Source organism: Glycomyces arizonensis DSM 44726, assembly GCF_000482705.1.
GTDB lineage: Bacteria > Actinomycetota > Actinomycetes > Mycobacteriales > Micromonosporaceae > Glycomyces > Glycomyces arizonensis.
The window spans coordinates 56,102-171,444 of sequence record NZ_AXWO01000013.1 but is presented as its reverse complement, the minus strand read 5'-3'; the positions used below and the strand labels follow the sequence as shown (position 1 = coordinate 171,444).

The 115,343-nt window shown below is 70.7% G+C and carries 93 protein-coding genes, 1 tRNA gene and 1 riboswitch (2 of these 95 running past the window's edge); of the genes, 30 read left to right on the top strand and 64 right to left on the bottom strand.

What is annotated here, in order from left to right; all coding sequences use genetic code 11:
* The 12 genes from pyrG to H613_RS0110975 form a co-directional block, all read right to left on the bottom strand.
* A protein-coding gene (gene pyrG, locus H613_RS25965; RefSeq protein ID WP_035737583.1) for a CTP synthase crosses the window boundary here: on the bottom strand, positions 1-116 show its start. 1,585 nt of this gene lie to the left of the window's left edge; the window shows 116 of its 1,701 coding nt (coding positions 1-116); it begins with the start codon at positions 114-116; its stop codon lies off the left edge, out of view.
* 70 nt (positions 117-186) lie between these two features.
* A complete protein-coding gene (locus H613_RS0111025) occupies positions 187-2,364 on the bottom strand; it encodes an alkaline phosphatase family protein (protein ID WP_026923836.1) in 2,178 nt (725 codons plus the stop codon).
* Positions 2,365-2,421: 57 nt separating this feature from the next.
* Entirely contained in the window at positions 2,422-3,519 is a 1,098-nt protein-coding gene (locus H613_RS0111020) for a glycosyltransferase family 4 protein (protein ID WP_026923835.1), read from the bottom strand.
* Positions 3,516-5,144, bottom strand: a complete 1,629-nt coding sequence (gene murJ, locus H613_RS25960) for a murein biosynthesis integral membrane protein MurJ (RefSeq protein ID WP_051393238.1) — start codon at positions 5,142-5,144, stop codon at positions 3,516-3,518. Before murJ ends, H613_RS0111020 begins: the two co-directional genes overlap by 4 nt.
* The gene (locus H613_RS0111010) at positions 5,141-6,025 is read right to left on the bottom strand and encodes a hypothetical protein (protein WP_026923834.1); all 885 of its coding nucleotides are present in this window, start codon (positions 6,023-6,025) and stop codon (positions 5,141-5,143) included. The genes murJ and H613_RS0111010 overlap by 4 nt, the downstream gene beginning before the upstream one ends.
* 10 nt (positions 6,026-6,035) lie before the next feature.
* A complete protein-coding gene (locus tag H613_RS25955) occupies positions 6,036-6,974 on the bottom strand; it encodes a copper transporter (RefSeq protein ID WP_035737579.1) in 939 nt (312 codons plus the stop codon).
* The gene (steA, locus tag H613_RS0111000) at positions 6,971-8,152 is read right to left on the bottom strand and encodes a putative cytokinetic ring protein SteA (RefSeq protein WP_439330245.1); all 1,182 of its coding nucleotides are present in this window, start codon (positions 8,150-8,152) and stop codon (positions 6,971-6,973) included. The genes H613_RS25955 and steA overlap by 4 nt, the downstream gene beginning before the upstream one ends.
* Before the next feature lie 145 nt (positions 8,153-8,297).
* Positions 8,298-10,034, bottom strand: a complete 1,737-nt coding sequence (gene recN / locus H613_RS0110995; RefSeq protein WP_026923832.1) for a DNA repair protein RecN — start codon at positions 10,032-10,034, stop codon at positions 8,298-8,300.
* 117 nt (positions 10,035-10,151) lie between these two features.
* On the bottom strand, positions 10,152-11,045 hold the full coding sequence (locus H613_RS0110990; protein WP_156925966.1) for an NAD kinase: 894 nt from the start codon (positions 11,043-11,045) through the stop codon (positions 10,152-10,154).
* A gap of 5 nt (positions 11,046-11,050) precedes the next feature.
* Positions 11,051-11,848 (bottom strand): TlyA family RNA methyltransferase, encoded by a 798-nt coding sequence (locus H613_RS0110985; RefSeq protein WP_026923830.1) that lies wholly within the window; start codon positions 11,846-11,848, stop codon positions 11,051-11,053.
* Between the two features lie 50 nt (positions 11,849-11,898).
* Positions 11,899-12,252 (bottom strand): hypothetical protein, encoded by a 354-nt coding sequence (locus H613_RS0110980; RefSeq protein ID WP_026923829.1) that lies wholly within the window; start codon positions 12,250-12,252, stop codon positions 11,899-11,901.
* Complete coding sequence (locus H613_RS0110975; protein ID WP_026923828.1) at positions 12,249-12,689, bottom strand: phasin family protein; 441 nt, start codon at positions 12,687-12,689, stop codon at positions 12,249-12,251. The genes H613_RS0110980 and H613_RS0110975 overlap by 4 nt, the downstream gene beginning before the upstream one ends.
* Before the next feature lie 358 nt (positions 12,690-13,047).
* Here H613_RS0110975 and H613_RS32590 point away from each other — a divergent pair, with 358 nt between their 5' ends.
* Complete coding sequence (locus H613_RS32590; protein ID WP_026923827.1) at positions 13,048-13,386, top strand: SCP2 sterol-binding domain-containing protein; 339 nt, start codon at positions 13,048-13,050, stop codon at positions 13,384-13,386.
* A 198-nt stretch (positions 13,387-13,584) separates the two neighbouring features.
* A complete protein-coding gene (locus tag H613_RS0110965) occupies positions 13,585-13,932 on the top strand; it encodes an SCP2 sterol-binding domain-containing protein (protein WP_026923826.1) in 348 nt (115 codons plus the stop codon).
* A 75-nt stretch (positions 13,933-14,007) separates the two neighbouring features.
* On the opposite strand, the gene H613_RS0110960 is transcribed toward H613_RS0110965, so the two are convergent.
* Genes H613_RS0110960 through H613_RS25935 form a run of 8 tightly spaced genes read right to left on the bottom strand, consistent with a single transcriptional unit; the run spans position 14,008 to position 25,338 of the window.
* Positions 14,008-15,039 carry an HAD-IIA family hydrolase gene (locus H613_RS0110960; RefSeq protein ID WP_026923825.1) on the bottom strand — a complete coding sequence of 344 codons (1,032 nt, stop codon included), beginning with the start codon at positions 15,037-15,039 and terminating at the stop codon, positions 14,008-14,010.
* Positions 15,014-16,954 (bottom strand): tetratricopeptide repeat protein, encoded by a 1,941-nt coding sequence (locus tag H613_RS31400; protein WP_051393237.1) that lies wholly within the window; start codon positions 16,952-16,954, stop codon positions 15,014-15,016. Before H613_RS31400 ends, H613_RS0110960 begins: the two co-directional genes overlap by 26 nt.
* Before the next feature lie 49 nt (positions 16,955-17,003).
* Positions 17,004-18,260: a tyrosine--tRNA ligase gene (gene tyrS, locus H613_RS0110950; RefSeq protein ID WP_026923824.1), complete on the bottom strand. Its 1,257-nt coding sequence runs from the start codon at positions 18,258-18,260 to the stop codon at positions 17,004-17,006.
* 42 nt (positions 18,261-18,302) lie between these two features.
* A complete protein-coding gene (locus tag H613_RS29210) occupies positions 18,303-20,156 on the bottom strand; it encodes an RNB domain-containing ribonuclease (protein ID WP_051393236.1) in 1,854 nt (617 codons plus the stop codon).
* 56 nt (positions 20,157-20,212) lie between these two features.
* The gene (locus tag H613_RS0110940; protein WP_026923823.1) at positions 20,213-20,932 is read right to left on the bottom strand and encodes a cupin domain-containing protein; all 720 of its coding nucleotides are present in this window, start codon (positions 20,930-20,932) and stop codon (positions 20,213-20,215) included.
* A gap of 2 nt (positions 20,933-20,934) precedes the next feature.
* Entirely contained in the window at positions 20,935-21,846 is a 912-nt protein-coding gene (locus H613_RS25940) for a DUF6807 domain-containing protein (protein ID WP_035737576.1), read from the bottom strand.
* A gap of 39 nt (positions 21,847-21,885) precedes the next feature.
* Positions 21,886-22,983, bottom strand: coding sequence for a Gfo/Idh/MocA family protein (locus H613_RS0110930; RefSeq protein ID WP_211234776.1), 1,098 nt, complete (start codon positions 22,981-22,983; stop codon positions 21,886-21,888).
* 51 nt (positions 22,984-23,034) lie between these two features.
* Positions 23,035-25,338, bottom strand: coding sequence for a beta-glucosidase family protein (locus tag H613_RS25935; protein ID WP_051393235.1), 2,304 nt, complete (start codon positions 25,336-25,338; stop codon positions 23,035-23,037).
* A 271-nt stretch (positions 25,339-25,609) separates the two neighbouring features.
* On the opposite strand from H613_RS25935, the gene H613_RS0110920 reads away from it, so the two are divergent.
* Positions 25,610-26,635 (top strand): LacI family DNA-binding transcriptional regulator, encoded by a 1,026-nt coding sequence (locus tag H613_RS0110920; RefSeq protein ID WP_026923821.1) that lies wholly within the window; start codon positions 25,610-25,612, stop codon positions 26,633-26,635.
* Between the two features lie 7 nt (positions 26,636-26,642).
* Here the strand turns inward: H613_RS0110920 and bioB are convergent, their stop codons facing one another.
* Entirely contained in the window at positions 26,643-27,710 is a 1,068-nt protein-coding gene (gene bioB, locus H613_RS0110915; RefSeq protein ID WP_026923820.1) for a biotin synthase BioB, read from the bottom strand.
* A gap of 452 nt (positions 27,711-28,162) precedes the next feature.
* Here bioB and H613_RS0110910 point away from each other — a divergent pair, with 452 nt between their 5' ends.
* Entirely contained in the window at positions 28,163-29,080 is a 918-nt protein-coding gene (locus H613_RS0110910; protein WP_026923819.1) for a C40 family peptidase, read from the top strand.
* Here H613_RS0110910 and H613_RS25930 read toward each other — a convergent pair.
* Positions 29,037-30,113, bottom strand: a complete 1,077-nt coding sequence (locus H613_RS25930) for a TerC family protein (protein WP_084546530.1) — start codon at positions 30,111-30,113, stop codon at positions 29,037-29,039. The genes H613_RS0110910 and H613_RS25930 overlap by 44 nt on opposite strands.
* Before the next feature lie 271 nt (positions 30,114-30,384).
* On the opposite strand from H613_RS25930, the gene H613_RS0110900 reads away from it, so the two are divergent.
* Positions 30,385-30,675, top strand: a complete 291-nt coding sequence (locus H613_RS0110900; protein WP_026923818.1) for an antibiotic biosynthesis monooxygenase family protein — start codon at positions 30,385-30,387, stop codon at positions 30,673-30,675.
* 331 nt (positions 30,676-31,006) lie between these two features.
* On the opposite strand, the gene uvrB is transcribed toward H613_RS0110900, so the two are convergent.
* On the bottom strand, positions 31,007-33,064 hold the full coding sequence (gene uvrB, locus H613_RS0110895) for an excinuclease ABC subunit UvrB (protein WP_026923817.1): 2,058 nt from the start codon (positions 33,062-33,064) through the stop codon (positions 31,007-31,009).
* Between the two features lie 78 nt (positions 33,065-33,142).
* Here uvrB and H613_RS32055 point away from each other — a divergent pair, with 78 nt between their 5' ends.
* Positions 33,143-34,576, top strand: coding sequence for a hypothetical protein (locus H613_RS32055; RefSeq protein WP_156925960.1), 1,434 nt, complete (start codon positions 33,143-33,145; stop codon positions 34,574-34,576).
* Between the two features lie 103 nt (positions 34,577-34,679).
* On the opposite strand, the gene coaE is transcribed toward H613_RS32055, so the two are convergent.
* The 4 genes from coaE to H613_RS0110870 form a co-directional block, all read right to left on the bottom strand.
* Positions 34,680-35,870: a dephospho-CoA kinase gene (gene coaE / locus H613_RS0110885; RefSeq protein WP_026923815.1), complete on the bottom strand. Its 1,191-nt coding sequence runs from the start codon at positions 35,868-35,870 to the stop codon at positions 34,680-34,682.
* Between the two features lie 65 nt (positions 35,871-35,935).
* Positions 35,936-37,438 carry a 30S ribosomal protein S1 gene (rpsA, locus tag H613_RS0110880; RefSeq protein ID WP_026923814.1) on the bottom strand — a complete coding sequence of 501 codons (1,503 nt, stop codon included), beginning with the start codon at positions 37,436-37,438 and terminating at the stop codon, positions 35,936-35,938.
* 271 nt (positions 37,439-37,709) lie between these two features.
* Positions 37,710-40,409, bottom strand: a complete 2,700-nt coding sequence (gene polA / locus H613_RS0110875; protein ID WP_026923813.1) for a DNA polymerase I — start codon at positions 40,407-40,409, stop codon at positions 37,710-37,712.
* A 60-nt stretch (positions 40,410-40,469) separates the two neighbouring features.
* Positions 40,470-41,087, bottom strand: coding sequence for an ANTAR domain-containing response regulator (locus H613_RS0110870; protein ID WP_026923812.1), 618 nt, complete (start codon positions 41,085-41,087; stop codon positions 40,470-40,472).
* Positions 41,088-41,283: 196 nt separating this feature from the next.
* Between H613_RS0110870 and H613_RS0110865 the strand changes: the two genes are divergently transcribed.
* Positions 41,284-41,360 (top strand) — tRNA-Leu (locus H613_RS0110865).
* A gap of 154 nt (positions 41,361-41,514) precedes the next feature.
* Here H613_RS0110865 and manD read toward each other — a convergent pair.
* On the bottom strand, positions 41,515-42,753 hold the full coding sequence (manD, locus tag H613_RS0110860) for a D-mannonate dehydratase ManD (RefSeq protein WP_026923811.1): 1,239 nt from the start codon (positions 42,751-42,753) through the stop codon (positions 41,515-41,517).
* A gap of 66 nt (positions 42,754-42,819) precedes the next feature.
* Entirely contained in the window at positions 42,820-43,329 is a 510-nt protein-coding gene (locus tag H613_RS25925; protein WP_035737572.1) for a MarR family winged helix-turn-helix transcriptional regulator, read from the bottom strand.
* Between the two features lie 118 nt (positions 43,330-43,447).
* On the opposite strand from H613_RS25925, the gene H613_RS0110850 reads away from it, so the two are divergent.
* The gene (locus H613_RS0110850; protein ID WP_026923810.1) at positions 43,448-44,077 is read left to right on the top strand and encodes an FMN-dependent NADH-azoreductase; all 630 of its coding nucleotides are present in this window, start codon (positions 43,448-43,450) and stop codon (positions 44,075-44,077) included.
* 39 nt (positions 44,078-44,116) lie between these two features.
* Here H613_RS0110850 and H613_RS0110845 read toward each other — a convergent pair whose 3' ends face one another.
* Complete coding sequence (locus tag H613_RS0110845) at positions 44,117-45,328, bottom strand: zinc-dependent alcohol dehydrogenase (protein ID WP_026923809.1); 1,212 nt, start codon at positions 45,326-45,328, stop codon at positions 44,117-44,119.
* 146 nt (positions 45,329-45,474) lie between these two features.
* Positions 45,475-45,888, bottom strand: coding sequence for a hypothetical protein (locus H613_RS30830; protein ID WP_156925959.1), 414 nt, complete (start codon positions 45,886-45,888; stop codon positions 45,475-45,477).
* Between the two features lie 120 nt (positions 45,889-46,008).
* Between H613_RS30830 and H613_RS0110835 the strand changes: the two genes are divergently transcribed.
* Positions 46,009-46,839, top strand: a complete 831-nt coding sequence (locus tag H613_RS0110835; RefSeq protein ID WP_026923808.1) for an alpha/beta fold hydrolase — start codon at positions 46,009-46,011, stop codon at positions 46,837-46,839.
* A 45-nt stretch (positions 46,840-46,884) separates the two neighbouring features.
* On the opposite strand, the gene H613_RS25920 is transcribed toward H613_RS0110835, so the two are convergent.
* Positions 46,885-48,333, bottom strand: a complete 1,449-nt coding sequence (locus tag H613_RS25920) for an MFS transporter (protein ID WP_035737570.1) — start codon at positions 48,331-48,333, stop codon at positions 46,885-46,887.
* A gap of 200 nt (positions 48,334-48,533) precedes the next feature.
* On the opposite strand from H613_RS25920, the gene H613_RS0110825 reads away from it, so the two are divergent.
* The gene (locus tag H613_RS0110825; RefSeq protein ID WP_035737566.1) at positions 48,534-48,920 is read left to right on the top strand and encodes a winged helix-turn-helix transcriptional regulator; all 387 of its coding nucleotides are present in this window, start codon (positions 48,534-48,536) and stop codon (positions 48,918-48,920) included.
* Between the two features lie 62 nt (positions 48,921-48,982).
* On the opposite strand, the gene H613_RS0110820 is transcribed toward H613_RS0110825, so the two are convergent.
* From H613_RS0110820 to H613_RS25895, 7 genes are read right to left on the bottom strand one after another with little or no spacing between them, the layout of a single operon-like run.
* A complete protein-coding gene (locus H613_RS0110820) occupies positions 48,983-50,866 on the bottom strand; it encodes a glycoside hydrolase family 127 protein (RefSeq protein ID WP_026923806.1) in 1,884 nt (627 codons plus the stop codon).
* Positions 50,863-51,687, bottom strand: a complete 825-nt coding sequence (locus H613_RS0110815; RefSeq protein ID WP_026923805.1) for a carbohydrate ABC transporter permease — start codon at positions 51,685-51,687, stop codon at positions 50,863-50,865. The genes H613_RS0110820 and H613_RS0110815 overlap by 4 nt, the downstream gene beginning before the upstream one ends.
* The gene (locus tag H613_RS25915) at positions 51,684-52,553 is read right to left on the bottom strand and encodes a carbohydrate ABC transporter permease (protein ID WP_051393233.1); all 870 of its coding nucleotides are present in this window, start codon (positions 52,551-52,553) and stop codon (positions 51,684-51,686) included. Before H613_RS25915 ends, H613_RS0110815 begins: the two co-directional genes overlap by 4 nt.
* 11 nt (positions 52,554-52,564) lie before the next feature.
* A complete protein-coding gene (locus H613_RS25910) occupies positions 52,565-53,869 on the bottom strand; it encodes an ABC transporter substrate-binding protein (protein WP_051393232.1) in 1,305 nt (434 codons plus the stop codon).
* Positions 53,870-53,916: 47 nt separating this feature from the next.
* Positions 53,917-56,568 (bottom strand): beta-L-arabinofuranosidase domain-containing protein, encoded by a 2,652-nt coding sequence (locus H613_RS25905; RefSeq protein ID WP_051393231.1) that lies wholly within the window; start codon positions 56,566-56,568, stop codon positions 53,917-53,919.
* Positions 56,565-58,031 carry a family 43 glycosylhydrolase gene (locus H613_RS29205; protein WP_051393230.1) on the bottom strand — a complete coding sequence of 489 codons (1,467 nt, stop codon included), beginning with the start codon at positions 58,029-58,031 and terminating at the stop codon, positions 56,565-56,567. The genes H613_RS25905 and H613_RS29205 overlap by 4 nt, the downstream gene beginning before the upstream one ends.
* A 26-nt stretch (positions 58,032-58,057) precedes the next feature.
* Entirely contained in the window at positions 58,058-62,146 is a 4,089-nt protein-coding gene (locus tag H613_RS25895) for an Ig-like domain-containing protein (RefSeq protein WP_084546529.1), read from the bottom strand.
* A 252-nt stretch (positions 62,147-62,398) separates the two neighbouring features.
* Here H613_RS25895 and H613_RS0110790 point away from each other — a divergent pair, with 252 nt between their 5' ends.
* Both H613_RS0110790 and H613_RS0110785 read left to right on the top strand, forming a co-directional pair.
* Positions 62,399-63,427, top strand: a complete 1,029-nt coding sequence (locus tag H613_RS0110790; protein ID WP_026923804.1) for a LacI family DNA-binding transcriptional regulator — start codon at positions 62,399-62,401, stop codon at positions 63,425-63,427.
* A 63-nt stretch (positions 63,428-63,490) separates the two neighbouring features.
* Positions 63,491-64,324, top strand: a complete 834-nt coding sequence (locus tag H613_RS0110785) for an aldo/keto reductase (RefSeq protein ID WP_026923803.1) — start codon at positions 63,491-63,493, stop codon at positions 64,322-64,324.
* Here the strand turns inward: H613_RS0110785 and H613_RS0110780 are convergent.
* Positions 64,321-64,911 (bottom strand): DNA-3-methyladenine glycosylase I, encoded by a 591-nt coding sequence (locus H613_RS0110780; RefSeq protein ID WP_026923802.1) that lies wholly within the window; start codon positions 64,909-64,911, stop codon positions 64,321-64,323. The two genes, H613_RS0110785 and H613_RS0110780, sit on opposite strands and share 4 nt — an antisense overlap.
* Before the next feature lie 237 nt (positions 64,912-65,148).
* Between H613_RS0110780 and H613_RS0110775 the strand changes: the two genes are divergently transcribed.
* The 3 genes from H613_RS0110775 to H613_RS0110765 all read left to right on the top strand — a co-directional run bounded on the left by H613_RS0110775 (position 65,149) and on the right by H613_RS0110765 (position 68,184).
* Positions 65,149-66,441: a cytochrome P450 gene (locus H613_RS0110775; protein WP_051393229.1), complete on the top strand. Its 1,293-nt coding sequence runs from the start codon at positions 65,149-65,151 to the stop codon at positions 66,439-66,441.
* A 79-nt stretch (positions 66,442-66,520) separates the two neighbouring features.
* Positions 66,521-67,186 carry a GNAT family N-acetyltransferase gene (locus H613_RS0110770; protein ID WP_026923800.1) on the top strand — a complete coding sequence of 222 codons (666 nt, stop codon included), beginning with the start codon at positions 66,521-66,523 and terminating at the stop codon, positions 67,184-67,186.
* Positions 67,187-67,347: 161 nt separating this feature from the next.
* Positions 67,348-68,184: a class I SAM-dependent methyltransferase gene (locus H613_RS0110765; protein ID WP_026923799.1), complete on the top strand. Its 837-nt coding sequence runs from the start codon at positions 67,348-67,350 to the stop codon at positions 68,182-68,184.
* Between the two features lie 9 nt (positions 68,185-68,193).
* Here the strand turns inward: H613_RS0110765 and H613_RS0110760 are convergent, their stop codons facing one another.
* From H613_RS0110760 to H613_RS25890, 3 genes are all read right to left on the bottom strand, one after another.
* Positions 68,194-68,814, bottom strand: a complete 621-nt coding sequence (locus H613_RS0110760) for a VOC family protein (protein ID WP_245598527.1) — start codon at positions 68,812-68,814, stop codon at positions 68,194-68,196.
* Positions 68,815-68,863: 49 nt separating this feature from the next.
* A complete protein-coding gene (locus tag H613_RS0110755) occupies positions 68,864-69,325 on the bottom strand; it encodes a PPC domain-containing DNA-binding protein (protein WP_026923797.1) in 462 nt (153 codons plus the stop codon).
* A gap of 432 nt (positions 69,326-69,757) precedes the next feature.
* Entirely contained in the window at positions 69,758-70,540 is a 783-nt protein-coding gene (locus H613_RS25890; protein WP_084546528.1) for a TetR/AcrR family transcriptional regulator, read from the bottom strand.
* A gap of 77 nt (positions 70,541-70,617) precedes the next feature.
* On the opposite strand from H613_RS25890, the gene H613_RS0110745 reads away from it, so the two are divergent.
* Both H613_RS0110745 and H613_RS25885 read left to right on the top strand, forming a co-directional pair.
* Positions 70,618-72,411 carry an ABC transporter ATP-binding protein gene (locus H613_RS0110745; RefSeq protein WP_084546540.1) on the top strand — a complete coding sequence of 598 codons (1,794 nt, stop codon included), beginning with the start codon at positions 70,618-70,620 and terminating at the stop codon, positions 72,409-72,411.
* Between the two features lie 5 nt (positions 72,412-72,416).
* A complete protein-coding gene (locus H613_RS25885) occupies positions 72,417-74,246 on the top strand; it encodes an ABC transporter ATP-binding protein (RefSeq protein WP_035737636.1) in 1,830 nt (609 codons plus the stop codon).
* 74 nt (positions 74,247-74,320) lie between these two features.
* Here H613_RS25885 and H613_RS0110735 read toward each other — a convergent pair whose 3' ends face one another.
* From H613_RS0110735 to H613_RS0110715, 5 genes are all read right to left on the bottom strand, one after another.
* The gene (locus tag H613_RS0110735; protein ID WP_051393228.1) at positions 74,321-74,602 is read right to left on the bottom strand and encodes a hypothetical protein; all 282 of its coding nucleotides are present in this window, start codon (positions 74,600-74,602) and stop codon (positions 74,321-74,323) included.
* 285 nt (positions 74,603-74,887) lie between these two features.
* On the bottom strand, positions 74,888-75,316 hold the full coding sequence (locus H613_RS25880; RefSeq protein WP_035737557.1) for a hypothetical protein: 429 nt from the start codon (positions 75,314-75,316) through the stop codon (positions 74,888-74,890).
* Positions 75,317-75,366: 50 nt separating this feature from the next.
* The gene (locus H613_RS0110725; protein WP_026923794.1) at positions 75,367-76,164 is read right to left on the bottom strand and encodes an energy-coupling factor transporter transmembrane component T family protein; all 798 of its coding nucleotides are present in this window, start codon (positions 76,162-76,164) and stop codon (positions 75,367-75,369) included.
* A complete protein-coding gene (locus tag H613_RS0110720; RefSeq protein ID WP_026923793.1) occupies positions 76,158-77,588 on the bottom strand; it encodes an ABC transporter ATP-binding protein in 1,431 nt (476 codons plus the stop codon). The genes H613_RS0110725 and H613_RS0110720 overlap by 7 nt, the downstream gene beginning before the upstream one ends.
* A gap of 7 nt (positions 77,589-77,595) precedes the next feature.
* Complete coding sequence (locus H613_RS0110715; protein ID WP_035737553.1) at positions 77,596-78,204, bottom strand: ECF transporter S component; 609 nt, start codon at positions 78,202-78,204, stop codon at positions 77,596-77,598.
* A 32-nt stretch (positions 78,205-78,236) separates the two neighbouring features.
* Positions 78,237-78,339, bottom strand: a riboswitch (TPP riboswitch).
* A 101-nt stretch (positions 78,340-78,440) separates the two neighbouring features.
* On the opposite strand from H613_RS0110715, the gene H613_RS0110710 reads away from it, so the two are divergent.
* On the top strand, positions 78,441-78,785 hold the full coding sequence (locus tag H613_RS0110710) for an MGMT family protein (RefSeq protein ID WP_169731982.1): 345 nt from the start codon (positions 78,441-78,443) through the stop codon (positions 78,783-78,785).
* Here the strand turns inward: H613_RS0110710 and H613_RS0110705 are convergent.
* The gene (locus H613_RS0110705) at positions 78,782-79,375 is read right to left on the bottom strand and encodes a DUF1349 domain-containing protein (RefSeq protein WP_026923790.1); all 594 of its coding nucleotides are present in this window, start codon (positions 79,373-79,375) and stop codon (positions 78,782-78,784) included. The two genes, H613_RS0110710 and H613_RS0110705, sit on opposite strands and share 4 nt — an antisense overlap.
* 57 nt (positions 79,376-79,432) lie before the next feature.
* Here H613_RS0110705 and H613_RS0110700 point away from each other — a divergent pair, with 57 nt between their 5' ends.
* On the top strand, positions 79,433-81,571 hold the full coding sequence (locus tag H613_RS0110700) for a RecQ family ATP-dependent DNA helicase (protein ID WP_051393227.1): 2,139 nt from the start codon (positions 79,433-79,435) through the stop codon (positions 81,569-81,571).
* Positions 81,572-81,613: 42 nt separating this feature from the next.
* Here the strand turns inward: H613_RS0110700 and H613_RS0110695 are convergent, their stop codons facing one another.
* The 3 genes from H613_RS0110695 to H613_RS25875 all read right to left on the bottom strand — a co-directional run bounded on the left by H613_RS0110695 (position 81,614) and on the right by H613_RS25875 (position 84,344).
* The gene (locus tag H613_RS0110695; RefSeq protein ID WP_026923788.1) at positions 81,614-82,405 is read right to left on the bottom strand and encodes an SGNH/GDSL hydrolase family protein; all 792 of its coding nucleotides are present in this window, start codon (positions 82,403-82,405) and stop codon (positions 81,614-81,616) included.
* A 97-nt stretch (positions 82,406-82,502) separates the two neighbouring features.
* Positions 82,503-83,288, bottom strand: a complete 786-nt coding sequence (locus H613_RS0110690; protein ID WP_026923787.1) for an SGNH/GDSL hydrolase family protein — start codon at positions 83,286-83,288, stop codon at positions 82,503-82,505.
* A gap of 105 nt (positions 83,289-83,393) precedes the next feature.
* Positions 83,394-84,344, bottom strand: coding sequence for a DMT family transporter (locus H613_RS25875; RefSeq protein ID WP_051393225.1), 951 nt, complete (start codon positions 84,342-84,344; stop codon positions 83,394-83,396).
* 122 nt (positions 84,345-84,466) lie between these two features.
* Here H613_RS25875 and H613_RS29200 point away from each other — a divergent pair, with 122 nt between their 5' ends.
* Together H613_RS29200 and H613_RS0110675 are read left to right on the top strand one after the other, a co-directional pair.
* Positions 84,467-85,090 (top strand): hypothetical protein, encoded by a 624-nt coding sequence (locus H613_RS29200; protein ID WP_156925957.1) that lies wholly within the window; start codon positions 84,467-84,469, stop codon positions 85,088-85,090.
* Positions 85,091-85,397: 307 nt separating this feature from the next.
* Positions 85,398-86,600: a sulfotransferase family protein gene (locus H613_RS0110675; RefSeq protein ID WP_026923785.1), complete on the top strand. Its 1,203-nt coding sequence runs from the start codon at positions 85,398-85,400 to the stop codon at positions 86,598-86,600.
* A gap of 69 nt (positions 86,601-86,669) precedes the next feature.
* Here H613_RS0110675 and H613_RS0110670 read toward each other — a convergent pair whose 3' ends face one another.
* Both H613_RS0110670 and H613_RS25865 read right to left on the bottom strand, forming a co-directional pair.
* Positions 86,670-87,614: a carbohydrate ABC transporter permease gene (locus H613_RS0110670; protein WP_026923784.1), complete on the bottom strand. Its 945-nt coding sequence runs from the start codon at positions 87,612-87,614 to the stop codon at positions 86,670-86,672.
* A complete protein-coding gene (locus H613_RS25865; protein ID WP_211234773.1) occupies positions 87,611-88,630 on the bottom strand; it encodes a carbohydrate ABC transporter permease in 1,020 nt (339 codons plus the stop codon). Before H613_RS25865 ends, H613_RS0110670 begins: the two co-directional genes overlap by 4 nt.
* Positions 88,631-88,931: 301 nt before the next feature.
* Here H613_RS25865 and H613_RS0110660 point away from each other — a divergent pair, with 301 nt between their 5' ends.
* From H613_RS0110660 to H613_RS0110650, 3 genes are all read left to right on the top strand, one after another.
* Positions 88,932-89,939 (top strand): hydroxyacid dehydrogenase, encoded by a 1,008-nt coding sequence (locus tag H613_RS0110660; RefSeq protein ID WP_026923783.1) that lies wholly within the window; start codon positions 88,932-88,934, stop codon positions 89,937-89,939.
* 130 nt (positions 89,940-90,069) lie between these two features.
* Entirely contained in the window at positions 90,070-93,012 is a 2,943-nt protein-coding gene (locus tag H613_RS0110655; RefSeq protein ID WP_026923782.1) for a glycoside hydrolase family 2 TIM barrel-domain containing protein, read from the top strand.
* A gap of 95 nt (positions 93,013-93,107) precedes the next feature.
* Entirely contained in the window at positions 93,108-94,175 is a 1,068-nt protein-coding gene (locus tag H613_RS0110650; RefSeq protein WP_026923781.1) for a LacI family DNA-binding transcriptional regulator, read from the top strand.
* Positions 94,176-94,295: 120 nt separating this feature from the next.
* Here the strand turns inward: H613_RS0110650 and H613_RS0110645 are convergent, their stop codons facing one another.
* The gene (locus H613_RS0110645; protein WP_026923780.1) at positions 94,296-95,417 is read right to left on the bottom strand and encodes an FAD-dependent monooxygenase; all 1,122 of its coding nucleotides are present in this window, start codon (positions 95,415-95,417) and stop codon (positions 94,296-94,298) included.
* A gap of 161 nt (positions 95,418-95,578) precedes the next feature.
* Here H613_RS0110645 and H613_RS25860 point away from each other — a divergent pair, with 161 nt between their 5' ends.
* Positions 95,579-96,547, top strand: coding sequence for a TetR/AcrR family transcriptional regulator C-terminal domain-containing protein (locus H613_RS25860; protein ID WP_051393224.1), 969 nt, complete (start codon positions 95,579-95,581; stop codon positions 96,545-96,547).
* Positions 96,548-96,574: 27 nt separating this feature from the next.
* On the opposite strand, the gene H613_RS0110635 is transcribed toward H613_RS25860, so the two are convergent.
* On the bottom strand, positions 96,575-98,176 hold the full coding sequence (locus H613_RS0110635; RefSeq protein WP_026923779.1) for a glycoside hydrolase family 43 protein: 1,602 nt from the start codon (positions 98,174-98,176) through the stop codon (positions 96,575-96,577).
* Positions 98,177-98,328: 152 nt separating this feature from the next.
* On the opposite strand from H613_RS0110635, the gene H613_RS0110630 reads away from it, so the two are divergent.
* Complete coding sequence (locus tag H613_RS0110630; RefSeq protein WP_211234772.1) at positions 98,329-98,802, top strand: GNAT family N-acetyltransferase; 474 nt, start codon at positions 98,329-98,331, stop codon at positions 98,800-98,802.
* On the opposite strand, the gene H613_RS0110625 is transcribed toward H613_RS0110630, so the two are convergent.
* The 8 genes from H613_RS0110625 to gltB form a co-directional block, all read right to left on the bottom strand.
* Positions 98,799-99,998 carry a sulfotransferase family protein gene (locus tag H613_RS0110625; RefSeq protein ID WP_026923777.1) on the bottom strand — a complete coding sequence of 400 codons (1,200 nt, stop codon included), beginning with the start codon at positions 99,996-99,998 and terminating at the stop codon, positions 98,799-98,801. The two genes, H613_RS0110630 and H613_RS0110625, sit on opposite strands and share 4 nt — an antisense overlap.
* Before the next feature lie 87 nt (positions 99,999-100,085).
* Complete coding sequence (locus H613_RS25855) at positions 100,086-102,260, bottom strand: acyltransferase family protein (RefSeq protein ID WP_084546525.1); 2,175 nt, start codon at positions 102,258-102,260, stop codon at positions 100,086-100,088.
* A 216-nt stretch (positions 102,261-102,476) separates the two neighbouring features.
* Positions 102,477-102,914: a PIN domain-containing protein gene (locus H613_RS0110615; protein WP_026923776.1), complete on the bottom strand. Its 438-nt coding sequence runs from the start codon at positions 102,912-102,914 to the stop codon at positions 102,477-102,479.
* A complete protein-coding gene (locus H613_RS0110610) occupies positions 102,911-103,153 on the bottom strand; it encodes a ribbon-helix-helix domain-containing protein (RefSeq protein ID WP_051393241.1) in 243 nt (80 codons plus the stop codon). Before H613_RS0110610 ends, H613_RS0110615 begins: the two co-directional genes overlap by 4 nt.
* Before the next feature lie 139 nt (positions 103,154-103,292).
* Positions 103,293-104,189 (bottom strand): acyl-CoA thioesterase, encoded by an 897-nt coding sequence (locus H613_RS0110605; RefSeq protein WP_026923774.1) that lies wholly within the window; start codon positions 104,187-104,189, stop codon positions 103,293-103,295.
* Complete coding sequence (gene pyk, locus H613_RS0110600; RefSeq protein WP_084546524.1) at positions 104,189-105,598, bottom strand: pyruvate kinase; 1,410 nt, start codon at positions 105,596-105,598, stop codon at positions 104,189-104,191. The genes H613_RS0110605 and pyk overlap by 1 nt, the downstream gene beginning before the upstream one ends.
* Positions 105,599-105,795: 197 nt before the next feature.
* On the bottom strand, positions 105,796-107,265 hold the full coding sequence (locus tag H613_RS0110595; RefSeq protein WP_026923772.1) for a glutamate synthase subunit beta: 1,470 nt from the start codon (positions 107,263-107,265) through the stop codon (positions 105,796-105,798).
* Positions 107,258-111,730 (bottom strand): glutamate synthase large subunit, encoded by a 4,473-nt coding sequence (gene gltB, locus H613_RS25850; protein WP_051393222.1) that lies wholly within the window; start codon positions 111,728-111,730, stop codon positions 107,258-107,260. Before gltB ends, H613_RS0110595 begins: the two co-directional genes overlap by 8 nt.
* A gap of 500 nt (positions 111,731-112,230) precedes the next feature.
* Between gltB and H613_RS31680 the strand changes: the two genes are divergently transcribed.
* The 4 genes from H613_RS31680 to H613_RS0110570 form a co-directional block, all read left to right on the top strand.
* Complete coding sequence (locus tag H613_RS31680) at positions 112,231-113,178, top strand: hypothetical protein (protein WP_211234771.1); 948 nt, start codon at positions 112,231-112,233, stop codon at positions 113,176-113,178.
* Positions 113,179-113,309: 131 nt separating this feature from the next.
* Positions 113,310-114,083, top strand: a complete 774-nt coding sequence (locus H613_RS29190) for a hypothetical protein (protein ID WP_026923771.1) — start codon at positions 113,310-113,312, stop codon at positions 114,081-114,083.
* Positions 114,084-114,148: 65 nt separating this feature from the next.
* Positions 114,149-115,093, top strand: a complete 945-nt coding sequence (locus H613_RS0110575) for an RNA polymerase sigma-70 factor (protein ID WP_026923770.1) — start codon at positions 114,149-114,151, stop codon at positions 115,091-115,093.
* Between the two features lie 91 nt (positions 115,094-115,184).
* Positions 115,185-115,343, top strand: the beginning of a protein-coding gene (locus H613_RS0110570) for an NAD(P)/FAD-dependent oxidoreductase (RefSeq protein WP_026923769.1). It continues 1,029 nt past the right edge of the window; only the first 159 of its 1,188 coding nucleotides appear in the window; its start codon is at positions 115,185-115,187; its stop codon lies beyond the right edge, outside the window.

Here is a 115,343-nt window from a genome sequence, read left to right as displayed (position 1 = left end):
GTCAGCAGGTTTCCGAGACTGGCGGCGGTCATGCCCTTGCCTAGGGCGGAAGTGACCCCGCCGGTGACGAAGAGGTGCTTCGTGGAACGGACCTGACCGTTGGCGGCGCTGGCCAAAGCGAACTCCCGTGGTTATTCGTGTCGATCGAGCGGCTCGCCGATGGAGGAAAGACGCCGGTGGATCGCATCATCCACGGGACTCCACACTAACACTTTCACCGCTGTTCTCCTCGTCGACCCACGAGGGTGCGTCGACGATCATGTCCGAATACTGGCCGTCCTTGACGTGGGCGCGCGCCAGCACGCGGTGGCTCATGATGACCGCGAGCGGCACCATGACCGCCAGCGCCGAGCCGAGGCTCATCAGGCCCCTGCCGAGCAGGAGCCCGGCGATCGCGGAGCCGACGACGGCCGCGGAGAACGCGGCCCGCAGCGGCGGGTTGAGCCCGAAGGCGCGCCGCAGGCCCCCGCCGGGGCGCAGCAGCACCATCCAGCAGTACAGGCCCGCCATGACGGTCAGGACGCTCAGCGGCGAGGTGAAGACGGCGACGACGTTCGAGCCGACCCCGGCGCCGATGACGCCGCTCGTCTCGCCCATGATGTCGGCCAGGAACGCGCCGAGGGCGCCCCGTTCGGTGAGCGGCCGCTGGTAGTCGATCCACGACAGGCCGAGCAGGACCACCGCCCCGGCCAGGCCGGACCAGAGCAGGCGCACGAAGGTGAACCAGCCGCCGGTGGCGAGGGCGGCGGCCAGGCAGGTGCCGACGGTGATGGCGACGGCGGCGGGGACGGAGTCGCCGAGGAAGCCCACCGAGACGACCAGGACGCCGAGGCAGCCGATCCCGGCCATGACCGGGGACTGGAAGCGGCGCGGCACCTGCCGGGCCGCGGCGGCGGCGAGCAGCCACAGCGAGGCGATGAACATGCCGGTGGCGACCGGCCCGAGCTCGCCCGAGGCCGAGTCGGCGACGGTGTAGTCCCCCAGCAGCGTCCCGAGGGGCGCGGAGGTGTGGATGAGCATGGCCAGGACGGTGACGAGCAGGCCGAACACCGAGACGGCGACCATGAGCCCGGAGGGGCTGTGGCGCCTGGGCAGGATGATCGCGGCGACGGCGCACACGGCGCTGATGGCCAGTGCGGCGGCCGGGCCGACGAGGCCGGGCCTGGCGGTGTTCCACCAGGCGAAGAAGTCCGCGAGGATCGCGGCGGCGACGAACAGGGCGCACACGAGGGCGACGACGATGTTGGCGCGCATGAGCCACAGCGGCGGCGGTTTGACGCCGGGCTGCCCGGCCCGGCGCAGCAGGTGCAGCAGCGGCCAGGCGACGAACGTCAGCGCCAGGAACAGCAGCACTTGCAGCCACTGGGTGGCGGGCGCGGCGTCGGCGGCGGCGATGAGCCTGGTGTCGGTGTCGTCGAAGACCGCCTGGCGCTCCTCGTAGGGCAGCGTGTCCGCCACGGCGCCGGCCGCGATGCCGGTGACGTTCTCGGGCAGGGGCGCGTCGAGCAGCGTCAGGATCGTCGCGGTCAGGTCGGTGAGCCTGAGGTATCCGGGGCGCTCGGCGGGCAGGTCGAGGAGGCTGTGGCCGTCGTCGGCGCCGAAGTTCGCGATCGTGGCGAGGAGCCGCTTGGGCTCGGAGGTCTGACTCAGGCCGGTGACGATGAAGGCGGAGTCGCCGCCGCGGGCCTCCATGAGGTCGCCGACGGTCGAGTCGAGGGCGGCCAGCGCGGTGGCGCGCTGGGCCTCGCGGTCGGGCAGGACGCCGCCGTCGACGGCGGCGAGCGGGCATTCGGCGAGCAGGGCGGCCAGTTCCTCGCCTTCGGGCAGCGCGGGCTCGTAGTCCGAGACGCGGCCGACGGAGTTGGCGGTGGCGTAGGCCGCGCCTGGGCCGACCGCGGTGGCGCACGTGGTGCCCGCGGCGAGCATGCCGAGTTCGGTGCCCTGATCGAGCTCGCGGTTGAGCTCGACGAGTTCGGTGAGGCCGTCGACGGTGCCGCCCGCGCCCTCGGTGGTGATCGGCCCGGCGTCGACGGCGCCGCAGTCGGGGGTGTCGCCGAAGGCGGTGCTGACGGCGGGCGATCCCGCCGAGAGGGTGAGCCAGCCGTCGAGCGTGCAGGTGAAGTTGCGGGCCGAGTTGGTGTTGAGCTCGGCCAGCGAGCCGTTCCGGGCCAGGGCGTTCAGGTTCGGGGTGGTCGCTTCGTCGATGTCGGTCCAGGTGAGGCCGCCGACGCCGAGGACGATCACGGATTCCACGGTGTCGGGGACGCGCTTCTCGGGCGGTTCGGGCAGGACCTGGAAGGCCGCGGCGGCGGCCAGGAGGGCGACAGCGGTCCAGGCGACGATGACGGCGCGATGCCGAGCCAAGGACCTGCGGAAGCGCCGTATCACCCTGCCTGTGTGGAGGTGTTCACGGGTCACGGACTATCTTCCCGTCAGTTCCGAGTAGAGGGCGTCGATGGCGTCGATCACCTGTGCCTCGTCGGGCCAGGTGGCCGCCTGCGCGCGTCCGGCCTCGCCGAGAGCGGCGAGGCGCTCGGGGTGGTCGAGCAGCCCGGTGACGGCTTCGTCGAGAGCGTCGACGTCGCCGGCGTCGAACAGGATCGCGGCGTCGCCGACCAGGTCGGGGATGCCGCCGGTCCTGGTCGCCACGAGCGGGAGTCCGGCCTGCATCGCCTCCTGGAGGGACAGCGGGTAGCCCTCCCAGCGGCTGGTGTTGACGAACAGGTCGGCGGCGGCCAGGAGGTCGGCGACGTCGCTGCGGTGCCCGAGCAGGCGCACCTCGGCCCCGGTGCCTTCGATGAGGGCTTGGAGGCGGTCGTGTTCGGGACCGTCGCCGGCGATGGCGACGACCGGGGCCGGGCCGCGCTCGCGCCAGCGCTGGGCGGCGTCGATGAGGGTGTCGAAGTCCTTCTGGGCGTGGAGGCGTCCGACGGAGAGGATCAGGTGCCGGTCCCCGATGCCGAGCTGCGCCCTGACGGCCTCGCGGTCGCCGGCCGCGCGCAGCGGCGGGGCGGGCGCCTGCGCGGTGCGCGCATCGGCCGCGCCGAGGTCGATAAGGTGCTCGTGCAGGTCGGAGGAGATGGCGAGGGCGACGTCGACACCGCGGGCGAGGCGCTTCTCGGCCTGGTCGTAGAGCCTGCGTTTGATCCCCGAGGTGAGCTGCGTGTTGTGCCAGGTCGTGACCAGCGCGGCTCCGGCGGGCCGGGCGGCGAGGGCGGTGAGGCCGGCGGTCATGCCGTGGGCGTGGACGAGGTCGACGCCGCGTCCGGTGACCCCGCGCAGTGCGTTGAAGGTGGCCCACCAGGCGGTCGGGAGCTGCGGGGAGGGTTTGGCGGTGATCGGGGCGGGCGCGAAGCGGGCGCCCCTGGAGCGGAAGCCGAAGCGCTCCTCGGTCTCGGGCGGGCCGACGACGAGGACGGCGTCACCGCGGTCGACCAGGCCGGACGCCACTGAGGCGACGTGGGTGCCGATGCCGCCGGTCGAGGGGCCCAGCACCAGTGCGATGCGTCGGTGGCTCACTGGTCTTCTCCGCTCTGCTCTGCTTCTTCGCTCGGTCGTATTGTGCCAGCCCGGCGCCTGACGGCTCGGAGTACGGCACGGTGGTCGACGAGGGCCGCCACTCCAACGTAGACGAGTGCGGCGACCGCTCCGGCCGCGACGCCCTCACTCACCGCGGAGGCGATCGAGCCCGCGTGGCCCCACCAGCCGATGAGCACCCGCGCGGCGGCGATGGCGACGACCGTCGCCGAGAGCGCGGCGGCGAGCGAGCGGCCGAGGCCCTTGAGGCTGGCGGCGCCGGTGTTCCTGGCGACGGCGGCGGTGAGGGCGATGCCGGTGACGGTCATGCCGATCGACCAGCTGATCGCGAGCGCCGTGGTGCGGTGGTCGATCGGTATGACCGCGGACAGGATGACGGCGCTGAGCACGGTGGTGCCCCACCCCGCGGCGGTGGCCGCGGCGGCGGCGTAGGCGCGGTCGACCGCGTAGAGGCCGCGGGAGTAGACGGCGAACATCGAGTACCCGAACAGGCCGAAGGCGAGACCGGCCAGCGTCGCGCTGATCTCGGCCTCTGGGGCGTGCTGCTGGACTTGGCCCAGGACGTTCGCGATCGGTTCGGCCACGCCCGCGAGCGCGGTGACGCCGAGCCCGGAGAGCACCAGCACGACCCGCCCGGCGGCCGCGATGGTGCGCTGGTAGGCGGGAGTGTCGCCGAGGGCGTGGGCCTCGGACAGGTTCGGATAGGCGGCCGTGGCGAACGGGACGGCGAGAATCGCCCACGGCAGCAGGAAGAACGTCTGGGAGACGGTGAAGACGACCACGGGGCCATCACCGGCGCCGTTGGCCAGGCGCAGCAGTACGAACTGGCACAGCTGCTGGGCGCCGAGGGTGATGACGCCCGCGATCGCGAGCGCCTTGACGCTGGCGGTGAGGTGGGCGTCGAACTTCCACGTCGGCCGCAGGCGCAGACCGAGGCGCCGCAGCGGGATGAACAGGCATCCGGCCAGGACGGCGACGCCGAGGGTGGTGCCGAGCGCGAGGAGCAGCAGGTCGCTCTGGGAGACCCGCGCCGCATCGCTCTGGCTGTCGGTGAGGAAGCCGTAGGCGACGTACACGGCGATCATGGTGATGCTCGACAGCAGCGGCGCCAGGGCGGGCCAGGCGAACTTGCGGTGGGACTGGAGGACGCCGGTGAGGACGACCGCGATGCCGTACAGCGGCAGCTGCGGTGCGAACAGCACGAGCATCTCGGTGCCGGTGTCGATCGTGGCCGCGGTGACGTGCGGACCGGAGACGAGTTCGACCAGGGGGCGGGCGAGGAGTGCGACCGCCGCGGCTATCGGGATGAGCACGGCGAGCGACCAGGTCAGGAGCGCCGAGGCGATCCGGTTGACCTGGTCGGCATCGTGGCGGGCGAGGGGAGCCGACAGCAGCGGCACCGCCAGCGCCGCGAGCGCCCCGCCGGCCACGAGTTCGAAGATGAGATTCGGGACGGTGTTGGCGTTCTGGTAGGCGGTACCCAGCGAGGAGTACCCGACGGCCCCGGTGAACACCAGCACTCGGCCGAATCCGGCCAGGCGGGAGCCTATGGTGATCGCACCGATGAGGGTGGCGGCACGACCGACTTCGCGTCGGGTGTCGGTCACGCCTTGTTCCGGCCCATTTCGTCGAGTTCGCGGAGCACCGGGGTGTCGGCGATGACCTGGGTGAAGCTGACGCGCTCGCTCGCGGCGATGAGCGCGGCGATGCCGACGAGGGCGACATGGCGCCCCACCGTCCCGGTGCGGGCGATGTAGGACAGGCCGAGCAGGGCGCCGAGGGCGTTGGCGCCGCAGTCGCCGAGCATGGTCTTGCCTTCCAGGTCGTCGCCCATCGCGGCGGCCGCGGCGGCCGACACCGCCAGGGCGGTGTTCGCGCCGCCCGCGGCCGTGCTGCGGGATTTGGGGCCCGCGGGGCGCGAGAGGGGGGCGGCGACCACGGAGGCCACCTTGAGCGCCCGTCCGGGCCGCAGGTCGAACAGGTTGAGGAGGTTCGCGGCTCCGGCGATGACGCCGCCGCCGACGCCGATGTTCCACAGCCGGGCCCAGCGGCCCTCGGGGCGGCGGTCGGAGACGGCGTCGACGAGCGCGGAGGAGGCCAGCCCGGTCGCGGAGATGCCGACGATCTTCACCAGCCCGGCCGAGACGCGCCCTTTGAGCAGGGCCGTCAGGTGTCCTTTGAAGCCCTTGGCCTTCTCGCCTTTGGTGTCCGCCATGTCGTCGTAGAGCCCGAGCGCGCCGGTGGCGAGGCCGGTGGCGGCCGCCGCGGCCGCGTAGGCCGGGGAGGTGGCCCCGGCGACGGCCGCGGCCGTCGCGCCGATGGTGACGCCGGGTCCTTCGGCCAGGCTGACCGTGTCGCCTCGGTGGTTGACGCGGTCGAGGTCCTTCGACCACTTGGAACGGCGGACGGCGCTGATCGCGGCGATGGTGCCGCCGGCGGCGAGGCCGCCGAGGAACGCCCGCCCAGCTGCGCGGGTTAGCTGGCTCATGGACGGAATCCTAGGCGGCGTCGGGGAGCCAGCCTTCAACGCCCTCCTCCCCTTCGGGGCCGAGGTGGTGCACGCTGCTGTCGGCGATGAGGTCGACCAGGGCCATGACGGCCCCGATCTGCCCCTGGGGGGCGGTGACGCTGTTGACCGTCGAGACGGGGGCCTCGATGTCGTCGCCGCGCAGCGCCACGACCGGGTTGCCCTCGCCCGCGGAGGTCGAGGCGGCATAGACGGTCGGGTCGTCGACGGCGAACGCGGTGGCGATGGTGACGACCGCGGTGTTGCGCTCGTCGGCGTCGGAGTCGGCGGCGGCCGCGCCGCCGACGAGCATGACGCCGGTGGCGCCGCCGGTGGGCTCGGTCTCGACGGTGAGCATGCCGAGTTCGGTGAGGCCGGTGGTGACGGTGGTGATGTCGCCCGCGGCGATCTCGACGGGCGCGCCTTCGAAGCTGCCGGTGGTGACGGCGGCGAGGATGGCGCTCATGGCGGCGACGCCGTCGTAGGTCACCGGCGCCTCGATGGTGTCGGGGGTGACGCCGTCGACGAGGTCGGCGAGCTGATCGTTGTTGGCCGGGTCGAGGAAGTCGTCGAGCAGGGAGATGCGCCCGGCGCTGGTGGCGCCCGCGTAGTCGAGCTTCTCCTCGACGGCGTCGACGACCTCGGTCTCGGCGCCGGGCAGGGCGACGAGGAGGATCTTCTGGCCGGTGAGCCTCCCGTCGAGGTAGGAGGGGGCGATCTCGGAGGCGAAGGACTGGTCGTCCTGAAGCTCCTCCTGCAGTGCCTCGATCTCGTCGCGCATGGCGTTGTTGCGGTCGCGCAGGCTCTGGCTGGTGGCCTCGATCGCCTCCATGGCCGGGCCGTTGAGGGCGGCGGTGCCGAGGATGAGGCCGATGGTGAGCGCCAGGAAGACGGCGGTCAGCGAGATGAGGTGATAGCGGAAGTTGATCACGAGAAGAGCCTTTGGATCTGGAAGAGCAGGCCGTCCCACCAGTCGGCGATGACGTCGACGAAGGAGCGCCCGACGGTGGAGATGGCGACGGCGGTCGCCATGGCGGCGAGGGCGGAGACGATGAGCAGCAGCAGCGCGGAGATCGACATCTCCTGGCGGTAGAGCCGTGAGACGCCTTTGGCGTCGACGAGTTTGCCGCCGACGCGCAGCCGCGTGAGGAAGGTGGAGGCCATGCCGCCTCTGCCCTTGTCGAGGAACTCGACCATGGTGACGTGGGTGCCGACGGCGCAGATGAGCGAGGCGCCCTTCTCGTCGGCCAGGAGCATGGCGATGTCCTCGGAGGTGGCGGCGGCCGGGAAGGGGATGGCCGGGACGCCGAGCTTGTCCATGCGCTCCATGCCGGGCGCGCGCCCGTCGGCGTAGGCGTGGACGACGATCTCGGCGCCGCAGCGCAGGGCGTCGTCGGAGACCGAGTCCATGTCGCCGACGATCATGTCGGGCGTGTAGCCGGCCTCCAGGAGCGCGTCGGCGCCGCCGTCGACGCCGACCAGGACGGGCTTGAACTCGCGGATGTAGGGCCGGAGGACGTCGATGTCCTCCTTGTAGTTGTAGCCGCGGATGACGATGAGCGCGTGGCGGCCGTTGAAGTCGGTGGCGACGTCGGGCACGCCGACGCCGTCGAGCAGGAGGTCGCGCTCGCGCTTGAGGTACTCCATGGTGTTGGCGGCGAAGGCCTCCAACTGGACCGACAGGCCCTCCTTGGCGGCCTCCATGTCGTCGGCGACGCTCTGCTCGCTCTGGAGCGTGCCCGCGCCGATCTCCTCGCCGCCGAGGAGGATCCGCTCGCCTTCGACGGTGACGGTCTTGCCCTCGCGGACGTTGTCGAAGATCTCGTCGCCGACACCGTCGATGAGGACGACCCCGCCCTTGACGAGGACCTCCGGGCCGAGGTTCGGGTAGCGGCCGGAAATGGACTTGGCGGCGTTGACGACGGCGGCCACGCCGGTGGCGACGAGGGCGTCGGCGGCGACCCGGTCGAGGTCGACGTGGTCGATTATCGCGACGTCGCCGGGTTCGAGGCGGCCGCACAGGCGCTTCGTCCGGCGGTCGAGTCGGGCGGTGCCGACCAGTCGGCCCTCCCCGGAGTTCGACTCCGGATTCCGTCCGGGCAAACGCAAACTAGGTACACGCATCGTGGATCATCATGCCATTCGTAGTCCACAGCGGGACGGCGGCGCGCCCGCTGGACGGCCCCCGAGCCGCGAATTCATCCTCTCGGCACACCTGCGGGCAGTGGCGTCGCCCCGCTGGTGAACCGGGAGGTCAGGCCTTCATTTTGGCAGCCTCTGCCAGCAGTTCCTCCGCGTGGGCCACCCCGAGGTGGGAATCGGGCATGCCGGCGAGCATGCGAGCAAGCTCACGGGCCCGCTCGGCGTCGTCGACGAGGCGGACGCCGGAGACGGTGACCGCTCCCGAGGTGTCCTTGCTGACGACGAGGTGGCGGTCGGCGAACGCGGCGACCTGCGGCAGGTGGGTGACGACCAGGACCTGGTAGCGGCGGGCGAGCTTGGCCAGGCAGCGGCCGATCGCGATGGCCGCGCCGCCGCCGACCCCGGCGTCGACCTCGTCGAAGACCAGCACCGGCGGGCCGCCGATCTCGGCGAAGACCACTTCGATGGCGAGCATGACGCGGGACAGCTCGCCGCCCGAGGCACCCTTGTGCAGCGCCGCCGGGACGGCTCCGGGGTGCGGCCTGAGCAGCAGCTCGACGTCGTCGGCGCCGTCCTCGGTGGCGCCGGATACGGCGGTGTCGACGACGAGGTCGACGCCGCCGCGCCCGGCCGGGCGCGGCTCGACGGCGGCGGTGACGGCGGCGTGCGGCATGGCCAGGCCCGCCAGCTCGGCCGAGACGGCCGCGGAGAAGCGCTCGGCGGCGGACAGGCGGGAGGCGCGCAGCTGAGAGGCCGTCTCGCCCGCGCGGGCCGCGAGCTCGCCGCGGCGGGTCTCGAGTTCGGCGATGCGGTCGTCGGAGACGTCGAGCTCACCGAGCCGCTTGGTGGCGTTCTCGGCCCAGGCCAGCACGCCGGGCAGGTCCTCGGCGTATTTGCGGTAGAGGGACTTCAGGGCCGCCTGGCGCTGGTAGATCTCCTCCAGGCGGGCCGGGTCGGCGTCGAGCTCGTCCAGGTAGCCGGACAGGTCGACGGCGGCCTCGGACAGGAGCGCGCCGGCCTCGGCGAGGCGCTCGGCGAACTCGGCGAGCTTCGGGTCGTCGGCGGCGTCGTGCTCGAGGGCGCGGGCGGCGCCGCCGACGGCGTCGGCCGCTCCCCCGTCGCCGGTGGTCGGGTCGCCGGTCAGCGCGCCGTGGGCGGTGGCGGCGGCCAGGCGCAGCGTCTCGGCGTTCTGGAGGCGGCGGGCCTCCTCGGCGAGCTCGGCGTCCTCGCCCTCCTGCGGGTCGACGGCGGTGATCTCCTGGAGGCCCAGGCGCAGCATGTCGGCCTCGCGGGCCATGTCCCGGGCGCTGGTGCGCACGCGGGAGAGCTCGGCGGTGCACTCGTTCAGTTCGATGTAGACCGCGCGGTAGGCGTCGAGGAGCTTGCCGTGGTCGGCGCCCGCGAAGCGGTCGAGGGCGGCGCGCTGCTCGGCGGGCTGGAGCAGCCGCATCTGGTCGGACTGGCCGTGGACCGAGATGGCCAGCTCGCCCAGTTCGGACAGGACGCCGACGGGGGCGGCGCGGCCGCCCACCCAGGCGCGCGAGCGCCCTTCGGCCGAGACCGAGCGCGACAGCAGCAGTTCGCCGTCTTCGAGCTCGGCACCGGCCTCGATGGCGCGTTCGCGCAGTTCGTGGGCGCCTTCGCCGACCATGAAGCGGCCCTCCACAACGGCCTTCTCGGCGCCGATGGGGGCACGGGAGGCGCGGCCGCCGAAGAGGAGGCCCAGACCGGCGACGACCATGGTCTTCCCAGCGCCGGTCTCGCCGGTGATACAGGTGAGGCCCGGGGCAAGCGGAAGGGTGGCGTCAGCGATCACGCCCAAGTTCTGGATGCGAAGCTCGTCCAACACATCCCCGAGCCTATCCGGTCGCTCCGACAGGCGTCGGCCTCCATGCGGTCTCGATGTCCGATGCGTCGCATCGGCGCACTCGCCGAATTTGATACACCCGTTCTAAATACGGTGAGGTCACATGCGACCGTGGCGCCAACCGTCCACAGGCAGCGAGAGCTTCGAGACCAAACGGGACGCGAACGACCGCTCGGACATGCGCACCAGCTTCACCGGGCGCTGCGACCGGCGGATCACCACGGTCGAGCCCGCCGTCAGCTCGGCGATCCGCTTGCCGTCGGCGATGAGCGCCCCCGCCGTCCCCACCGACTCGACGCCGATGCGGATCTCCGAGGAGGAGTGGACCACCATCGGCTTGGCGAACAGGGCGTGCGCGTTCATCGGCACCACCAGCAGCGCGTCCACATCGGGCCACACGACCGGGCCGCCCGCCGACATGGCGTGCGCGGTGGAGCCGGTCGGGGTGGCGCACAGGACGCCGTCGCAGCCGTAGCGGGAGATCCGCGTGCCGTCGACCTCGATGAACACCTCGAGCATCCGGGCGGGCTCGGCCTTCTCCACGGCGATGTCGTTGAACGCCCACGAGGACGTCCGCTCGCCGTCGGCGCCGACCGCGGCCACCGCGAGCGTCGTGCGCTCCTCGACGGTGTAGTCGCCCTCCAGCAGGCGCGAGACGACCGTCTCCAGCTCGCCGGTCTCGGCCTCGGCCAGGAAGCCGACCTTGCCGAAGTTCACGCCCAGCAGCGGGACGTCGGACTCGGCGGCCATCTTCGCCGAGCGCAGGACCGTGCCGTCGCCGCCGAGGGCGAGCACGATGTCGGCGGACGCGCTGGAGTCCTCGTCGGCGACCATGAGCGCGTCGGGGCGGCACAGCGAGTCCACTTCGCCGGAGAGGATGCGCGCCGCCACGCCCGCCTCGCGGAGGGCGGCGGCGATCTTCTCGGCCAGTTCGGCCACGTCCTGGCGGAGTGGGTGGGTCACGACCAGGACTCGGCTCGGTTTCTGCTGCACAGCGCTCAACCGCCTCCCTCTTCCCGTGTCACCGCCTCGAACACCGCCTCGGGGGCCAAGGTATCCGCGTCGCGGCGCATGCGGCAGAAGAACTCTACATTCCCCTTGGGGCCGGGCAGCGGACTCGGCACCACGGCTGTGGTCCCCCACCCAAGTCGCCGGGCCGCCTCGACGACCTTCAGGATGGCGTCGGAGCGCCTCGCCGGGTCGGCGACCACCCCGCCCGGGCCCACCTGACCCTTGCCGACCTCGAACTGCGGCTTGACCATCGGCAGCATCGTGCCGTCCGGTTTCGTGCAGGAGGACAGCGCGGGCAGCACCAGTTCCAGGGAGATGAACGACAGGTCGCCGACGGTCAGGTCGACCGGCCCGCCGAGCTGCTCGGGCGTCAGGTGCCGGACGTTGGTGCGGTCGTGGACGATGACGCGCTCGTCGGTCTGGAGCTTCCAGGCCAGCTGCCCGTAACCGACGTCGGCGGCGAGGACCTCGGCCGCGCCGCGGCGCAGCAGGACGTCGGTGAAGCCGCCGGTGGAGGCGCCCGCGTCGAGGCACCGCATACCGGCCGGGTCGATGCCGAAGGCGTCGAGGGCGCCGATGAGCTTGTGGGCGCCTCGGGAGACGTAGTCGTCGACCTCGCCGACGAGGCGGATCGAGTCGTCACCGGTGACGCCGGTGGCGGCCTTGGTGGCCGGGATGCCGCGCAGATGGATGCGCCCGGCCGCGATCAGCTCGCGGGCGTGCTCGCGGGAGCGGGCGATCTTGCGGCGGACGAGTTCGGCGTCGAGTCGGTGGCGCGCGGGCATGGAGCGGTCGCAGTCTTTCCAGGTTCGGGTGTCAGGAGCTTGTCCGGTCGTCAGTCGGCGCTCACGGCGATGCTTGCGAGCCGTGAATTGGCGCTCACGGCGATGCTTGCGAGCCGTGAATTGGCGCTCACCGCGACGCTTGCGAGCCGTAAATTGGCGCTCACGGCGACGCTTGCGAGCCGTAAATTGGCATCGTCGACGTTGCTGAGGATCTCCGAGAGGCGCTGCTGGACGCCTTCGAAGACGGCGACGTGGTCGGTCACGGCGAGGTCGGGCAGCGCTTCGAGCTGCCCGAGGGCGGCCTCGACATCGGCTTCGATGTCGGCGTCGACGTCGTCCATGTCGACTTGTGCGTCGGCGCCCAGGCGGCCGGCCAGGTTCGCGGGCGTGGGTGCGTCGCTCATGCCCGCTCGTCGCCGCCCGGCTCGTCCGAGTCCCGGCCGCGTTCGGCCGCGGCGGGCGCCTCATCGGCGGTGCCCGACGGCTCCGCGGGCGTCGCGGCGGCTCCCTCGGCTTCGGCCAGGCGCATGCGGAGCTCCCGCAGCTCCTCCTCGTAGTGCTCGAGGCGCAGGTTGATGTCGTCGAGATCGTTCTGGGTGGCGACGCCGAGCCGGGTGAGTCCGGCGTCGACCTCGGCGCGGACGAGGCGTCCGATGTCGGTGACGGTGCGCGAGCCGTGGCTGCGGAACTGCTCGGCGCCCGAGCGGAATTCGGAGCGGACGCGCTCGGCCCCGCTCCTGAGGTCCTCGCGGAACTTCCCGGCCATGTCGCGGGCGCGCTGCCCGGATTCCCCGGCCATGCTGAAGACGGTGTCGAAGTAGGCGCGGGCGGTGTCTGCCATGGCGCGCTCCTTCCTGCTCGACTGGATACTCGGCTCGCAGTTGTCGCCGCCGGGCGGGCCCGGCTACGTCAACGGTACTGCCACGGCGTTCGGGACGGTTCGCCGCCGACACGCGGGACGTCCGCGGGTCACGGCGGCGGTGGGTCGTGAACGGCGACTCCGGCCGCCCTCCGTGGCCACCGGCATCATAATGATGCGAATTTCAGCCTACACGATGTCATCGCGATGTCAAATACGATCCACCGGCATCATCGCCCTGCCCTTTACGGCTCGCGAGCTTCGTCGTGGTGTACCGACCGGTAACCTTCTGGTGGGGCGCATCGCCGCGTCCCCGCTCGAATCGAACAGGAGGACACCAATGGCCACCGTCGACGAATGCCGGACCGCCTTGAAGCAGTTCGCCGCCAATCTCGCCGAGAACCCGAAGTCCGTCCGCAAGCTCACCGGGTTCCAGCGGACCCTGGCCTGCGACATCACCGACTTGAACGCGTCGTTCCACGGGAGATTCGACGGCGGCAAGCTCGTCGACATCACCGACGGGGACGAACCGGACGCGCAGATCCGCATGATCGTGTCCTCTGACGACCTGCTGAAGCTCGTGGCGGGCGAGCTGGACTTCATGAAGGCCTTCAACGCACAACAAGTGAAGCTCAAGGCGAACCCGATGGATCTGCTGAAGCTCCGCGGGGTCCTGTAGGCCGCGGCGCCCACCGAAGCCGGCGGCCGAACGGCGCGCCGGCGCGGTCCGCCGCGCCCGCGCACGCCCACCAGCGGTCGTCACCGTCTGTCGTCGACATGTTGACTCCCGGTCGGCCGCAAAGGCTTCCAAGGCACGCTGTAATCTTCTGGCCAGCCGAGCCTTCGCGCTGAAACTGAATCCAATCGGGAGGACCCTATGGCCACTGTAGACGAATGCCGCAACGTACTGGAGAAGCTGGCGGGCAAGGTCGCCAAGAAGTCTGGCGACTTCGACGGACTTGACGGGTTCGACCGCACGGTGGCCTTCGACATCACCGACCTGGACACGTCCTTCAACGCCAAGGTCGCCGAGGGCAAGCTGACGAACCTCCTGGACGGCGACAACGCCGACGCCGAAGTGCGCGTCTCCATCGCCTCCGACGACCTGATCGCGCTCTCGAAGAAGGAACTCAAGCCCGCCAAGGCGTTCCTGACCGGCAAGATCAAGGTCAAGGCCGGCGTCAAGGACCTCGCCAAGCTCCGCAAGGCCCTGAAGGTCGACTAGCGGACCGCCCGCCCGGCTCGCGGGCGTCCCGCGATTGCGATGAGCCCGGACCGCGACGGCGGCCCGGGCTTTTCGCTACCCCAGCAGCTGCTTGGCGGCCGCGCTCGCCGGTCGCGGCGGCTTGGCCGGGTCGCACTGCCGCATGTCGGTCGCAGCCCAGGTCAGTTCGCACAGTGCGCGCCAACCGTCCAATTCGTCGCCTTCGCCGTCGAGCCGCACGCCGCCGTCTTCAAGGGAGGCGGTCCAGCCGCCGCATTCGACGGCGTCGACCTTCTCGTTCCACTGCGGCTCGGGGTGGGTCTCGGTCAGTGCGGCGAGGCTCCATCCGAGATAGGTGGGCCGCCGCTCGGGCGGCAGCGCCAGCGCGTCATTGGGCGCCACGACGCCGGTGAACACCAGCAGGGAGTCGATCCCTGCTTTGTTGGCGCCCTCGATGTCGGAGTCGGGGCGGTCGCCGACCATGATCGCGCGGCCTCCGGGCTTGCGCGCCAGCGCGGCCTGGAAGATCGGCGGCTGCGGCTTGCCCGCGACGAGGTCCGGGCCGCGGCCCAGTCCGGTCGCGACGGCCTGCGCCATGGCGCCCATGCCCGGCAGCGGACCGTCGGGGGTCGGCAGGGTGGCGTCCATGTTGGCCACCGCCCAGAACGCGCCTTCGCGGGCCGCGATCGTCACGGCCGCGAGGTCACGCCAGGTGGTGTCGGGGGTGTACCCGAAGGCCACGGCCCGGGCCTCTCGCGGCTCGTCGGTGAGGGCGAGACCGGCGGCCTCGACCGCGTCGTGCAGTGCCTGCGCGCCGGTCGACAGGACCTTGGTACCGGCGCCGAAGCGCTCGGCGATGCCCGCGGCGACCACCTGCGCCGAGGTGAGGACCTCGTCGGCCTTGGCCGGAATGTCCATGCCGCGCAGGACTTCGGCGACGGTCTCAGGGCTGCGGGAGGCGTTGTTGGTGACGAACACCGGCTCGCAGTCCAGGCCCGACAGCGCCGCGACGGTGGCGGCGGCCTCCGGGATCGGCTGGTGGAGCAGGTAGACGACGCCGTCGAGGTCGAGCAGCGCCAGGTCGTATGCGGCGGCGAGCGCCTCAGTCGCGGCGTTCAGTCGCGTCATCGGATTCCTTCGGGGTGGGGGTCTCGTCGGCGGCCTCGGGTTCGTCCCCGACTTCCTCGTCGTCTTCCTCGGGGTCTTCGTCGTCCTCGTCCTCGGAGTCCTCGTCGTCGGGGCCTTCGTCGTCGAACTCGTCGTCCAGTTCGTCCTCGAACTCGTCGAAGTCGACGCCTTCGAGTTCGAGCAGCCGCTCGGCCGCTCCGGTCTCCCCCTCGACATCGGCGGCGACGGCCTTGGAGAGCCACTCGCGCGCCTCGTCCTCGCGTCCGTCGGCGAGCAGGCCCTCGGCGTAGGCGTAGCGCAGGCGCGCCACCCACGGTTCGGTCTTCGGGGAGTTCAGGGCGGCCACCTTGAGCATCGCGGTCGCGGCCTCGCCCATCCCCATGTCGCGGCGGGCGCCCGAGGCGACGATGAGCAGCTCGACGCGGGACTCGGGGTCGATGCTCGCGTCCTCGCCGTGCTCGCGGTAGAGGTCGATGGCGCGTTCGGGGTGGCCGGAGGCGCGCTCGCAGTCGGCGATCATCGCGATGTGGTCGCGGTTGCCGCCGAGCCGCTGGGCGGCGCGGAGCTCGTTCATGGCCAGCTGCCATTCGCCCGCGCCGTAGGCGGCCACGCCGGTGACCTCGCGGACGATCGCGACGCGGGAGGCCTTGCGGCGGGCGTAGCGGGCCTGTTCGAGGGCGCCTTCGATGTCGTCCTCGGCCAGGAGCGCGGCGGTGGCGATGAGCCGGTTGCCGACGGCCTCGGCGAGCTGCTTGTTCAGACTGCGCAGCCCGGCCTTGGTCTCCTTGTCGAGCTGGTCGAAGCCGTACTCGAGGCCTTCGGGGAGGTCGGGGGCCTGGTCGGACTCGCCTCGGCGGATCGGGCCCTCGTGGCCGGCCTCGCGCTCATCGAGCGGGCGCAGGGCGTCGCGGCCGCGGCGCGGCTTGCCGTCGCGGCCGAGTTGGTCCTCATCGTCGAAGCGGTGGCGGTCGTCCCGGCGCGGACGGTCGTCGCGGCGGTCGAACTGGCGGCGTCCACCGCGGTCGTCGTTGTACCGCTTCGGGCGGTCGTCGCGGTCGCGGCGCGGCCGGTCATCGCGGCCCTCATAGCGCCTCGGGCGATCATCACGATCGCTGCGGGGCCGGTCATCGCGGCCCTCATACCGACGGGGCCGGTCGTCACGGTCGCGGCGCGGCCGGTCGTCACGGCCCTCATACCGACGGGGCCGGTCATCGCGGTCGCGACGGGGCCGGTCGTCGTTGCGGTAACCGCCCCGGCCACCGCGGTCGTCCCGGTCGCGGGGCGGACGGTCGTCGTTGAAGCGCCTCGGGCGGTCGTCACGGCGGTCGAACTGGCGGCGCTCACCACGGTCGTCGTTGTATCGCTTCGGGCGGTCGTCACGGTCGCGGCGCGGCCGGTCATCGCGGCCCTCATAGCGCCTCGGCCGGTCATCACGATCACTGCGGGGCCGGTCATCGCGGTCGCGACGGGGTCGGTCGTCGTTGCGGTAACCGCCCCGGCCACCGCGGTTGTCGCTGAAACGGCGCTCTCCACGGTCGTCGTTGTACCGGCGGGGCCGATCGTCACGGTCACGGTCGCCGTACCGGCGCGGACGGTCGTCCGAGTCCCGCCTGGGACGGTCGTCGCGGCTCTCATAGCGCCTCGGGCGGTCGTCACGGTCACGGCGCGGACGGTCGTCGTTGAAGCGCCTCGGGCGGTCGTCACGGTCGCCGTAGCGGCCGCGGCCCTCGCCGCCCCGGGGGCGATCGTCGCGGTTGTAGCCACCGCGTCCAGATCGGCCGTCGCGGTCACCGTAGCGGCGCTCGCCGCCGCGGTCCTGCCGGTCACGGTCGCCTCCGCCTTCCCGGCGCCCGTAGCCGCCCCGACCACCTCGTCGGTCGTCTCCGCCCCTGCGGTCACGGCCATCGTCAGCCACGTGGCTCTCCCCCTATTTTTCCCTAAGCAAAACCAATCAAGTGTATGCCTCAGGTCAGCACGTCTATTCCGGCGACGGTCTTTTTTCCGCGCCGGATCACTGCGTAGCGGCCGTACAGCAGGTCAGCGGGGTCGAGCGCGGCTCCGGGGTCGGTCACTCTGACGTTGTTGACGTACGCGCCGCCCTCCTTGGCGGCCCGGCGGGCCTCGCCGAGGCTGGCGACCACGCCGGACTCCTTCATCGCCTCGGCGACGGTCACCTCGGGCTTGTGGATCTCGACCATACCGGCCTCCACCAGAGCCGCGCGCAGCGTCGGCTCGGGCAGCTCCGCCAGCTCGCCGCGCCCGAACAGCGCCTGCGAGGCGGCGATGACGTGCTCAGTCTCCTCGGCGCCGTGGAGGAGCGTCGTCAACTCCTCGGCCAGCGCCTTCTGAGCCAGCCTCGCGGCGGGCTTCTCCTCGGTCGCCTTCGCCAGCTCCTCGATCTCCTCGTGGCTCCTGGACGAGAAGAACTTGAGGTAGCGCACCACGTCGGCGTCCGGAGAGTTGAACCAGAACTGGTAGAAGGCGTACGGGCTGGTCAGTTCGGCGTCGAGCCACACCGCGCCGCCCTCGGTCTTGCCGAACTTGGTGCCGTCGGCCTTGGTCACCAGCGGCGTGGCGAGGGCGTGGACGCTCTCACCGGCGCGGCGGCGGATGTAGTCGACCCCGGCGGTGATGTTGCCCCACTGGTCGGAGCCGCCGAACTGGAGGGTGCAGCCGTGGCGGCGGTACAACTCGTAGAAGTCGTTGGACTGGAGCAGCTGGTAGGCGAACTCGGTGAAGGAGATCCCCGACTCCAGCCGGGCCTTGACGACCTCCCGGGCGAGCATCCTGGAGACCGGGAAGTGCTTGCCCACGTCGCGCAGGAAGTCGACGACGCTCAGCTCGCTGGTCCAGTCGAGGTTGTTGACCGCGACGGCGGCGTTGTCGCCGTCGTAGGTGACGAACGGGGCCAGTTGCGCGCGGATCTTCTCCACCCACCCGGCGACGACCTCCGGCGGGTTCATGACCCGCTCGCCGGTCTCCTTGGGGTCGCCGATCTGCCCGGTGGCGCCACCGACGAGCAGCAGCGGGCGCAGCCCCGCCCGCTGGAGCCTCCGGGCGGTCAGCACCTGCATCAGGTGGCCGACGTGCAGACTCACCGCGGTGGGGTCGAAGCCGACGTAGAACGTCACCTGCCCCGCGTCGATGTGCTCGCGCAGAGCGTCGAGGTCGGTCGATTCCTGGATGAGGCCGCGCCAGGCGAAGTCGTCGAGAATATGCACGGCCCCATTGTGCCTTAGCGGACGAAACGCTTTTTCAGATGCTCAGGAGGCCTCGTCGGCGTCCGCGGCCTCCCTCAGGCGCACGGCGGCCTCGATGTGGACGCGCATGACCTCGGCGGCGGCGTTCTTGGACGCCTGCTTGGTCGCTCCGCTGCCCTTGGCGTCGACGCGGACGCCGCTGTCCGCGAGCGAGGCGGTCGCACTGCACGTGAAGACCCGTTCGTGTGAGGGGCCTTCGGCGAGGAACTCCCATTTGAGGCGTCGGATGACGCCGCGGGCCGCGTAGATCTGGACGGCCTCGACCGGGTTGAGGTCGACGTCGACCAGGGCCGATTTCGGCGGCTCGACCACGGCCTGCTCGGGCCTGTCGTCGAGGGACAGGTCGGGCAGGTCGGCGAGGGCGGCGGCCAGCGCCAGGGCGGCGTGGTTGCGGGCGTCCTTCTTGGTGCGCTGGATGCGGATCGGCGAGCGGCGCCGCTCTCCGTCGTAGCGGATCTCGAGCGTGGCGGCGAACGCCGGTGCGCCGCCCGCACCGGCCGATTCGAGTTCCCAGACCATGTCGTCGGGCCCGATGGGCCCGCCGAGGCGGTCCTGGAGGAACTTGTTGACCAGCGAGATCGCCTGGTGCGGCTCCTTGGCCAGCCGCTGGTTGAGCTTGCCGCGCAGTGCGGTGAACGCCGGGTCCCCGCCGTAGAAGTAGATCTCGCCGAACTCGCGCAGTTGGAGCTCGCCGGAGTCCAGGCGCCGCTCGGCGTCGTCGGCGAGTCCCGCGGGGGCGTCGCCGCGTTCGACGGCGACGCGAATGACCTTCGCGAACTCCGCATAGGTGAGCCCGGCGAAGTCGGCCTGTTCGAGGCGCCGTTCGGTCTCCTCCTGGGCGCGCTTGCGGAAGTGCTCGGCGGCGCGCTCGCGCTCGGCGGCGATGCGCGCGTTCAGCTCCGCGGCGAGGTCGGTGAGCTCCTCGGCGGTGTAGGGGCTGGGCTCCCCCGCGACGGCGGCCAGGAGGATCCGCTGCGTGACCAGGTCCGGGTAGCGGCGGATCGGGCTGGTGGCGTGCGTGTAGACGGGCAGCTGGAGGCCGTGGTGGCCGTGGACGGTGGGCCCGTACGTGGCCGAGCGGGCGACCATGCGCATCCGGCTGCGCAGCATCTCGAACGCGGCGGTGTCGCCGGTGGCGGCGACGGTGTCGAGCTCGGCGCGCAGTTCGGACGAGTCGCCGGCGACGGCGGCGAGCCGGTGGTTGCGGAACAGGATCGGCAGGTCCCTCCCGGCGGCCCAGGCGGCGATCTGCGCGTTGGCGGCGACCATGAACTCCTGGACGATGATGTACCCGGAGTTGCGTTCGGCGGTCTGGAGCCGGACGAGGTGGCCTTCCTCGTCGGTGGCGAAGCCGCTGAGGAGGTCGTAGAAAGCGAGCGCGCCGGTGGCGCGGCGGGCGGCGAGCATCGCTTGGGCGAAGCGCAGCGCGAGCGCGAGGGTCGCGTGCAGCGGGTGGGCCGGGTCGGCGGCGGCGTCGGCGGCCTCGCGGTGGGTCATGGCCCACGAGCGGGTCAGGCGCCCCGGCCCGAGGTCGACCTCGCGGACGCGGCCTTCGACGTCGACGCGGAGGTGGACCGCGAAGGTCTCGTTGACGCGGCCCGCTTCGAGGGAGGCGAGGTCCTCGACGGGTTGCGGGAGCATCCGCTTGGTGTACTCGGCCCGGTAGCGGGTGTGGACGCGGCTGCGGGCCTCGAGGTCGGCCGCCTGGCCGGCGGGGACGTGGTCGGCGACGCGGGCGATGTGGACCCACACGTCGTATCCGTCGCCCCGCGGTTCGATCCATATGGCGTCGTCGCGGTCGACGGTGGTCTCGGCGTCGATCATGATGCCGGTCTCGGCGGGATTGTAATCGCCCAACTGCGCTCCTTCGGTGTCCAGCGATGATGGTAGTCGCCGCCGGACACCGAAGGTGATTACGGGCGCAGATCCCACGCTTCCAGGCGTCCGCACATGCCCCAGCGGCGGGCCGAAGCGCCCGCGTCGGACACGTGCGCGTCGCACAGGTGCGCCCCGTCGCCGCGGGTGAGCGCGTCGAGGTGGCGACCGGTGGTGTCGGCCTGTGCCTTGGGGCCGTGCTCCCAGAGCGGGCGCCAGGCGTCGACGCGGCCGGAGGCGAGCGCGGCGGCGGCCGTCCACAGCGGCTCCATCGCCCCCGCGCCTTCGGCCTTGACGCGGTCGCGCAGCTCCAGGTAGCCCTCGACGGCGAGGTCGCGGCGGCGGCGGGCGGCGGCCCCGCGCTCCTCATCGCTCAGGCCCTCGGCGCCGGGCGCGCCGGTGACGGCGGCGTAGGCCTCGGGATCGGCGAGCACCTCGGCGGGATAGGTGAGGACGGCGTCCCCGGCCTCGGGGATGCCGGCGTTCTGCATGACGACGGTGACCTCGAGGTCGCCCGAGACGTTGACGAGCCGGTGGACGGTCCCGGGCGTGAACCACAGGACGGTGCCGCGGGCCAGCTCGCGCCGCTCGTAGCCGTCGCCCGAGAGCGTCTCGACCGCGCCGGTGCCCCGCGTGACCACGTAGCCCTCGGTGGAGGCGGTGTGGAGGTGCGGGGAGCCGCCGGCCTGGCCGTCGACGGTGGGCCAGTCGTAGACGGTGACGATGGAGACGGCGGTGCCGCCGGGGAATCCGCTCACGGCTAGCCCAGCCCGGCCAGTTCGGCGCTGGCGGCCTCGGCGGCCTTGGCGGCGGCCTCGACGCCGATGTCGCCGTTGCAGACGGCGACGGCGTGGCGGAGGGTGACGGTCTGGCCCGGTTCCATCGGCAGCTCGGTGTCGAAGAACGCGGCCGGGCAGACCGCGGCGAACGGGGTGGTGCGGACGAACCACTTGACGGGGGCGCCGGGGTTCTCCGGGTGGTCGGTGAAGACGAGGGTGGAGGTCGCGTCGATCTCGTCGTGCTTGCCGCAGAAGGCCATCCAGTCGCCGCGCGTGCCCATGAGCTCGTCGCCGCCGGTGGCGTCGGCGGTGTAGACGCGGCCGCCGGTGAAGGACCGCGGTCCGCGCCAGAAGAAGCCGCCGTAGCCGGCGTTCTCACGGCCCTCGGTGGTGGGGCTGCCCATGACGACGACCTGGTCGGTGTCGTTGGTGAACGCGGTGGAGAACGAGAGGATCCAGGCGTCGTCGGAGGCGACGGTGACCGAGAAGGCGCGCTTCTCGGTGAAGAAGTGGCGCCCGTCCTGGGTGATCCACTCCAGGTCCTCGGCGGCGCGGACGGTGTCGCCGTCGGCTTCGAGCTCGGTGAAGTCGCGGTGGACCATCGAGCCGTCGTTCTTCTCGTCGACGTAGCCCTTGCCGCGCCTGAACGTCGCCCCGCCCCAGAAGTTCTCGGGCCCGCAGTTGGGCAGCGAGAGCGCGATGCCCTTGTGCCACACGTGGTCGTGGGGCCGGTAGAGGCTCACCTGGTGGCCGGCGAGGTCGCGGATCGGCTCGAAGTACGGCCGGGGGGACTCGAACTGCTCGTTGTCGGGGCGGTAGACGTAGCGCAGGAGCTCCAGATCGCCCGCGGCGATCGAGAGCGCGGTCTCATTGTCGTTGAGCTTCAACGTCATAGGTGTTCACTCCGATGTCTCGGTGGCGGGTCTGGGCGGTCACTTGCGGTCGGGCCAGGGGGTGCCGGACCCGTCCATGCGCTGGTAGAACGGCGAGGTGGGGTCGATGTCGCCGGCCCGGACGGGCCTGCCGGTGAAGGCGGAGGCGTAGATCGCGGTGATCAGTTCGAGGGTGCGGCGGGCGTCGTCGATGGTGACCGGCGGGGCGCCCTTGCCGTCGAGCGCGTCGGCGATGACGGCGAACTGCGCGCCGTGGCCCGAGGCGCGGCCCCGCGGCTCGCCGGCCCAGGCCTGGTTCACCTCGTCGGCGCAGTCGGGAAGCGGGGTGATCGTCCAGTTGTCGTCGCCGTAGCCGTAGAGGTGGTCGAGTTCGATGGTGGCGCAGTCGAAGTCGAGGCGGATCTGCGAGGTCTCGCGGGGGCTGAGGAGCGAGTTGGTGATGGAGACGCTCGCGCCGTTCTCGAGGGTGACGATGGCGTGGGAGACGTCCTCGGTGTTGGTGGCGCGGCGGTGCCGGTGGGCGGTGGCGACGACCTCGGACCAGGGGCCGACGATCGAGAGCAGGGTGTCGATCTGGTGGATGCCGTGGCCCATGGTGGGCCCGCCGCCCTCGGTCTCCCAGCGGCCGCGCCAGTCGACGGCGAAGTACGCCTCGGGGCGGTACCAGAGGGTGTCGCACTTGGCCACGGCCAGGGAGCCGAGCACGCCCGAGGAGAGCATGTTCCGCACGCGCTGGGCGGCGGAGCCGAAGCGGTGCTGGGAGATGACGGCGAAGTCGCCGGCGGAGGCGGCCGCGGCGGCGGCGATCCGGTCGAATTCGGCCAGGCTCAGCGCCGGGGGCTTCTCGCAGATGGCGCCCACGTCCGCCTTGAGGGCGGCGATGGCGCCGTCGGCGTGGAGTCCGGGGGGCGTGCACAGGTCGACGAGGTCGAGTTCCTCGGCGGCCAGGAGCTCCTCGATCGAGGCGTAGCCGCGCTCGACGCCGAAGGCGGTCTTGAACGCTTCGAGGCGCTCGGCGTCGGGGTCGACGGCGGCCACCAGCTCGATACGCCCGGCGAGATGGTCCCTGATGCTCTCGGCGTGCAGATGGGCGATGCCACCGGTGCCGACGACGGCAAGGCGGTAGGTGGAGGACACGAGGGCTCCTAATGTGATCTCTGTAAGCGTTTTCTTGGCGTTTACTGCATACTAACCGACTGTGGCTTCGGTCTCCAGACGGCGGGTGCCGAATTCGATGCGCCGCGGCTCGGTGACCTCGACTTCGAGGCTCCCGACGATGTCGTCGGCCGAGCGGGCCAGGCGCAGTTCGAGCGCGCCGGCCTCGACGATCCACTCGCCGTCGACGCCGATGAGCGCGGCCAGGTCGACGGGCATCGCGAAGTGCGCCTCGGCGGTCTCGCCGGCCCCGAGCCGGAGCTTGGCGAAGCCCACCAGGCGCTGGACGGGCCTGACGGTGGAGGCCACCGGGTCGTGCAGGTACAGCTGGACGACCTCGACGCCCGCCCTGGAGCCGGTGTTGCGCACCCGCACGGCGACCTTGACGACCCCGTCGGGGGCGACCTCGGCGCCCGAGCGCAGCTGGGGCTCGCCCCACTCGAAGCTGGTGTAGGACAGGCCGTGGCCGAAGTGGAACAGCGGTGTGGGGTCCACCGTGGAGACCTCGCTGCGGCGGGTCAGCTGGGGGCCGAGGTAGGTGGCGGGCGGCGAGTCGGCCCGCGCGGGGACGCCCACGGGCAGCCGGCCCTCGGGCTCGGCCGCGCCGGTGAGCACCTCGCTGATGGCGACGGCGCCCTCCTCGCCAGGCAGGAACGCCTGCACGATCGCGGCGGCTCCCGCGGCGGCATCGCCCAGCGCATACGGGCGCCCGGAGATCACGACGACGACGGTGGGCGTGCCGGTGGCGATGACCGCTGCGAGCAGTTCGGCCTGGCGGCCCGGCAGGGCGTGGCTGGGGGCGTCGCAGCCCTCGCCCGTGGTGCCGCGCCCGAACATGCCGGGGCGGTCGCCGACGGCGACGACCGCCAGCTCGGCACGGGCGGCGGCGTGCACCGCGGCCTCGATGTCGACGTCTTCGGCGTCCAGGACGGTGCCGCCCGCGACGTGCTCGATCTCGGCGCCGGGCAGGTCGGCGGCGAGCCGCTCGACGAGGGTGGGGACCTCGACGCCCAGGTCCACGTGCGGGTACCGGCTGTCGGGGCCGGGGGCCTCGGCGTCGGTGCGGCCGTGGTGGTTCGGGAAGGCGTAGCAGCCGAGCATGACCGCCTGGTCGCCGGCGACCGGGCCCACGACGGCGAGCCGCTTCGGCGACTGGAGCGGCAGGGTGCCGTCGTTGGCCAGCAGCACGATCGAGCGCCTGGCGCACTCGGCGGCCAGGGCGCGGGCCTCGGGCGGGTCGAAGTCGACCTCCGTGGGCGGCTCGGGCAGCTCGTCGAGCAGGCCCAGCTCGATCTTCTGGGTCAGGACGCGCTCGGCGGCGCGGTCGACGACGTCCTCCTCGACCGCGCCGGAGCGCACGGCTTCCAGCAGCGGCGATCCATAGCAGTCGACGTTGGGCAGCTCCACGTCGACGCCCGCGGACAGCGACAGGCTCGCCGCCGTAGAGCGGTCGGCGGCGACGCCGTGGAGCGAGTTGAGGAAGTTGACGCCGAAGTAGTCGGCGACGACGGTGCCCTCGAAGCCCCACTCCTCGCGGAGGATGCCGGTGAGCTGGCGGTGGTTGGCGTGGGAGGGGACGCCGTCGTTGGCGGCGTAGGAGGGCATGACCGAGCGGGCGCGGCCGATGCGCACGGCCATCTCGAACGGCGTCAGGTAGGTCTCGGCGATCTGGCGGGGGCCCATGTAGACCGGACCGAAGTTGCGGGCCGCGTGCGAGGCCGAGTACCCGGCGAAGTGCTTGAGGGTGGCCAGGACGCCGCCCTCCTGGAGCCCGGCGGCGTACGCGCCGCCGACGGTGCCGATGAGGTAGGGGTCCTCGCCGATGGTCTCCTCGGTGCGGCCCCAGCGGGAGTCGGCCACGACGTCGAGGACGGGCGCGAGTCCCTGATGGACGCCGACGCCGCGCATGGTCTCGCCGATCCGGCGGGCCACGGCGCGGATGAGGTCGGGGTCGAAGGTCGCGCCCCAGGCGAGCGCGGTGGGGAAGATGGTGGAGCCGTGCGCCATGAACCCCGTGAGGCACTCCTCGTGGACGAGCGCGGCGATGCCGAAGCGGTTGGAGCCCTTGATCTGCCGCTGGAGGCCCGCCAGGCGGGCGGCCCCCTTGGCGGGTTCGACGGGGGCCGAGCCGAAGGGACGGGTCAGCTGCCCCAGGCCGTGGGACATCGCCTCGTCCCCGTTGACGCCGCCGGTCTGCTCGCTCTGATGGGGGGCCATGTCGCCGGCGTCGGCATCGACGCCGCGCCACAGGCTCGCCAGCTGTGCGCATTTCTCCTCAAGCGTCATCCGCTTGACCAGACCGGCCGCGCGCTCGGCCGCAGGGGTGTCGGTGTCCATGCCACTCCGCTCAACGACCCGCGTAGTGCTACCTGGGGGCTACGTCGGGCCGATAGTTTCTGAAAATTTTCTGATCGATTTCGATACAGGTTTGCACACCATAACATTGATTACGCGGGACTTCTAGAACCCAATACCCTCTTAAATCCGACTTGCGAACGCCCAATCTCGCACTTCCGCGCCGAAAGTTTCGGACACCGTCCGAGCCCACCTGGTCTCCGCTATAGGATGTCGGCGGCTACCGTGGAAGGCATGGACACCGGGAGGACTCTTGACTGAAGCCGAACAAGGGCGGGTCACGATCCGCGCCATCGCGGACGAGGCCGGCGTCAGCGTGCCCACGGTCTCCCGCGTCATCAACGGCCGCTCCGACGTCGCCCCGGAGACCCGCAAACGCGTCGAGACGCTGCTGACCGAGCGCGGCTACCAGCGGCGCCGCTCCACGCGCACGTCCAACCGCAACGCCCGCCTCGTCGACCTCGTCTTCAACGAGCTCGACAGTCCCTGGGCCGTCGAGATCCTCCGCGGCGTCGAGGACGCGGCCCACGCCGCGGGCGTCGGCACCGTCGTCTCCGCGGTCCACCGCCGCCGCGCCTCCACCGAGCAGTGGCTCGAGAACCTGCGCACCCGCGCCTCCGACGGGGTCATCCTCGTCATCTCGCAGCTGTCCTCCCCCGTCCTGGAGCAGCTGCGGCACCTGCGCGTGCCCATGGTCGTCCTCGATCCGGCGGGCGGGCCCGCCATGGACGCCCCCACCATCGGCGCCACCAACTGGGCCGGGGGCCTGGCGGCCACCGAGCACCTCATCGGCCTGGGGCACCGCCGGATCGGATTCATCCACGGCCCCAAGCAGGTCCTGTGCTCCAGGGCCCGCTTCGACGGCTACCGGGCCGCGCTGGAGGCCGCCGAGCTCGAGTTCGACCCGGCCCTGGTCTACGACGGCGACTTCTACCACCAGTCGGGCTTCGACGCGGCCAAGGAGCTTCTGGGGCTCGACGACGCGCCCACGGCGATCTTCGCCTCCTCCGACCAGATGGCCTTCGGGGCCTACGAGGCGATCCGCCAGCGGGGCATGCGCATCCCCGAGCACGTCAGCGTCGTCGGCTTCGACGACCTGCCCGAGTCGCGCTGGACCTCGCCGCCGCTGACGACGGTGCGCCAGCCCCTCGCCGAGATGGGAGCGCTGGCAGCGCGGACCATCCTCGAGGTGGCCGCGGGCAACGACTTGGACACGCCGCGGCTGGAGCTGGCCACCGAGATGGTCGTGCGCGAGTCGACGGCCACGCCCATCCACTGAGGAGCGGTCAGGCGTTCGGGGCCCGATCGGTGCCCGCGCCGCGGCGGCGCACCTTGACCGCCTCGCGCACCGCCTCGGGGGCCTCGTCCAGGCCGAGCGGCACCATCCCGGCGTCGGCGATGAGCGCCAGGTCGTCCCTGGCGGCCTGCCCCTCGCTGGTCAGGTAGTCGCCCAGGAAGATCGAGTTGACGATCTGGAGGGCCAGGCCCTGCATGTGCCGCAGGTGGACCTCGCGTCCGGCGGCGAGGCGGACCTCGGCGGCCGGGTTGGCCAGCCGCACCATCGCCAGGATCCGCAGGCACCGGCGCGGGTGCAATTCCCACGTGCCCTCCAGCGGCGTGCCGTCGAAGGGCAGCAGGAAGTTCACCGGGATCGAGTCCGAGCCGAGCTCGCGCAGGCCCAGGGCGACCGACACCAGGTCGGCGTCGGACTCCCCCATGCCCGCGATGAGGCCCGAGCACGGCGACATGCCCGCCTCGCGCGCCGCGTGGACCGTGTCGAGGCGGTCGGCGAACGTGTGCGTCGAGCAGATCTCGGCGTAGGCGTCCTCGGAGGTGTTCAGGTTGTGGTTGTAGGCGTCGGCGCCCAGCTCGGCCAGGCGGGCGGCCTGGCCGTCTCCCAGCAGCCCGAGGCAGGCGCAGACCTCGACGCCCGGGCTGGCGCCCTTGACCGCGGCGATGGTCTTGCCCACCCGCTCGACGTCCATATCGGTCGGCCCGCGTCCACTGGCGACCAGGCACACGCGCGAGGCGCCGCCCGCGACCCCGGCCGCGGCCTGCTCGGCGGCCTCCTCAGGGGAGAGCCAGGTGTACTTCAGCACGTCGGCCTTCGAGCCGAGCCGCTGCGAGCAGTAGTTGCAGTCCTCGGGGCACAGCCCGCTCTTGAGGTTCACGAGGTAGTTGAGCTTGACTCGGTTCCCGAAGTGGCGGAAGCGGAGCCGGGCGGCGGCGGCCACGACGTCCATCAGCTCGGCGTCGGCGCTCGCGAGGACCGCTTCGAGGTCGGCCCCGTCCGGCGCCCGTCCGGCGTCGGCGGCTGCGGCGAGGCGGTCGAGGGCGTCGGTGACTGCTGGCATGGCAAGATCCTGCCACATCCGCGGGCGAAGGCGTTTTTCGGCCGTTTCCGGGCCCGCCGCGCCGAATCGTCGCTGAGATCACGCTCCGCCCTGTCGCTAATCGACAGAGCGGAGATGTTAAATTTAGTGTTGGTCGAAGGCGACAACCAAGTCGAGAAGGCCTTACCGCAGGGTATGCGGAATGTCAAGCCTGTGGAGTCCATGTGAGACCGGGCGTGCCCGGCCGTGGACCCGACGCCCGTGAGGGAAGGAAGCAGGAACCCGTCCGTAGCGTCGGCGCGAGCGCCGACCGAGCCGGGAGCTCCCGCAGCGATGCGGGAGAGGATGCCAGATTGGGTAGTCGGTGCTGATAGCGCGCGGCAGTCAAGGAAGTCGATGCCGCGCACCGAATCCTGAACCACCCTAGTTTCCGGAGAGAACCAACTGTGCCGATCGCACCAGGACAACCGGCGTTGATCGCCGTTGCCGTCGCCACCCTCTGGGCCCAGCCGTCGGCCCCCGGGCCCGAAGACCGGCTGGCGCTGGGCGTGCCGTCGGCCATCCGGGAATGGGTGGCGCGGCTCACCAACGACATCCGCGCCCACGGCCTCAAGGGCCGCGTCCGCACCCAGTGCCTGCTCGGCACCGAGGTCGAGGTCCTCCAGATCGAGGACCGCTGGGCGGAAGTGGCGTGTCCGATGCAGGAGACGTCCGGGTGGGTGCCGCTCGACCAGCTGGTCAACCCGGCCGAGAGCGACGCCGCGGGCGATGAGCACCTGGTGAGCGCCACGGCCACGGCCATCCGCGACGAACCGGGCGGCGACGTCGCCATCCCGGGCGTGACGCTCGGGACGCGGCTGCGCGTGGTCGGCCCCGGGTACCGCGGCTGGGTGCCGGTGGCGCTGCCGGGCCCGCAGCAGCCCGGCTGGGTGCCCCAGCGGGACCTCACCGCCGAGCCGGTCGGCGAGGACGGACCGCGGGACACCGGCGCGATCGCCGGCGGCCTGGACGCGGTGAAGCTCGCCCAGCAGCTGCTGGAGGTCCCCTACCTGCACGGCGGCATCAGCGCCTACGGCATCGACGCGCCCGGCCTGGTGTGGATCGTCCACCGCCAGCTCGGCCTCGACACGCCGCGGTCGGGCGCTCGGCTCGTCGAGACCGGCGAACCGCTCGAATTCGACGACGTCCTGCCCGGTGACCTGGTGTTCCTCGAACACGGAGGCGACCCGCACATGCCGGCCATCGTGGCCGAGCGCGTGCGGGCCGACCTCCCCGAGGTGATCTTCTCCTCGCCGGTCTACGGCAAGGTCGTGATCGAGTCGCTCAAGGACTCCGAGCTGGGCAAGATCACTGCTTGCCGGCGTCTGCCCTCTCGGGCTCCTCGGCCGTGACGTCCTCCGCCATGCCCTGAGGCGTGGCGGACGCGTTGGCCTCGGCGAACAGCTGCTTCCACGTCTTGCCCTCCCGGCGCAGGAGCACCCAGTTCACCACTACGACCGCGGTCAGCACGCCGACGATGACGCATAGGGAGAGCAGGGTGTGGATGTGCGGGAGGCCGTGGATCGGCTCGCCGCCGTTGATGAACGACGCCTGGTTCTCGGCCAGGGCGTGGATGATGAGCTTGACGCCGATCCACCCGAGGATCACGGCCAGGCCCACCGAGAGGAACTTCAGCGACTGCAGCAGGGCCGCCAGCAGGAAGTACAGCTGGCGCAGGCCCATCAGCGCGAAGACGGTGGCGGTCCACACCAGGTAGGGCTCCTGGGTGAGCCCGAAGATGGCCGGGATCGAGTCGAGGGCGAACAGGATGTCGGTCGAGCCGATGGTGAGCATGGCCAGCAGCAGCGGGGTCACGTAGCGGACGCCGCCCCGGCGGGTGGTGAGCCGTCCGCCGTCGTAGTCGGGGCTGACGCGCAGGCGGCGCTCGGCCATGCGTATGAACCGGTTGGGCTCGTATTCCTCATCGTCGCCGCCCCCGCGGAGCTGGCCCCAGGCCGTCCAGATGAGGATCGCGCCGAAGATGAGGAACGTCCAGCTGAAGCGCTCGATCAGGACCGAGCCGACCGCGATGAACCCGCCGCGCAGGACGATCGACAGGGCGATCCCGACCAGCAGCACGCGCGACTGGAGCCGCTCGGGCACCCGGAACGCGGAGATGATGATCAGGAACACGAAGAGGTTGTCCACCGACAGCGACAGTTCGGTGAGGTAGCCGGCGAAGAACTGGCTGCCGTAATCGCCGCCCTGCGTGATGAAGATGCCGACCCCGAACAGGGCCGCGAGCGCCATGTAGACGCCGGCCCAGCTCGCCGCCTCCTTCATGCTGAGACGGTGCGGGTTCCGCACCGCCAAGGCGAGGTCGAAGAGGATGACGGCGGCCATGGCCGCGATCGTCACAGCCCAGACCCATGCGGGGAGCTCCAATGTGTTGCCTTCCCTGTATTCGGAGGGTCACATGGTCTCTCCCAGTCCTTGCGGACCAGCGCCACCGGAGACCGTTGGCGGTCTCGTGCATTGACGACGACGCTAACAACGCTGCGATACGTTGCGGGATACTCCCCATATACCGATTTTGGTTTGCCGGGGCCTATTATGCACGGGGAAATCTGACGTGTCACCAGTCGGATATGTGACATGTCTCTCGACTGAACGTCTGATTCACTGGAAGATCGCGTCCCTGTGCGAGGCTCCGGTCGTGGTTCTCGAAGTCGCTGAAATCAGCATCACCCCCGGCCAGGAGGCCGCCTTCATTCAAGCCTACCGCGAGGCCAGGAAGCACGTCGCCGTCTCGCCCGGCCTGCGCTCGATGCGCATGACCCAGGGCGTCGAATCGCCGAGCCGGTTCGTGCTCATCATCGAGTGGGACTCGGTCGAGGCCCACGAGCAGGGCTTCCGTGAGACCGAGCGCTTCGGCGCCTGGCGCGAGGCCATCGGCCCGCACTTCGCGAAGCCCCCGTTCGTGGAGCACTTTGCAGACGTCGACTAGTCGTGTGATGGTGGGCGGGCCTCGGCTTGGCCGGCCTCGTCCCGCCCACCATGTTCGGTTGTGCGCGCCATCTGGTGGAGGTGCCGCGCCGCGGGTGCCACCCCGCGTCGCGATCTTTCGGCGGTCCGCGCGGTCCCCATCAACCGCCTTACCTACACCAAAACTGAGCCCAGCGTTTCATAGGAAGTCAAGACCTTCAAGGAAAAGTTTTTGGCCTGTGGATAACTTCAGTCCGGCCGGTGCTGTTCGCATTTGAAACCGGTGCTCTCGGGCCGGTGGACGGTCACCGGCCCGAATTCGCGGCGAGGGCGCTGCCGTGGCAGGACGGATCCTAAGCGCCGGCCTCGTCGAGCTGGCGGAGTTCTCGCTTCAGGTCGGCGATCTCGTCGCGGTAGGCCGCGGCCAGCTCGAACCTGAGCTCCCTGGCGGCGGCGAGCATCTGGTCGTTGCGCTCGTCGATCTGCCGGACGATCTCGGAGCGGACCTTCGCCGTGCCCTGCTCGGCCTTCGCCCCCGCGCGCTCGGGCCGGGCCTCCTTGACGAAGTCCTCGGTCTGGGCCGCGGTGTCGTAGAGGTCCTCCATGATGTCGGCGATGCGCTTGCGCAGCGGCTGCGGGTCGATCCCGCGCTCGCGGTTGTACGCCACCTGCTTCTCGCGGCGGCGGTCCGTCTCGTCCAGGGCCGCCTTCATCGAGTCGGTGAGGTGGTCGGCGTACATGAGCACCGTGCCCGAGACGTTCCGCGCCGCGCGCCCGATCGTCTGGATCAGCGAGGTGGACGACCGCAGGAAGCCCTCCTTGTCGGCGTCCAGGATCGCCACGAGCGACACCTCCGGCAGGTCGAGGCCCTCACGCAGGAGGTTGATGCCGACCAGGACGTCGAAGTCGCCGCGCCGCAGCTCGCCCAGGAGCTCCACGCGCCGCAGCGTCTCGACCTCCGAGTGCAGGTACTGCACGCGGATCCCGTTGTCGAGGAAGTAGTCGGTGAGGTCCTCGGCCATCTTCTTGGTCAGCGTGGTCACCAGGACCCGCTCGTCCTTGGCCGCGCGCTCGCGGATCTCGTGCATCAGGTCGTCGATCTGGCCCTGCGTCGGCCGCACCTCCACCTGCGGGTCGACCAGGCCGGTGGGGCGGATGACCTGCTCGACGAACTCGCCGCCGGCCTGCTTGAGCTCCCACGGGCCCGGCGTCGCCGAGAGGTAGACCGTCTGGCCGACGCGCTCGCGGAACTCCTCGAAGCGCAGCGGCCGGTTGTCCTGGGCGCTGGGCAGCCGGAAGCCGTGCTCGACCAGGTTGCGCTTGCGCGAGGCATCGCCCTCGGACATCGCGCCGATCTGCGGGACGGTCTGGTGGGACTCGTCGAGGATCGTCACGAAGTCCGAGGGGAAGTAGTCCAGCAGCGTGTGGGGCGGCGTGCCGGCGGCGCGGCCGTCGATGTGCCGCGAGTAGTTCTCGATGCCGTTGCACGTCCCGGTCTGCTTCATGTTCTCCAGGTCGAAGACGGTGCGCATGCGCAGCCGCTGGGCCTCCAGGAGCTTGCCCTGGGACTCCAGCTCGGCCAGGCGCTGTTCGAGTTCGACCTCGATGTCGCCGATGGCTCGGGCCATGCGTTCGTCACCGGTGGCGTAGTGCGAGCCGGGGAAGATCAGGACCCGGTCGACCTCGCGGATGACCTCGCCGGTGATCGGGTGCAGGTAGTAGAGCCGGTCGATCTCGTCGCCGAACATCTCGATGCGGATCGCCAGCTCCTCGTAGGCCGGGATGATCTCGATCGTGTCGCCCCTGACGCGGAACGTGCCGCGGGTGAAGGCGATGTCGTTGCGCGCGTATTGGACGTCGACCAGGCGCCGCAGCAGCTTGTCGCGGTCCCATTCCTGGCCGACGGCGACCTCGGTGGCCTGCTCGAGGTACTCGGCGGGCGTGGCCAGGCCGTAGATCGCCGAGACCGTGGCGACCACGACGACGTCGCGCCTGGTCAGCAGCGAGTAGGTGGCGCGGTGGCGCAGCCGCTCGACCTCCTCGTTGATCGAGGCGTCCTTCTCGATGTAGGTGTCGGTCTGCGCGACGTACGCCTCTGGCTGGTAGTAGTCGTAGTAGGAGACGTAGTACTCGACCGCGTTGTTCGGCAGGAGCTCCCTGAACTCCTTGGCCAGCTGCGCGGCCAGCGTCTTGTTGTGGGCCATGACCAGCGCGGGCCGCTGGAGCTTCTCGATCAGCCATGCCGAGGTGGCCGATTTTCCGGTGCCCGTGGCGCCCAGCAGCACCACGTCGCGCTCGTCGGCGTCGATGCGCTCGGCCAGTTCCGCGATGGCCGTCGGCTGGTCGCCGGCCGGTTCGTACTCGCTGACGACGGTGAAGCGCCCTTCGGCGCGGGGAATGTCGAATGCCACGAGCCAACGGTAGCCCGGACCCCCGACAGCAACGGTGCTCGCCGGTGACTTTTCGGGCCCTGGCTCGTTGGACCCTCCGTGAGCACCACTAGACGAAATGACGGCGCGGCGGGCGCGGCGCCGTGGAAATCCGCCCTCCCCTGGGTCATGGCCATCATCGTCGCGATCGGCGCCGTCGGCTGGTTCGCCGTCTCGTGCGGGGCCGACCGCGCCAGTGCCGAGCGCCCCGTCACCGAGGAGGAGGCCGCGGCGCTGGCCGAGCTGCGCTACCGCAACCACTCCGCCGACCCCGTGGCGGTGCGGATGCGCCTGCCCGCCGAGGACGGCGCGGTCATGGTGGACGGCTTCCTCGACTGGGGCGTCCCGCTGCTGTACGCGCGCGTGCCGGGCGCCGAGGACGGGCACCTGCTGGTCCAGGCGGTGCCGGGCCTGGTGGCCACGCACGCCGACGACGAGGCGTTCGATGCGGTGCGGGTGCCGTCCTCGGAGTGGACGCCGCGCCAGATGCTGACCGACGGCGGACCGCAGGCCGAGGCGATGTTCGACATCCTGGTCTCCTCGCTGTTCACGCTGACCGCCGAGGCCGAAGACGACCCCGCCTATCTGGCCGAGCACGCGATGTGGCGGGAGGAGGGCGTCATCGACGGCGAGCCGGTCGACACGTTCCGCGCCCCGATCATGGCCGCCTCGAGCGAGACGTCGGCCGAGGTCCCCGAGGCCCTGTACTCGCTGGACGGGCAGGGCGACATCCGGCGCTTCCAGGTCAACATCGGCGGCTCGGCGCTGGCGACGGTGGACTTCCTGCGGGAGGTCGACTTCGACGCCTCGGCCTTGGAGCCGATCGACATGCTCGGCGGCCCGGCGGTCGCCCCAGCGAAGGTCAGCGAGGACCTGGCGAGGACGATCGCGCACGTCAGGTCGGCGAACTGGTCGAAGTCGGCGACGGTCGAGATGACGGTGCCGATCGCCGACGGCGAGGTGGCGCGCGGGCATGGCTCCATCGACTGGCGCACGATGACGGCGTACCTGAGCATCGAGGACGCCGACGGGTATCACCTGCTGCTGGCGATGCCGGACGGCTTGGCGACCGTCGGCACCGACTCGTCCGAGCTGCCCGAGTCGCCGCCGGATGAGGGCTGGGAGGCGCACGCGCTCGACGACGAGGCGGTCGCGGAGCATTTCGGGCCGGTGGAGACGCTGACGTACCGGCTGCTGGAGATGAGCGCCGAGGAGGCCGCGGACGCGGACGAGATGGCCGAGGAGGCCTCGCAGCTGCGCGTCGAGGAGGTCGACGGGGAGACGACGCACGTCGTGGAGTTCCCGGTGGCCGGTGACGCCGAGGCGTCGACCGGGGAGTCGGCGTTCCGCTACCACATCACCGGCGAGCGGCTGTCCGAGGTCGAGATGATGACCGCGTTCGGGGTGGGGAGCGCCGAGCTGGAGTACGAGGACTATCCGATGGTGGCGATCCCGTGGACGGTCAACGAGGCGATCAGCCGCCACGGCGGCTGATGCGCGGTGGCCCCGGCCGTTCGGCCGGGGCCACCGCCGCGTCTGAGCTGCTTGACGGACCGGGCTTCTTAACAGACCGGGGCTGCTTAACCGCCCGGGCCGCTCAGCAGACCGGCGGGTGCCAGCCGACCGCCTGGGCCCACTTGTTGGCGCGCGGCCAGGCCTCGTGCTCGAACCAGGGCTCCTTGGCGTGGCCGTAGGCCGTGGCGGAGTCGACCTTGGCGGCGAGCACGCCCTTCTCCTGGGCGTAGTCGGCCCTGGCCTGCGGCACCGCGCGCAGCCAGTCCCGGAAGAGCAGCGCGAACCGCTGGCCGGGGCTGTCGATCGGCCGGAAGTGGAGGTGGGCGAGGTTGCCCGGGTCGGCGTAGCCGTACAGGCGCTTCTCCCATTCGGCGGTGTCGGGATGCTCCGGTTTGGGCTCGTCGAACTCGATGCGGCCGAAGAACCCGGCCTCGCCGAGCGCCTGCTCGAGCATGTCGACGGCCTTGAGGGTCACGACGGTGACCTGGATGTCGATGACGTCCTTGGCGGGCAGGCCGGCGACGGCCGTGGAGCCGACGTGGTCGATGCGGACCGCGCTGGGGCCCATGACGCGGCGCAATCGCGCGGCGAGGTGCTCGAAGCGCCTGGGCCAGGCCGGGTCGGACTCGACGAACTGGAGCTTCTCGGGGCGCTTCTCCTTGGTGCCGAGGCGGAGGTTGTCCGCGAAGGGGAGGATGCGCTCCTCCCACAGCATCGTGACGCGCCGTTCGATGTCGGACAGGCCGTCGCGGTTGTGGAGGACGACGTCGCAGGCCTCGCGGCGCTCGGCGTCGCTGGCTTGGGCGTCGATGCGTCTGGCGGCGTCGGCGCGGTCCATGCCGCGGGCGACGAGCCGTTCGAGCCGGAGCTCTCGCGGCGCTTCCACGTCGATGGTGAGGTGGAAGTTCGGTGCCCCGCCGGTCTCGGCCAGCAGGGGGATGTCCTGGACGACGATGGCGTCGTCCGCTTGGGTGGCGGTGAGCTCTCGGGCTCTCTGGCGGACTCGCGGGTGGATGATCGCTTCGAGTTCGGCGCGGGCATGCGCGTCGTTGAAGACGATTCCGGCGAGTCGGGCACGGTCGAGGGCGCCTTCGGCGTCGAGGACGCCGGGGCCGAAACGGGAGACGACCGCGGCGAGGCCGTCGGTGTCCGGGGCGACGACGGCTCGGGCGAGAGCGTCGGCGTCGATGACGTAAGCCCCCAGCTGGGCGAGCTTCGCCGCGACCGTGCTTTTACCGGCTCCGATACCACCGGTCAATGCGACTTTAAGCACATCTAAAACACTACCCGCCCCAAGCGAACCGCTTGGGACGGGTAGTGGTCTTTCAGCTTAACGGGCTACTGGTCTCCGGCGAGCTTCTGGCGCAGTGCGGCGAGGGCCTCGTCGGTGGCCAGCGTCCCCGAGGGCTCGGCCGGGGCCGACTTCTTCTCGGTGGACTGCTTCTTCCCGCCCTTGTCGCCCTTCGGGGCGGCTTCGCCCTCGGCGGGCTTGGCGGGCGCCTCGGTGATGACGCGCTCGGCGATCTGCTTGCCGTGCTCCTCCCACCGGGTGCGGGCCTCGGCGTACTGGCGCTCCCACTCCTCGCGGGCCTCGTCGTAGCCTTCCATCCACTCGCCGGTCTCCGAGTCGAAGCCCTCCGGGTAGATGTAGTTGCCCTGGTCGTCGTACTGGGCGGCCATGCCGTACAGCGTCGGGTCGAACTGCTCCTCGTTCTCGACGAAGGCCTCGTTGGCCTGCTTGAGCGAGAGCGAGATCCGGCGGCGGTCCAGGTCGATGTCGATGACCTTGACCATGGCGTCGGAGCCGACCTTGACGACCTGCTCGGGCACCTCCACGTGGCGCTCGGCCAGCTCGGAGATGTGCACCAGGCCCTCGATGCCGTCCTCGACGCGGACGAACGCGCCGAACGGGACGAGCTTGGTGACCTTGCCCGGCACGATCTGGCCGATCGCGTGGGTGCGGGCGAACTGGCGCCACGGGTCTTCCTGGGTGGCCTTCAGCGACAGGGAGACGCGCTCGCGCTCCAGGTCGACCTCGAGCACCTCGACCTCGACCGGCTGGCCGACCTCGACGACCTCGCTCGGGTGGTCGATGTGCTTCCAGGACAGCTCGGAGACGTGGACGAGGCCGTCGACGCCGCCGAGGTCGACGAAGGCGCCGAAGTTGACGATCGAGGAGACCGTGCCCTTGCGGACCTGGCCCTTGGCGAGCTGGTGCAGGAACTCGGTGCGGACCTCGGACTGGGTCTGCTCCAGCCAGGCGCGACGCGACAGGACCACGTTGTTGCGGTTCTTGTCGAGCTCGATGATCTTGGCTTCGAGCTCGCGGCCGACGTACGGCTGGAGGTCGCGCACGCGGCGCATCTCCACCAGCGAGGCCGGCAGGAAGCCGCGCAGCCCGATGTCGAGGATGAGACCGCCCTTGACCACTTCGATGACCGAGCCGCGGACGACGCCGTCCTCGTCCTTGATCTTCTCGATCGTGCCCCAGGCGCGCTCGTACTGGGCGCGCTTCTTGGAGAGGATCAGGCGGCCTTCCTTGTCCTCCTTCTGGAGGACGAGGGCCTCAACGTGATCGCCCACAGCGACGACGTCTTCCGGGTCCACGTCGTGTTTGATCGACAGCTCGCGCGAGGGGATGACGCCCTCGGTCTTGTAGCCGATGTCGAGCAGGACTTCGTCCCGGTCGACCTTGACGACGGTACCTTCGACGATATCGCCGTCGTTGAAGTATTTGATGGTCGCGTCGATCGCGGCAAGGAGATCCTCGTCAGAGGCGAATTCGTCGACCGTGGTGCTGTTCTCAGCGTTGCTCGAGGTGGCCTCGATGCTGCTCGTCATGTGGGCTGGTGCTCCGGATACGTTCAGATTCGTCAGCTCGCGCTCGCGTCCCGTTCACGGCTCCCCAGGTGTGGCCGTGCGGTGCGAGACGCGGATGCTCGCAGTTACGTTCGCCAGGCCGTCCTGCCGTCGCCGGCTCGTGCCCTGCTCCCTTCTGAGGACACGGACATACCTGGGCCAATCCAGATTACCGTGCGCGATAATTCCGCGCCAGTCCGGGCTGGTACTGGTGTTGATCGACACCGCGAACGGTGAGCGGCGGCGCACACGCCTAGTGCGCGGCCGCCTCCCAGGAGTCGCCGAATCCGGCCGAGACGGTGAGCGGGACGGCGAGCTCGGCCGCGCCGGACATCTGCTCGCGCACGAGATGCTCGAGCCGGTCGGCCTCGCCGGGGGCGACCTCGCAGACCAGCTCGTCGTGGACCTGGAGGAGCACGCGGGAGTCCATCTTCGCCTCGCGCAGCGCCCGGTCGACGCCGAGCATCGCGGCCTTCATGATGTCGGCGGCGCTGCCCTGGATCGGGGCGTTGAGCGCGGCACGCTCGGCCATCTCGCGCCGCTGCCGGTTGTCGGAGGCCAGGTCCGGGAAGTAGCGGCGCCGGCCCATGATCGTCTCGGTGTAGCCGGTCTTGCGGGCCTGCTCGACGACGGTGTGGAGGTAGGTGCGGACCTTGCCGAAGCGGTCGAAGTACTCGTTCGACAGCTGCTGGGCCTCCTCGGCGGAGACGCCGAGCTGCTGGCTGAGCCCGTACGTGGACAGGCCGTAGGCGAGGCCGTACGACATGGCCTTGATCTTGCGGCGGTGCTCGGCGGTGACCTGCGAGGGCGCGACGGCGAAGACCTTCGCGGCGACGACGCGGTGGACGTCCTCACCGGATTTGAAGGCGTCGATGAGCACCTCGTCGCCGGTGAGGCTGGCCATGATGCGCATCTCGATCTGGCTGTAGTCCATGGTCATCAGGGATTCGAAGCCGCCCGAGACGACGAATCCGGCCCGGATGTCGCGCCCGGCGCCCGAGCGCACGGGGATGTTCTGCAGGTTCGGGTCGGACGAGGACAGGCGCCCGGTGGCGGCCACGGTCTGGTGGAACGTGGTGTGGATGCGTCCGTCGGTCTGGATGGTGGCGCGCAGGGTGGCGACGATCTGCTTGAGCTTCTCGACGTCGCGGAACCGCAGCAGCTGCTCCAGCAGCGGGTGCTGCGTCTTGGCATAGAGCTGCTGAAGCGCTTCGGCGTTGGTGGTGTAGCCGGTCTTGGTGCGCTTGGTCTTGGGCATCTTCAGCTCGTCGAAGAGGATCTCCTGGAGCTGCTTGGGCGAGCCGACGTTGAACTGGCGGCCGACGGTCTCGTGGGCGGCGTCGGTGGCGTCCTTCGACTGGGCCGCGAAGCTCGCCTCGATGTCGGCGAAGTGGCCCTCGTCGGCGGCGATGCCGGTGATCTCCATGCGGGCCAGGACGCCGGTGAGCGGGTACTCCATCTCCTCGGCGAGGCGGGCCTGGCGGCGTTCGGCGAGGCGCTCGGCCTGGGTGGAGGCGAGGGCGGCGACGGCGCTGGCGGCGGCGCAGTCCGCCTCGAAGCGGGACGTGTCGTCGGCCATGGCCGCGTCCAGTCCGACGAGGGTGCCCTCGCTGTGCTCCTGCGCGGTGGTGTCGAGCTCGCGCCCGAGGTACTGCATGGCGAGGTCGCCGAGGGCGTAGGTGCGCTGCTCGGGCTTCAAGAGGTAGGCGGCGATGACGGTGTCGGCCTTCAGTCCGGCGGGCTCGGGCCATCCGGCGGCGTCGGCGCCCCAGTTGAAGCCCTTCGCGTCGTGGACGATCTTGCCCCGCTTCGCGTCGGCGAGCCAGTCGGTCCAGGACCGCTCGTCCTCGGCGTCGAGCTGGGCGGGGTCGAACCAGAGCGCCTCGCCGCCCTCGGCCAGCGCGATCGAGTCGAACGAGCCGGCGCCGGAGGCGAAGGCGCCGGTGTAGGCGATCGCGACGTCGCCTTCGCGGGAGCGCAGCCAGGCGGCCATGCCGCCGGGTTCGAGCCGGGAGGCGTGGACGTGGTCGACCTCGGCCTCGACCGGGGCCGCGCCGCCGAGGGCCCGGTCGCCGAGGCTGGTGTTGATCCGCTCGCCGAGGGTGCGGAACTGGAGGGCGTCGAACAGCCGGTTGGTCTCCTCGACCGACCAGCCCTCCCAGGCGAGGCCGTCGACGTCCCGGGGCAGGTCCAGGTCGCAGACGAGGCCGTTGAGCCGGTGGTTGCGCAGGACGTCGTCGAGGTGGTCGCGCAGGCTCTGTCCGGCCTTGCCGCCGATCTCGTCGGCCTTCGCGACCAGGCCGTCGAGGGAGCCGTACTTGGCGATCCACTTCGCGGCGGTCTTGGGGCCGACGCCGGGGACGCCGGGCAGGTTGTCGGACTTCTCCCCCACCAGCGCGGCGAGGTCGCGGTAGCGGCCGGGAGCGACGCCGTACTTCTCCTCGATGAGCTCGGGGGTGTAGCGGGCGAGGTCGGTGACGCCTTTCACCGGGTAGAGCAGCGTGACTGCCTTGTTGACGAGCTGGATGGCGTCGCGGTCGCCCGAGGAGATCAGGGTGTGCAGGCCGGCCGCCTCGCCCTGGGTGGCGAGGGTGGCGATGATGTCGTCGGCCTCGTAGCGCTCCTTGCTGAGCCAGGCGATGCCGAGCGCGTCGAGCAGTTCCTGGATGATCGGGATCTGGCTCTTGAACTCTTCGGGGGTCTCGGCCCGGCCGTCCTTGTACTCGGCGTACTCCTCGGTGCGGAAGGACCGGCGGGAGACGTCGAAGGCCACGGCGATGTGCGTCGGCTTCTCGTCCCTGAGCAGGTTGATGAGCATGGACGCGAAGCCGTAGACGGCGTTGGTCACCTGGCCGTCCTCGGTCGAGAACTTCTCGGCGGGGAGCGCGAAGAAGGCGCGGTAGGCCATTGAGTGGCCATCGATCAGCAGCAGGCGGGATTGCGAAGCGGTCACGCCTCAGAGCCTATCGAGTGGCTCCGACAAGTCCGGTGCAAGCCCGGGGCGGCATGTCCGCTATTCGGCGTCCTGGGCTTCCTTCTCCTTGGCCTCGTCGATGACGCGGGTGGCGACGTCCCGCATCGACAGGCGGTGGTCCATGGCGGCGCGCTGGATCCAGCGGAACGCGTCGGGCTCGGGCATGCCGTACTGGGTCATGAGCAGGCCCTTGGCGCGGTCGACGAGCTTGCGGACCTCGAGGCGCTCGGTGAGGTTCTCGACCTCTTTCTCCAGGGCGGTCATCTCGGCGAAGCGGGTGAGCGAGAGCTCGATGGCGGGCACGAGGTCGGACTTCTGGAAGGGCTTGACGAGATAGGCCATGGCGCCGGCCGACTGCGCGCGGTTGATGAGGTCGCGCTGGCTGAAGGCGGTGAGGATCACGACGGGGGCGATGCGCGCGGACACGATCTTCTCGGCGGCCTGGAGGCCGTCCATGATCGGCATCTGGATGTCGCAGATCACCAGGTCGGGCTGGTGCTCTTGGGCGAGCCGGACGGCGGCTTCACCGTCCGCGGCCTCGGCTACGACCTCGTAGCCCTCCTCGGTGAGCATCTCGGCCAGGTCGAGGCGGATGAGCCCCTCGTCTTCGGCGATGAGCACGCGCTTGCGCGGCTCCTCGGCGGCCTTGCTCGTCATGCGTGTCCGTACCTTTCATGCGCGGCTGGTCGGTCGGGCGTGCGGCAGTGAGGGCACACCAGGAAGTTAGCTTATCCGGCGCAGCGGGCGTGCGCACCTCCCTATGTCGAGCGTTTCGGACAGTAGGACCCATCCGTCACCGGCCGCACCGCAGGGGTATCATGTTCTGCGGCCCGAGCCTCGCCGTTCGGGGCCAGGCCCGGTATTCCAATTGGCAGAGAAGACGGATTCAAAACCCGTACAGTGTGGGTTCGAGTCCCACCCGGGCTACCAGAACCATCATCATTTATCTGCGAAAGCGGCGCTCATCAGTAGAGCGCCGCTTCTCGTTTCGCAACCCGTCGAACCCTCCCGTAGCACTGCCCGTAGCAAGATCGCCGAACACGGCGCTCCGAGACCGGGCAGCACCTCGTGGAGAGGCGGGCGTTCACCAGTCGTGGACGGTGCCGTCGGCGAGGCGGTTGAACGGGAGGTAGGCCTGGGCGTAGGGGTATTTGCCGGCCTCGTCGGTGTCGAGGTCGACGCCGAGACCGGGGTTCTCGCCGGGGTGGAGGTAGCCGCCCGACCAGGTGAAGGACTGCTGGAAGACCTGGTCGGTCTTGGCGCCGTGGCGCATGTACTCCTGGATGCCGAAGTTGTGGATCGCGAGTCCGAGGTGCATCGCGGCGGCCATGCCGACCGGAGAGATGTCGGTGGGGCCGTGCATGCCGGACTTGATCTGGTACTGCGAGGCGTAGTCCAGGACCTTCTTCAGGTGCGTGATGCCGCCGGTGTGGGTGACCGCGCTCCTGACGTAGTCGATGAGCTGCTCGCGGATGATCTGCTGGTAGTCCCACACGGTGTTGAAGATCTCCCCGATGGCCAGGGGCGTGGTGGTGTGCCGGCGGACCAGGCGCAGCGCCTCCTGGTTCTCGGCCGGGGTGACGTCCTCGAGCCAGAACAGGTCGAACGGTTCGAGCGACTTGCCGAGCTGCGCGGCCTGGATGGGGGTGAGCCGGTGGTGGGCGTCGTGCAGCAGCGGCAGTTCGGGGCCGAACTCGCCCCGGACGGCCTCGAAGACGGTCGGGACGTGCCGCAGGTAGGAGCGGGTGTCCCAATCCTCCTCATTGGGCAGTGCGCCGCGCTGGGCAGGTTCGTGGTCGTAGCGCACCCCTTGGTTGGCCTCGTACGTGGCGTTGGAGGCGATGCCGTAGATCGACTTCAGTCCCGGGACGCCGGTCTGGACGCGGATGGCGCGGAAACCCTGCTCTTGGTGGGCGCGAATGGAGTCGAAGAGCTCGTCGAGGGTCTTGCCGGAGGCGTGGCCGTAGGCGAGGAGGCCTTCGCGGGAGGCGCCGCCGATCAGCTGGTAGACCGGCATCCCGGCGGCCTTGCCCTTGAGGTCCCACAGCGCCATGTCCACGGCGGCGATCGCGGCCATGGTCACCGGGCCGCGCCGCCAGTAGGCCGAGCGGTACAGAAACTGCCAGGTGTCCTCGATGCGGGCCGCGTCGCGGCCGAGCAGCAGCGGGACGACGTGGTCCTTGAGGTAGGCGACGACGGCCATCTCGCGGCCGTTCAACGTGGCGTCGCCGAGCCCGGTGAGCCCATCTGAGGTGGTGAGCTTGAGGGTCGTGAAGTTCCGATCCGGGCTGGTGACGATCACTTCGGCTCGGTCAATGCGCATTGCGGTCCTTTCCAAGGGCGGCGGTGGTGCCGTTCGAATGGTCGATGGGGGCCGGCGGGCGCCGGGTCAGGCGTTGCGGCCCGGGGGGATCATGTCCGCCGCCTCGGGGTCGATCGCCTCGACCACGGCTCGGGCCGCCTCGCCGAGCGCGCTGAGCTGCTCGGGGGTGAGGGCGTCCACGACCAGGCGCCGCGCCTCGCGCACGTGGCCGGGGGCGGACGCCTCGAGCTTCTTGCGGCCCTCCTCGGTGAGGACGGCGGCGGTGCGCCTGCCCGCCTCGCTGCACGCGACCCGCCGCACGTAGCCGTCGCGCTCGAGCCGGGCGACGGCGTGGGAGAGCCGCGAGGGGGAGCCCTGCGCCAGCACCGCGAGGTCGCTCATCGGCCGCATCCCCTGATCGGAGGCGGCCAGGCGGACCAGCACGTGGTACTCGTAGGAGTTCATCCCGGCGTCTCGCTTGAGCTGCGCGTCGATGGCGGGCGGCAGGATGCTGATCAGCGCCATCAACGCAGCCCAGTTCTCCAGTTGGCTCGGGCTGAGCCAGGGCACGTCCTCGGTCGCTTCGTCGGGTGGCATGTGAGCAATGCTACGCGACCCTACTTGAATGTTCAAATCGAGTGCGTTACGATGCAACTTGAACATTCAAATTCGATCTCGGCGGATCCCGCCGGACACACCGCAAGGAGCACTCCCCATGACCCTGCTGCGCATCGACTCGAGCATCCAGGGACCCAACTCGGCCAGCACCGCGCTCGCCGACCGGGTCTTCGCCGAGTTCCGGGCCGCCCAGCCCGACGCCGGCGTCGTGACACGCCACCTGGCACAGCAGCCGCTGCCGTCCGACGCCTGGCAGAACGCGATCGCCGCCGCCCACACGCCCGAGGACCGGCACAGCGACGCCGACAGGGCGGCCCTCGCCCTCGCGGCCGAGATCGCCGGCGAGCTCCGCGGCGCGGGCAAGGCGATCCTGGCGCTGCCGCTCTACAACTGGGGCGTCTCCCAGCACGTCAAGACCTGGATCGACCTGGCCATCATCGGCGCGCCCCAGGGCGAGGCGCTCCTCGAAGGCACCCCCACGGTGCTGGTCACCACCCGCGGCGGCGCCTACGGGCCCGGCACGCCGAAGGAGGGCTGGGACCACAACCTCGACTACCTGCGGCGCATCCTCGTCGACGTGTGGGGCGCGGACCTGACCGTGATCGAGCGCGAGTTCACCCTGGTCGGCGTCAACCCGGCGCTGGACCGGTTCAGCGAGCAGGCCGCGCAGATGAAGCGGGACGCCGAGGAGGCGGCGGTCAAGGCCGGCCGCGCTCTGGCGGCCTGACCGCGACCGCGGTGCGGGCGCCCGGCGGGGCGCCCGCCCTCAGGCGACGTCCAGGACGGTCTTGAGCCAGCCGTCCTCGCGCCGGTCGAACGTCTCGTACGCCTCGATGGCGTCGGTGGGCCGCTCATGCCGCGTGATGAACGCGGTGGGGTCGACCGTGCCGCTGACCACGAGGTCGAGCAGGCCAGGCAGGTAGCGGCGGTGGTTGCAGTTGCCCATCTTGACGGTGAGGTTCTTGTTCATCGCCGCGCCGATCGGGAAGCTGTTGAAGCCGGGCGGGTAGACGCCGATCACGCCGATGCTCCCGGCCTTGGCCACGGAATCCACGGCCCATTGCAGGGCGAGGCTGGGCGCGTCGCCGGGCACCCACTGCCCACCGTCGGGGTTCGCCTTCGGGGCGGCCTGCCGCCGCTCGGAATCGAACCGCTCGGCCATCTGCTGGGCCTGCTCGGCGGCGGGGCCGGTCTTCGGGCGCTGGGCGTCCACGCCCACGGCCTCGATGACGCGGTCGACGCCGATGCCGCCGGTGAGCTCCTTGACCACCGCGACGGGGTCCTCGTCGTTGAAGTCGATCGGCTCGACGTTCTGCTCGCGCGCCTTGTCCAGGCGGGAGGCGATGCCGTCGACGACGAGCACCCGCCCGGCGCCCTGCCGCTTGGCCGAGGCGATGGCGAACTGGCCCACCACGCCCGCGCCGAGGACCAGCACGCTGTCGCCGGGGCCGATCTCGGCGAGCTTCGCGCCGAACCAGGCCGTGGGGAAGATGTCGGACAGCAGGATCGCCTGGTCGTCGCTCACCGCCTCCGGGATGCGCACCAGGCCGGTCATCGCGTACGGCACGCGCGCGTACTCGGCCTGCAGGCCGTCCACCGGGCCGGTCGAGGACGGCCCGCCGAAGAAGCACGTGCCCGCCGAGGGCCCGTTCGGGTTGGCGGTGTCGCACTGCGCGTAGTAGCCGGCGCGGCAGTACGAGCACGTGCCGCAGCCGATCGTGGAGGGCACCACCACCCGGTCGCCGGGGCTGAAGCCGCGCACGGCCGAGCCGACCTCCTCGACCACGCCGACCGCCTCGTGCCCGAGGACCGTGCCCTCGACCATGCCCGGCAGCGTGCCGCGCACCATGTGCAGGTCCGTGCCGCAGATCGCGCTGCGCGTGATGCGCACGATCGCGTCGCCCGGTTCCAGGATCTTCGGGTCGGGCACCTCGTCCAGGCGGATGTCCCCCGTGCCGTGCCACACCACAGCCTTCATCGCGTTCGCCTCCTCGTAGTGATGTCGGCGCCGAGTTCCCTGGGCACCATCCCCGAAACGTCGATGCGCCACAGCGCGCGGCCCGCTCCCGCAGGTCCTGGGAAGGGCTTGCGGGAGCGGGCCGCGCGGTTCACCGGTGCCTCGGGTCAGCCCACCGACTGGGGAAGCGAGGCCGGACCACCCTGCTGGCAAGGAGCCAGATCCAGTTCCTCGAATTCCGGAACGGCCTGGGCGAAGGTGTACCCCTTCACGCCCGCGATCGGGTCGGTGACGCGCACCCAGAGCCCCGACGCATCTGCGACGAAGCATTCAGCGATCACGAAGCCGGTGCATATTCCAGCAGGAGGCGGCGTGCCCGGTTCGGCGAATATGGGCATCCCGGGAATGCATTCGGTCGGTACGCCTTGCGTCGGCGGTGCCGGTGCCGGTGCCGGTTGGGCTTGGGCGGCCGCGGATACGCCCAGCGCGGCGGACGTGGCCAGGGCCGCGGCCGCCAGGGCGGTGGCGGCGCGGCGGGCAAGTCTCGACATGGTCTTCCCCCGTGTGGTGTCGATCGGCACGCCCTCGCGGCGTGCTCGCCGCTCCTACTACCCCGCCGCGGCGGGGTCAACCGCCACTGTCGACAAGCCGACACCGCGCTGGGGCGTTGTACCGTCGGACCCCCGCTCTAGTCTCGGGTCATGGTGAACGAGTCCGATCTGGTCCTGCCCGATGGCGGACGGCTGCACGTGTACGACACCGGCGGCGACGGGTTCCCCGTCGTGTGGCATCACGGCACCCCGAACATCGGGGCGCCGCCCGAGCCCTTGTTCACGGCCGCCGACCGGCTCGGGCTGCGCTGGGTCTCCTACGACCGGCCCGGTTACGGCGGTTCGACCGCGCGTCCAGGGCGCGACATCGCTTCGGCGGCGGCGTACACCGCGCGCCTCGCCGACCGCTTCGGTCTCGAACGGTTTGCGGCCGTAGGCCACTCCGGCGGCGGGCCGCACGCCTTGGCCGTGGCCGCACTGCTCGGCGACCGCGTCACCGCCGCCGTCGACATCGCGGGGCTGGCGCCGCGGGACGCGGGCGGGCTGGACTGGTTCGCCGGGATGTACTCCGGCGGCGTCGCCTCCCTGGAGGCCGCGATCGGAGGCCGAGAGGCCAAAGAGGAGTACGAGTCCCGAGCCGAGTACGACCCGGCGATGTTCACCGAGGCCGACCACGCCGCGCTCGAGGGCGAGTGGTCCTGGGTGGGGAGGATCGCCGGGCTCGGCACGGCCACCGGGCTGGACGGATTGGTCGACGACGACCTCGCCTACGTCGCGCCGTGGGGCTTCGACCCGACCGAGGCCGCCGTGCCGCTGCTGCTGCTCCACGGCGAGCGGGACCGGGTGGTGCCCGCCTCGCACAGCCGCCGGCTGGCCGGGCACTGCCCGACCGCCGAGCTGCGGCTGTACCCCGAGGACGGCCACGTGTCGGTCCTCGGCCACGCCGAGGCCGCCCTGGAGTGGCTGCGCGAGCGATCCTGAACGGGAACGGCCCCGGCCGCGCAGGGCCGGGACCTCCGCGGCAGGTCAGGCGACGCGTTCGAGTTCGGGCTCGGCGGACTCGGCCTTGCGGACCTTCAGCACCGTCACCGCGATGAGCAGTCCGGCCGCGGCGAAGACGGCGGCGACCGTGTAGCCGATCCGGTAGCCGCCGGTCAGCGCCTCGGCGGTCGAGTGCCCCTGGGCCAGCAGGCCGTCGGTCCGGGAGGCGACCACGGTGCTCAGCACCGCCAGGCCGACCGCGCCGCCCACCTGCTGGGCGGTGTTGAACAGCCCGGAGGTGACGCCCGCGTCCTCGGGCCGCGAGTCCGACATGCCCAGCGACATCAGCGCGGGCATGGCCAGCCCGAATCCGAGCGGCGCGGTCAGCATCCCCGGCAGCACGTCGACGGCGTACGAGCCGTCGGCGCGCATCTGCGCGAACAGCAGGAACCCGATGACCATCAGCGACAGTCCGGTGAGCACGAGCGGCTTGGCCCCGAAGCGCGCCAGGAGCCGCGGCGCGAGCGCCATCGACACCGTCGCGATCACCACCGGCGCGGGCAGGAACGCCAGCCCGGCCGCCAGCGGGGTGAAGCCGAGGACCTGCTGGAGGTACAGGGCGGTGAAGAACATGAATCCGAACGCCGCGCCCACCATGAGCGCCTGGGCCAGGTTCGCCCCGGCGACGTTGCGGGAGCGGAGGATGCGCAGCGGAATGAGCGGCGCGGCGGCCTTGGACTGGCGCCGGAAGAACCCGGCGATGAGGACCGCGGCCGCCAAGCCGAGGCCGATCGTGCGGGGCGAGTTCCAGCCGTACCGCTCGGTCTCGACCAGGGTGTAGACGGCCAGCATGATTCCGGAGGTGATCAGGGCCGCGCCGATGATGTCGGCCCCGGCCTTGAGGCCGACGCCGCGGTCGTTCGGCAGCAGCCGCCAGGCGAGCACCGCGACGGCCAGTCCGATCGGGACGTTGACGTAGAAGATCGACTCCCAGCCGAGGGACTCGGTGAGGACGCCGCCCACGACGCTCCCGAGGGCGCCGCCGCCGGCGGACGCGAAGCCGTAGACACCGATGGCCTTCCCTTGGTGCTCGGGCTCGGGGAAGATCGTCACGATCATGCCGAGGAGCCCGGCGGTGGTGACGGCGCCGCCGATGCCCTGCACGAAGCGGGCGGCGAGGAGGACGCCCTGGCCGTCGGCCAGCGCGGCGGCGACCGAGGCGGCGACGAACAGCGCCAGGCCCGCCAGGAACACCTGTTTGCGGCTGATGAGGTCGCCGAGCCTGCCCGCCAGGAGCAGCAGGCCGCCGAAGGGGATCACGTAGGCGTTGACGGTCCACACGAGATCGGCCTGGCTGAACGCGAGGTCCTCCCGGATGGCCGGGAGGGCGATGGTGACGATGTTCTGATCCAGGACGATCATGACCTGGGCGGCGGACAGGACGATCACCGCGAGCCAGCGGGACCTGAGGCCGCGGTCGGAGCGAGTGGGCATCGGACTTCCTCTCGGAAACACGTGGGGAACGATTTGTTCCTGAGGCCATCATGTGTTCCAATTGAGGAATCCGTAAGAAGGCACTTTCATGTGCCGGGGGAGACATGGATGTTCCTGTCCAGGTCATCCGGTCCGCACCCTGACTATGAAGTGCGTCACGTGAGCGCCGTGCCACCGGCCACGGCAAAGGGAGAGCGGGAATGACCGACGACTGCGTACTGCCCAAGTCCGACGTGCAGGCCGAGGCCTGCCCCATCGTCCAGGTCATCGACCGCGTCGCCGGGAAGTGGGCGGTGTCGATCCTGGTGGCCGCCACCAAGGCCCCGGTCCGCTACACCGAGCTCGAGCGCGGCATTCCCGGCATCAGCCGCCGGATGCTCACCCTGACGCTGCGCAACCTCGAACGCGACGGCCTGCTCACCAGGACCGTCCACCCCACCGTGCCGCCGAAGGTGGAGTACAGCGCCACCGCGAGCGCGCGGGAGCTGTACACGCACCTCAACGGCCTGCTCGAGTGGGCCGAGCGCCACCAGCCCGACATCATCGAGGCGCGCCGGGACTACGACCGGCTCACCGCCGCGGCCTGAGCGGGAACCGAGAATCCGGGTGGCACGACGCGCACCGTGCCACCCTTCATCTCTCTATCCCTCTATTCGACCGGCAGCCAGACCCGCATCGAGGCCGGTTCCCGCGTGGCCCGCAGATGGAACGGGATGAGGCGGACCTCTGTGGCCTCGCGTCCCGTCTCCGGGTCCGGGTCAGGCCCGTAAGGCCAGCCGTCGGCGTTCATGTGGACGTGTCCGGCGACGGTCACCACGCCGTCGTCCCCCACCGGGGCCTTGCCGGTGTCCACGGTCAGGTCGGCGACGTCCGCCCCGTCCGGCAGGTCGATCGACTCGGCGCACAGCACGCGCGGGCCCTGCTCGACGGCGACGCAGCCGCGCACCGCGTCGATGCGCGGGTCCGGCCCGGTCCACCGCGGCTCCACCGGCAGTTCCAAGCGCACCTCGTCCCCGGCGGCGAAGTCGCGCGTGAGGCTCACCGCGCCGGGCGCGACCTCGCGCCGCTCCCCCGACGGCTCGGTCAGCACCGCGCCCTCGGCCCAGGCGGGCACCCGCAGGCCCAGCGTCCACTCCCCCGCCCCGTTGCGGTCGACGCGGACGGTGATCGCGCCGCTGTCGGGGTAGTCGGCCTCGACGGCGACCTCGACCGGGCCGCCCGCCAGCTCGGTGGCGATGGCCGCGGGCGTGTACTGGTGGATCTGGAGGCCGCCGTCGTCGGCGGTGGCGACGTACGCCGCGAAGGACGCGAACGTGCGCGCCAGGTTCGTCGGGCAGCACGAGACGTCGAACCAGGGCGCGCGCCGCCCGCCCGCCGCGCGGTGCGACAGCTCGCCCGCGACCGGGTCCTGGTCGGCGGTGCGCTGGTGCAGCGGGTTGGCGTAGAAGAACGACTTCCCGTCCGGGGCGACGGCACCGGCCAGGACGTTCCAGGCGATCCGCTCGATCATGTCGCCGTAGGAGGTCTCGCCGGTGGCCAGCAGCAGCCGCCACGCCGTCATCACCGCGGCCACGCCCGCGCACGACTCGGAGTAGGCCCGGTCCGGCGGCAGCGCGAAGTCGTCGCCGAAGGCCTCGTCGGAGTACTGCGAGCCCATGCCGCCGGTCAGGTACGTGCGCCTGGCGATCGTGCGGTCCCACTGGCGCCGGACGGCTTCGAGCAGTTCGGCGTCGCCGGTGTCGACCGCGACGTCGATCGCGCCCGAGGCGAGGTACAGGGCCCTGACCGCGTGCCCGCGCAGCACCTCGGCCTCGCGCACCGGCACGTCGTCCTGGAAGTAGACGCGCCCGAAGCCGCCGTCGGCGAGGGTGTGCTCGCCGTGCCGGTCGATGAACCGCTTCGCCTGCTCCAGGTAGCGCCGCTCGCCGGTGGCGCGGCCGAGCTCGGCCAGGGCGACCTCGATCTCGGCGTGCCCGCAGATCCGCTCGATGCCGCCGGGGCCGAAGACGTCGCAGACGTGGTCGGCGACGCGCCGGACCATCCTGGTGAAGTCGTCCTCGCCGCGGGTCCGCAGCCGCGCCACCCCGGCCTGGATGAGATGCCCGTAGCAGTACAGCTCGTGGCCTCCTTCCAGTTCGGAGTACCGCGGCCGCTGGCCGGGGTGGCCGAACTGGGTGTTGAGGTAGCCGTCGCTCTCCTGCGCGGCGGCGATCTGCCCGGTGAGGCGGACGAACCGCTCCTCCAGTTCGGGCGAGCCGCTCCGGCCGATCTCCCAGGCCATGGCCTCGGCGAGCTTGTAGATCTCGGAGTCGGAGAACTCGCGTCCGGCCCGTTCGAACGGCTCGCCGGAGCCCGCCTTCGCGAAGTTGGCCAGCCAGCCCAGTTCCTCCAGCCAGTACAGGCAGTGCCAGATGGTGGCCTCGGCGTTGGTCTGCTGCCTGCGGGCCCAGTACCCTCCGGTGATCCGGACTTCGTCGAGCCCCAGGGGGCGCAACGTGCTCTGGGAGGGCAGCACTGGCGTTGGCTTGCTCATCCTTTGATAGCTCCTGACATGAATCCTCGGACATAGTGACGTTGCAGCAGTGCGAAGAGCACCAGGCAGGGCAGGGCCATGACGACCACGCCCGCCTGTGTCGCTCCGAAGTCGACGGCGCCCATCGACTGCTGGCGGAGGTTGGCGATCGCCACCGGCAGCACGGCCTTGTCGGCGTCGCTGACGAGAATGAGCGGCGCGATGAAGTCGTTCCAGGCGGCCAGGAACGAGAACAGGCCGACGGTGATCAGGCCGGGCCACACGGCGAACAGCATGATGCGGGTGAGGACGCCCATGGACCCGCAGCCGTCCACCATCGCCGACTCCTCGATCTCCTTGGGCACCGCCTCGAACGAGATGCGCATCATGAACACCGCGAACGGCAGCTGGTAGAGGGTGAGGACGAGCGAGAGCCCGAACAGCGAGTTGCGCAGGCCGATGTCGCCCAGCTGCGTGTAGAGCGGGATCAGCAGGGTGCTGTAGGGCACCATGAGGATCGCGATGGTCAGAAGGAACAGCGTGTCGCGCCCGGGGAACTTGAAGCGGGCGAACGCGTAGCCGCCGACGAACGACAGCAGGAGCGTGAACAGCACGGTCAAGAGCGACACGTAGGTGCTGTTCCACAGGTAGCGCAGGAGACCCGAGTCGTATTCGAGCAGGGTCTGGTAGTTGCCGAAGCCGAACCCGTCCTGCTGGTTGGTGGCCCCGTGCGGCGCGACCGAGGCGTACCCGGTCCAGACCAGCGGGAACAGGAACAGCACGGCCAGGCCGCCCGCGAGCACGTAGTAGGAGGTCGTGTTCCAAACCCCTCGGCGCGTCATTGGTCCCTCCTCAGTGAGCGGAACTGGGCGATGTTGAGCACCAGCAGCGCCAGGAGCACCACCACGGAGATGGCCGCCGCGGCACCGAGGTCGAAGCGCTGGAACGCCTCCCGGTAGATCAGCTGCACCACGGTGACGGTGCTGTTGTCCGGTCCGCCCTTGGTGAGGATGAAGAACTGGTCGAACGCCAGCAGCGAGCCGGTGATGCTGAGGATGAGCACCAGGCCGAGCGCGGGGCGCAGCAGCGGCAGCGTGATGTGCACGAACGCCTGCCAGCGGCCGGCACCGTCGAGCCGGGCGGCCTCGTAGACGTCCGGCGGGATCGCCTGGAGGCCCACCAGGAGGATGATCATGAAGAACCCGGCGAACTTCCACACGATGAGCACGACGGTGGAGAACAAGGCCATGTTCGGGGTCCCGAGCCACGAGATCGGCTCGTCGGTGATGCCGAGCCCTTGGAGGATCGGGTCGAGCGGCCCGATGGACGGGCTGTAGAAGCCGAAGAACAGCAGCGAGGCCGAGGCCAGGCCGAGGGTCGTGGGCAGGAAGTAGGCGGTCCGGAAGAAGCCGGTGCCCTTCCGGGTGCCGGACACGAGCATGGCCAGGCCGAGCGAGAGGCCCACCAGGATCACCACGACGATGCCGGTGTACTTCAGCGTGAAGCCGACGGCGGGCCAGAACAGGCGGTTGTCGCCGATGGCGGTGTAGTTGTCGGGGAGGTTCACCCCGAGGTCGCCGGCCAGCAGCGGCCAGTCGGACGCCGACATGCGTCCGACCAGCAGCAGCGGCGCGACGAAGAAGACCAGCACGAACAGTGCGACGGGTGCCGCGTAGGCCGCGCCGGTCAACTTGCGCGAATATCGCATATGGAGTTGTCCTAACTGCTCAGCGAGGCTGTGATCGCGTCGTTGAGGGCACTGAGGTCGGCGTTCGGGTCTCCGTACACCGCCTCTCTGACCAGCGGCAGCCACGGCCCCTGCGGGTCGTTGAAGGTCTGCCCGAAGTTCAGCGAGTACGGGGTGCGGCCGATGGCGACCAGGTCGTTCATGATGACCGCGTTCGGGTTGTCCGCGTAGTACTCGTTGTCGGCCAGATCGGTGCGGGCCATGACGTCGCCGCCCGCGGCCAGGATGTCGATCTGCGTGTCCTCCTGGAGGCTCCAGCGCAGGAAGTCCCACGCCTGGTTCGGGTGCTCGGAGTTGGCGCTGATGCCGATGGAGTCGCCGCCGACGAAGGTGGACTCGCCGCCGCTCGGACCGGGGATGGGCGCGACGCCCATGTTCAGGTCCTCGGGCATGAGGCCGAGCATCGTGGAGGGCATCGGCATGACGCCGATGTTGCCCTCGGGGAACAGGCCGGTCCAGGTGGCGCCCGGCTCCTCGGCGTGCCCGGGAGCGACCGCGCCGTCCTCGACCAGGCCGCGCCAGATCGAGTAGACCTCCTGGGCCTCCGGGGAGTCCAGGAGCGACTCGGTGCCGTCGGAGTTCATGACCTCGGCGCCCTCGGCCCAGATGGACGGCCACCACGTGAAGAGGTAGCAGCCGCCGCAGTTGCCGCCGAAGAACGTGCCGTGGATGTCGTCGCCGAGCTCGGCGATCGCGCGGGCGTGCTCGGCGAACTCGACGAGCGTGGTCGGCGGCTTCTCGGGGTCGAGGCCGGCCTGCTCGTAGAGGTCCTTGTTGTAGAACAGGACCGACAGGTCGAGGGTGTGCGGGACCAGGTACTTCCGGTCGTCGACGGTGCCGACCTCGATGTGCGAGGGGGCGAGGGCGTCGGCGAACTCGAGCGAGTCGATCCGGTCGGTGATGTCGAGGTAGGCGCCCGCGGTGGTGAACTTCGGCGCGAGCACCACGTCGATGGCGAACAGGTCGGGCAGCTCCTGGTTCCCGGCGGCGGTGCCCACGCGCGTCTGGTAGTCGTCGGTCGGGATGACCGACAGCTCCACCTGGTTCTCGTGGCTTTCGTTGTAGGCGTCCACGAGCGCCTGCGACTGGGCCTGGGTGGCGGCCCTGGTCCACATGGTGAGGGTGGTGCCGTCGTCGACGCCTTCGAGGACGACCTCCTGGTCGCCGCCGCCTCCGCTGCGGCCGTCGCCGCAGGCGGCGGCGAGCAGCACGGCGGCGGTGCCCGCGGCGACCGCCGCGGCCGCGCGCCGGGCCGGTCGGCGCTTGTCGAATCTCATGACCTGTGCTCCTAACGGTAAGGGATCAAAGGGGTTGCGGCGGTGGCTTATCGCCTCCGCCAATACAGGTGGTACGGGTCGCGGTTCGCGATGTGGAACGGCGCGAAGGTGTAGCCCTCGGCGGTGAAGTGGAGGGGCTCCTCGCCGGGCTCGAACACCTCCTCCGGGTTCTCACCGACCGCGAGGTCGATCAGTCCGGTCTCGAGGTCGTCGCCGACGGCCTCGTGCTGAATGGCCAGCAGCGTCGGTCCGTAGTAGACGGACTGGACGTCGGGGTCGTCGATGGCGGCCTCGGTGTGAAGGCGCAGCGGCATCGACACGTCGACGACGTCGCCGTCCCTCCAGCGGCGGCCGATGGTGGCGTACGTACCGGGCTCGGCGTCGATCTCCTGCTCGACGCCGTTGACGGTGACGGTGAACTCGCTTGCCCAGCCGGGGACGCGCAGGGCCACGTCGAAGTGGCCGCGCCCGCGGCCGCTGAAGGTCAGGCGGCTGGCGCCCTCGAACGGGTACTCGGTCGTCTGCGCGACGGTGAGGCGGCGGTCGGACCAGTCCAGTTCGGACGCCATGTAGAGGTTGACGTAGAGCGTCTTGCCGTCGGCGGCGGCGAAGTAGACCGAGTCCTGGTACTTGGTGTGGTTCTCCATGCCGGTGCCGCCGCAGCAGGTGCCGGTGTTGCCGTAGCCGCGCCACCGGCCGGGCCGCACGGGCACGAAGTAGGTGACCTCGGGGCTGGTGGTGCTGTCGGCGTCGCGCCGGGAGGCGAGGATCTGGTTGTATAGGCCCCGCTCGTAGTACTCCATGTACTTCGGGTCCCCGGTGTGGAAGAACAGGTTCCGCGACAGCTTGAGCATGTTGTAGATCGTGCAGGTCTCGGCGTGGTTGGGGTCGTTCGGGAACTGGTAGAGCGATCCGGCGATGACGTCCCTGCCGCGGAAGATCTCGCCGACGCCGGTGCCGCCGTGGCTGTAGGTCCGGTGGGGCACCACCATGGACCAGAAGTTCTCGGCGGCGGTCTTGTAGTCCTCCCCCGCGCCCTCTTCATACATGCGCAGGTAGCCGGTGAACTGCGGGACGTGCTGGTTGGCGTGCCTGCCGTCGAGCGTGTCGACGCCCGCCACGGTGTCGGCCAGCAGCGTCGTGTTGTCGAACCGCTTCGCCGTCTCGAGGAACTCGGGCCGGTCCGGGTGGAGCCCGGCGAGGGTCGCCATGCTCTCGTTCATGCCTCCGTACTCCCCGGCGATGTAGATCGACCACATCCGGTCGAGGCGCTCGCGCGGGAGCTCGGCGAGGCGCGAGTGTGCCCATTCGCCCATGCCGACGGCGATGTCGAGGGCGGCGGCGCTGCCCGCGAGGCGGTGGGCGTCGAGGAGCCCGGCCATGATCTTGTGGCAGGTGTAGTAGGGCGCCCAGATCCCGGCGTTGCCGCCGTACGTGGCGAACTCCTCCAGCCTGATGAACTGGGTCTCGGGATAGGCGGCGAGGAAGCCGGGGTGGCGGCCGCCGTCGGTGGGGGCGATGACGCGGGCGTCGCGGTCGTTGCCGGAGCTGTCGGCGGCCACCGGGCCGGGCTCCTCGCCGAAGCGGTACCAAGCGATATTGCCGCCGTCTCCCGTTCCCGCGGCGAGCGAGGCGATCTCGTCGGCGCCGAGTGCCCGGTCGAAGACGCCGAACTCGTCGACGGTGGCGCCCAGGTACTGGACGCTGCCCTGCGGGAACTGGCCGCGGCCGATCCAGTTCGCGGTGCTCGCGCCGAGGTCGGCCGGGGTGAGGCTCACCGAGGCCGCTGCGGCGGCGGTGCCGTTGACGTACAGCGTCGCGGTGCCGCCGCCGATCGTCACGGCCAGGTGCGTCCACTCCCCCGTCGGCAGTTCGGCGCCGCCGGTGACGCGCTGCTCGGCGTCCTCGCCGCCGGTGGTGATGGCGAAGCGCGGGCCGGGCTCGTCGTTGCTCGCGCGCACGGTGAGGTACATGTGCGCATCGGCGTCGGCCCCGAAATCGAAGACCTTGGCGCCGTTGGCGAGCGGCGCGGGGTCCTGTCTCGGGTCGGGCAGGCCCTCGGGGTCGATGGCCGCCGGGTTGATCCAGACGGCGACGGTGATCTCGTCGAGCCCGTCGACGAGCCCTTCGGGCAGCGCGAGGTGTTCGGCGTGCCCGAGGGGCGATCCGGTCAGGCGGATCGCGGTGCCACTGCGGCCCTCGACGCGGGGCGTCGGGCGGGCCGCGGCGGCGGCCAGCACGGCCTGGCATTCGCCGAGCCCGTCCACGATGTGTGCGAGCTTGCGGAGGTAGATCCCGTCACCCGAGCCCGCGTACGCCTGGGAGAGCATGCTCAGGAAGTGGCCGCTGAAGTGGCCCCGGAGGTACCCGGTCTCGTTGTCCCAGCTGCCGGGCGGCGCGGAGCCGTCGGGGTTGTCGATCCCGGCGGCGGCCCGGAAGTTGTAGAGCATGCGGTCGGGCCCGGCGAGTTCGCCGCGGTCGGCCTCGTAGCCGAGCGCGTAGCCGAGCATCCTGTCGCGCTTCTCGGTGAACAGGCTCTCGTCGAGCGAGACCTGGTCGAGCGCGAAGGGCTCGACCGCCCACGAGCCTTGTGGGCGCGTCTTGGCGGCGGCCGGGACCGCGATCGCGGTGACGGCCGGGGCGGCGGTGGTCAGGGCGCCGAGGCGCAGGGCGGTCCTTCGGGTGACGGGAAGGTTCATGACGGTTGACCTCCAGTGGTTTGGATGACTTGCTGCATGGTGCCGTCGGGATTGAAATAGAGCCTGTCGATGGCTACGGAGCGGTGGAAGTCGTCGCCGCCGGGCGCGTCGGCGGTGTGGTAGACCATCCACCACTGGCCGTCGAACTCCATGATGGCCGGGTGGCTGGTCGTGGAGCTGACCTGGCCGAGGACGACGCCGCGGTGGGTCCAGGGGCCCATCGGGTCGGTGGCGGTGGAGTACCGGATGCAGGCGTACGAGGAGCTCGTGACGCAGCCGGATCCGCCGTTCGAGGCGTAGGCCATGTAGTAGGTGCCGTTCCGCTCGAACATCCAGGGGGCCTCCCAGAAGTCGGTCAGGCCCTGCGGGGTCGTGACCGGTCCGGCGAGGGAGGTCATGTCCTGGTTCAGTTCGACGACGCGCGGCTGCCAATAGGAGCCCCAGTACATGTAGATGCGGCCGTCGTCATCGATGTGGACGGTGGGGTCGATGTTGAGCGCCGAGGAGTTCGGCGTGGAGTCGGAGACGAGCGGGCCGCCGATGGCGTCCTCGTAGGGTCCGAGGGGGTCGTCGGCGACGGCGACGCCGATGTTCATCCAACCGCCGTCGGTGCTGCCGTCGACGGAGACGAACCAGTAGAAGCGCCCGTCGGGGCCCTCGACGACTTCGGAGGCCCAGGCGTTGGCGCCGGCCCAGTCGAAGGTGTCGAGGGAGAGGACGGCGCCGCGGTCGGTCCAGGCGTCGGGGTCGTCGTCGGGCGCGGTGGAGGTGAAGGCGTGCCATTCGTCCATGACGAACGCCTGCTGGCCGGGGGCGGCCTCGTCGCGGCCGGTGAAGATGTAGAAGGTGTCGTCGACGACGAGCGTGGCCGGGTCGGCGGTGTAGATGTCGGTGACGATCGGGTTGCCCGATCCGGTGCCGGTCCCGGAGCCTTCGCCGTAGGCCTTCCATTCGAGGACGCCGACGCTGGCGGCGCCGCTCTGCATGACGGCGCGGAGCGCGGTGGTGGTGACCTCGGTGAACTGGACCGAGTTGTACTGGTTGACGGCGGTCCCGTAGGCGCCGTGGGCGTTCACCGGTTGCCAGGTGCCGTTCGACAGGTATTCGATGTGCCAGGAGGCGGGGACGCGGACGCCGCCGTTGTCGTCGAAGAAGTACAGGTCTGCGGAGGCGACGGTGACCGCCCCACCCCACGTGAGCTGGACCCACTGCTCGCCCTCTTCGGGCCAGGTGCCCCAGCGGGCGTTCTGCGTGTCGTCGGACTGGGGCGGGTCGATGCCGTCGTTGATCGCGTCGATCGTCTCCCACGGGGACGTGTGGGACGCCGACGGCGTCGCCGAGGTGGCCACATTGGTCACCTGGGCTTGTGCGGCGGTGGCGGTCTGGAGGGCACCCGCGAGGGCCGCCGCCAGGGCGGCGGCGAACAGGGCCCTCGTTCTGGGTCGCTTCGTGGATTTCAGCATGGTCTGCTCCTCGTGCCGGTCGGAGTTCAGCTGGATTCGATGACGGTGACGGCGGCCTCCGCGGTGAGCGAGGTGCCGTCGATGGTGCCGGTGACGGTGAACGAGCCCGGTTCGGCGTACGCCGAGGGATCGATGTCGTCCCAGGTCACGGTGGTGGTGACGTTGTCCTTGGAGCCGTCGTTGTAGACGGCGGTGACGGTGGCGGGCAGCTGCGGTGCGACGCCCGCGAGGGTGGTGATCTCCTCGGTTTCCAGAGCGGTGATCTCGACTTCGTCGGTGAGTCTGACGTGGACGGTGGCGGTGGCCTCCAGGGCGAGGCCGGTGACGAGGCCGCTCACGTCGGTGCTGGTGGCCGGTTCGGCCACGTCGTTCTCGCCGATCGCCTCCCACACGACCGGGAGGTCGAGCCGGGTGCCGTCGGCGTAGACGCAGGTGACGGTGGACGGCAGGTCGGGGACGACGCCCACGGTGGTGGGCTGGTGGATCTGCCGCACCGATTCGGGAGCCTCGGCGAAGACCTTCCATTCGAGGACGCCGACGGAGGCGCCGCCGCTCTGCATGACGGCCCTGAGCCCGGTGGTGGTCACCGGGGCGAACGTCACCTGGTTGTACTGGTCGGTCTCGGTGCCGTAAGAGCCGTCGGCGGCCACGTCGACCCATTGGTCGCCGTCACGGTACTGGATCGTCCACGACGCGGGGGCGAGCACGCCGCCGCCGTCGGCGAAGAAGTACATGTCGGCGGCGCCGACGCGCACGGGCGTCTCCCAATCGAGCTGGACCCACTGCTCGCCCTGTTCGGGCCAGGCGCCCCAGCGGGGGTTGGCGCCGTCGTTGGAGCGCGGCGGCTCGATGTCGTCGTTGATCGCGTCGACGTTCTCCCACGGCGAGGTGTAGGACGCACTGGGTTCGGCGGCTGGCGCGACGTTGACGCGGTCGTCCGGTGCCTCGACGGTGACGGTCACGGTCGAGGCGTTCTCGAGTTCGCCGTCGCTCGCGGTGAGCCGGAGCGTGTATTCGCCTGGAGCGGTGAAGGTGGCGACGGTGGTCGCGGCCCCCGCGTCCTCGAAGATGACCGAGCCGGGCCCGTCGACGGCGGACCACGTGCTGGTCAGCTCGCCGCCCGAGGGCAGGGCGTCGTCCTTGACGGTGCCGGTGAGCTCGGCCTGGAGCGGTTGGCGGAAGGACAGGTCGTTGCGGGCCACGACGTACGGCGCCGTGTTCTCGGCGGCGGGGACGTGGTCCTTGCTGCGGAAGACCTGGAACTCCTTGAGCCCGGTGGCGTGCCCGGCCTGGTGGTCCATGACGACGCGGATCCGGTCGGTCTTGACGTCGTCGAAGCTGATCTTGTTGTAGTTGGCCTGCGGGATCGCCGGTTCGGCGGCCTGGCCGGTCACCGGCGCCCACTCGCCGTCGTCGTAGTACTCGATTCGGTAGGTCGACGGTTCCAGCAGGCCGCCGGAGGTGCGGTCGCGGTAGAAGTACAGCCGGACCTGGTCGACGTGTTTCGCCTTGTCGAATTCGACTTCGTACCAGTCACTGGTGTTGCCCGATCCGGCGCTGCTCCAGTACGGCGCGTTGACGGTGGTGCCGTCGACGGCGCCGGCGACGCTGGTGCCCTCGGCGGTGTAGGAGGCCGTGGCGGTGGCGCCTTCGGCGAGGTTCTCGCCGGCGTCGCCGGTGAGGTCGGCGCCCGCCTTGGCGAACACGTCGGCGACGCGGCCGTCGAGCTCGACGTCCTCGGGGGCCGCCATGCCGGGCGCGGGGTGGCTGAAGAGCACTTCGCCTTCGCCGCCGGTGAGTTCGACCTGGCCGTTCTGCGGGTTCCACACGGCCGGGACGAGGCCGTCGAGGGTGAGGGTGCGTTCACCGTTGATGAAGACCGAGTAGCCCTCGGGGACGCCGGGGTAGTAGGTCTCGCCGTCGCCCGGCTCGTCCCAGGTGATGGTGAGGTCGGCGTTGCGGTAGCGGAGGTTGTTGACGGTGAAGTGGTCCCAGCCGATGTCGATCGGGGAGAGTTCGACGGCGTTGTCGGTTCTGGGGCGCAGGCCCATGGCGTCCTCGACGATGGTCCAGATGCTCGAGCCGAGCGTGGTGTGGTGGATCCACGAGCGGTAGTCGATGTGCTGGGTGTCGGGGTTCCAGTCGGCCCAGAACTCGTTGGAGTCGGGCCAGGCGGTGTCGCCGTCGATGTAGGTGGCCCAGGCGTTCCAGTACAGGAGCTTCTTGTAGTCCTCGGCGGTGATGGCGTCGGTGTCGTAGTTGCGGATCACCGAGGAGAAGAGTCGGAACTGGACGGTGGAGTTGATCTGGGAGAAGTTGTTCGAGCCGGGGAATCCGGCTTCGGCGGCCTCGGCCTTGTCGGCCTGGTTGGCGGTGTAGAACGGGAAGATCGGGTATTCGTCGGGGTCGGTGAACAGGCGCAGCGCGTCGGTGTAGGGCTCCTCGTTGGGGATGGCGCCCACGGAGAACGGGTAGTAGTTGTTGATCTCCTTCCACGGGACGTGCTCGCCCGAGTCGACGTGGACGTGCTCGAACAGCTGCGTCTCGGGGTTCCACAGGACGTCGGTGATGGCGTGCTGGATGTTGCCCGCGATCTCGTACATCTCCTCGGCCTTGTCCTCGTTGCCGATCAGCTCGTAGGCCTGGGCGGCGGCGAGGGCGCCTGAGTACTGGTAGGCGGATTCGGCGCGGTCGAGGTTGCCTTCCCTCCAGTGGAAGGAGACGGCGTCGGCGTCGTTGCCGGTCATCGCGCCCCAGTCGTACTCGATCAGCCAGTCGTCGTTGGTGTCGAACGCCTCCAGCTGGCCCTTCACGTCCCCCTCGGCGTAGCGGGCGAGGTTGGCGACGATCGGGAGCTGGCCGCCGTGGATCTGGTAGGAGCGCCAGGCGGCCTCGGCGATGTACTGGGTGTAGGAGTTCGACCAGTTCTCGGGGTCGCCGGGATTGTCCATGAACCGCCCGCCCTCGGAGGACTCGCCGGTGGAGACCCAGGGGCCGTAGGCGTAGACGGGGTTGCGCAGGTATTTCAGGTCGTCGATGAACATCGGGACGGTCAGCGCGATGGCGTTGTTGTAGCCGGTGACGCCCTCGATGGAGGTGGGGAACTGGAAGTCGTTGCCGGGGATGTCGGCGTCGAGGTAGTTGTAGCGCATCAGCCACCAGCGGTAGTAGATGAACTTCTTGATCTCCTCGTCGGGCACGTCGAAGTAGGGGAGGTTCTCGGCCCACCACCGGTTGTAGGTCTGGACCTGCTCGGCGAAGGCGGCGTCGGGCGCGGCGTCGCGGTAGGCGTCGTACTCGGTGGCCGACTCGGGGATCTCCTCGGCGATCATGCCGAGCTGGACCTTGACCGTGGCCGATTCGCCGTCGTCGAGGGCGAGTTCGCCGGTGAGCGCGCCGCCCGAGGGGGTGAGTCCGGTGCCCGACAGGCGCGGGAAGACGGTGGTGAGGCGCTCCCCGCGGGAGTTCTGGACGTCGAGGACGCCGGTGAGCTCCTCGCCGTCGGCCTGCCAGGCGAAGTCGGAGTCGACGCGAATGGGGACGGTGGTCCCGCCGCCGTTGTTCGTGATCGTGAGGTTCGCGACCGCGACGTTGTTGTGCGTGATGAACTTCTGGACCTCGACGGTCAAGTTATCGCTCTCATGGACACTCGTCCAGTGGCTCGGCGTCTGACGTCGCCGGTCCACGTCCTCGGTGAAGTCGGCGTCGCCGATGTCGATGACGAACCCGTCAGTGTTGCTGGTGCGGTCGAAGAACGGGTCGTAGTAGGCGAGTTGGCCGCCGAAGCCGATGACGTCGGGGTCGTGGACGCGCATCAGCAGCGCCCGGCCCCGGGTCATGAGCCACTGGTCGCCGGCGGGGTCAGCGCCCTCGCGGGCGAGCAGGCGGTCCATCCAGAAGTCGGTGCCCTCGGCCTCGGCCTCGTACATGGCCGGCATCATGCCGTCCACGGTGTACTCGACCGGTTCGTCGGGGACCGCGTCGCCGCCGGTGAAGACGGGGAAGCCGATGGTCTGCTGGGCGGAGGCCGGTGCGGCGGTGGCCACGAGGCCGGCGGTGAGGACGAGGGTGGCGATGGTGGCGAGGGATCGGGTGGACGGATGCGAATGCGCCATTGCGTGCCTCCGTGAGCGCGGCAGGAGAGTCAGGGGTCCGAAAATGACCGAAAAGGTTTTCGGGCAAGCTGCTGACGAAATGCTATGGCCTCGCGACGGTCGTTGTCAATGCATCGATCCCAGTAAATTGGGACTCCGCAGGTGCGCCGGGCACCGCCAGCCGAAAGGCTGGACGGCAAACTTTCCGCTCGTGGGCTACAGTCGACCAGTCGGCGCCGAAGCCCCGGCGCACCCGGCACGAAGGAGGACGCGATGGCCAGACCGACCGGTTCGCGCGGCGCCCGCACCGCGACGTTGTCCGATGTGGCCAAGCTGGCGGGCGTCTCGGTCGCCACGGCGTCCAAGGCCCTCAACAACCGCAACCACGTGCACGCGCAGACGCGGGCGCGAGTGCTCGACGCTGCCGCGCAGCTGTCGTTCTCCCCCAACTCGCTGGCGCGCGGCCTGCTGGCCGGGCGGAGCGGCACGGTCGGGCTGCTCACCTCGGACCTGGTGGGGCGCTTCAGCCTGCCGATCCTCATGGGCGCCGAGGACGCCTTCGGCGCGGGCCAGGTGTCGGTGTTCCTGTGCGACGCGCGCGGCGACGCGATCCGGGAGCGCCACCACGTCCAGGCGCTGGTCAGCCGCCGGGTGGACGGGCTCATCGTCGTGGGCAGCAGCACCGACCCGCGTCCGGCCCTGGCCGACGCGGTGGACGTGCCGGTGGTCTACGCCTACGCGCCGTCCGAGGACCCGGACGACCTGTCGATCGTGCCGGACAACGTCGAGGCCGGGCGGATGGCCGTGGAGCACCTGATCGCCTGCGGGCGAACGAGGATCGCGCACATCAGCGGCGACCGGGACTACAGCGCGGCCAGGGACCGCGTCGCGGGGGCGACGGCGGCGCTGGAGGAGGCCGGACTCGAGCCGGTGGGGCAGGTCTCGTACGGCACTTGGTCAGAAGGTTGGGGGCGCGCGGCCGCGGGGCTCGTGCTGGACCGGCACCCCGAGGTCGACGCCGTGCTGTGCGGCAGCGACCAGGTGGCCCGAGGCGTGCTGGACACGCTGCGGGAGCGCGGGCGGGCCGTGCCGGACGACGTGGCGGTGATGGGCTTCGACAACTGGGAGGTCCTGACCGTCGGCGCGAGGCCGCAGCTGACCAGCGTGGACATGAACCTGGAGGAGCTGGGCCGCGCCGCGGCCAGGGCCCTGTTCGACGCCATCGACGACGAGCACGACCGCGGCGTGCAGACGATGCAGTGCCGCATCGTGATCCGAGGTTCGACGGCCCCGCTGAACTGACCGGCGGGAGGACTCCGAGCCTTGGTACCGTTGCGCAGCTTGGAGACGAAAGGACCACACTGAATGGCTTCGACCACGTTCGACATAGGCGGCGACCTGACGGTGCGGCGCATCGGATTCGGCGCCATGCGCCTGGCGCCCGAGCCGGCATCGGCTCGCCGGGCCGCGATCGCGGTTGCCCGCAGGGCGGTCGAACTGGGCGTCACTCTGATCGACACCGCGCACATGTACGGCTGGGGCGCCAACGAGGAGCTCCTGGCCGAGGCGCTGTACCCCTACCCGGACGACCTGCACATCGCCACCAAGGTGGGCATCTCGCTCGTCGACGGCGAATGGCGCGTCGACGGGCGGCCGTCGGTGCTTCGCGACGGGGTCGATCAAGCCCTCCGGCGCCTCCGCGTCGACCGCATCGGGCTGCTCCAGCTCCACCGCATCGACCCGGACACCCCGCTCGCCGACCAGCTCGGCGCTCTCGGCGAGCTCCGGGCGGAAGGCAAGATCGGCCATATCGGCCTGTCCGAGGTCACCGTCGCCGAGCTCGAACGCGCCCGCTCGATCGTCGAGATCGCCAGTGTGCAGAACCGCTACAACCTGCTCGACCGGGAACACGATCCTGTGCTCGCGGCCTGTGACGCGGCGGGGATCGCGTTCCTGCCCTGGCGACCGGTGGCCGCCGGCAGCGCCGGGTCCCGAGCCGAGGCCGCCGCCGTGGCCGATGAACTCGGCGCGACTCCGACGCAGGTCGCGCTCGCCTGGCTGCTCGCTCGTTCGCCGGTGGTCCTCCCGATTCCGAGCACCACCGGTGTCGGTCACCTCGAGGAGAACCTCGCCGCGGCGGACCTCGAGCTGACGTCGGACCAGCTCGACCGCTTGGACCCGCTTCCCGGGCGGGACTAGCGAACCTCGCTCTCCAGCCCCGCCGCCACGTGGCAGCCGGCCAGGTGGTCATCGACCATGCCGACCGCCTGCATCATCGCGTAGGCCGTCGTCGGTCCCACGAACCGGAATCCCTCATTCTTCAACGCCTTCGACAGCGCCGTGGACTCCGGTGTCACCGCTGGGACGTCGCCGACCGCCTTCGGCCGCTCCCGCTCGGCGGGCGCGAACGACCAGATCAGCTCCGTCAGGCCGCCGTCGAGCTCCCGGGCGGCCTTCGCGTTGTCGATCGTCGCGGCGATCTTCGCCCGGTTGCGGATGATGCCCGCGTCGCCGAGCAGGCGCTCGGCGTCGGCGTCGGTGTAGGCCGCCACCGCCTCGATCCGGAAGCCGTCGAAGGCGGCCCGGAACGCCTCTCTGCGCCGCAGGATCGTCAACCACGACAGGCCCGATTGGAACGCTTCCAGGCTGATCCGCTCGAACAGCTCGTCGTCGCCCCGCAGCGGCCTCCCCCACTCGCCGTCGTGGTACGCGCGGTACACCTCGGGCTCGGCGCCCCACGGGCATCGCGCCAGACCGTCGGCACCGACGATCACGCCGTCCGCCATCTGCGCCTCCTCTCTGCCTTACTGCGGCGGCCTGCCCGCCGCCCGCGGTCTCGACCGTACGACCGGGCGCCGACAGTCCCTGGACGCCACCGTCCTCATAGTTGCGTGATACAGGCAACAAAGGTTACGATTCGAACACAATCGGCGCCCCCACCCGCCGATGAGCTCTGGCCAAGTTGATCCCCACCGGCAGCTCAGGACCAAAGCAACCTTTTGAGGTGACATATGAATACCAGCATGTCGATTCCGACGCTCTCGGGCGGCCGCCCGGTGATCGGGCACGCCGCCGAGCTCACTCGCGACCCGCTCGGGCTCTTCAGGCGCGGCCACCGCGAGCACGGCTCCATGTTCCGCCTGCGCCTCCCGCTGAAGGACACCGTCGTCCTCCTCGGCACCGAGCACAACAAGCTCACCTTCGACGAGACCGACCGCAAGCTCTCGATCCGCACCGCCTACCCGTTCTTCCTGCGGATGTTCAGCCCCGACTTCTACTTCTTCGCGCCTTACGACGAGTACAAGCGGCAGCGGCAGGTCGTCCTCCCCCGCTTCCAGGGCCGCCAGCTCGACACCTACGTCGGCGTCATGGAGGACGAGGTGAGCGCCTTCATGGACGGGCTCGGCGACTCCGGCGAGGTCAGCGTCCCCGACGCCTTCGGGCCGCTGATCATGCGCGTGGCCGCGCACTCCTTCCTCGGCGAGCGCTTCGCCGAGACCACCACCGATTGGTTCGGGGAGTTCCGCCGCTTCTCCGAGGGCGCCGACTTCGTCACCCCCGGCTGGCTGCCGGTGCCGCACCTGCTGCGCAGCCGCGCCGCCGGGAAGCGCATCCGTGCGCGGCTCCAGCAGATCATCGACAGGCGCCGCGCCCAGGACGGCGACGGCGAGGACTTCCTGGACTACTTCGTCAAGGCCGAGTACGACGACGGGACGCCGGTGCCCGACGACATCCTCATCCACCTCATCATCATGCTGGTGTGGGCCGGGCACGAGACCACCACCGGGCAGATCTCCTGGGGCCTGATCGACCTGCTCCGCCACCCCGACGAGCTCGAACGGGCGCGCGAGGAGCTCGACGAGGTCCCCGAGGCCATGAACGCCAAGGAGGTGCGGCGCCTGGCGCACCTGGACCGGTGCCTGCACGAGTCCGAGCGGCTCCACCCGGTCGCGCCGATGATGGTCCGCAGCACCGTCGAGCCGATGGAGGTCGACGGGCACGAGATCCCGACCGGTTCGATGGTCATGCTCTCGCCCGCGATGACGCACCGGTTGGAGGAGGAGTTCCCCGACCCGGACTCGTACCGGCCCGACCGCTACGTGGAGGAGCCCGAGCAGATGCGCAAGCTCATCGGCTTCGGCGGCGGCCTCCACCGGTGCCTCGGCATGCGGTTCGCCTACCTCGAGATGACGGTCGTCCTCGCGCGGCTGCTCCAGCGCTACGACTTCAAGCTGCTGAACGCGGACCCGCAGCCGATCACCGGCCAGGGCGCCAAGTGGCCGGAGTCGACCAAGGTGGCCTACCAGCGACGATGACCTCGCCACGGCCCGCCCATCTTATTGCAAATACATTGCAATAAGATGGGCGGGCCGCCGAAGCCGAGGAGCCGCCGCCGTGTCCGCCCGATCCGTCCATTCGATGCCCGAACTCGTCATGGCCTGGGGCCGCGGCCGGGCCGTCTCGCGTCTGACCCCGCCGCCGGTGGGCGTCCCGGGCGGTTTCCGGGCCTTCGTCGACGCCCCCACCCGCAGAATCCGGCACGTCCTGCACACCTACAGCCCTGAGTTCCTCGGACGGCTCGCCGCGGAGCAGACCGCGCCGGGCAGCCAGATCAGGCTCTCCGGCCCGACCGCGGCCCTGCGCGCCGCACTCCCTCCCGATTGGGTGTCGGACGACGCCGGCCACCTCATGACCGCATCGCTCACGCCGCATCGGGCGGAGGTGCCCGAGGGCTACCGGGTCGAGGTGACCACCGAGGGCGAACTGACCGTCGCGACGGTCCGCGACGCGAACGGCGAGGCCGCCGCGTCGGCGCGGCTCGGCCGCAGCGGCGAGTTCGGCGTCTTCGACCAGGTCCAGACCTCCCCCGCGCACCGGCGCCGCCGCCTGGGCACCGCGGTCATGCGCGCCTTGTCGAATCGGGCCCTCGAACTGGGCATGACGGTCGGCCTGCTGGTCGGCACCGACACGGGCCGGGCGCTGTACGAGACCCTCGGCTGGACCTTCCGGTCCGACTTCCCCGGCGCGTTCCGCAAGGGGGACGGCCAGGAGGTCGCGTAATTCGCTTGTCCGTACCGGCAAACGCTGTAATCGTGGGCTGCGGGAACGGGACCTGACCGGCACGCCTTCGACCGCCTCGCCGGTTCTGCGACGAGGTGGCGCCGTTCCTCCTCGGCAGCGAGCCTTGCGCGAACGCAACCCTACGACCACGGGATCACCATATGACGACCTCTCATGAAGACTGGGCCGAGTGGCTCGAGACGAACCGGGCCATGTGGGACGAGCGCGTCCCGATCCACGCCGCCAGCGAGTATTACGACCAGGACGCCTTCCGCGAGGGCAAGGACGAGATCCGCGACTTCGAGGCCGCCGAGGTCGGCGATGTCACCGGCAAACGCCTGCTCCACCTGCAATGCCACATGGGACAGGACACGCTCTCATGGGCCAGGCGCGGCGCGGCGAAGGTCGTGGGCCTCGACTTCTCCGAGCCCGCCGTGGAGGTGGCGCGGGGCCTGGCCGCGGAGATCGGTCTCGGCCCCGACCGCGCCGAGTTCGTGGCCGCGGACGTGTACGAGGCGGCCTCGGCCGTGCCGGAGGCGGACTACGACATCGTCTACACCGGCATCGGCGCGATCTGCTGGCTTCCCGACATCTGGCGCTGGGCGGAGTCGGCCGCATCGCTGGTCGCGCCGGGCGGGTTCCTCTACCTCGCCGATTTCCACCCGTTCTCGCATCTCATGGGGTGGGAGAGCGCCACCGTGATCGCGCACGACTACTTCGACACGGCTCCGAAGATCGCGGACGAGCCTGGCACCTACGTCGATTTCAACGCCCAGACGGTCAACAACCGCAGCTTCGAACGCGATCACACACTCGGCGACATCGTCAGTGCGGTCGCGGCCGCCGGTCTGCGGACCGAGTTCCTGCACGAGTTCGACATGACGCTCTTCCAGCAGAACGGGGAGTTGGAGTGCGGCGAGGACGGCTACTTCCGCGCGCCGAAGGGACGGCCGCGAGTGCCGCTCATGTTCTCGCTCAAGGCGTCGCGACCGGCCTGACCGGGACGCTCAGTGGATGACGACCAGGTCGGTCTCGCCCAGCAGCGTCGCCACCAGCGACTGCCGGTTGCCCGGCTTGATCTGCAGTGAGGCCCCGATCGTCTTGAGGCACGGCTCGATGGCCGCGGGTTCGGGGTGGACGGCCTCCAGGCTGACCAGCGGCGCCACCGGCAGCCCGGCGGAGGGGTGGGGCGTGCGGCCCCAGTCGATGAGGAACGGGATGAGGCCCCGGTGCCCGTGCTCGTAGTCGAGCGTCAGCCGCCACCTGAGATCGCCGCCCTCGGGCATGCGCCGCGACATCGCCCACGGCGTGCCGGGGTCGTACCCCTCGTCGCGCGAGGACTCCACGGCCTCGTCGATGTCCTCGACCTGGATGGACCAGGTCACCAGGCGCGACTCGGTGAGGGAGTCGATCTCGAAGGGCCGGGGCCGGGACGGGGCGGGCTGGTCGGGGTCGGGCCCGATGATCTCGAGGTAGGCGCCTTCGCCGATGCCGAGCAGATGGTTGACGGTGCCGAGACCCGGGTGTCTGCCGCCCGGGACCGGATCGATCCCGGTGAGGCGCCCGATCTCGGCGACGGTGGCGGCGAGGTCGGGCGTGGCGAGAACAAGATGGTCGACCATAGACATGCGTGCAGTCTAGTATCGGTTCATCCCATCCGTACCAACTCGACGCATGTCAGTCCTCGAAGGTCAGAACCGGCACGTCGTACAGGGCGCGGTTCTTGATCCGGCGCGCCTGCGGGGCGGTGACCTCGACGATGATCATCTCGGTGAGGAACTGGACGGTGGCGGCGAGCAGGTGGCTCGTGTAGCCGAGGGCCCCGTGCTGCCTGGTGCCGACGCTGAGGTGGACGTGCGGGGACACCGCCTGGTGCTCCTCGTCCCAGGCGAGGCTGCCCGCGCCCACGGCTTCGAGGTTGGTGAGGTGGACGGCCGACCAGACGGGGGCTTCGGGGTCTTCGGGCTTCCGGCAGGTCCCGGCGAGTTCGGCCTCGGACATCCCGGCCAGGAACAGCGGTATGTAGCCCTGGCGGATGCCGGCCTCCTCGCAGGCGCAGCGCAGTGCCTTGAAGAAGTCCTCGCCGTGCTCGAAGGTGACGGCGACGGTCCGTCCGATGTCAAGGGTGTTGAGTTTCAATGGACGCTCCCTTCAGGTGGGGAGTGCTCGGATCGCTTCGCCCGAGACGTCCCGATGTCGTTGGGCATGTCATTGGGCGCACCGTGGCCCTTCGGCCGGACATGGTCGCGAGCGGCGCTGCTCTGGCGGCGCCCGGCGCACGGCCGAGGCCCGGTTCCGGGCGCGACACGGGGGGACGGTGTGGATTCCGCGGTATCCCTGGCTTCGGGTCACCACACGCGAGTGTCGCATTCCGGTGTCCTGCAAGCATACTTCACCGGATCACGGAACAATTCCACTCAGGATCGCAGCTCAGTGGGCGTGGCGTCGAGCGGCCGTTCAAGCGCGGCGTCGTACCGGCGCCCGAGCACACGAAGGGGACTTGGGCCGAATTGGAACGCCGGCCGGGGGCGGGCCTCGAATCCCTCGAACGCCGTTGTGGACGAACCGGCGCTAGCGCTCGTCCTCGGCGCCGGGCAGGGCCTGCCCGCTCTCCCCGTGCGCGCAGGGTCCGCTCGACGCGTATTCGACGCAGCGGTCGGCCTCGGCGCTGGGACCGGTGTCGTGGAAGGCGGCGTCGACCGCGCCGCGCGGCTCGGCGTCCCGGCGCATGAAATCGCCGATCCCGTATTGGAGCAGGCGGAAGGCGTGCTCGGCGGTGGCGACCGCGCCGGGGTAGATCGCATCGATCGACTCGCCGGCGTAGATGCGGCGGACGTTGCCCTGGGCGAGGATGTACTGGACGTGCAGCAGCTGGCTGGCGACCAGGTTGGAGGTCAGCTCCGAGCCGCCCTCCGCGATCAACTGCTCGGCCAGCATGACCGAGGCCTGGCGCCGGTAGTCCATCAGGCGCAGGCTCAGACCGGGGTTCGCGCGGGCGACCCGGTGAACCTGGAGCACGAGCGGCTCGTCGCACAGCCCGGAGAGCGGCTCGCGCCGTTCGAGGGCCCGCAGGAAGTAATCGCGCATCACCGCATGCGGCGTCTCGCCCACCGCGCGGTCGCGGACCAGCCGGGCCGGCTCCTCGGTGTGCGACTTCGCTCCCCCGACGACCAGCTCCTCTTTGCTGGGGAAATAGTTGAAGACCGTGGCCTTGGACACCCCGGCCTCCGCGGCGATCTCCGCGACCGACACATTGTCGTACCCGCGCTCTTCGAACATGTCGAGTGCGGTGCTCATCAACAGGGACCAGGTGGCGCGCTTCTTGCGTTCCCGCAGGCCGAGCTCTTCTTCCATGTGAACAGTGTACCAGGTTGAAAATTCAACCGAATAAAAACTTGTACTCGGTCAAAACCTTGGCTATGGTGGATCCCATGCCAGAAACCCACCCATCCGACTCGGCCGAGGAGCCTGCGACCCCGGCAGAGTCCGGCGGCCTCATACGGCTGCTGCGCGAACACCTCCGCCCCTACCGCGGGCAACTCGCCCTCACGGTCGTCTTCCAGCTGACGCAGACGCTCGCGATGCTGTACCTGCCGACCCTGAACGCCGACCTGATCGACAACGGCGTCGTCCACGGCGACACCGGCTACGTCCTGCGCCACGGCGCCTTCATGCTCGGCGTGACGCTCATCCAGATCAGCGCCGCCGGCGCCGCGGTCCTCTTCAGCGCCCGCATCTCGATGGCCCTCGGCCGCGACCTGCGGAACGCGATCTTCGAACGAGTCCAGTCCTACTCGCAGCGCGAGGTCGACCGCTTCGGGGCGCCGTCGCTGATCACCCGCACCACCAACGACGTCCAGCAGGTCCAGCTGCTGATGGTCATGGCGCTCATGATGCTGCTGATGGCCCCGGTCATGGGCATCGGCGGGCTCGCCCTGGCGCTCGGCCAGGACGTGCCGCTGTCGGCCACGCTCCTGGTGGCCATCCCGATCATGGTCCTGGCGGTGCTCGCCATCATCCGGGCCATGATCCCCTCGGCCAGGGCGATGCAGTCGCGGATCGACTCGGTCAACCGGGTCATGCGCGAGCACATCACCGGCATCCGCGTCATCAGGGCGTTCGTGCGCGACCGCCACGAGCAGGAGCGATTCGGCGAGGCCAACGGCGACCTCATGGCCGTCGCGCTGCGCGTCGGCCGCATCCAGGCGTTCTTCGGAGCCACCGCGATGGCCGTCTCGAACCTGACCTCGATCGCGGTGGTGTGGTTCGCCGCCGGACGCATCGCCGACGGCTCGATGCAGGTCGGATCGCTCATCGCCTACCTGAGCTACGTCTCCCAGATCCTCATGGCCGTCATGATGTCCATGGGCGTGTTCATGATGGCCCCGCGCGCCAAGGTCGCGGCCGGGCGCATCCAGGAGGTCCTCGACACCGAGCCGAGCGTCGCGAACCCGCCGAACCCCGTCACCGAACTGCCCGGCCGCGGCGAACTCGAGGTCAAGGACGTGACCTTCCGCTACGAGGGCGCCGAGGAGCCGGTGCTGCGCGGCGTCGACCTCGTCGCCAGGCCCGGCGAGACCACGGCGGTGATCGGGTCGACCGGTTCGGGCAAGACCACGCTGCTGAACCTCATCCCCCGGCTGTTCGACGTGGACGGCGGGTCGGTGACGATCGACGGGGTCGACGTGCGCGAGATGGACCGGTCCCTGATCGCCTCCACCATTGGACTCATCCCCCAGCGGGCCCACCTGTTCTCGGGCACCGTGGCCTCCAACCTGCGCTACGGCGACCCCGAGGCGAGCGACGCCGAGCTGTGGCGGGCGCTGGAGATCGCCCAGGCGGCCGACTTCGTGCGGGCCATGCCCGACGGCCTGGAGACGGCCGTCGGCCAGGGCGGCTCCACCGTCTCCGGCGGCCAGCGCCAGCGACTGGCGATCGCCCGGACCCTGGTCGCCCGTCCCGAGATCTACCTGTTCGACGACTCCTTCTCCGCACTGGACACCGCCACCGACGCCGCACTGCGCCAGGCGCTGTCCTCCGAGATCGCCGACGCCGCGCTCGTGATCGTGGCCCAGCGCGTCTCGACCGTCCGCGACGCCGACCGGATCGTCGTCCTCGACGCCGGCCGAGTGGTCGGGGTCGGCACGCACGAGACGCTGCTGCGCGACAACGCGGTCTACGCCGAGATCGTCGATTCCCAGCTGACCCTCCAGGAGGCGATGTGAGCATGATGAGGCCGGGGGGCAACCCGGCGAACGCCAAGGCCGCGGACTTCCGCGGCACCGCGCTGCGGATCCTGCGCATGCTGCGCACCGACCGGCTGCGCGTGATCGGGATCGTCGTCTTCGCCGCGCTCAGCGCCGCCGCGATGCTCGCCGTCCCGCGCATCCTGGGCGATGCCACCGACCTGGTGATCCGCGGCGTCAGCGAGGACGGCGGCGTCGACTACGCGGCGCTGGCGCGCCTGCTCGGCCTCGGGGCGGCGCTGGCCGCCGGCTCGTGGCTGGTCACCGTCGGCATGGGCCGCACCATCGCGAGCCTGGCACAGCGCATGGCGTACGAGCTGCGCGAGGCCGCCGACGCGAAGGTGGCCGCGCTGCCGCTGCGCTACTTCGACTCGCGGCCGCGGGGCGAGGTGCTCTCCACGGTCACCAACGACATCGACAACCTGACCCAGACCGCCCAGCAGGTCTTCCAGCGCATGGTGTTCAGCGCGCTGATGTTCCTGGGCGTGCCGGTCATGATGCTCACGATCTCGCCCCTGCTGACCCTGCTGGTGCTCCTGACGATACCGGTGACGGTGTGGGTCGCGAAGGCCATCGGCAAGCGCGCCCAGCCGCGGTTCGGCCGCCAGTGGGCGGCCACCGGAAAGGTGAACGGCCACGCCGAGGAGATGATCACCGGGCACCAGCTGGTGACGGTGTTCGGCCGCCAGGGCGAGTCGGTGGCCGTCTTCAAGCGCCACAACGACGAGATGTACACCGCGAGCGCGGGCGCGCAGTTCCTGTCCGGTCTGATCGCCCCCGTCCTGGGCTTCCTCGGATCGCTCACCTATGTGCTGGTGGCGGTCATCGGCGGCCTGCGGGTGGCCGCGGGGGCGATCTCGATCGGCGAGATCCAGGCGTTCATCCAGTACACGATGCAGTTCTCCGGGCCGGTCAACCAGATGGCCGCGATGTCCGGCCAGATCCAGTCGGCCGTGGCCTCCGGAGAGCGGATCTTCGAACTGCTCGACGCCGACGAGCAGTCGCCCGAGCCGATCCCGGCCGCCGAGGAGCGGCCGCTGGAGACGGTGCGCGGCGAGGTGGCCTTCGAGGACGTCTCGTTCCGGTACCTCCCCGACGAACCGCTGATCGAGCACCTCTCGCTGAAGGCCGAACCGGGCCAGACGGTGGCGATCGTGGGCCCCACCGGGGCGGGCAAGACGACCCTGGTGAACCTGCTGATGCGGTTCTACGACCTGAACGCCGGACGCATCACCGTGGACGGCGTCGACACGGCGACGGTCGAGCGCGAACGGCTGCGGCGGCGCATCGGCATGGTCCTCCAGGACACGTGGCTGTTCGGCGGCACGATCGCCGAGAACATCGCCTACGGCAGGCCGGAGGCCACGCGGGACGAGGTGGTGGCGGCGGCCTCGGCGGCGCACGCCGACCACTTCATCAGGACGCTGCCGGACGGCTACGACACGGCGATCGAGACCGACGAGGGCAGCCTGAGCGCGGGCGAGCGGCAGCTGATCACCATCGCGCGGGCCTTCCTGATCGACCCGTCGATCCTGATCCTGGACGAGGCCACCAGTTCGGTGGACACCCGCACCGAGATGCTGGTGCAGCAGGGCATGGTGGCGCTCCGGCAGGGCCGCACGAGCTTCGTGATCGCCCACCGGCTGTCGACCATCCGCGACGCGGACGTGATCGTGGTGATGGAGCACGGCCAGGTGGTCGAGCAGGGCAGCCACGAAGAACTGGTGAAGGCCGGCGGCGCCTACGCCCGGCTGTACACCGCCCAGTTCTCCCAACCGGCCGTCGAGGAGCAGGAGGAGGTCCCGATCGGGTAAAAGGAAACCAGCGGAACCCAGCCGGCGCGGCCCGAGTCGACAACACCCGAGGACGACTCGGGCCGCGCGCCGCCTCAGTTGAGGATGTCGGTGGAACAGCGGCGCTTCCACCACGGCCCCGGCGGCGCGAGCGGGTTGGGGAGCGTGCGTTCGAGGAAGTGCCGGTCGATCGGGGCGAGCAGGCGACGCAGCTCCGATGCGGACTTGCGGGGTAGCCGATGAACGGCGAACTCCAGGACGTCTCTGGGCGGCGGGCCGAAATAGAGATAGTCGTACTCGAAGTGCTCGCAGGACGCGGTCAACTGGCGGTATGGACCGAACGCCCGTCGCCGCCAAGTCATGAACGCGGCCGCCACGTCCCCCGGTTCCAAACGGGGGTCATGATGTTCGAGCCGCCGCATCGCCGCGGTGAGCGAGCCGGATGCGCTCGGGATCTGGGTGACGCGTCCCGGCCGCCAGGGCCGTGGGCGCTTCGGGATGGAGGCGCGTACTCGCGCGGGCGGCCTACGCGGCATCGCCCTTTCTGTTGTCGATGATCACACCGATCATTGTGCCCCACGCCGTCCACGGTCCGGCCACCCGTGCGCGGACCGGCTGGGCGGCGGGTCTGCCGGTGTTCGCTCCCCGTCGAGGCGCTGCCGTCAGTGGCCGAGCGCCTTGCGCAGTGCCTTGACGTGCGGGTCGTCGGAGGGCGCTTCCCAGTCGTCGATGAAGACCGCGGCGGCCTCGTGGTCCTCGTGGAGCTCGTCCCGCAGTTCGCGCCATGCCCACAGGTTCGGGTGCTCGTAAGCGGTGCAGGCCTCGGCGGGCGCGAGCAGGTCGATCGCCCGGGTCAGCTCGGCTCTGGACAGGGGGAAGGAGCCCGTGGCGCCGCGGTAGCCGCAGACCGTCGCGAGCACGGCGGCGGGCAGCGGGTGCTCGCCGTCGTTGACGCGCACGAACTCGATGCCGTCAGGGCCGCCCGGCCGACCGACGCCGTAGGCGGCCGGTCGGCGCCAGTCCGGCAGCGACTCCTCGAACCGCCGCCTCGCGGCACTGATCTCCTCGACCGTCTCCCAGCGTTCACTCATCGCCTGATCAAACCATCCACAAGGAATCACGGCAAGACGAATTCCGCTGCTCAGAACAGCACGCGGAAGGTGCCGTAGGCGTGACTGATCGCGACCGCTCCGATGGCGACGGCGATCGCGGCCGCCAGGAAGAGCCAGTCGGCCCTGCTCATCCGCTGCACCCTGGCGTAGGTGCGCGGCACCTCGGAGTCGAAGCCCCTGGCGTCCATGGCGGCGGCGAGGCGCCCGGCCCGCCTCATCGCGCCCACCAGGAGCGTGAACATCGTCGAGGCGAACAGGCGCGTCCGGCGCAGCGGATTGCGGCCGCCCTCCATGCCGCGGGCGCGGCGGGCGATGACGATCTGCCGCCACTCGGCGCCCAGCAGCGGCAGCATGCGCAGCGCGGCAAGCGAACCGATGGTGAACCGCGGCGAGGTGCGCAACTGCTGGGTGAGGGCGTCGGCCAGGTCGGTCGGGTCGGTGGTGGCGAAGCCCAGCACCCCGGCCGTCGCGGCGACGCACACCCGCAGCCCGAGCGCCGCACCGTCGATCAGGGCCCCCGAGCTGAGTTCCCAAGGCCCGAGCGACAGGAGGATCGAGCCGGTCTGCTCGGCGGCGAAGACCGCGTTGCCCGCCGCGACCGCCCCGGCCGCGAGCCACAGCCAGCGCAACCGGCGCAGCAGCGGCCCCCAGTGGACGCCGCTGAACGGCGTGGCCGCGGCGAGCGCGGCAAGAAGCAGCGTCGGCGTCAGCCAGTCCGCCGCCACCAGCGCCGCGGTCGAGACGGCCACGACCGCGAACAGCTTCGCCACCGGGTTGGCGCGGGCGATCGGCGCGTCCGGTCCGCAGATCGGGGCGATGGTCAGCATCGGCTCACCCTGCCGTCTTCGAGGACGATCTCGCGGCTCGCCAGGGCCGCGGCGAAGTCGCGGTCGTGGGTGACCGCCATGAGCGCGGTGCCCTCGTCGCGGATGCCCGCGATGAGGTCGACCAGTTCGCCCCAGGTGCGCCGGTCCTGGCCGAAGGTCGGCTCGTCGAGCAGGAGCGCGCCCGGGGCGGCGGCCAGCGCCCCCGCGACCGACAGCCGCCGGGCCTCGCCGCCGGAGAGCGTGTGCGGGTTGGCCTCGGCCAGGTGCGCGAGGCGGAGGCGTTCGAGCAGTTCGGACACGCGGGCGTCGATCCGCCGCTGCGGCCATCCGGCGGCGTGCGGCGCGAAGGCGAGTTCGGATCGGACGGTGGCGGTCACGAACTGGTGCTCGGGGTCTTGGAAGACCGAGCCGACGCGGGCGGCGAGCCGGTTCGCCGGGAGGCGGTGGAGCGGCGCGCGCTCGCCGGGGACGGTCGCCTTGCCGCGGCTCGGCGCGGCCAGGCCGCCAGCCAGGAGCGCGAGCGTGGTCTTGCCCGAGCCGTTCGCGCCGGTGACGGCGAGCAGTTCGCCCGCGCGGAGCTCGAAGTCGACCCCGTCCAGGGCGGGCCGATCCGCCCCCGGGTAGGTCAGCGAGAGCGACTCGCCACGCAGTCGCGGCTCGCCGGGCACGGCATCGGGAAGGGCCGGGAGCGGCACGCCGGGGACCCAGACGCCTTGTTCGGCAAGAGTGTCGCCGTGTTCGGCGAAGACCGCTTCGGCGGGGCCGTCGGCCAGGAGGGTGCCGCCGGGTCCGAGGGCGATGACGCGGTCGACCAGGTCCAGGATGTCGGCGACGCGGTGCTCGACGACGATCAAGGTGGCGTCGGTGTCGGCCAGAGCGGTCCTCAATGAGGATCGGATCGCTTCGGCGCCTTCGGGGTCGAGGTTGGCGGTCGGCTCGTCGAGCAGGAGCAGCTCGGGCCTGCGCGCGAGGACCCCGGCGAGCGTGAGGCGCTGCTGCTCGCCGCCGGAGAGGGCGTGCGTCGGATGCCCGAGGGGGTAGGGGAATCCGACCGCGTCGAGCGCTTCGCGCACGCGCGGCCAGATCGCCTCGCGCGGCACGGCCTGGTTCTCGAGTCCGAAGGCGACGTCGTCGCCGCTGCGGGCCATGACCAGCTGCGTCTCGGGGTCTTGGAAGAGGATCCCGACGCGGCCGCGCTGGGAGGCCGCGTCGGCGCCGTCGAGCAGGACCTCGCCGGTCCGCTCCCCGGAGTCGGTGGTGAGGAGCCCGGCGAGCGCGGCGAGCAGCGTCGACTTGCCCGAGCCGGAGGGGCCGAGCAGCAGGACCCGCTCCCCCGCCTCGATGCGCAGGTCGACCTCGGCGACGGCGGGGGCGCGGCGCCCCGCGTGCCGCCACGTGAAGCCGCGGAACTCGACCGGGATCATCGGCCGGTCAGACCCTGGCCCGGTCGCGTCCGGCGGGGAACCGGTCGAGCACGCCGGTCGGGAGCATGGCCCTGACGAGGGCCTTGGAGCCGAGACCGGCGACGACGGCGCCCGAGAGCATCGCGAAGGCGATGTACGGGACCTGGAAGGCCCACAGTTCGTAGGAGGGGTAGTAGACGATGACGTCGTAGAGGGTGGCGGCGAAACCGGCGAGTGCGCCCGCGGCGAGCGCGGTCGGGGTGCCGAAGCGCCGGTAGCGTCCGGCGGCGAAGGCGAGTTCGCCGCCCGCGCCCTGGAACAGGCCCTGGTACATGATGAGGATGCCCCAGGCGGAGCCGAGGAGCAGGGAGAAGGTGGCGGCGAGGAACTCGGTGAACAGCGCGGCGCCGATGCGGCGGACGATCAGGGGGGCGAGGACGGCGGGGATGAGCCAGACGCCGTAGAGGACGCCTTTGAGCGGCAGCAGGAAGGCGAGCGCGGGTTCGAGACCGGCCCAGGCGAAGTTCCAGGCCCAGAAGACGACGCCGAAGGCGACGGCGAGGACGGCGCAGGTGACGATGTCGAGCGTGCGCCACCGGGGGTCGGCGGCGAGGGCGGGGCTGTCGGCGGTAGGCATGGGCTTGCCTTTCAAGGTGCGTGGACGCGGCGCGACAGCGGCGGACGACTTCCTACGCCGGTATTACCCGGATCAGGTGTGAGGGTCTGCGGTCGGTTCCGCACTCTCAGCCAATCGGCTCCCCTGTCAGCTTCGACGTTAACACCATGCGGGCGGTCGGTATCGCGGCTGGAGGCCGCAGTGGCGCACGGCGCCCGACTTCCGCCGGTCCGCGGGCGGACCGTAGATTGTCTCAGATGGCGACAGAGCAGGATTGGGAACTGGTCCGGCGCGTGGTGGCGGCGCTGCCGGAAGGCACCTGGACGTCGTACGGCGACCTGGCCGAGCTGATCGGCACGGGCCCGCGCCAAGTGGGCGCGTACATGCGCGACGGCGACGTGCCGCGGGCCTACCGCGTGCTCACCGCGAGCGGCAAGGTCTCCGAGGGCTTCCGCTGGTCGGACGGCCGGACGGGCGTGGACGTGCCGGATCTGCTGCGCGAGGACGGCGTGTCCGTCAGCCGCGGCGGCGTGGCCGCCCGGGACCAGCGCATGTACGTCTACGACCTGCGGCTGCTCGCGATGGAGCTCGCCGAGGGCTAGTGGAGGTCCTGGTCCGGTTCGGTCAGCTGCCAGGCACTGAACGAGACGGTCAGGCCCGCACGCGAGGGCGCGCAGCAGAACGGCCCGGCCTTCGCCTCCGCGTCGGGGTCGAACGGCGCGAGGCGCACCAGGCGCCACGGCCCGTCGCCGGCCCGGGCCCGGATGGCCACCGCGTCGGCCATGCGGCTGGCGCGGATGGTGATCTCCTTCCCGGCCCAGTCGGGCACCGCGCCGGTGGACCAGTCGGAGTAGCCGTTCGTGACCACCGCGCCGAGCTGCAGTTCGCCGTCGGCGAACTCGACGCCGGCCTTGATCCAACGCTCCTCGTCGATGCGGATCATCATGCCCGCCTGGTCGAACTGCGAGTCGAACCCGGCACTGAAGGCCACCTCGACGGCGTGCGCGCGATCCCAGTGCTCCAGCAGCTCGTGCGCGTCGTCGTTGATGTACCCGTAGGCGGTGCGCCGCCAGGCGTCGCTGCCTTCGACGGCGGTGACCAGCAGGTGATCGTCCTGCTCGACGGCGCTGACGGGCATGGTGGTCCAGGACCCGGCCTTCCACGGCACGGTCAGTGGTGTATTCGTAGTCACAGTGCCAAAGCGTAGCGGTGTCGCGGCCCGTCGTACCAATGCGGTAGAACGGTTGGCATGGCGGGAATCGGAAGCACCACGGTGAGCACGTCGCGGGACGAGGCCGAGCGGCTGCTGCGGTCGCTGGCGGGCGAGGGCGCGCGGCTGCGCGAGGACCAGTGGCGGGCGATCGAGGCGCTGTGCGACGGCTCGGGCCGCCGGGTGCTGCTGGTCCAGCGCACGGGCTTCGGGAAGTCGGCGGTGTACTTCGTGGCCACGGCGCTGCTGCGCCGCTGCGGCGCGGGCCCGACGGTGATCGTCTCGCCGCTGCTGGCGCTGATGCGCAACCAGATCGAGGCCGCCGAGCGGGCGGGCGTGCGGGCGCGCACGATCAACTCGGCGAACCTGGAGGACTGGGACGCCATCGCCGAGGCCATCGCGGCCGACGAGGTCGACGTGCTGCTCATCAGCCCCGAGCGGCTCAACAATCCGGCCTTCCGCGACTACCAGCTGCCGAAGCTGGCCGCCGGGTGCGGAATGCTCGTGGTCGACGAGGCGCACTGCATCTCCGACTGGGGCCACGACTTCCGGCCCGACTACCGGCGCATCGCCACGTTCATCGACGGCCTGCCCGAGTCGGTGCCGGTCCTGGCGACCACGGCGACGGCGAATGCGCGCGTCAGCGCCGACGTCGCCGAGCAGCTCGACAGTACCGGCATCGGCACTGCCGCGCCACGTGCGTCATCGGAGACGCTGGTGCTGCGCGGGAACCTGGACCGGGAGTCGCTGCGCCTGTCGGTCGTGGACCTGCCCGACAACGCCCACCGCATGGCCTGGCTCGACGAGCGCCTGCCGAAGCTGCCGGGGTCGGGGATCGTCTACACGCTCACCGTGGCCGCCGCCGAGGAGGTCAGCGAGTACCTCGCGGGCCGCGGCCACGCCGTGGCCTCCTACACCGGCCGCACCGACAACGCCGAGCGGCTCGAACGCGAGGAGGCGCTGCTGGGCAACGAGCTCAAGGCGCTCGTGGCCACCAGCGCGCTCGGCATGGGCTTCGACAAGCCCGACCTCGGCTTCGTGGTGCACCTGGGCGCGCCGTCCTCGCCGGTGGCCTACTACCAGCAGATCGGCCGGGCCGGGCGGGCGTGCGAGCGCGCCGAGGTGGTGCTCATGCCCGGCAGCGAGGACCGGGCTATCTGGGACTACTTCGGGTCGCTGTCGTTCCCGGCCGAGGACGCGGTGCGCCAGACGCTGCGCGTGCTGGCCGAGGAGGGCCGCCCGCTGTCGACGGCGGCGCTGGAGACGCGCGTGGACCTGCGGCGCACGCGACTGGAGATGATGCTCAAGGTCCTCGACGTCGACGGCGCGGTCCGCCGCGTCAAGGGCGGCTGGGAGGCCACCGGCCGGGAGTGGGTCTACGACGCCGAGCGCTATGCGAAGGTCACCGCGACCAGGGAGCACGAGCAGCGGCGGATGCTCGCCTACGAGGCCACGGGCCACTGCCGCCTCAAGTTCCTGCGCGGCGAGCTCGACGACGCGGGGGCCGAGCCGTGCGGGCGGTGCGACAACTGCACCGGCGAGCGCGTCGAGGCTGGCGTGTCGTCCGCAGTGGTCGGCGAGGCCGCGGCGGCGCTGTCGCGCCCGGGCGTCGCCTTCGAGGCGAAGCGGATGTGGCCCACCGGCTTGCAGGCGATCGGGATCGACCTCAAGGGCCGGATCCCGGCCGAGCGGGGCGCCGAGTCCGGCCGGGCGCTGGCCCGGCTCTCCGACATCGGCTGGGGCGGGCCGCTGCGCGAGCTGCTGTCCGACGGCGCGGACCGGCCGGTGCCGGAGGACGTGTTCGCCGCGCTGGTGAAGGTCCTGGCGGCGTGGGATTGGAGCGAGCGGCCCTCGGCGGTGGTGTCGATGGGTTCGCTGACGCGGCCAGGACTGGTGAACGGCCTGGCCGAGCGGCTCGCGACGCTGGGTCGCATGGACTGGCTCGGCCCGCTCGGGCGCGAGCCGGGCGCGGTGCCCGAGGCGCGCCGGGCGAACAGCGCGCAGCGGCTCCGGCAGGTCCTCGACGCCTTCACCGTGGACTTCGCGGTGCCGGAGGCGAGCGTGCTGCTGGTGGACGACGTGCGCGACAGCGGCTGGTCGCTGACAGTGGCGGCGGGGCGATTGCGCGAGGCGGGCGCGACGGCGGTGCATCCGCTGGTCCTGGCGCTTCAGGCGTGAGCGCGGCCCGGCCGGTGAGGGCCGGGCCGCGTCCTATGGGGTCTAGAGCGCTGCGGTCAGGGCGGCGTAGTAGCCCGATTCCTGGCCTTCGACGGTCGGGTGGAAGGACTCGACGGTTCCGGTGTAGCCGTGGAGCCAGGAGTCCTCGTCGCAGGCGACGTGGCCCTCGAAGGCCTCGCGCACGTCCACAAAGGTGAATCCGTGCTCCTCGGCCTCCGCCTCGATGACGTTCGAGAGCACGTCGGCGGCGCCGTTCATGAGCACCTGCTCGTCGGCGGTGACGTACGGGATCGACTCGCAGGGGCCTTCCCCGTTGAACAGCCGGGGATAGCCGACCACGTAGACGTCGGCGAACGGCGCCCGGTCCTCGATCTCGGTGTACACCTCGTCGAGCAGCGCGGGCAGTTCGTTCTCCATGGCGGCCACGGCGGCCTCGACTGCCGGGGTGCAGTCGTAGGTCTCGGGCTGCATGCAGGCGCCCACGGCGGGCACCCAGCCGATGTCGTTGCCGCCGATGCCGACGGTGACGAGGTCGGTGCGCCAGCTCAGGTCGCCGAGCTGGTTCGCGAGCAGGTCCTCGGTCTCCGCGCCGGAGCAGGCGGCGAAGTCGAAGTCGCCGCGGAGCTCCCCGGCGAGCAGCGACGGGTACGCCTGCTCGGAGCGCAGGCACTCCTCGTCGAGGTACGGACCGGCGCCGGTCCCCGAGGAGTAGGAATCCCCGAGGGCGACGTAGTCGGTGTCGAAGCACCACGCCTGAGCGGAGGCCGCCGGGAGCAGCAGCAGCGCCGCTCCGGCGGCCACGACCACTGTGGCCGCTCGTTTGCCTGGCCTCATATGATCTCCTTTCATGTTGCCGTGGTGGTGATTCTATTGGCAGACGGCCGAATCGGCACGTCCCGATCCGTCCGGGACATTGAGGACGCGTCGACGGTCAGAGCGCGGCGAGGAGCGCCGGTAGGTAACCGCGAGCGTGTCCGGCGCGCCCCGGGTGGTAGGAGTCGCCGACCGGATAGGTCAGGCCGTGCAGCCACGGGTCGTCGTCGCAGACGGCGTGGCCCTCGAAATCGTCGCGGACGTCGATGTAGGTGAAGCCGTGGGCGAGGGCGGCGGCCTCGATGACCTCGGAGAGCACGTCGGCGGCCCGGTTCGCCCGCCGCTGCTCGGCGACGCTGAGCAGCCCGAAGGCGTCGCAGGTGTTCTCGGCGGCGAACAGGCGCGGGTAGCCGAGCACGTAGACCTCGGCGTGCGGGGCACGGTCGCCGATCGCGGTGTAGGCGGCGTCGAGCAGATCGGGCAGCTCGTCCTCGGCGAGCCGCTCGGAACGCTCGACGTCGCCGGTGCAGTCGTGGAGGGGAACCATGCACGACACGAGGGCTTCGTTCCAGTCGATGTCGTTGCCGCCAACGGTGAGCGTCACGAGGTCGGTGCCTTCGTCGAGCGCGTCGGCCTGCTCGGCGATCAGGTCGGCGGTGTAGGCGCCGGAGCATGCCGCGAAGGTCAGCTCGGCGCCCAGCTCGGCGGCGAGGAGCGCCGGGTAGGCCAGATCCGAGCGCTTGCAGGCCGCGTCGGTGTAGGAGCCGGTGCCGGTCCCCGAGGAGTAGGAGTCGCCGAGGGCGACGTAGTCGACGGCCTCTTGGGCGCGGGCGGCGGTCGGCAGGGCGATGGACAAGGTGAGCGAGACGACGGCAAAGGTCGCTGTACGTCGCACGGTGCGCATGCGGGACTCCGTTTCGGTTCGTGGTCGACGGCGGAACCATATGCGCAAAATACGTGTCATGCGTATAAAAGTATAGAAAACATCAAGTAGTCGGATCGGGCGCCGCTAGCGCGAGGGCGGCGCGGCGGAGGTGTCCGGCTCGACCTCCCGCGGCACCGCCGCACCGACGTCGGCGGCTGCGCGGGAGCGGCTGCGGGAGCGCGAGACCGCCACGCCCAGCAGGCACAGCACGCCACCGGCGAGGGTCAGCCAGCCGGGCACCTCGTCGAGGAACACCCACGACATGAGCACCACCAGCGCCGGGACGACGTAGGTCGTGGCGCCCATCTTGCCCGCGGTGGTGAACTTCAGCGCGTACGCCCAGGTGATGAACGCGACCGCGGTGGGAAAGACGCCGAGGAAGAGGACGTGGAGCGACGCCGAGGCGGGGGCGTCGCCGAGCTCGGAGGCCAGCGCGGGCGCGAACGGCAGGCACAGCACGGCGGCGATGGCGCAGCCGAACGTCGTGAACTGGAGCGGGGAGGCGTAGCGCAGCGTCGGCTTCTGCGCCACGACGCCGATGGCGTAGGTGATGGCGGCGACCAGGCACAGGAGGACGCCGCGGACCGAGGTGGCGCCCTCGCCGGACATGGACAGGCTGACCACGAGCACGCCCGCGAAGGAGACGGCCATGCCGATGAACAGGCGCGGCGCGAAGCCCTCCTTCAGGAACCAGCCGCCGAGCAGGGCCATCAGGATCGGGCCGATGTTGACCACGAGCGCGGCGGTTCCGGCGTCGACCAGCTGCTCGCCCCAGTTGAGCGACACCATGTAGACGCCGAACCACAGCACCCCGGCGGTGACGATGCCCGGCCAGGCCCGGCGGCCGGGCAGGCCCTCGCGCCGCAGCGCCCAGAAGGCCAGCAGGATGACGGTGGCGACGCTCATGCGCCCCAAGGTGAGCGGTCCGGGGTCGAGGTACTGCCCGGCGTCGCGGATCGACACGAACGCCGATGCCCAGAACAGGACGGTGACACCGGCCGCCGCGGCTGCCCGGGCGTTGAATCGTTGGCTCATGGCGGGTCTTTCTCCATGCGGGGACGGGCGTCGGGTCGGCGCCAAACGCGACGGTAGCACCGGGGTCCCATATTCGGGAACCGGAATTCCACGGCCGTCGTCGAAGGGGTATGACAGTACAAATGACACTTTTGCGACTGATCCCCGCGGCGGCGCTGTTCGCGGTGGCGGCCTGCGGGGCCGGAGAGCGGGCACCGGACGAGCCCGAAGGCGGCTCGGGCCAAGGCGAGGCGGACGAGACGGTCTACCAGGGCGCGCTGACGGTCCTGGAGAACGAGGAGCACGGGCCGCAGCTGGCCGGAGTGGTGGCCCAGTCCTATCCGCCGCAGGGCGGCGGCCTGGACGTCGCGGGCTGGGACTGGGAGGCCGTCGAGCACGACGAGGCGGCGGGCACCCGGTGGGGCATGTACCTCGTGACCGGCACCTTCAACGGCGAAGCCTTCGAGCTGACCGAGGAGCCGGTCCCGGCCGACGAGGTCGACATGGACGACTACCCGCACCTCCAGCCCGGCGAGCCGGAGACCCCCGAGCCGGCCGAGCCGCTGCCGGAGGCCGAGCTCCAGGGCATCGTCGACGACCTGACCGAGCGCTTCCCCGCGCTGGTCAACGGCGGTTGGGCGGACGCCGAGAACGGCGTGGCCCGAATCGACGCGACGCTGGTGACGCCCGAGCTCGAGTCGTATGCGGCCGAGACGTATCCCGAGGGGACGGTCGTGTTCTCCTCGATGCTCGAGCCGGTGCCGTAAGGAGCGGCCGTCGCTCATGGCGGCTGGCAAGTGCGCCGCCCGGCATGGGAGGCGCGGTCGTCGCGCTCTCCTCGGTGGGCAAGCCGGTACCCTGAGCGGCGCCGTCGCTCATCGCGGCGCAGGGCGCGCTGCTCGCTGTGGGAGGCGCGGCGGAGGAGGCGCGACCGTCGCCGCTCCGCCAATGCGCCGCCGCGTGCGGAGCGATGGCGGCGACGCCGATCCCCGGTCTCGCCGCTCGCCTGGACCGGTGACCGCGACTGTGCGAGAATGGCCCGAATCCATGTCGGACTAGAGGAGCCAACCCCCGATGCGCCGCAAGTCTACGACCACCAACGTGCTCAACGTCCTGCTGAAGCCCACGACGTTGAACCAGCGCAACCCCGACCGCGTCTTCGACTCGATCGTCGCGAAGGCCGAGAAGAACACCGGCGGCGACGCCTCCGCCGTCCCGCAGTTCATCGAGGAGTTCCGCTTCCTCATGCAGTGCTTCGTCTCCAACTCCGGCCTGAGCCCGATGGGCTGGCAGAGCGTGGTGAACGACCTGCGGAACCGCATCGAGAACCGCCTGCGCGTCCAGCGCATCATCGCCGAGACCCCGGCCGTCGCCGACGAGCGCATCGAGCGGCCCGTCTTCATCATCGGGCTGCCGCGAACCGCCACCACCTTGGCCCACAACATCATCGCCAGATCAGCCGACCACCGCGGCCCGGCGCTGTGGGAGTGGATGTTCACCGACCTCGACCGCGGCGAGGCCGCCAGGCGCCGCCACATCAAGAGCACCGCGCGGATGGTCAACACGTTCATGCGACTGGCCCCGGCCTTCAAGGTCATCCACCCGCTCGACCCCGAGAAGCCCGACGAGTGCAACTACCTCCTGCCGCACGGGAGCCACCACCTGGCGCGGGTCCTCATGCCGAAGTACCACGAGTGGCTCAAGGAGCGCGACAACCTGCCCGACTACGAGTACCTCAAGCAGGCGCTCCAGGTCCTCCAGTACGGCAGGGACCGCAAGCGGTGGATCCTGAAGTCCCCCATGCACCTCGACCGGCTCCCGCAGATCCTGAAGGTGTTCCCGGACGCGACGATCGTGTGGACGCACCGCGACCCGGTCACGGTGATCGGATCGCTGTGCTCGATGGTCGAGACCACGCAGCTGATGCACGTCCGCCGCCCCGACCTGCACGCCATCGGCAAGATGTGGCTCGACGTCCAGGCGACGGCGGTCGAGCGGGGCCGGGAGGCGCGCGTCGCGGGCCCGCGCGAGGCGTTCGTCGACGTGCCCTACACGTGGCTGAACGCCGAACCGCACGCGAAGGTCCCCAAGCTCTACGAGCTGATCGGGGCCCGGTGGACCGAGGCCGACGCCCGGAACCTCGACAGCGTGCTGGCCAGGCCGGGGATCGGCCGGCAGCACGAGTACGAGCTGTCGCGGTACGGGCTGAGCCCGACCGACGTCGAGAACGCCTTCGGCGACTACCCCAAGCTCGTCGAGACCCTGCGGCTGAAATAGGCACCGGCCCGAGACGCGTCCGCCGGGCGACAGGCGCCGGACGGCCGGGAGCGCGCTCCCGGCCGTCCCTCATTTGAGGCTGCCGAGCGTGACGCCGGAGCGCCAGAACCTGGCCATCGCGATCATGAAGACCGCCAGCGGGATCGTCGACAGCAGCGAGCCCATGATGACCAGGCTCGTCAGGTCGGTGCCGCTCTCGACGCGCTTGCCGGCCCACGAGTACAGGCCGAGCGCCAGCGTCCACTTGTCCGATCCGCGCAGCATCATCAGCGGCAGGAAGAAGCTGTTCCAGGCGCCGACGAACGCGAGCAGGAAGATCGTGGCCGCGCCGGAGGTCATGATGCGCACGACGATCTGGAAGAACAGCCGGACCTCCCCCGCCCCGTCGACGCGGGCGGCGTCGAGCAGCTCGTCGGGGACCGAGGAGTCGCAGTAGACCTTCGCCAGGTAGACGCTGAAGGCGTTGACGAACGAGGGGATCAGGACCGCCCAGACGGTGTCGACCAGGCCCATCTTGGTGAACAGCAGGTACAGCGGGAAGGCCAGGAGCATGCCGGGCACCAGGAAGGTGGCGACGATGAACCCCAGGGCGATGCGGCGCCCGCGGAATCGGAACTTCGCGATCCCGTATCCGGCGGCCAGGGCGATGAGGGTGCTGACCAGAGCGCCGGTACCGGAGTAGAAGATCGTGTTCACCGTCCAGCGGGCGAAGACGCCGTCGTCGTAGGTGAGCACGAGCTTCAGGTTCTCGAGCAGGTTGAGGTCGCCGAACCACAGGCCCTCGACGCCGGGCGAGGCGTACAGGTCCCGCTGGTCCTTGGTGGCCGAGACGACCAGCCACCAGATCGGGGCGACGGAGTAGACGAAGAACAGCCCGAGTCCGGCGAGGACGAACAGCTGGCTGCGGCGGGACTGCCCGTGCCCGACCGGCATCTCCTCGGCGGCTCGGGAGGGACGCCTGCGCTTCGGCCGGGCGGTCGGGGCGGTGCGGCGGGCTTCGCTGAGTGCGGTCATGACGTCGGCCTGTTCGCGATCTTGTAGTAGACGAAGGAGACGGCCCCGATGACCAGGGCCAGGAGCACCGACACCGCGGCGGCGTAGTGGTAGTCGTTGGCGGCGAACGCCTGGTTGTAGATGAAGAGGATCGGCGTGAAGTCCTTGGTGACGGTCTCGGGCGAGATCTGGCGGAACAGCAGCGGCTCGTTGAAGATCTGGACGAGGCCGATGATCGAGATCATGCCCACCAGGGCCAGGGGGCCGCGGACGTGCGGGATCTTGATCGACCAGGCGATGCGCCATTCGCTCGCGCCGTCGACGCGGGCGGCGTCGAACAGCTCGCGGGGCACGCTCAGCAGCGCCGCGTAGATGATGAGCATGTTGAACCCGATGGTGTTCCAGATGATCAGGTTGCCGATCGAGACCCAGAGCATCTGGGAGGAGAAGAAGTTCACCCCGATGCCGAGGTCGGCGAACACGGGGGTGAGGGGCCCGGAGCGGGGGCTGTAGATGTAGATCCACATGAGGGCGGCGACGATGCCGGGGACCATGTACGGCACCAGGAATCCGATCCGGAAGAACCGGACCGCTCGCCGCTTCGCCATGTCGAGCAGGAGCGCCATGGCCAGGCTGATGGCGAGCATGACCGGGACGACGATGAACGCGAAGGCCAGGACGCGGCCGATCGAGGTCCAGAACGTCGCGTCCTCGAAGGCCTTGGCGAAGTTGCCGAACCACACGAACTCGGTGGTGGTGCCGCCCAGGCCGAGCCCGGAGGACTGCTCGCGGAAGAAGGACTGCCAGATCGCGTAGCCCAGCGGGATGATGAACAGCAGGACGAATCCGGCGAAGAACGGGGCGGTGAACGCCGCGCCCTTCCATTTGAGCGCGGTCGTCCAGTGCCGGGGGCGGGCGGCGTCGCCGACGTCGGCGTCGGGTGCTGCGCCTGTGGAGGTCACGGCATCGGGTCCCTTCTGGTCTGGTCGGCCGGGGCGGCTCGCGGCCTCGGCGGCGCTGGTGGTCGTCTCTCGCACGGGTCTGCCTGCCGGTCGGCGTTCTCTCAGTGTCGGCGACGCCGGATCCGGGGCGTCCGCGGATGTCGCGTGCGCATCCCGGATGATAGATACCGGTCTCTACGAATCTAGGTGTGGCCTGCCATGAATGCAAGCCGACGTGGCCGAATCGTTACCTTCATGAATTCCATGAAGCGGCTCGTCGATCGAATATGCAGTTGAGCGCAGGAGGAGAAAATATCGGACCCGCGCTATCGACAAGACGGCATGGCGGCCCTACGGTAGAAACCGATATCTATCCGCGCCGATTGAAGGACCTCCAGTGGCTGATCGACCCCGGGCACTCTTCGCCATGAACCCCGAGCACCTCCCCCGCCTGTTCCCCGAACCGCTGCTGCGGCGCCTGACCGCCGTCCTCGACATCGACCCCGGGGCCGTGGCCGAGCACTTCGACGAGCCGCGCGCCGCCGCCGCGCTCGCCGAAACGGAGGTGATCGTCTCCAGCTGGGGCGCCCCGAGGATCGACGCCGCCGCTATCGAGGCCGCACCGCTGCTGCACACCGTCCTCCACGCCGCGGGCTCGGTCAAATGGCACATCACCCCGGCCGCATGGGAACGCGGCCTCGCCGTCTCCTCCTCCGCCGAGGCCAACGCGGTCCCCGTCGCCGAATACACGCTCGCCTCGATCCTCCTGGCGGGCAAGGGCATCTTCCACCTCCGCGAGGACTTCAAGGCGAAGCGCTCGTTCACGCTCGGCCTCGTCCACCCGCAGGTGGGCAACTTCGGGCGCGTCATCGGCATCATCGGCGCCTCCAAGATCGGCCGGCGGGTCATCGAACTCCTGCGGCCCTTCGACCTCGACATCCTCCTGGCCGACCCCTTCGTCGACGAGGCCGAGGCCGCCGCGCTCGGCACCCGGCTCGTCGGGCTCGACGAGCTCGTGGCGACCGCCGACATCGTCTCCGTCCACGCCCCCGACCTGCGCGAGACGGCGGGCCTCATCGACGCCGGACGCCTGGCCGCCATGAAGGACGGCGCCGTCCTGGTCAACACCGCGCGCGGCAACCTCGTCGACACCGACGCGCTCACCGCCGAACTGCAGGGCGGGCGCCTGTCAGCGGTCATCGACGTCACCACCCCCGAGCCGCTGCCGAGCGAATCGCCGCTGTTCGACCTGCCCAACGTCTTCCTCACCCCGCACGTGGCCGGATCGCAGGGCAACGAGCTGTCCCGCATGGGCCTCTACATGGTCGAGGAGGCCGAGCGTCTCGCCTCGGGCGAGCCGCTCGCGCACCGGGTGGACCCGGCGATCCTGTGGCGGCAGGCTTGAGTGTGACAACGGACTCACTCTGGCTGCCTAATCGCGGCGGGCGAACTAAGCTCCCCCGCGAGGCGGCACTCGACACGGGGCATGCGCCCAGTGACGCCGGACGGACTGCACACCGAAGGGAACCGTGGCGATGAGCCGAACTGATTCCGACAGCGAACTCGCCTACGTGGAAAGCGTTAGCCCGGGCACCGGGCGGCTCGCGCCCCGCGCGGCACCACCCTCCGACGCCGCCGCGCTCAGCCTCGACGGCGACTGGCGATTCCATCTCGCCGACGGCCTGCACGACCTCACCGAAGGCTTCGAGCGGCCCGGCCACGACGACGCGGCATGGGAGACGCTGCCGGTGCCGTCGATGTGGCAGATGACCGGCATCCCGGGCGCACCGGTCCACGGCGCCCCCGCCTACACCAACACCGTCTACCCCTTCCCGATCGACCCGCCCCGCGTCCCCGACGCCAACCCCACCGGCGAGTACCGGCGCACCTTCACCCTCCCCGCCGACTGGCCCTCCACCGGCCGCACGGTCCTGCGCTTCGAAGGCGTCGACTCCTGCTTCGCCGTGTGGCTCAACGGCGTCAGGCTCGGCGACGGCAAGGGCTCGCGGCTCCCCACCGAGTTCGACGCCACCGAGCACCTGCGCGACGGCGAGAACACCCTCGCCGTCCGCGTCCACCAGTGGTCGGCGGCCTCCTACCTCGAAGACCAGGACATGTGGTGGCTCTCGGGCATCTTCCGCTCCGTCGCCGTGCTGCACCGCCCCGAGAGCGGCCTGGGAGACCTCTTCGCGCACGCCGACTACGACCACCGCACCGGCCTGGGGACGCTCCACGTCGATGCCGACGCCGAAGGCCGCGTCACCGTGCCGGAACTCGGCATCGACATCGCCATCGGCGAGAGCGCCGCCATCGAGGTCGAACCGTGGACGGCCGAGACGCCGCGCCTGTACGACGCCCAGGTCGCCACCGCGGGCGAGCGCGCGAGCCTGCGCATCGGCTTCCGCACCGTCACGATCGAGGACGGCCTGCTCAAGGTCAACGGGAAGCGGATCCTGCTGCGCGGCGTCAACCGCCACGAGTGGGACCCGCGGACCGGCCGGACCCTCACGGTCGAGACGATGCGCCGCGACATCGAGATCATGAAGCGGCACAACATCAACGCCGTCCGGACCAGCCACTATCCCCCCGATCGCAGATTCCTGGACCTGTGCGACGAGCTCGGCATGTGGGTGGTCGACGAGTGCGACCTGGAGACCCACGGCTTCGTCCACATCGGCTGGCGCGGCAACCCGTCCGACGAACCGCAGTGGCGCGAGGCCTACCTCGACCGCATGGCCCGCATGGTCGAACGCGACAAGAACCACGCCAGTGTCATCATGTGGTCGCTGGGCAACGAAAGCCACACCGGCCAGAACCTGGCCGCCATGTCCGCGTGGGCCAAGGAGCGCGACCCCGGCCGCCCCATCCACTACGAGGGCGACTGGGACTGCGGCTACGTCGACGTCTACAGCCGCATGTACGCCGACCACGCCGAGACCGACCGGATCGGCCAGGGCACCGAGGACCCCACCAAGGACCCGGCGCTCGACGAGCACCGGCGGTCCATCCCGTTCATCCTGTGCGAGTACGCGCACGCCATGGGCAACGGCCCCGGCGGGCTCTCGGAGTACCAGCGCCTGTTCGAGCAGCACCCGAGGTGCCAGGGCGGGTTCGTGTGGGAGTGGATCGACCACGGCATCAGGCAGCGCACCGATGACGGCCGCGAGTTCTTCGCCTACGGCGGCGACTTCGGCGAGCCGCTCCACGACGGCAACTTCGTCACCGACGGCCTGGTCTTCCCCGACCGGACGCCCTCACCGGGGCTCGTGGAGTACAAGAAGGTCATCGAACCGGTCAAGATCATCGTCGAACCGGACTCGGCGACCGTGGGCGTGAGCAGCGGATACGACTTCACCGACACCGCGCACCTGCGGTTCGCCTGGACGCTGGAGGACGACGGCGAGGCTGTCGCCGAAGGCGCGCTCGACGTGCCGGCCGTCCCGGCGGGCGGCTCGGTGTTCGCGGCCTGGCCTCCGGCGCTGCGCGAGGCGATCGCGAAGCCCGCCGAGGGCGAGCGCTGGCTGACGGTGACCGCGGTCCTGGCCGAGGACCGGCCGTGGGCCGAGGCCGGACACGCCGTCGCCTGGGGCCAGGAGCGGCTTGAGGCCGGAATCCCGCTCGCCGAGCGCTCGGGGGAACCGGCCGAGGCGTTCACTCCCGGCGAGATGCCGACCGCCGGGGCGGTCTTCGACGCGCACGGGCGGCTGGTGCGGCTGGGCGGGCTGGAGTTCGAGGGGCCGCGCCTGGACCTGTGGCGGGCGCCGACCGACAACGACCTGCGCGGTTGGCACCGCAACGGCGCCGTCGCCGAGCAGTGGCGCAAGGCGGGCCTGCACCGCTTGGAGCACAAGACGATCGACATCGCCGCCGAAGACGGATGCACCGTGGTGCGCACGCGCGTGGCCCCGGCCGCCACCGACCTCGCGATGGAGGCGGTCTACCGCTGGCGGTTCGAGGGCGAGGGCAGGGCTTGGCTGACGCTGGAGACTCGGCCGCTCGGTGAATGGGACTTCCCGCTGCCGCGACTCGGGCTCCGTACCTCGTTGCCGAGATATATCAATAATGTCAGCTGGTTCGGCGGCGGTCCTGGCGAGGCGTACGCCGACACCCGGGCCGCCGCCCGCGTCGGCCGCTACAGCGCCACCGTCGATGCGATGCAGACGCCGTACGTCTTCCCGCAGGAGAACGGCTCCCGCGTCGACGTGCGCTGGGCGCGCCTGAGCGGCGAGGGGGGTCCCGGGCTGACGGTGCTCGGCGCGCCGCACTTCGCGCTGACGGTGCGGCCGTGGACGTCCGAGGACCTGGAGGCCGCGAGGCACACGACGGACCTGGTCGAGCGCGAGCGGGTCCATGTCAACCTCGACGCGGCGCTCCAGGGCATCGGCACGTCCTCGTGCGGACCTGGCGTGCTGCCGCAGCACCGGTTGCCGGCCGAGGCGAGCGTGTTCACGGTCGGTTTCGCGGTGTCCGATCAGTAGTGGATCACGGGCCGCGGCGGTATCGCTCCGCGCGGGCGGCGTCGCGGCCCGTAATTTAGGCTGAGTGGGACAGCAGCACTAAGGAAAGGCGCCCCGTGCCGAAGAAGTCGAATCCCGACACCGCGAAGCGCCCGACGATCCGGGACGTGGCGGCCCGCGCGGGGGTGTCGGTGCCGACGGTCTCGCGGGTGCTGGCCGGGAACTACCCGGTCGCTCCCGCCACGCGCGCGAAGGTGCTGCGCGCGATGCGGGATCTCGACTACGTGGTCAACGCGCACGCGCGGGCGCTGGCGGGGGCGACGACCAAGACGGTCGCGTTCGTGGTCGACGACGTGACGGGGCCGTTCTACGCCTATATCGCGCGCGGCGTGGAGCAGCAGGCCGCCTCGGAGGGAAGGCTGTGCCTGCTGTGCACCACGCACGGTGATCCGGAGCGGGAGCTGGCGGTGGTGGAGCTGATGCGCGAGCAGCACGCCGAGGCGGTGATCGTCGTAGGCGGGGCGTGGGATGACGAGAAGTACACCGAGCGGATGCGGTATTTCGCGACGGCGCTGGACAAGTCCGATTCGCGACTGGTGCTGTGCGGGCGGCCCTCGCTCGGCGATGATGTGCCTGCGACGGTGGTGCACTACGACAACGAGGGCGGGGCGTACGCGATGACCTCGCACCTGCTGTCGGCGGGGCATCGGACGATTGCCTATGTGGGCATCAACGAGGGTCTGTCGACCACTGACGAGCGCATTCGCGGATTCAGGCGGGCTCATGCCGACTATGGCGTGGAGGTCGACGAGTCGCTGCTGCTCCAGGGTGAGTTCACCAAGGCCAGCGGCATTGCGCTCGCTGAGCGGATCTTGGCCGAGCGCGGTGATGTGACGGCGGTGTTCGCGGCCACGGACATGGTCGCCGCCGGTGTGCTGAAGGCGTTGAGGGCGGCGGGGGTGCGCGTGCCGGAGGACATGTCGGTGGTCGGCTTCGATGACATACCGCTTGCCTCCGACCTGACTCCGGCGCTCACCACTGTGCATGTGCCGCATGAGGAGTTGGGGAAGGAAGCGGTAAGACTCGGCCTGCGCCGGGCTGACACGAGCGCTGATCCGGTGGTGCTGGGAACGCATATCGTGGTGCGGGAATCGGTGGCGCCGCCGAAGCGCCCCAACGCATGAGCGGATAGGCGCGCGAACGCCCCCGGCCGAGGTGACCGGGGGCGGCGCCACGGGAAAGTCCGTCAGTTCCGGGCGGTGCGTCGGCGGTCGGCCCGCGCCGCAATGAGGCCAGTCCGAGAGCTAGTCGACGACCGCGTCGAGGTCGATGGCGTTCTTGACCGCGTCGGTGCGGGCCACCATCTCCTCGGGGGGCGTCTTCTCGCGGTCCATGAGGGCGAGCGCCTGGTTGGCCTCGACGAACGGCCGCATGCGCCGTTCGTATCGGGCGAAGGCGACTTCGTGGTCATCGGTGCGCCCCAGCTCGGCGGCGAGGACATAGGCGCCGACCATCGCGAGGCTGGTGCCCTGGCCCGACAGCGGCGCCGCGCAGTGCGCCGCGTCGCCGACGAGGGACACCCGCCCCGACGACCACGAGTCCATCTTGATCTGCGCCATCGCGTCGAAGTAGAAGTCCTCCGACTTCCACATCCGTTCGATGAAGCCGGGCACCTCCCAGCCGAGGCCGGTCACGTTGTCGGCGATGAGCTGCTTCTGCGCCTGGACGTCGCGGTAGTCGTATTCGATCGGATCGGAGGCGAAGCCGAGGAAGATCCTCAGCTCGGCGTTGTCGCGCACGGTCATGACCGTGCCGCCGACGGCACCGCTGTTGAACCAGGTCTGCCACCGGTCGAGACCCAGGTAGTTCTCCTCGCTGAACACCGAGAGGTAGGTTCCGAGATGGCGGATGAACCGCGACTCGGGTCCGAAGGCGAGGCGGCGGGTGTTGGAGTGGAGGCCGTCCGCCCCGATCACCAGGTCGAAGCGACGCGGCGCGGCGTGCTCGAACTCGACGGTGACGCCGCCGTCCTCCTGCGCGATGGCGGTGATCGAGTCGCCGAAGCAGTGCTCGATGCCCTGGTTGCGTTCCTGGATGAGATCCACGAGGTCCTCGCGGAGGATCTCGATGTCGCCGGAGTCGAGGTTGCCCGAGGAGAGCGCGACCTCCTCGGACCGGAATACCTCGTTGCCCTCGGCATCCAGCATGGACATGCCGTCGGTGTGGTTCTCCAGCCCGTGGGCGGCGGCTTCGAGTTCCATACGGCGAAGGACGGACAAGGCCGCCCCGCGCACGTCGACGGCCTGGCCGCCGCGGCGCGGCGCCGGGGCGTGTTCGAGCACGACAGGGGTGAAGCCCTGCTCGCGCAGCCAGTAGGCGAGGGCCGAACCGGCGACGCTGGAGCCGGAGATGAGAACGGTGGCCATCGGGGTTCCTCCGAATACGTTGTACTTCGTTACCGGGAACCACGATAAGAAATCCGTCCATGAGCTGCAAATACACGATTCAACTGCACTAGTACAATGAGGCTTCGGCAGGCCGCGCGGACGCGGATCTGTCATAGGACAGGACCGGGAAGGGAGCCGTCGTGACCGGACAGGCCGAGCCGCCCTATGCGCGCATCGCCGCCGAGCTGGGCAGGCGCATCACCGAGCGGGAGCTGGCGCCCGGGGACAAGGTGCCCTCCACCCGCCAGGTCGCCCAGGAATTCGGTGTGGCTCTGGCCACTGCGGCGAAGGCGTTGGGCGTGCTGCGCGCCGAGGGCCTGGTGCACACCCGCCCGCGCTCGGGCACCGTCGTCGCGCCGCGCCGCTCGGCGCGGGGGTCGGGCGAAGCCGCTGCGGAACTCACCCGCGCGCGGGTGCTGGCCGAGGCGGCGGCGATCGCCGATGCCCAAGGGCTGGAAGCGGTGTCGATGCGGGCGGTCGCCGGCCGCTGCGGCATCGCGCCGATGTCGCTGTACCGCCACGTGGAAGGCAAGGACGAGCTCGTGATGGCGATGGCCGACAGCGTCTACGGCACCATGTCGCTTGAGGACGACGAGTCGGGGCCGTGGCGTGAACGGATCGAGACCCTCACGCGTGCGCTGTGGCGGCTGCATCGGGCGCACCCGTGGCTCGGCCGGCTCCACCCGCTCACCCGGCCGCTGCCCCTGCCGAACCTGCTCGTGTTCAGCGACCGCCTGCTCGGGGCGCTCGACGGCGTCGGCTTGCCGCCGAAGCTTCATTTCGATGTCCAGGTGCTGCTGTACAGCCACGTCGTGGGCTTGGCGGCGAACTTCGAGCGCGAGGACGAGGCGTTGTCGGCCACCGGCCTGTCGTCCGAGGAGTGGACCGATCTGCAGTATGTGCCCACGCTCAACGGCGAGGGGGTCATGGCGCGCTACCCGCACTTCGCCAAGTTCTTCGGCCACTTCGCGTCGCTGCCCGACGGGTACGACATGGACCTCGACGAGATGTTCGAGCTCGGCCTCACGATGCTCCTCAACGGCCTCGAAACCCTGGCCGCCCGCGGGCGGACCGCCTCCGCCTCATCGGCCCGCGACTCGGGTCAATAGGAGGCACGGGTCAATAACAGGCGCGGCTCAATAAGAGGCATAGCCGAAGTCGGCGTATCCGCCCTCGCCCGCCAGGTCCTGGACCCACAGTCCGACGAAGGCGCCGGTGAAGCCGAGCAGGTGGACGCCGCCCTCGCCGCTTATCCGGGCGTACTCGTCGGACAGGATCGTCGCGTCCCGCTCCAGGCCGAGCTCGATCCACTCGGTCTCGCGGTAGGCGAAGCGCAGCACCGGCCCGTCGAAGGCGATCCGCAGGTCCAGTTTCGGGCCCACCGGGGCGATCCGGTGGTAGTCCCGCTCGGCCAGATCGGAGGTCACCAGCGAGAGCACCGGTTCGCCTTCCTCAAGGGAGACTTGGAGGTAGTGCCAGTTGTAGGCGTTGTAGTAGGCGACGATCCCCGCGTTCTGGTGCTCGGTGGCCGGCGTGAACTCAAGGCCCGCTTCGAAGACGCCGTGCTTGGCGGTGACGCGCTGAGCGACCAGGCTCGGGGTGCGGCGGCCGAACGGCGACTGGCCGCCCCTCACGCGCAGATGCGAGGGCCGCGCGGTGAGGTCGACCCAGTCGGGTGCGGCGTGGCGGCGCACGGTGCTCCAGCGCGGGTCGAGTCGGGGCGCGTCGAAGTCGTCGCGGGCGGGCGACTCGGGCCAGGGATGGGCGGGCAGGTCGGGCGCGGCGATCGCCACGGCGGGCGCGGCGCCCGCCACGCGCGGCCAGCCGTCGACCCATTCGACCGGGGCGATGGCGGTCTCGCGGCCGAGGACGGACCGACCGGTGGCGTCGCGTTCGCGGGCCGTGTCCGGGATGGTCTCCTCGACCTCGGTGTAGGGACGCGAGGTCAGATACGTCAGGTACCACTGGCCCGTCTGCGTCTCGACGAGGCAGCCGTGGCCGGCCTTCTGGAGTTCGAGGTGGAGCTTGTCTCGGGCGGTGATGAGCGGCCCGTTCGGGTCGAACTCGTAGGGGCCGAAGAGGTCCCGCGAGCGGGCGACGAGCGCGCCGTGGTGGAAGCCGGTGCCGCCCTCGGCGGCGAGCAGGTAGTGCCAGCCGCCCTTGCGGTACAGGTGCGGGCCTTCGGTGACCCCCTCGGGTGAGGACGCGAGCAGCAGTTCGGGGTCGCCCGCGGGCCGCCCGCCTTCGAGGCGCTGGATCTCGATGCCGGAGAAGCCCTTCCCGGGCTTGGAGATGCCGATCATATTGAGCAGCCACGAGGTGCCGTCCTCGTCGTGGTAGAGGGAGGCGTCGAAGCCCCTGCCGGGCAGGCGGATCGGGTCACTCCACGGCCCTTCGGGGTCGGTGGCGGTGGTCAGGTGGTTCGCGCAGTCCTTGTAGCCGAGGCCGAAGCTGTCCATGACGCTGTAGACGAGGTGGAAGCGGCCATTCGCGTACGTCAGGTCGGGGGCCCACACGCCGCCGGAGTCGGGCACGCCGGTGAGGTCGAGCAGGCGCGGCGAGTCCGCGATGCCGCCCAGCGGCCGCCAGTGCTCGAGGTCGCGGGAGTGGTGGAGGCGCACGCCGGGGCACCACTCGAACGTCGAGGTCGCGAGGTAGTAGTCCTCGCCGACGCGCACGATCGACGGGTCGGGGTGGAAGCCGGGGAGGATGGGGTTGCGGACGGCGTAACGGTGCAAGGCTGCGGTCCTTCCGATGGCAGGAATACGTTTTCACAATCCAACACCGGACCGCGCCGCCGCGCAAGGATACGGGCATGCGGAATGTCGCCTCGGTGCGCGAGAATGCCCTTATGCCAGAACCATCCTCCCCCGCTTTCACAATTCGGCCGGTGCGCGAGTCCGAGCACGCCTCGCTCGGCGAGATCACGGTCCGCGCCTACCTCGAGGGCGGATTCCTGCACGGCCCGGACGACTACTACGCGGCGCACCTGCGCGACGTGGCCGCCCGCGCGGCCACCGCCGAGGTGCTGGTCGCCGCCGACGCCGAACGCCTGCTGGGAGGCGTCACGCTGGTGCTGGCGGGCGGGCCGATGGCCAACATGGCCGGGCCAGGCGAGGCCGAGATCCGCATGCTCGCCGTCGATCCGCTCGGTCACCGCAAGGGCATCGGTTCGGCACTGGTGGCCCACTGCGTCGAGCGGGCCCGCGCCGAGGCCGGGGTCAAGCGCATCGTGCTGTGCTCGCAGCAGGAGATGACGACGGCGCATCGCATCTACGAGCGGTTCGGTTTCGAGCGCGCGCCGCAGCTTGACTGGCGGCCGATGCCGGACGTCCTGCTGTGGGGCTTCTCCCTGGAGCTCTAGAGGCTGTCGACGAAGCGGCCGTAGTCGCCGAAGGCCTGCTCGACCTCGGCGTCGGCGATGCCGTAGCGGGACAGCTCGTAGCGGTGGCCGCTGCCGCCGCCGCGGTGCGCCAGGAGTCCTTCGAGGCCGCGCCGCTCGCGCTCGCCCCACGGGGCGCCGAGGCGTTCGAACAGATCGGGCAGGCGCCTGCCGGGCGCCTCGGTCAGGTGGCGGTACGGCACGTCGATGAGGGTGTCCTCGGGCAGGTTCCGGCGGGCGGCGGTGGCCCGGCCCACGCCGGTGGCGAGCATCCCGAGCCAGGTCCGGCCGATCTGGTGCGGGTCGGGGTTCCTCACGTGGGCGGACATGCTGGTCTCGGCCAGCGAGCACATGGAGCCCAGGACCGTGGCCGGATCGCGGTGGGTCCACACGACCTGCGCGTCGGGGAAGGTCTTGAGCAGGGTCTCCAGGTTCCACAGGTGCGCCGGGGACTTGAGGACCCAGCGGCGGCGCTCCCGACCGTGCTGGAGGACCTGGAGGGCCTGCTTGAGGTACTGGTAGTCGGGCGTGTAGTCGCGGTCGAGCATCCACTGCTCGTAGCGGGGCATGCGGGCGCGCACGAGGTAGATGAGCCCGTGGGGCAGCACGAACACGCACTCCTCGGGCTCCTCGGCGCCGAGCGTGTGGATGCTGCGCATGGCCGGGGAGGCCTTCGCGGCGCCCTCGGCGACCTTCGCGGCCTGCTTGAGGTATTCGGCGCGGGTGGCCTCGGGGATGTCGCCGAGGTCGGTGTGCAGGAGCTCCCACATCAGCGGGGCGCGGTGGGCCTCGGCGGCGGCGAGGACGCGGTGGGTGACGGTGGTGCCGGTGCGGGGCATGCCGACGACGACGATGGGGCGCTCGATCGGCTCGTCGGCGATCTCGGGGTGCTGGGCGTGGAGCTTGCGGATGCGGAAGCGGTTCTCCAGTCGGGTGCCGAGGTCGCCGACGGTGCCCATCCAGCCGATGGGCGTGAGATCGTCGACGTCGGCGAAGCAACTGAGGACGAAGCGCATCTCCTCGATGAACCGCTCGTCGCCCGAGGCGGTGCCGTCGGTCTTGGCCTCGGCCGCGCGGACGGCCCGGTCGATGGCCTTGTCGACCTTGTTCCGTCTATTCGCGATGGTGGGGGCGAGCACGACGTTGACCGCCTTGAGCCAGGGGGCGACTCGTTGCATTGCGGCTTCTCCTCTTGGGGCGCTGTAATTGTGAAATAAGCCTACATTTAATCGCGCCCAGGCGGAACCACTTGGGGCTCAAGGCGATCAGCCCGCCTGCTGGGTCTCGCCCTCGGCGGGTGCGTCCTCGATCGGCATGACGGCGGCGAGCTGCGGCGCCAACTGGGAGGCGAAGCGCGCGGACAGGTGGTTGCTGTCGCGGTAGACCAGGAGGTTGCCCACCACGACCGGGCACTTGCCCTCCTCGGTGTCGCAGATCCACGGGATCGGGTCGATCACCTCGGCGCCGACGTCGGCGACCGCGGCCATCGCCTTCTCGCGGCGCTCGGGGAAGACCACCGCGTCGTCGAGGTCGTTGACGCACGCGGTGGCGTCCTTCGGGTGCTCGGAGAGGCAGTCGGGCACGTTCCCCACGCCCCAGGCGGTGTCGGCCATGACGTAGACCTCGTCGGCGGCCGCGGTGAGCCGCTCGGCGGTCTCGATCCAGCCGTCGACCCACGCCTGGTCGGGGTCGTCGGCGAGCACTTCCTTGTTGTCCGAGTTGGAGGCGAAGACGAGTTCCGGTTCGAGGTCCTCGATCTCGTCGAGCGCGTTCTCGCGCCACTCGGTGCACTCGGTGTACTCGCGGCCGCGCTCGGAGTTGTACTCCTCGACCACCGGCGCGCTGCACGCGGCCTTGGTGAGGACGAGCATCTTCCAGCCCGAGACCTCCGCGAGCTGGTTGAGCGGCGGGAACCACTGGGTCGCGTGGGAGTCGCCGAAGATCACCATGGTCTTGTCGCCGTCGGGGTCGCCGAACCAGCAGTCGTCGGCCGGTTCGGTGGCGGCCTGCATGGTCATGCAGCCCGCCTGGTAGGGCAGCGGCTTGTCCTGGCGGGCGTTGTCGAGCGGCGGCTGGAGGTTGGCCGGCACGTCCTCCACGTCGGAGGAGTCGTCGAGCACCTCCCAGACGGTCGCGTCGTCGCCGGTGATCTCCTCGGCCTCGGCCGCGTCCTTGATCTGGACCGGCTGGGTGACGGCGACGAACGAGGCGGCCAGGGCGCACACCATGAGGCCGCCGCCCATCGCGAGGGCGCGGGAGGGCACCTGGACCAGGGGCTTGCGGGTGCGGATCGGGTGCTCCACCAGGTGGTAGGTGGCGACGGCGAGGATGAACGCGGCGACCATGAGCACCAGGAGGTGTCGCAGGCGCGGCTCTTCGAGCCCGAGGGCGGCCGGGCCGATCATGATGAGCGGCCAGTGCCACAGGTACAGGCCGTAGGAGATCTTGCCGACGTACTGGGCGGGCGCGATGCCGAGCAGCACCGTCGCGCCGCCGCGGTGGGGGACGCACCCGGCGGCGATGACCAGGGCGGCGCCCGCGACGGGCATGGCCGCGGCGTAGCCGGGGAAGGTGGTGCGCTCGTCGAAGAGGAAGACCGAGGCGGTGACGAGGGCCAGCCCGGCCCAGGAGGCGAGCGCGGCGAGCGGCGCGGGGATCCGCTTGATCCGGGCCGCGGCGACGGCGATGAGCGCGCCGACGGCGAGCTCCCAGGCGCGGGTGTGGATGCCGAAGTAGGACCAGACGGCGTCGTCGGCGGAGCGGGTGACGCTGAGGTAGAACGAGGCGGCGGCGACCGCGACGAGGAGGCCGGTGATGGCGGCAGTACGCAAGAAACCAAGGTGCGGGCTGGCCTGGAACTTGCCGGGCTTGCCGAAGCGTGCGCCCAGGAGCGCGATGGCCAGCAGGATCAGGGGCCACGCCAGGTAGAACTGCTCTTCGACCGCGAGCGACCAGAAGTGCTGGAGCGGCGAGGGGTCGGCGTCGGCGTTGAAGTAGTCGGTGCCTTCGACGGCGAGGCGGATGTTGACGACGTTGAGCGCGGCGGCGGCGGTGTCGGCGGCGATGTCGCCGAGCCTGGTTCGCGGCAGCCACAGCCAGGCCGCGGCCAGCGTCGCCAGCAGGACGGTCGCGGCGGCGGGCAGCAGCCGCACCGCGCGGCGGGCGTAGAAGCGGGTGATCGAGACGCGGCCGGTCTTGTCGATCTCGCGCAGCAGCAGCGAGGTGATCAGGAAGCCCGAGATCACGAAGAACACGTCGACGCCGACGAAGCCGCCGGCCATGTACGGGAAGCCGATGTGGCCGGCGATGACGATGCCCACCGCCACGGCCCGCATGCCCTCGATGTCGGGGCGCCAGTGGCCGGGGCGCTCCTTCGCCGCCGAGTCGGTGGTGGCGTCGTTCGACGTCTTCTCCGGTCGTGGTGCGCTGGTCAAACGCATAGGTGTCGGTCTCCGAACGGTTCACCGGGCGCTGGTTTCCCCAGTCGGGCACCACTGGGCTGGCAATCGGGATCGGAATCCCGGGGGGACGAGTGGTGACCCTAGCAGTTTCCACCCATTGGCACCGAGAGACTCCGAGTTAGTGGCATTAGTCTCATTTGCCCGCCCGTCCCGTCGGCGCCGCCAGAACCGGTGCTCCAGCAGCCGGAACCGCCGTCAGACCTCGTCGTAGGGAAGGATCTTGAACGCGTCAAATCCGGAGGTCAGCGGCTTGATAGCACGGAAGTCGCGCTGGTCGAGGGTGAAGACGCGATCGGTCTTGTACCGATCCGCGAGAACGACGCCGACCGTGTCGGCGATGTCCAGGCAGAGATCGGCGTACTTCATCCGAACCTCATGCGCTCGAAGCAGGTCATCGACCGTGATCGACGCCAACCGATGCCTCCCCGCACTGAACTGATCGAGGACGAACTTCACCGCCGTGGTCGACGCGTCGAATCCGATTCGTTGCCCCATCAGATGATCGAATTCGGGCAGCACCAGCGGCGAGACCACAGCGGTCTCCCTCTTGAGGACTTCGCGCGCGGCGGCGTGCATGTCTTCTGCTGGATTCAGCGCGGCGATGAGCCCCGAGGTGTCCGCTATCAGTATCAACGGCGTGCGACTTTCCGCTTGATGCTCTCATAGATCGCCTGATCCATCTCTTCAAGCGTCATCGGACCGCCGAAGTTGAACGTCGGCCAAGGCTTCAGTTCGCGCTCCGATTCGACATGGTCGAGCAGTGCCGCCACAGCCTGGCGGATGAGCTCTGCCTGGCTCGCTCCCGTACGACGGGCCTCGGCCTCGAGCCGCAGCTCAAGGTCCTCGGGAAAATACACGGTGGTCTTCTTCATGCCACATATGGTACCCGCCTCCTGCTGCGTGATCAAGCCGGTGCACGCCGTTCGGTATTTCCGCATATGACACCGTCCGCCAAACGCTGAGGGGCGGCCCGCCGCAGGCGGGTCGCCCCTCGCTGTTCGATGGTTCGGCCTACGGCACGCCCGGGGGGAAGTCCGGGGTCTGGCGCAGCAGGCCCTCTTGGGTGGCCGAGGCTATGTGGAGGCCGTCGCGGTCGAAGAAGCGGCCCTGGGCCAGGCCGCGGCCGCCCGAGGCGGTCGGCGACTCGGCGTCGTACAGGATCCACTCGTCCGCGCGGAAGGGCCGGTGGAACCACAGCGCGTGGTCCAGGCTCGTCCCCAGGTAGCCGCCCGGGCCCCACACCGCGCCGTGGCGGCTCAGCACCGAGTCCAGGAGCGTCAGGTCCGAGGCGTAGGTCAGCACGCAGACGTGGATGAGCGGGTCGTCGGGCAGCTTCCCGTCGGCCTTCATCCACACCCGCTGGCGCTCCTCGGCCGGGCGCTCGCCCGAGCGGAAGTAGCCCGAGCCGCCCAGGTAGCGCACGTCGATCGGGCGCGGGATGCGCGCCCACATGCTCAGGCGGTCCGGGTCGGCCTGGAGGCGCTCGGCGATCGTCGGCACCGCCTCGGGCGCGGGCAGGCCCGTCGGCGCGGGGTCCCCGTGCTCCAGACCCGGCTCGCCGGTGTGGAACGAGGCCGACATGAAGAAGATCGTCCGCCCGCCCTGGAGGGCCACGGTGCGCCGCACCGAGAAGGAGCGGCCGTCGCGGATGTGCTCCACCTGGTAGAGGATCGGCTTCGACGAGTCCCCCGGCCGCACGAAGTAGCCGTGCAGGGAGTGGACGCGCCGGTCGGGCGCGACGGTGCGCCCGGCGGCGACGAGCGCCTGCCCGGCCACCTGGCCGCCGAAGACCCGCTGCAGGCCGACCTCGGCCCGGGGCCCGCGGTACAGGCCGGTGTCGATCTCTTCGAGGTCGAGGACGCCGAGGAGCGAGTCCACGGCGTCCTGACCGACGAGTACCTCGCCCACTACGACCCGATCTGGTGGACCCGGACGGTGTTGGTCGAGCCGGGCGTGCCGGCCGGGGTGCCGGCCACGATGACGACCAGGTCGCCGTGCGAGGCCAGGCCGTGCTCCTGCATGCTCTTGTCGACCAGCGCGAACATGGCGTCGGTGTGGTCGACGTGCTCGACGAGGTAGGCGTCGGTGCCCCACGACAGCGCCATCTGGTTGCGCACCGACTCGATCGAGGTCAGGCCCACGATCGGCAGGTTCGGCTTGAGGCGGGCCAGGCGCTTGACGGTGTCGCCGGTCTGCGTGAACGCCGCGAGGGCCTTCGCGCCGATCGAGTCGGCGATCTGGGCGGCGGCCGCGGTGATGGCCCCGGCCTTGGTCCTGGGGTCGTGCTCCATGTGGGCGACGTCGATGGGCCCGCCCTCGGTGGTCTCGACGATCTTGGCCATCGTGCGGACGGTCCCGATCGGGTACTTGCCGACCGAGGTCTCGCCGGAGAGCATGACCGCGTCGGTGCCGTCGAGGACGGCGTTGGCGACGTCGGAGACCTCGGCGCGGGTGGGCCGGGCGTTCTCGATCATGGAGTCGAGCATCTGGGTGGCGACGATGACGGGCTTGGCGTTCTCGCGGCAGAGGCGGATGATCTCCTTCTGCACGATCGGCACCTCGTCGAGCGGCATCTCGACGCCCAGGTCGCCGCGGGCGACCATGACGCCGTCGAAGGCGAGCACGATCTCCTCGAGGCGGTCGACGGCCTCGGGCTTCTCGACCTTGGCGATGATCGGGCGCCGCACGCCGACCTCGTCCATGACCTTGTGGCCCAGGCGCGCGTCGTCGGGGTGGCGCACGAACGACATGGCGATGAGGTCCACGCCCAGGTTGAGGGCGAACTTCATGTCGGAGACGTCCTTCTCCGAGAGGGCGGGCACGGAGATGGCCACGTTCGGCAGCGACAGGCCCTTGTGGTTCGAGACCGGACCCCCCTCGACGACGAGGCACTCGACGTCGGTCTCGTCGGCGCCGAGGACTTCGAGAGCCAGCTTGCCGTCGTCGACCAGGAGGCGGTCGCCCTTGGTGACCTCGCCGGGGAGCTTCTTGTAGGTGCACGAGACGCGGTCGTGGGTGCCCTCGACGTCATCGGAGGTGATGAAGACGCGGTCCCCGGCGTTCCACTGCTCGGAGCCGTCGGCGAAGGTGCCGAGGCGGATCTTGGGGCCCTGCATGTCGGCCAGGATGGCGACGGGCTTGCCCGCGGCGTCGGCGGCCTCGCGGACCATCTGGTAGACGGCCTCGTGGTCGGCCTGAGTGCCGTGGCTGAAGTTCATTCGCGCGACGTTCATACCGGCGTCGATCAGGCCGGCCATGCGCTCGGGCGTGGCCGTCGCGGGCCCGATGGTACAGACGATTTTTGCTCTACGAGTCACCCTGGGAGCTTATATCGGCGCCGATTCGCGCTCGCGAGGTCACCGCAGTTGGGAGGCGGAATTCACGGTAAGGCGAATGGCGCCGTATTGCACATTGGAGACAGGCGGAATTGCGCGCGGGCGGCCTCCCCGAATGGTCGCCCGTGAAAGCGTCATCCAATCGGCGGGGCCGCCCGCGCGCAATTCGGTATCGGCGTTTATGCGGTGAGCGGCTGCGCGTCGGCGGCGACCGGTTCGGGAAGCGCCACTTCGCCTCCGAGGTACCGGTGGACCGCCGCGGCGGCGGCGCGGCCCTCCGCGATCGCCCACACGATCAGCGAGGCGCCGCGGTGGGCGTCCCCGGCGACGAACACGCCGGGCGCGTCGGTCTGCCAGTCCTCGCCGCAGTCGATGACGCCGCGGCCGCTGCGCTCGACGCCGAGCTGGCGCAGCAGCTGCTGGTCCTCGGTTCCGGCGAAGCCGATCGCGAGGAGGACCAGGTCGGCCGGGACGATCCGCTCGGTGCCGGGCACCGGGTTGACGACGCGGCGGCCCGAGGACTTGTCGACGACGACCTCGCTCAGTCGCATCTGGCGCACGTGGCCGTGCTCATCGCCGATGAACTCGGCGGCGGCGCTGCCGTAGTCGCGCTCCCCGCCCTCCTCGTGGGCCGGGTAGTTGCGCACGATGACCGGCCAGGTCGGCCACGGGTCGCGCTCGGCGTCGCGGTCGGTCGGCGGCATCGGGTACAGGTCGAGCTGGCGCACCGAGGCCGCGCCCTGCCGGTGGGCCACGCCCAGGCAGTCCGCGCCGGTGTCGCCGCCGCCGATGATGACCACGTGCTTGCCGCGCGCGTCGATGGGCGCGAACGGGGCCTTGCCCGCCACGACCTGGTTGGCGCCGACGAGGTGCTCCATGGCCTGGTGGATCCCGGCGAGCTCGCGCCCGGCCTGGTCGGTCTCGCGCCCTTCGAGGGCCCCGACGGCCAGGACGACGGCGTCGTGGCGTTCGCGCAGGTCCTCGGCGGACAGGTCGAAGCCGACGTTGACGCCGCACGCGAACTCGACGCCCTCGGCCTCCATCTGCGCCACGCGGCGGTCGATGTGGCGCTTCTCGAGCTTGAAGTCGGGGATGCCGTAGCGCAGGAGTCCGCCGGGCGCGTCGTCGCGCTCGTAGACGGTGACGGCGTGGCCCGCGCGGGCCAGCTGCTGGGCGGCGGCCAGGCCCGCCGGGCCCGAGCCGACGACGGCCACGGACTTGCCGGTGGACCGCTCGGCCGGGCGCGGGGCGACGTTCCGGTCGTCGAAGGCCCGGTCGATGATCTCGACCTCGATGTTCTTGATCGTGACGGGGTCGTCGCCGATGCCGAGCACGCAGGAGGCCTCGCACGGGGCGGGGCAGAGCCTGCCGGTGAACTCGGGGAAGTTGTTCGTGGCGTGGAGCTGCTCGATCGCGGCCCCCCACCGGCCGGTGCGGGCCAGGTCGTTCCACTCGGGGATCCGGTTGCCCAGCGGGCAGCCGTTGTGGCAGAACGGGATGCCGCAGTCCATGCAGCGCGAGGCCTGGGCGGTGACCAGCTCGGGGCTGGTGCGCTCGTAGACCTCGCGGTTGTCGAGGACGCGCAGCGGGATCGACCGCTTCTTGGGCACTTCGCGTCCGTGCTGGAGGAACCCACTGGGGTCAGGCATGCTGCGCCTCCTTCTCTTGCATCTGGGCGGCGAGCACGGCCTTGTACTCGGTGGGGATGACCTTGGTGAAGCCTCCTGCGGCCTTGGGCCAGTTGCCGAGCAGGTCGGCGGCGACCGCCGAGCCGGTGGCGCGGCCGTGGCGCAGCAGCAGGTTGTGCACCAGGTCGATGTCGGCGGCGCCGAGCTCGTCGAGGTCGACCAGCGCGGTGTTGGTGCGGTTCTCGTCCAGGCGCCACACGTAGGCGACGCCGCCGGACATGCCCGCGGCGAAGTTGCGCCCGGTGGGGCCGAGGACGAGGACGGTGCCGCCGGTCATGTACTCGCAGCCGTGGTCGCCGACGCCCTCGACGACGGCGACGGCCCCGGAGTTGCGGACGCCGAAGCGCTCGCCGACCTTGCCGCGGATGTAGACCTCGCCGGAGGTGGCCCCGTAGAGGATGGTGTTGCCCGCGATGACGTTCTCTTCGGCCTTGAAGGGCGCCCCGGCGTCGGGCCGCAGCACGATCCGGCCGCCCGAGAGGCCCTTGGCGAGGTAGTCGTTGGCGTCGCCGATGAGCTTGAAGTTCGCCCCGCGGGTGAGGAACGCGCCGAAGGACTGCCCGGCGGTGCCCCTGAAGGTCAGGTCGATCGACCCGTCCGGCAGGCCCTCGCGGTGGACGCGGCTGACCGCGGCCCCCAGGAGCGCGCCGACCGAGCGGTCGGTGTTGCGGATCGCGAGGTCGGCCGCGACGGTGCGGCCCTCCTCGATCGCGGGCCTGGCGATGTCGACGAGCTGGGCGCCGAGGGTCCGCTCGACCTCGTGGTCTTGGAGGCGGACCCGCACGCGCGTGCCCTCGACGGGCGATGCGATGACGTTGGACAGGTCGATGCGGGCGGCCTTGCGGCCCTCCCCGGCGGTCTGGCGCAGCCGCTCGACGTTGCCGATGGCCTCGTCGAGGGAGCGGTAGCCGAGCCGGGCGAGGTACTCGCGGACCTCTTCGGCGATGTAGCGGAAGAAGTTCTCGACGAACTCGGGGCTGCCGTTGTAGCGCGCGCGCAGCAGCGGGTCCTGGGTGGCCACGCCGACCGGGCAGGTGTCGAGGTGGCACACGCGCATCATGACGCAGCCCGCGACGACCAGCGGCGCGGTGGCGAAGCCGTAGCCCTCGGCGCCGAGCAGCGCGGCGACGACGACGTCGCGGCCGGTCTTCATCGCGCCGTCGACCTCGACCTTGACGCGGTCGCGCAGGCCGTTGCCGATGAGGGTCTGCTGGGCCTCGGCGAGGCCGATCTCCCAGGGCGTCCCGGCGTGTTTGACCGAGTTGGCCGGGGCGGCGCCGGTGCCGCCGTCGTAGCCGGAGATGAGGATCGTGTCGGCCTTGGCCTTGGAGACCCCGGCGGCGACGGTGCCGACGCCGACCTCGCTGACGAGCTTCACGTGGACCTCGGCGTCGCCGCCTCCGGCGTGCTTGAGGTCGTGGATGAGCTGGGCGAGGTCCTCGATCGAGTAGATGTCGTGGTGCGGCGGCGGGCTGATGAGCCCGACGCCGGGCGTGGCGTTGCGGGTCGCGGCGATCCACGGATGGACCTTCTTGCCGGGCAGCTGGCCGCCCTCGCCGGGCTTGGCGCCCTGGGCCATCTTGATCTGGATCGCGTCGGCCGTGGCCAGGTATTCGCTGGTGACGCCGAAGCGGCCCGAGGCGACCTGCTTGATGGCGCTGCGCCGCTCGGGGTCGTAGAGGCGCTCGGCGTCCTCGCCGCCCTCGCCGGAGTTCGAGCGCCCGCCGAGGCGGTTCATGGCGATCGCGAGAGTCTCGTGCGACTCCTGGGAGAGCGCGCCGTAGGACATGGCGCCGGTGTGGAACCGCCTGACGATCGACTCGACCGGCTCGACCTCGTCGATCGGGACCGCCTCGCGCGAGTCGGTCTCGAAGTCGAGCATGCCGCGCAGCAGCCCGGAGTCGGCGGCGATCGCGTCGACCTTGCTGGTGTAGCGCTTGAACACCTCGTACTGGCCCGAGCGGGTGGCGTGCTGGAGCAGGAACACCGTCTCGGGGTTGAACAGGTGGACCTCGCCTTCGCGGCGCCACTGGTAGTCGCCGCCGGGCGGCAGCGGCTGGGCGGGGTCGACGGGCCGCTCGTAGGCGCGCCGGTGGCGCTCGGCGACCTCTTTGGCGATGGTCTGGAGGCCGATGCCGCCGATGCGGGAGTCGGTGCCGGTGAAGTAGCGGTCGACGAAGTCGGCGTCGAGGCCGACGGCCTCGAAGACCTCCGCGCCGGTGTAGGACGCGATCGTGGAGATGCCCATCTTGGACATCACCTTGAGCACGCCCTTGCACAGGCCGTCGATGTAGTTGCGCACGGCCTGGGCGGGCTCGGCCTCGACCACGCCCTCGTCGCACAGCTCCTCGATGGAGTCGAACGCGAGGTAGGGGTTGACGGCGGCGGCGCCGTAGCCGATGAGGACCGCGGCGTGGTGGACGGTGCGGCAGTCGCCGCTCTCGACCACCATGGCGATCTTGGTGCGGGTCTGCTCGCGCACGAGGTGCTCGTGCAGGGCCGCGGTGAGCAGGAGCGAGGGGATCGGCGCGAGGTCGGCGGTGGAGTCGCGGTCGGACAGGACGAAGATGCGCACGCCGTCCTCGATGGCCTCGGAGACGTGGCGGCAGATCTCGGTCAGGCGGTCCTTCATGCCGCGCGAGCCGTGGCGGACCTTGTAGACGCCGGAGACGCGCACGGCCTTGAAGCCGGGCATGTCGCCGTCCTCGTCGATGTCGAGGATCTTGGCGAGCTCGTCGTTGTCGAGGATCGGGCGGGACAGCTCGATCTGGCGGCACGAGTACGGCCCGGGCTCCAGGAGGTTCCCCTCGGGGCCGATCATGGTGCCGAGCGCGGTGACCAGCTGCTCGCGGATGGCGTCGAGCGGCGGGTTGGTGACCTGCGCGAACAGCTGCGTGAAGTAGTCGTAGAGCAGCTTCGGGCGCTTCGAGAGCCCCGCGATGGGCGTGTCCGAGCCCATGGAGACGACCGGCTCGGCGCCGGAGGCGGCCATGGGGGCCAGGACCATGCGCAGCTCTTCGTCGCTGTAGCCGAAGGTGAGCTGGCGGCGGCGCACCGTCTCGGCGTTGTAGACGGCGTGCTCGCGTTCGGGCAGCTCCTCGAGGCGGATGAGCCCGGCGTGGAGCCAGTCGCCGTAGGGGTGCTCCTTGGCGAGGTCGTCCTTGATCTCCTCGTCATCGACGATGCGGCCGGCGGCCGTGTCGACCAGGAACATGCGCCCGGGCGTCAGCCGGCCCTTCTCGGCGACCTCGCTGGGCGCGAAGTCGACGACGCCGGACTCGGAGGCGAGGACGACGAGGTCGTCGGTGGTGCGCCACCAGCGGGCGGGGCGCAGGCCGTTGCGGTCGAGGACGGCGCCGATCTGGGTGCCGTCGGTGAAGCAGACCGCGGCCGGGCCGTCCCACGGCTCCATGATCGCCGCGTGGTAGCGGTAGAAGTCGCGCCGCTTGGGGTCCATGGTCGCGTTGTGCTCCCAGGCCTCGGGCATCATCATGAGCATCGCGTGGGGCAGGCTCCGCCCGCCCAGGTGCAGCAGCTCCACGACCTCGTCGAACGCGAGGGAGTCCGAGGCGCCGGGCGTGTTGATCGGGAGCAGGCGCCGCAGGCGGCCGGGCAGGTGCGAGCTGGCGAGCTCGGCCTGGCGGGCCCGCATCCAGTTGCGGTTGCCCCTGATCGTGTTGATCTCGCCGTTGTGGGCGACCATCCGGAACGGGTGGGCCAGCGGCCAGGACGGGAACGTGTTGGTGGAGAAGCGGGAGTGGACCAGCGCGATGGCGCTGGCGAGCCGCTCGTCGCGCAGGTCGGGGTAGAACTGCGGCACCTGCGCGGGCGTCAGCATCCCCTTGTAGACGATGGTGCGGGCCGAGAGGCCGACGACGGCGGCGCCGGAGAACCGGCGCTCGCGGATCTCGCGCTCGGCCTGCTTGCGCACGGCGTAGGCGAGCCGGTCGAGCTCGATCCCGGCCGCGGCGCCGTCCTCGGCGGCGAGGAAGACCTGGCTGACGCGGGGCATGGAGGCCAGCGCGCCCGCGCCGAGCCCGGTGGGATCGACGGGCACCTCGCGCCAGCCGATGACGCGGCAGCCCTCGGCGACGGCGTACTTCTCGACGATGGCGCGCGCGTGGACGGTGGCGTCCTCGTCGTCCAGCGGTGTGAAGACGAGCCCGGCGGCGTAGCGGCCGGCCTCGGGAAGGGTGAAATCGACCACGTCGCGGTAGAAGGCGTCGGGGATCTGGAGCATGATGCCGGCGCCGTCACCCGAGTCCGGATCGGGGGCGGTGGCGCCGCGGTGCTCCATGCGGACGAGCGCGGACAGGCCGCGCTCGACTACGCTGTGGGCGGCCCGGCCTTGCATGTCCGCAACGAAGGCGACGCCGCAGGCGTCGTGCTCCCATTCCGGGCGGTAAAGACCTGGTTCGTGGTGCATGGCAGAACGCAACCTTGGCCTCCTTCGTCGTCGAGCGTTCCAGCCTGTGGGGCGCTGGAACACGGCGGTATCTCATACGGGACGACGTCGGCCCGAAAGAATGCAAACAAAGTGTCAGACGAGTGTAATGCATCGCTCATCTGGCGGACGGCATCGTCCTACGATCCGAGCGGCCCGGGCGTTTTCCTCCCGGACGTCATTTCCCTGCGCAAGCGTGCCGCAATGGGCGTGCAGCGCGCCCATCCGAGTGGGAACGGCGCGCGGGCGCGTTGCGCGGGGTGGTTAGAGTGTTGAGATCGCACGGCACCCATCACCGTGATCGAGGCACCTGCCGAGGCGAGGCCGGCACGCCGTCCCCTGGAGCGTCCAGGGCGAGACATGTCGGTCGTCTCTGGCAGAGTCATGGCGAAGCTCGCAAGCCACCCCTGGCACCGCCGCGACGACACCTGCCGTACATCCGTCGGCATTGCAACAATACGTTTTCAAGGAGCAGTTCACCAATGACCTATCCCCCACCCGGCGGCAACCCTCCGCCTCCTGGCTACGGCCAGCAGCCTCAGCAGCCGGGCTATCCTTCGCAGCAGGGTGGGCCCGTGCCGCAGCAGCCGGGCTACCCCCCGCAGCAGCCGGGTTACGGCCAGCAGCAGCCCGGCTACCCGCCGCCCCCGCAGCCCGGCGGCTACGGCGCCCCTCCGCCGCCGATGCCCCCGGCCGGCAACAAGGGCGGCGGCGCCACCGCGAAGATCCTGGGCGCCGTCGGCACCGTCGTGGTGATCGGCATCGTCATCGCCCTGCGCGTCTTCCTGGGCGGCGACTCGAGCGACGACACCGACCCGAACAACGACACGCTGAACGACGACCAGGTGGAGGCCGCCGAGGCGGCCGAGGTCGGCGACTGCATGGCCGACGCGCTCTCGAGCGAGACCGACGACCTGGTCGTCCCCTGCGACGACCCGAACGCGTTCTGGACCATCACCGCGGTCTCGAACGACTCGGGCGCCGAGGTCGACATGTCCGGCGAGCTGACCGACACGCAAGCCGTGATCGACCTGTGCGGCGAAGAGGTCATGGGCTGGGAGCTCGGCCAGCTGTGGAAGAGCTACCAGTACGTCTACACCGAGTCGGTCGAGGGCCTCGGCGGCCCGGTCGACCACCTGTACTGCGTCGAGGCCATCGAGAAGGCCGACGACCAGGGACGCATGCCGATCACTCCCGACGTCGGCCTGTGCTTCGACGACAGCACCGATGGCTGGTGGAGCGTCTCCTGCGACGACCCGAACGCGGTCTACGAGGTCATCAACTCGGAGGTGGTCTCCCCGCCGGTCGAGATGACCCAGGAGGAGTCGGACGCCGAACTGGGCGGGTGCCCGGACGCCAACTACTACCCGTGGCCGGTCACGGGCGTGGAGGGCAAGGTCTGGGGCATCCTGTGCGTCATCGACCACTAGCACCCTGAACGGCCGCAGGGCCGCCCGGCGTCTCCGCCGGGCGGCCCTCGTCGTGTTCGGGACGGTCGCACTGGCCACCTAGAATGGGTGGGAGCACCGGCCCGTCCCCCGGCGATGCAACGGAGAACCAGATGAGCTACCCGCCCCCGAACCCGTACGACCCCAACCAGCAGCAGCCCGGGTACGGTCCGCCCTCGCAGCCCCAGCACTTCACCACCGACGCCGACCCCTACTCGCGCCCCGACCCGTACGGCCAGACGTCCTACGGGCAGCCCGGGTACCAGGCGAACCCGCCGATGAGCGTCGTGCCCGGCAGCGTGCCGCCCGGCGGCACCCCGCCTCCCGGGCAGTACCCGGGCCAGGCGTTCCAGCCGGGCCAGCCCGCGCCCCCGCCGCCGGGCGGGTCGTCGAACACGCCCCTGATCGCGACCCTCGTCATCGTCGTCGCGGTCATCGCGGCGGGGGCGATCTTCGTCGGCATCACCTTGACCGGCGGTGACGAGGAGACCGAGGACCCGGTCGCCGTCGTGGAGACCAGCGACGATCCGAGCCCGTCCGACGAGGTCACCTCCGAGTCGCCCTCGCCCGAGGAGGCGACCACCGAGTCCGACGAGGCCGTCTACCGCGTGCCGGTGGAGGACGAGTGCATCGAGAACTCCGACGAGGGCTTCTACGTCGTGCCCTGCGACTCCGAGAGCGCCTACTGGTTGGTGATCCACGTCGAGCAGTCCCCCGACGACCCCGACCCCGAGGACGAATGGCACTCGGTGGCGGCCAGCAACGCCTGCGACGGCTACGACTGGACGCAGTACTACTTCACCGACACCGCCGTCTCCGCCGGACGCGATTGGGACCCCGAGATCGACTCGATCACGGCGATCTACTGCGTCCGCGAGGTCGAGTAGCGGACCGGACGCGGGTCCGGTCCGCCGCATCGCCGGTGCGGCGGCGTCGCGGATAGGATCGGACCATGCCGCTGCGTTCGCACGAGGTCGACCTCTTCGAGGCCTCCAGGGCACGCCTGGGGGCCATCGCCTACCGCCTGCTCGGATCCGCGAGCGAGGCCGAGGACGCCGTCCAGGAGACCTTCCTGCGCTGGGACGCCGCCGATCGCGAGCACATCCAGGTGCCCGAGGCGTGGCTGACCAAGGTCCTCACCAATCTGTGCCTGACGCAGCTGACGTCGGCGCGGGCCAGGCGCGAGACCTACGTGGGCCAATGGCTGCCCGAGCCGGTCCTCGACGGCGACCCGATGCTCGGCCCGGCCGACACCGCCGAGCAGCGCGAATCGGTCTCCCTGGCCGTGCTCGTGGTCATGGAGCGCCTCTCCCCCACCGAGCGCGCCGTCTACGTCCTGCGCGAGGCCTTCTCCCACTCGCACGCCGAGATCGCCGCGATCCTCGACATCACCGAGGCCGGCAGCCAGCAGACCTTCCACCGCGCCAAGCGCCATCTCACCGCGGAGGTGCCCCGCGCCGAGGTCGACCGGGCCGCCGCCCGCAAGGTCATCGACGAGTTCCTGGCCGCCGCCGCCGGCGGCGACGTCGAGGCGCTCGTCAAGCTCCTCACCGAAGACGCCGTGGCCGTGGGCGACGGCGGCGGCAAGGTCCCCGCACGCGCCAAGCCGTTCTCCGGGGCGCTCGCGGTCGCGAAGTTCCTGCGCGGCCTGTTCAAGCCCGGCGCGGCCAAGCGCGAACTCCTCGGCGGCCCGGCCGCCATCCACACGGCCGTCGTCAACGGCGCCCCGGCGCTGGTGGCGGTCGTCGACGGCCGCCTCGCCGGCATCATGGGCATCGAGGTGACCGGCGGGCGGGTCTCGGCGGTCCGCAACATGGTCAACCCCGACAAGCTGGTCAGGGCCGAGCGCCAGTGGCGCTCGGGCGACCACGGCGAACCGATCATGAGCGCCTGGTGACCACCGTGTGTCAGGCCTCATAGGCCGCGCCTGTCAGGAATCGCGCCGCCATCCGGTTCAGGAGGCGAACACGCCAAGACAGGAGCAGACCATGAATCACCGCATCGTCGTCCTCGGAGCCGGATACGCCGGGGCCATCGCCGCCGGCCGCCTCGCCAAGCGGCTGCGCCGCGAGGACGTCCACCTCACGCTCGTCAACGCCGAACCCGACTTCGTCGAGCGCGTCCGCATGCACCAGCTCGCCGCCGGG

Bases quoted from the DNA above. Each gene is read 5' to 3' on its own strand.
- H613_RS0111010 (WP_026923834.1), bottom strand. From the start codon at position 6,025: ATGAGCCAGCTAACCCGCGCAGCTGGGCGGGCGTTCCTCGGCGGCCTC.
- H613_RS0110985 (WP_026923830.1), bottom strand. From the start codon at position 11,848: ATGCCCGCGCGCCACCGACTCGACGCCGAACTCGTCCGCCGCAAGATC.
- H613_RS0110980 (WP_026923829.1), bottom strand. From the start codon at position 12,252: ATGAGCGACGCACCCACGCCCGCGAACCTGGCCGGCCGCCTGGGCGCC.
- H613_RS0110975 (WP_026923828.1), bottom strand. From the start codon at position 12,689: ATGGCAGACACCGCCCGCGCCTACTTCGACACCGTCTTCAGCATGGCC.
- H613_RS32590 (WP_026923827.1), top strand. From the start codon at position 13,048: ATGGCCACCGTCGACGAATGCCGGACCGCCTTGAAGCAGTTCGCCGCC.
- H613_RS0110965 (WP_026923826.1), top strand. From the start codon at position 13,585: ATGGCCACTGTAGACGAATGCCGCAACGTACTGGAGAAGCTGGCGGGC.
- H613_RS0110960 (WP_026923825.1), bottom strand. From the start codon at position 15,039: ATGACGCGACTGAACGCCGCGACTGAGGCGCTCGCCGCCGCATACGAC.
- H613_RS25940 (WP_035737576.1), bottom strand. From the start codon at position 21,846: ATGACGTTGAAGCTCAACGACAATGAGACCGCGCTCTCGATCGCCGCG.
- H613_RS25935 (WP_051393235.1), bottom strand. From the start codon at position 25,338: ATGGACACCGACACCCCTGCGGCCGAGCGCGCGGCCGGTCTGGTCAAG.
- bioB (WP_026923820.1), bottom strand. From the start codon at position 27,710: ATGCCAGCAGTCACCGACGCCCTCGACCGCCTCGCCGCAGCCGCCGAC.
- rpsA (WP_026923814.1), bottom strand. From the start codon at position 37,438: ATGACGAGCAGCATCGAGGCCACCTCGAGCAACGCTGAGAACAGCACC.
- H613_RS0110870 (WP_026923812.1), bottom strand. From the start codon at position 41,087: ATGACGAGCAAGGCCGCCGAGGAGCCGCGCAAGCGCGTGCTCATCGCC.
- manD (WP_026923811.1), bottom strand. From the start codon at position 42,753: ATGCGCATTGACCGAGCCGAAGTGATCGTCACCAGCCCGGATCGGAAC.
- H613_RS25925 (WP_035737572.1), bottom strand. From the start codon at position 43,329: ATGCCACCCGACGAAGCGACCGAGGACGTGCCCTGGCTCAGCCCGAGC.
- H613_RS0110850 (WP_026923810.1), top strand. From the start codon at position 43,448: ATGACCCTGCTGCGCATCGACTCGAGCATCCAGGGACCCAACTCGGCC.
- H613_RS0110845 (WP_026923809.1), bottom strand. From the start codon at position 45,328: ATGAAGGCTGTGGTGTGGCACGGCACGGGGGACATCCGCCTGGACGAG.
- H613_RS0110835 (WP_026923808.1), top strand. From the start codon at position 46,009: ATGGTGAACGAGTCCGATCTGGTCCTGCCCGATGGCGGACGGCTGCAC.
- H613_RS25920 (WP_035737570.1), bottom strand. From the start codon at position 48,333: ATGCCCACTCGCTCCGACCGCGGCCTCAGGTCCCGCTGGCTCGCGGTG.
- H613_RS0110825 (WP_035737566.1), top strand. From the start codon at position 48,534: ATGACCGACGACTGCGTACTGCCCAAGTCCGACGTGCAGGCCGAGGCC.
- H613_RS0110820 (WP_026923806.1), bottom strand. From the start codon at position 50,866: ATGAGCAAGCCAACGCCAGTGCTGCCCTCCCAGAGCACGTTGCGCCCC.
- H613_RS0110815 (WP_026923805.1), bottom strand. From the start codon at position 51,687: ATGACGCGCCGAGGGGTTTGGAACACGACCTCCTACTACGTGCTCGCG.
- H613_RS25915 (WP_051393233.1), bottom strand. From the start codon at position 52,553: ATGCGATATTCGCGCAAGTTGACCGGCGCGGCCTACGCGGCACCCGTC.
- H613_RS25910 (WP_051393232.1), bottom strand. From the start codon at position 53,869: ATGAGATTCGACAAGCGCCGACCGGCCCGGCGCGCGGCCGCGGCGGTC.
- H613_RS25905 (WP_051393231.1), bottom strand. From the start codon at position 56,568: ATGAACCTTCCCGTCACCCGAAGGACCGCCCTGCGCCTCGGCGCCCTG.
- H613_RS29205 (WP_051393230.1), bottom strand. From the start codon at position 58,031: ATGCTGAAATCCACGAAGCGACCCAGAACGAGGGCCCTGTTCGCCGCC.
- H613_RS25895 (WP_084546529.1), bottom strand. From the start codon at position 62,146: ATGGCGCATTCGCATCCGTCCACCCGATCCCTCGCCACCATCGCCACC.
- H613_RS0110790 (WP_026923804.1), top strand. From the start codon at position 62,399: ATGGCCAGACCGACCGGTTCGCGCGGCGCCCGCACCGCGACGTTGTCC.
- H613_RS0110785 (WP_026923803.1), top strand. From the start codon at position 63,491: ATGGCTTCGACCACGTTCGACATAGGCGGCGACCTGACGGTGCGGCGC.
- H613_RS0110780 (WP_026923802.1), bottom strand. From the start codon at position 64,911: ATGGCGGACGGCGTGATCGTCGGTGCCGACGGTCTGGCGCGATGCCCG.
- H613_RS0110775 (WP_051393229.1), top strand. From the start codon at position 65,149: ATGTCGATTCCGACGCTCTCGGGCGGCCGCCCGGTGATCGGGCACGCC.
- H613_RS0110765 (WP_026923799.1), top strand. From the start codon at position 67,348: ATGACGACCTCTCATGAAGACTGGGCCGAGTGGCTCGAGACGAACCGG.
- H613_RS0110760 (WP_245598527.1), bottom strand. From the start codon at position 68,814: ATGTCTATGGTCGACCATCTTGTTCTCGCCACGCCCGACCTCGCCGCC.
- H613_RS25890 (WP_084546528.1), bottom strand. From the start codon at position 70,540: ATGGAAGAAGAGCTCGGCCTGCGGGAACGCAAGAAGCGCGCCACCTGG.
- H613_RS0110745 (WP_084546540.1), top strand. From the start codon at position 70,618: ATGCCAGAAACCCACCCATCCGACTCGGCCGAGGAGCCTGCGACCCCG.
- H613_RS25885 (WP_035737636.1), top strand. From the start codon at position 72,417: ATGAGGCCGGGGGGCAACCCGGCGAACGCCAAGGCCGCGGACTTCCGC.
- H613_RS25880 (WP_035737557.1), bottom strand. From the start codon at position 75,316: ATGAGTGAACGCTGGGAGACGGTCGAGGAGATCAGTGCCGCGAGGCGG.
- H613_RS0110725 (WP_026923794.1), bottom strand. From the start codon at position 76,164: ATGCTGACCATCGCCCCGATCTGCGGACCGGACGCGCCGATCGCCCGC.
- H613_RS0110720 (WP_026923793.1), bottom strand. From the start codon at position 77,588: ATGATCCCGGTCGAGTTCCGCGGCTTCACGTGGCGGCACGCGGGGCGC.
- H613_RS0110715 (WP_035737553.1), bottom strand. From the start codon at position 78,204: ATGCCTACCGCCGACAGCCCCGCCCTCGCCGCCGACCCCCGGTGGCGC.
- H613_RS0110710 (WP_169731982.1), top strand. From the start codon at position 78,441: ATGGCGACAGAGCAGGATTGGGAACTGGTCCGGCGCGTGGTGGCGGCG.
- H613_RS0110700 (WP_051393227.1), top strand. From the start codon at position 79,433: ATGGCGGGAATCGGAAGCACCACGGTGAGCACGTCGCGGGACGAGGCC.
- H613_RS0110695 (WP_026923788.1), bottom strand. From the start codon at position 82,405: ATGAGGCCAGGCAAACGAGCGGCCACAGTGGTCGTGGCCGCCGGAGCG.
- H613_RS0110690 (WP_026923787.1), bottom strand. From the start codon at position 83,288: ATGCGCACCGTGCGACGTACAGCGACCTTTGCCGTCGTCTCGCTCACC.
- H613_RS25875 (WP_051393225.1), bottom strand. From the start codon at position 84,344: ATGAGCCAACGATTCAACGCCCGGGCAGCCGCGGCGGCCGGTGTCACC.
- H613_RS29200 (WP_156925957.1), top strand. From the start codon at position 84,467: ATGACACTTTTGCGACTGATCCCCGCGGCGGCGCTGTTCGCGGTGGCG.
- H613_RS0110675 (WP_026923785.1), top strand. From the start codon at position 85,398: ATGCGCCGCAAGTCTACGACCACCAACGTGCTCAACGTCCTGCTGAAG.
- H613_RS0110670 (WP_026923784.1), bottom strand. From the start codon at position 87,614: ATGACCGCACTCAGCGAAGCCCGCCGCACCGCCCCGACCGCCCGGCCG.
- H613_RS0110655 (WP_026923782.1), top strand. From the start codon at position 90,070: ATGAGCCGAACTGATTCCGACAGCGAACTCGCCTACGTGGAAAGCGTT.
- H613_RS0110645 (WP_026923780.1), bottom strand. From the start codon at position 95,417: ATGGCCACCGTTCTCATCTCCGGCTCCAGCGTCGCCGGTTCGGCCCTC.
- H613_RS0110625 (WP_026923777.1), bottom strand. From the start codon at position 99,998: ATGCAACGAGTCGCCCCCTGGCTCAAGGCGGTCAACGTCGTGCTCGCC.
- H613_RS25855 (WP_084546525.1), bottom strand. From the start codon at position 102,260: ATGCGTTTGACCAGCGCACCACGACCGGAGAAGACGTCGAACGACGCC.
- H613_RS0110610 (WP_051393241.1), bottom strand. From the start codon at position 103,153: ATGAAGAAGACCACCGTGTATTTTCCCGAGGACCTTGAGCTGCGGCTC.
- H613_RS0110595 (WP_026923772.1), bottom strand. From the start codon at position 107,265: ATGCCTGACCCCAGTGGGTTCCTCCAGCACGGACGCGAAGTGCCCAAG.
- gltB (WP_051393222.1), bottom strand. From the start codon at position 111,730: ATGCACCACGAACCAGGTCTTTACCGCCCGGAATGGGAGCACGACGCC.
- H613_RS31680 (WP_211234771.1), top strand. From the start codon at position 112,231: ATGACCTATCCCCCACCCGGCGGCAACCCTCCGCCTCCTGGCTACGGC.
- H613_RS29190 (WP_026923771.1), top strand. From the start codon at position 113,310: ATGAGCTACCCGCCCCCGAACCCGTACGACCCCAACCAGCAGCAGCCC.
- H613_RS0110575 (WP_026923770.1), top strand. From the start codon at position 114,149: ATGCCGCTGCGTTCGCACGAGGTCGACCTCTTCGAGGCCTCCAGGGCA.